Raw genomic sequence first — 95,406 nt, 5'->3', positions numbered from 1 at the left:
ACTGAGTTTCTCAGAATCATGCGGAATGGTGATGAGAATGCTGATGACATTGCAGGGCGCTTCACCGGGACGTATACCGGAGCTGATGCGCGATCTTGCAAGTATGGGACAACTTGTGAAATTACCGGCAAGAAGGGAAAGGGCCTTCCCGAGAGTGGTAAAGGAGAGGCCCTGGAAATACCCCACAGCTCCGAAAAAGAGCCAGTCAGTTGCTTAACTGACTGGCATTACAGCAACGGGATGCGTTTAATAAACAGAATGATAGCGAGGTGTTCGCGGCTAAATATGACAAAGAGGTCTATCAACCGGCGATTGCGGCATGTCATAAACAGAGTGAAGAGTGTTATGAAGTGCCGATTCAGCAGAAACGGGATTTTGATATCAACGAGCAGCGGCGACAGACTTTTCTGCAATCACAAAAACTCAGCCGTAAATTGCAGGATGACTGGATAAAGCTTGAAAAAGGGCAATATCCGTTAACGATGAAAGTTTCGGAAATAAACAGTAAAAAAGTCGCGATTTTGATGAAGATTGACGATATCAACCAGGCTAATGAACGCTGGAAAAAAGATACCGAACAACTGCGGCGTAATGGGGTGATTAAGTAATTTTTGCGATGATGCATGGCTTGTAGCCGGATGTGGCGTTTACGCCGCATCCGGCAGAACAAGTTTACTCGGCCAGAAACAGTTCCAGCAGTGAATTTAAAAACAACTTCCCATGTTCCGTTATCTGCCAGTAATCCGCACATTCGGTGAGATAACCCTGAGCGATAGCCTCGTCTAACTGAGAGCGAATCACTTCTTCGCAAAGGCCGGTATACTGGCTAAACTCCACGCGTGGCGCGGCCTCCAGCAAACGGAAGCGATTCATAAAGAACTCGAACGGCTTATCAGCGGCTTCTACATCACGCTGGCTTTCCAGATAACGCCCCTGCATAAAACCACGCGGGTGACGCGTTTTGGTGGTACGCAGAATGCGCCCGTCCGGGAAGGTCACTTTGCCATGCGCGCCGCAGCCGATGCCGAGGTAGTCACCAAATCGCCAGTAGTTGAGATTGTGTTGGCATTGATAACCCGGTTTGGCGTAAGCGGAGGTTTCATATTGCTGATAACCCGCTGCGGTTAATAACTGATGCCCCTGTTCGAAAATATCCCACAGTGCGTCGTCGTCCGGTAGCACCGGTGGCCGCGAACCAAACAACGTATTGGGTTCGATGGTCAACTGATACCAGGAAAGATGCGGCGGATTTAGTTCAATGGCCTGGCGCAGATCGCCAAGCGCCTCTTCCAGTGATTGATCAGGCAACCCGTGCATCAAATCAAGATTAAAACTACGCAGCCCCAGCCCGCTTGCCAGATTCGCTGCCCGTTTCGCTTCTTGCGGGCCATGAATGCGTCCAAGTCGTTTCAGCTTTTCTTCGCTAAAACTCTGCACACCAATGGAGATGCGGTTCACACCGGCACGCTGATAATCAACAAAGCGATCGGCTTCTACCGTACCAGGATTCGCTTCCATAGTAATTTCTGCATCCGCTGCCAGCGGCAAACGCGCACGCACGCCGTCCAGCAGCGTTTGCATCGCCGGGCCAGAAAGCAGGCTCGGCGTACCACCGCCAATAAATATTGTCTGCACTTCACGACCCTGAGCATAAGCCACATCATTGTCCAGATCGTTAAGCAGATGCTGAACATAATCGTCGTGCGGCACTTCTCCTTTCAACGCGTGAGAGTTGAAATCGCAGTACGGGCATTTCTGCACACACCACGGGATGTGAATGTAGAGACTGAGCGGCGGTAACTTAACCATTACGTAGCGCGTCCAGCAGCAGTTTCAACGCCTGACCACGGTGGGAAATGGCACTCTTCTCTTCGCGAGTCAGTTCGGCAGCGGTTTTGCCTTCAGAAGGCACGAAGAAAATCGGATCATAACCAAAGCCACCAGTACCAGCAGGTTCACGGGTAATCACGCCAGGCCAGCAACCGTGGCACACCAGCGGAGTCGGATCTTCCGCATGACGCAGATACACCAGCACGCAGTGGAAACGTGCCTGACGTTGGTCGTCCGGTACGTCTTTCAGGGTTTCCAGCAGTTTTTGCAGATTCTTTTGATCGGTTGCGTCTTCACCGGAATAACGAGCGGAGTAAATCCCCGGCGCTCCGCCAAGCGCATCAACCGCAAGACCGGAATCGTCGGCAATCGCCGGTAAACCGGTCGCTTTTGCCGCGTGGCGCGCTTTCAGGATCGCGTTTTCGATAAAGGTCAGGCCGGTCTCTTCGGCGGAATCGACGCCAAGTTCCGTTTGGGCCACGATATCAAGACCGAAGTCGCTAAGCAGCGACGCCAGCTCACGCACTTTACCGGCATTGCCGGTTGCGAGGACAACTTTTTGCATAGGATACCTAATTAATTAACGCCGCGATTTCTGGCGGGATTTGTTGCGGATTAATGATTTTAATTTGTTTGTGGCGGCCAAGTTCGCCTTTTTCAATCACCACCTGGCTTTTCGCGACCCGGAACTGCTTACCGAGAAACTTCACCAGATGGTTGTTGGCCTGGCCGTCGACCGGCGGTGCGGTAATGGCGACTTTTACTTCGTCGCCATGTAAACCGACAATAGAATCACGGCTGGCTTTCGGCTGGATATAAAGCCGTAATACCAGACCGTCATCGTTTACTGTTACGGCACTCATAACGCCATCCACAGCCCCGGCAGCAGCATGTTTCCGGTTGCCTGTAATACTTCTGCGACACCCATATTGATGACATACAGCAGCAGTACGAGGATCATTGGTGAGAAATCAATCCCTCCCATTGCCGGTAGCAGGCGGCGAATCGGACGCAGTAGCGGATCGGCAAGCTGGATCAGCACATATTCAATTGGGCTGCGACCCTGACTTACCCAGCTCATTATCGCCATCACCAGCAGTACCCAGAAGATCAGCAGGCCGATAGTTTTCAGCAGAATCAGCAAACCGGCAATCCAGATGATCGGCAGGAAGGTTACGACTTTGAACAGGACGATGGCTTTGATGAAACTCAAAATGTACGCCACCAGCAGTGAGGCGCTGTCAATCGGCCCCATTGCCGGAATAACGCGGCGCAGTGGCCCGATAATCGGCTGCGTCACCTTCACCACAAACTGTGAGAAGGGGTTATAAAAATCACAATGAGCCCACTGCATCCAGATGCGTAATAACAGCACCATGGTATACAGCTCAATGACCGTTGAAAGCAGGAAAGTCAACGTATTCATGGCGTTCCTTTAATTCCTTATTTTTTAGAGTAATCACGTGCACCAAAGATAGCAGTGCCGATGCGAACCATCGTGCTACCTGCCGCAATGGCGGCTTCCATATCATCTGACATCCCCAGAGAGAGGGTGTCGACATGCGGGTAGCGCGTTTTCAGTCCGGCAAATGCTACAGCCATTTGGCGTGCAACTTCAAACTGCCTTACATATTCTGACTCTGGCGCGGGGATCGCCATTAGCCCGCGCAGGCGTAAACGCGGTAGTTCTGCGACCGCTGCTGCCAGCTCGTCCAGCTCTGCCAGTTGAATGCCTGACTTACTGTTTTCATCGCTAATGTTGATTTGAATCAGTACGTTAAGAGGGGGAAGTTCTGCCGGACGCTGATCGTTAAGACGGGTGGCGATACGCAAACGGTCGATGGTATGACACCAGTCGAAATGCTCTGCCACCAGACGGCTTTTATTAGACTGCAACGGGCCAATAAAATGCCACTCTAATCCTGTTACGCCCAGTTCCTGAAAGTGGCGAATTTTATCTACCCCTTCCTGAACATAGTTTTCACCAAATTGACGCTGCCCCGCGTCGATGGCTTCTGCGATGGCGCTCGCAGGTTTTGTTTTACTGACTGCAAGCAGCGTAATTTCTTCTGGAGAACGGCCGCAACGCGTTGCAGCCGTTGAGATTTTGTCCCGAACCTGTGCCAGGTTATGCGCAATATCGTTCATTTTCCGAGGATCTTAGTATGAATATGGAAGAAATTGTGACCCTTAGTGTAAAGCATAACGTCTCGGATCTACACCTGTGCAGCGCCTGGCCAGCACGATGGCGCATTCGAGGGAGAATGGAGGTCGCGCCGTTTGACGCGCCAGACGTCGAAGAGTTGTTGCGGGAGTGGCTGGATGACGATCAACGGGCGATATTGCTTGAGAATGGCCAGCTTGATTTTGCGGTATCGCTGGCTGAAAACCAGCGGCTACGAGGCAGTGCGTTTGCGCAGCGGCAAGGCATTTCTCTGGCGTTACGGTTGTTACCTGCGCATTGCCCGCAGCTCGAACAACTTGGCGCGCCGCCGGTATTGCCGGAATTACTCAATAGCGAGAATGGCCTGATTCTGGTGACGGGAGCGACGGGGAGCGGCAAATCGACCACACTGGCGGCGATGGTTGGTTATCTCAATCAACATGCCGATGCGCATATTCTGACGCTGGAAGATCCTGTTGAATATCTCTATGCCAGCCAGCGATGCTTGATCCAGCAGCGAGAGATTGGTTTGCACTGTATGACGTTTGCATCGGGATTACGTGCGGCATTGCGGGAAGATCCCGATGTGATATTGCTCGGAGAGCTGCGTGATAGCGAGACAATCCGTCTGGCGCTGACGGCGGCAGAAACCGGGCATCTGGTGCTGGCAACCTTACATACGCGCGGTGCAGCGCAGGCGGTCGAGCGGCTGGTAGATTCATTTCCGGCACAGGAAAAAGATCCCGTGCGTAATCAACTGGCCGGTAGTTTGCGGGCGGTGTTGTCACAAAAGCTGGAAGTGGATAAGCAGGAAGGGCGCGTGGCGCTGTTTGAATTGTTGATTAACACGCCAGCGGTGGGGAATTTGATACGCGAAGGGAAAACCCACCAGTTGCCACATGTTATTCAAACCGGGCAGCAGGTGGGGATGTTAACTTTTCAGCAGAGTTATCAGCAGCGGGTGAAAGAAGGGCGCTTGTGAGGCTAAAGCGGCTGATTAGCATCGTAAATATGCCTGATGCGACGCTGACGCGTTTTATCAGACCTACAATCGTTGCCAAATGTAGGCCGGATAAGGCGTTTACGCCGCATCCGGCAAGATGGGCGATGACGCTATCTACAATTTGCCAGGCTTGCAAATCGCCTTAATATCCCTGCTCAAAATAACTTTCGAGAATGATAACCGCAGAGGCAGAGTCGACTTTGCCTTTGTTGAGCGCCCGATAACCGCCCTGTTCAAACAGGCCGGAACGCGCTTCCACGGTGCTAAGACGTTCGTCATGTAGCTTTACTTCAACACCGAAACGACCATGAATACGGTTGGCGAATTTACGCGCCCGGGCGGTTAGCGGTTGTTCGGTGCCGTCCATGTTCAGCGGCAAACCGACGATGATTTCGTCTGGCTGCCACTCTTTCAACAAACGCTCGATAATATTCCAGTCCGGCGTACCGTCCTGCGCTTTAATCGCAGGCAAAGGGCGAGCGGTGCCAGTAATGCGTTGACCAACCGCTACGCCAATGCTTTTGGTGCCGAAGTCGAAGGCAAGTAAAGTCCCGCTCATCAGGCGTGTCCCGCCACATCAGGCATGGTAAGAATATCAACACCAATCAGCCTTGCCGCATCGCGCCAGCGGTCGGCTATCGGTGTTTTGAACAGAATATTCAGATCTGCCGGAGCGGTTAGCCAGGCGTTGTCGAGAATTTCTTGTTCCAGTTGGCCTTTATCCCAGGAGGAGTAACCCAACGCAACCATCACGTCAGAGGGTTGTTTATCGGTGCCGAGCGTTTCCAGCACATCACGGGAAGTGGTCATCACCGTGTTGTCTGAAATGCGAATACTGGAAGTAAAATTTGATGGTGGAGTATGCAAAATAAACCCACGATCTTCAGCCAGTGGGCCACCGAGCATAACAGGCTTGTCCAGACGGATTGACTCATCACGCGGCTCCGGCATGATCTTTAATTTTTCCAGAATCCCTTCAATTTTAAGATTTTCCAGAGGCTTGTTAATGATAATCCCCATTGCACCCTCTGGATTATGTTCGCAAATGTAGACCACCGAACGACGGAAAATCGGATCCTGGAGAGCAGGCATGGCAATAAGAAAGTGATGCTGTAAATTCATTGTCAGAGGTTCTGTTTCCTGGTTCAAAAAAGCAACAGCGCCCAGTATGCGTGGAAAGACGGGCGCTGTCACTCATAGTCTCAACGAGATCCCTCTCGTTAAGCTGGGTTATCGTTGCTGTAAACGTGCTTCGATGGCATCCATTAGCATTCCGGTGATCGAGACCGGAAACTCTGCTTCAATCTCACGAATACAGGTTGGGCTGGTGACGTTAATTTCAGTCAGGCGGTCTCCGATAATATCCAGGCCAACAAAAATTAGCCCTTTTTCTTTCAGCGTCGGCCCTACCTGGCGGGCGATTTTCCAGTCACTTTCAGTTAGCGGACGAGGTTCGCCGCGACCACCGGCAGCCAGATTGCCACGGGTTTCGCCACCCTGCGGAATACGCGCCAGGCAGTACGGTACGGGCTCGCCATCCACCACCAGAACGCGTTTGTCGCCATCTTTAATGGCAGGCAGGTAATTTTGCGCCATGCAGTAGCGAGTACCGTGCTCAGTCAGGGTTTCGGCAATCACGCCGAGGTTCGGATCGCCTTCTTTCACGCGGAAAATCGACGCGCCACCCATGCCGTCCAGCGGTTTAAGGATAATGTCAGTGTGCTTTTCCCAGAACGCTTTCAACTGTGCTTTATTACGCGTGACCAGCGTTTCTGGTGTTAAGTCAGAGAACCAGGCGGTAAACAGTTTTTCGTTACAGTCGCGCAGGCTCTGTGGCTTGTTAACGATCAACGTTCCTTTCTCTTCAGCACGTTCCAGAATATAAGTGGCGTAGATAAACTCGGTATCAAACGGCGGATCTTTACGCATCAGGATCACGTCGAGATCGGCCAGTTGCAGATCCTGCTCACCCGTGAACTCGTACCATTTATCGTAGTTCTGTTCGACGCTCAAAGTACGGGTACGAGCGCGAGCCTCACCATTGATCAAATAGAGATCGCCCATCTCCATATAGTGAAGTTCGTAACCACGACGTTGTGCTTCCAGCAACATAGCGAAACTGGAATCTTTCTTGATGTTGATGCTTGCGATGGGGTCCATCACGATGCCGAGCTTGATCATTATTTTTCTCCGTTAGCCCAGATCACCAAAACGTACTTGTAGCGCAGTTATGGCGGTGAGCGCAGTTGTCTCTGTACGCAAAACGCGAGGTCCCAGCAGGATATCAGTAAATTGATAGCGGGCAGTCATGGCAATTTCATCTGCTGATAATCCGCCTTCCGGGCCAATCAGCAGGCGGATGCGTTCGACCGGCAACGGCAGCGTGTTAATGCTGTTACTGGCGCGCGGGTGAAGATTCAGTTTCAGTCCTTCATCTTGCTCTGCACACCAGGCTTCCAGATCCATTGCCGGACGGATCTCCGGCACCCGGTTACGACCACACTGCTCGCAGGCGGCAATCGCAATTTTCTGCCACTGCTGGAGCTTCTTGTTCAGACGTTCGCTATCCAGTTTAACGCCGCAGCGTTCAGAAAAAAGTGGCGTAATGAGGCTTACTCCAAGTTCGATCGATTTCTGGATAGTGAATTCCATTTTTTCACCGCGTGACATTACCTGACCGAGATGAATATGCAGAGGCGATTCACGATCGTCGAGCTGACCTTCCAGCACGTTAACTTCCACGCTTTTTTTGCTGGCGCTGGTAATCTCTGCGTCAAAGACCTGGTTGCTACCGTCAAATAACTGTAACGCCTGACCAGGCCCCATACGCAGTACACGGCCGATATGGTTAGCGGCATCTTCGCAAAGTGCAATGTGCGAGTTGCTGATTAATGGTTCAGGATGATAAATGCGGGGGATACGCATGGTTAAAAATCCGCGTCGTCTCCCCACGCAGTTGCCTGCGTGGGGTAGGGGTTTAACAAAAAGAATCCCGCTAGTGTAGGTTAGCTCTTTTGCGCCTGGCAAGCGCGTTGCACATACGGGTTATGATTGCCTTGCACCTTTGCAATGCGTTCGTCGCGCTCGCACTCCCAATCGGTGACCGGATACATCTTGTTCCAGGCGTTAAACAGTTGCGTTTGCTGGCGTGAGAGTGTCAGGTTGTACTGGTCACGCATATAGAAATAAGTTCTGGCAATGATGCCTCGCGTATGAGCTGGTGGTTCCGCCACTTTTTCTTTGAAATCCACCTTCATGGCGCACTGTCCATACTGACCCTCGCCACCATTCCACTGACTGTACATAAAGTTGCCGCGATCGCCGTTCACTTCGCCTATCGAGGGCTGCAGGTTATGCATATCGCTTTCCATTTTGCGATAAACCGGATCTTTGGCGCAGTTTTTACGTCCGCCGTCTTGCCAGCATTGACGCTGGTGGCCGAACTGCCAGGCGGGAACCACGTGTTCCCACTCCACACGACTGGCGCGATTTTCATTTTTGCGTACCTGATATCCGCATGACTCCAGATCCACAACGCCTTTTTTACCCTGCCAGTTGATTTTACAGCCGCAGTAAAATGTTCCCGGTGCGTCAGCATAGACTTTTACTGCCGCATTTTTCGCCTGGGAAAAACTATTGATGCCTTCGGCCAATACCTGGCCGGAAAATGCTGCGCTCAGTATCACCGCAGCAACAGACAAATAACGGTACATCATTTACTCCGTGTTAAAACGAGCCAGCAACGTAGCGAAAGTTGTTTTACTATGCAATCAGCCAGATCAGGAAAGTTCCTGATAGTTCAGGTGGTTATTTCGCAACCAGTTGTTCGCCGCAATGAACGCAGCGATAGACGGCCTCTCCACGCACCACACGGTTATGGCGGCGCACGGTAAGCTGATGCTCCTGGCATTTACAGCGGTAGGGGAAGGTGTTGCGGCGTACGGATTGTAGCTCAAATTGATGCGTGCGGCGGGCGGGAACACCCAGCACACTTTCCATCATCCATTTCCACTCTTTGCCATGCGGTGCCACGCGACCAAAGTGTTTCCACACCAGTAAATGCGCCAGCTCGTGCGGTACGACTTCTTCTATAAAAGCTTCGCTGTTTTCCATCAACAGCACCGGATTGAGACGAATTTCATAGCTGTCCAGCCAGGCAGTACCGGCGGATGTACCACGCTGGGTGTAAGCGATTTTTGGCTCCGGGTAATTACGCTCCAGCTTCAGGTTGGCCTGGGCGAGTTTTTCCCGCAGACGACGCATAACGGCCTGTTGGATGGCGATAGGGAGACGGGGCGTTTTCATAGCGGCTGAGGATAAAGCGAAGAAAAGATGACTGCAAGAGGTGGCTTCCTCCGCGACGGGAGGAAGCCAGAGACGATTAATCGTGAGCGCCGATTTCGCGCAGTTTACGACCCTTCATCAGATTACGTTCAATGTGTTCCAGCGAAACGTGTTTGGTTTCCGGTACCAGCCACAATGTCAGCAGGATAAACAACACGTTCAGAGCCGCATACACCCAGAAGGTGTTGGCGTTGCCCAGCGTGTTGAGCATAGTCAGGAACGTTGCGCCGACGATCATGTTGGCAATCCAGTTGGTGGCGGTGGAGCAGGTGATGCCAAAATCGCGGCCTTTCAGCGGCTGAATTTCAGAACACAGTACCCAAATCAACGGACCTGCGCTCATGGCAAAACCGACAATAAACATCAGCAGCATGGCAATGGCAAAATACTGCGCCGACGGTGAGTGGATACCGATATGCATCATCGTACCCAGTATGCCCATGCCAGCAGCCATTACCATGAAGCCCAGCGTCAGCGTCGGTTTCCGTCCCCAGCGGTCAACCAGACCAATAGCGATAAAGGTGGCGAGTACGTTGGTCAGACCAACGATCACTGTCCCCCACATTTGCTCGGTAGTATTGGTATAACCCGCCAGTTCGAAGATTTTGGGCGCGTAATACATGATGACGTTCATCCCGGTGAATTGCTGCATCACCTGTAACAGCACGCCAAGGAATACCGCACGACGGAAGTTGCTGTTTTCTTTAAACAGTGCCCAACCGCTCTGTTTGACCTGCAAACTTTCACGGATTTCATCCAGTTCGCGTTTCGCTTCCGCGCTGGTGTCGCGCAGGCGCAGCAGCACGCGTTCGGCATCAACAAAACGGCGTTTGGCGGCAAACCAACGTGGGCTGTCTGGCAGGAAGAAAACACCAATCAGTAGCAGAATTGCCGGGATGATAATCACACCCAGCATCCAGCGCCATGCGCCGGTGTAGCTGAAGGCGGTATCAGAAAGATAAGCGCCGAGAATGCCGATGGTAATCATCAACTGATACATCGAGATCATACTGCCACGAATTTTCTCTGGCGCAATTTCGGAGAGGTATAGTGGCGCGGTATAGGAAGCAACACCCACCGCCAGACCCAGCAGAACGCGAGAAAGAATCAGTACTTCAACGTTTGGCGCTGCGGCTGAGAACAGCGAACCAGCAACAAACAGAATAGCGCCGATCATCAGGCTCTTTTTACGTCCGAGTTTAAAAGAGAGCCAGCCGCTACCCACCGCACCGACTGCCGCACCAAACATCATGGAGCTTACGACCCATTCTTGCGTGTGCGAGGTAATCTGGAATTCATCTGCAATAAACGGCAGTGCGCCAGCAATTACACCGATATCCAGGCCAAAGAGTAATCCCGCCAGAGCGGCAAGGAAGCAGACGAAAAACGTCATTGCCTTGTTTGACCGCCCCTGTTTTTTAGCGTCAGGCATGATGCCCTCCAATATGTTATTTTTTATTGTGAATTAAGATAGGTGAGTACGACGCAAAAAGATGTGAAGCATGTCACATCAGTGTAATCGCTTACACTAACATTTATAGTGGTTATAATTTAAGTACATGAAAACAATTGAGTTATAACATCATAGATTAAGCGAAGTTATCTGCAATTAAGACTTTGCTGAAAAGAAATGTAACAATCATGAAAACTGAATAATATGATGAAAATATTATAAATACTGGGTTGCTATGGTTGGTGTAATCGGTTTCAGTTGTTGTGATGAACTACGGATAAACGTGTTCAGCAACGGAATGTTGCTATCGTGTGGGCGGCTTTTGCCGGATGCGGCGTGAACGTTTTAGCCAGCCTACATGTAGCAATGGTTGTAGGCCTGGTAAGCGTAGCGCATTGGGCATTTTTTAGAAAAGAAAAAGGCCAGTGCGAGGCTGGCCTTAGAAAGTGGGGATGAAAGATTATTTCAGACCGGCGGCATCGCGCAGTAGCTGCGCTTTGTCGGTTTTTTCCCACGGGAAATGCTCGCGACCAAAGTGACCATATGCAGCGGTATCTTTATAGATTGGGTGCAGCAGATCCAGCATCTTAATCAGACCGTATGGACGCAGGTCGAAGAACTCGCGCACCAGCAGGGTCAGTTGTTCAGTAGGGACTTTCTCAGTACCGAAAGTTTCTACCATGATGGAAGTCGGTTCAGCCACGCCGATCGCGTAGGAAACCTGAATTTCACAACGGTCAGCCAGACCCGCTGCCACGATGTTTTTCGCAACATAGCGTGCTGCGTAAGCTGCGGAACGGTCCACTTTGGATGGATCTTTACCAGAAAATGCGCCGCCACCGTGACGAGCCATGCCGCCGTAGGTATCAACGATAATTTTACGCCCCGTCAGACCGCAGTCACCCATCGGGCCGCCGATAACAAAACGTCCGGTCGGGTTGATGAAGAATTTGGTTGCGGAAGTCAGCCATTCTGCTGGCAGGATCGGCTTAATGATCTCTTCCATTACCGCTTCTTGCAGGGATTTCTGATCGATATCTTCAGAGTGCTGGGTGGAAAGCACTACTGCATCGATGCCAACGATTTTGCCGTCGTCATACTGGAAAGTAACCTGGCTTTTTGCGTCCGGGCGCAGCCACGGCAGAGTGCCGTTTTTACGCACTTCAGCCTGACGTTGTACCAGACGGTGTGCATAGGTGATTGGCGCAGGCATCAGCACATCGGTTTCGTTGGTGGCATAGCCAAACATCAGCCCCTGGTCGCCAGCGCCTTGTTCCAGCGGATCAGCACGATCAACGCCCTGGTTAATGTCAGGGGACTGTTTGCCGATAGCGCTCAGAACCGCACAAGAGTTAGCGTCAAAGCCCATGTCGGAATGCACATAGCCAATTTCGCGAACGGTGTTACGGGTGATCTCTTCAATGTCCACCCAGGCGCTGGTGGTGATTTCACCGCCAACTAAAACCATGCCGGTTTTTACGTAGGTTTCGCAAGCAACACGTGCTTTCGGATCCTGTTCGAGGATCGCATCTAAAACGGCATCAGAGATTTGGTCAGCAATTTTGTCAGGATGCCCTTCAGAGACGGACTCGGACGTAAAAAGGTGTTTTGCCATATTTAATATCACCTAAAGAGAATTTAGTTAGCTCAAACTGTTGTGTGGGTTTTCTGTGGTAGTGGCTCCTTCCACGACTCTGCAGGTTAAAAACACTGGCAGTCTGAGTGTTAATCAGTATGGATGGATTAACATCTGGATGGCTATTTTAGGTCAAGACGTCATCCGATTTCCACTTTTTTTTGAAGCGTATCTCATTCCGTTAAAAACGTAGCTGGAAATTTTTCCTGACAATGCTGGCATTCTGTGTATTTATCTTTTGCAATTTTCTGCCATTGTGGGGTATAAAACGCGGCGCGCGGCTTAAATAAAAAGCACACGACGTTCCTTTCGTGTTGCCACTTCCAGCCGGGTTGAAATCAGTGTTTTAGCTTGTTGGTTCGTCTTCGCAGGCGGCCGTGGAGGTGATACGAAATAATGAATCGTTGTCTGCTGCTTAATCTGTCGCACCGTTCTGGTGTAGATTCGTTCCCCGCACTCTGCATCTCTGCATTGCATACCTGCCGATGTTATACCCATCTCGGCGCTTCTCAGGATTCAAGAGCTGGCAACAGTTACTGATGACTGAACAAGGGCGCTCTTGTAAATACAAGAGTTTTCTCGTGGTTTCGCCGGACTGTCACACTTACGTTCGGTTATGTGCTTAATAATGTTATGAAAAAGAAACCGGTTGCGCAGTCGGAGCGTCAGCATACGCTGCTGGAAAATCCGTGTGCTTATGGGTTGTTATCGCAGTTTCAGGCTGCGATAGTGGTTAACTGTTTTACACTTAATAAAATAATTTGAGGTTCGCTATGTCTGACGACATGTCTATGAGTTTGCCTTCGTCAGCGGGCGAACACGGTGTACTACGCTCCATGCAGGAGGTTGCAATGAGCTCCCAGGAAGCCAGCAAGATGCTGCGTACTTACAATATTGCCTGGTGGGGCAATAACTACTATGACGTTAACGAGCTGGGTCACATTAGCGTGTGCCCTGACCCGGACGTCCCGGAAGCTCGCGTTGATCTCGCGCAGTTAGTGAAGACCCGCGAAGCGCAGGGCCAGCGCCTGCCTGCACTGTTCTGCTTTCCGCAGATCCTGCAGCACCGTTTGCGTTCTATTAACGCCGCGTTTAAACGTGCGCGGGAATCCTATGGCTATAACGGTGACTACTTCCTCGTTTACCCGATCAAGGTTAACCAGCACCGCCGCGTGATTGAGTCCCTGATTCATTCTGGTGAACCGCTGGGGCTGGAAGCAGGTTCAAAAGCTGAGTTGATGGCGGTGCTGGCGCATGCTGGCATGACCCGCAGCGTCATCGTCTGTAACGGCTATAAAGACCGCGAATATATCCGCCTGGCGCTGATTGGCGAGAAGATGGGCCATAAGGTTTATCTGGTTATCGAGAAGATGTCTGAAATCGCCATTGTGCTGGATGAAGCGGAACGTCTGAACGTGATCCCTCGTCTTGGCGTACGTGCGCGTCTGGCCTCGCAGGGGTCTGGTAAATGGCAGTCTTCCGGTGGTGAAAAATCGAAGTTCGGTCTGGCGGCAACCCAGGTACTGCAACTGGTTGAGACACTGCGTGAAGCCGGACGTCTCGATAGCCTGCAACTGCTGCACTTCCACCTCGGTTCGCAGATGGCGAATATTCGCGATATCGCGACAGGCGTTCGTGAATCTGCGCGCTTCTATGTTGAGCTGCATAAGCTGGGCGTCAACATTCAGTGCTTTGACGTTGGCGGTGGTCTGGGCGTGGATTATGAAGGCACCCGTTCGCAATCCGATTGTTCGGTGAACTACGGCCTCAATGAATACGCTAATAACATTATCTGGGCAATTGGCGATGCCTGTGAAGAGAATGGTCTGCCACATCCGACGGTGATCACCGAATCGGGTCGTGCGGTGACTGCGCATCACACTGTGCTGGTTTCCAATATTATCGGTGTGGAACGTAACGAATACACCGTTCCAACCGCACCAGCAGAGGATGCGCCGCGCGCACTGCAAAGCATGTGGGAAACCTGGAAGGAGATGCACGAACCGGGAACTCGCCGCTCTCTGCGTGAATGGCTGCATGATAGCCAGATGGATCTGCACGATATCCATATTGGTTATTCTTCTGGCACTTACAATCTGCAAGAACGTGCATGGGCAGAACAGCTCTATTTGAGCATGTGTCATGAAGTGCAGAAGCAACTGGATCCGCAAAACCGCGCCCATCGCCCGATTATCGACGAATTACAGGAGCGTATGGCGGACAAAATGTACGTCAACTTCTCGCTATTCCAGTCGATGCCGGATGCATGGGGCATCGACCAGTTGTTCCCGGTTCTGCCGCTGGAAGGGCTGGATCAAGTGCCGGAACGCCGCGCTGTGCTGCTGGATATCACCTGTGACTCTGATGGAGCCATCGACCACTATATCGATGGTGACGGCATTGCTACGACAATGCCAATGCCGGAGTACGATCCGGAGAATCCGCCGATGCTCGGTTTCTTTATGGTCGGTGCCTATCAGGAGATCCTCGGCAACATGCACAATCTGTTTGGTGATACCGAAGCGGTTGACGTGTTCGTCTTCCCTGACGGCAGCGTAGAAGTGGAGCTGTCTGACGAGGGCGATACCGTTGCGGATATGCTGCAATATGTGCAGCTCGATCCAAAAACGTTGTTAACCCAGTTCCGTGACCAGGTGAAGAAAACCGATCTTGATGCCGAACTGCAACAACAGTTCCTTGAAGAGTTCGAGGCAGGTTTGTACGGTTATACCTACCTTGAAGATGAATAATTAAGATTATTCTGCTGGCGGGCCGATTTAATTGATTAATTCGGCCCGCTTTTTATTTATATATTCTTAAAAATAATCTGGTTACTTTCCTTCTAATATAATCTCCCTACAATCGCTGCATTAATTAAATGCAGAGGGATCGGTTATGAAAAAATGGAAAGTACGCGTTGCGCTGGTGGGATTGTTCGTACTGCTGGCAGGTTGTTCCAGTAATGCGCAGTATAATAGTAGTGCATCTGGCAATGTCGGCACTGCCTGGGGCGGGGATGTGCACTCAACGGTTCAAGGCGTATCTGCTGAACGCGCCTGGCGCGATCCGGCAGAGATGATCGTTATTAGTTATTCGACTAACATTCCTTCCGGATACGACCGCGTTTATAGCATTCGGATTAACGAACTGGAATATGCTATTCGCGATGCTAATTTTAATTCGCTTCCTATTACGCGGGTATATGATTCATCGAATAATAAACCTCGATATATTGTTCATGCCAGAGTGGGAATGAATTATCAATTATATGTTCGTAACTATAGCCGTAACACTAACTATGAGATCGTTGCCACAGTTGATGGGCTGGATGTTCTGAACGGCAAGCAAGGTTCGCTGAATAACAATGGCTATATTGTGAATGCCGGTGATTCGTTAGCGATTAAAGGTTTCCGTAAAGATAAACATACCGAAGCTGCTTTTCAGTTTGCCAACGTTGCTGATTCCTACGCCGCCAATTCGGCGCAAGGCGATGTACGTAACACAGGGGTGATTGGTTTTGCCGCTTTTGAATTACAAGGCTCAGCGAAAAATGCGCTACCGCCGTGCTCTGGACAAGCCTTTCCGGCAGACAACAATGGCTATGCTCCACCACCGTGTCGTAAATAGCAACCCCGCTTGATGCTTCACCCATTTAGGGCGATAATTAGCACAAACTTGTGTTTCGCAAATCCAACCCTTCCTCGTCGGGCCTAACGACGCGGAAGGGTTTTTTTATATCGACTTTGTAAAAGGAGTCCATCCATGAGCACCTTAGGTCATCAATACGATAACTCACTGGTTTCCAACGCCTTTGGTTTTTTACGCCTGCCGATGAACTTCCAGCCGTATGACAGCGATGCTGACTGGGTAATTACCGGCGTGCCGTTCGATATGGCTACTTCTGGTCGTGCGGGGGGGCGTCACGGTCCGGCAGCTATTCGCCAGGTTTCGACTAATCTGGCCTGGGAACACAACCGCTTCCCGTGGAATTTCGACATGCGTGAACGTCTGAATGTCGTCGACTGTGGTGATCTGGTATATGCCTTCGGTGATGCCCGTGAAATGAGCGAGAAACTGCAGGCGCACGCTGAGAAGCTGCTGGCTGCCGGTAAGCGTATGCTCTCCTTCGGTGGTGACCACTTTGTTACGCTGCCGCTGCTGCGTGCTCATGCTAAACATTTTGGCAAAATGGCGCTGGTACACTTTGACGCCCACACCGATACCTACGCGAACGGTTGTGAATTTGACCACGGCACTATGTTTTATACCGCGCCGAAAGAAGGTCTGATTGACCCGAATCATTCCGTGCAAATTGGTATTCGTACTGAGTTCGATAAAGACAACGGCTTTACCGTGCTGGACGCCTGCCAGGTGAACGATCGCAGCGTGGATGACGTTATCGCCCAGGTGAAGCAGATTGTTGGTGATATGCCGGTCTACCTGACTTTTGATATCGATTGCCTGGATCCTGCGTTTGCGCCGGGAACGGGTACGCCGGTAATTGGCGGCCTGACCTCCGATCGCGCCATTAAACTGGTACGCGGCCTGAAAGATCTCAACATCGTTGGGATGGACGTAGTGGAAGTGGCTCCGGCATACGATCAGTCGGAAATCACTGCTCTGGCAGCGGCAACGCTGGCGCTGGAGATGCTGTATATTCAGGCAGCGAAAAAGGGCGAGTAAGCGCCGGATGTGATGCCATCCGTAGGCCGGATAAGATGCGCCAGCATCGCATCCGGCGATGTGCTCTGGCCATATATGTCAGATGCGGCCTAAACGCCTTATCTGACCTACGTTCGGCACCACCAGGTCTTACTTAACCCCATCAGCGCTCATACGGTCGCGAATATGCTGGGCGCGCTCCGCGGATGCTGGATGGTCGTCAAACATTGAGCTTTGACGGCCTTCTTCCAGCTTCGCCAGTTTTTCAAAGCTGGTGGCAAGGCCTGCCGGACTGATGCCGCGTTGGCGCAGCAAGTCATAGGAGTAATCGTCCGCCTCAGCTTCCTGACGCTGGGAGAATTGCGAATTGACTAATTTCTCGCCCAGATCGCCTAGTTGTGATTGAGATAAACTACCGACAATCCCGCCCGCCGATGCCGCAGCTACTCGCACTGCGTTTGTTCCAAGCGCGACCTGCATCCCTTTCTTCACATGGCCTAACGCCACGTGTCCCATTTCGTGACCGATCACCGCTTCGACTTCGTTATCAGTCATCATATCCATCAGTCCGCTATAAACACGGATGCAGCCGTTGGCCATCGCAAAGGCGTTCACATCCTTTGCCATATACACTTTGTAATTTACCGGCTGACCGTTGATATTGTTGCCCAGCGCGTTGGCAATAGTGGCCAGACGTTTAGCATATTCGCTACTGGCTGGCGCAATCGTCGCCTTACTGTCCATCTCCTGACATGCCTGATCGCTCAGGGCTTTGACCTGCGCATCACTCAGAGTGTAAGCCTGAAAAGCTTCCGCTCCTGATGAGAGCAGCCCACTGGAGTCCATATTCTGGCAACCGGTCAATACCGTTGCCACGCTCATTGCTATCAATAAGGCGCGAATTTTCATGTTTTCTCTTCCGCACAAAGTCAGGATTATTCTAAAAATGCGCCGTTTGCAGGTGAATCGACGCTCAGTCTAAGTATAAGGAAAAGCGCAGCGGACGGGCGAGCAGATTGCGCAACATGCGAGCATGATCCAGAGATTTCTGAACCGGCAAAAGGATGTTCCATGTACATGACGCGTGGCTTGCGGTAAATTGTTGGCAAATTTTCCGGCGTAGCCCAAAACGCGCTGTCGTCAAGTCGTTAAGGGCGTGCCCTTCATCATCCGATCTGGAGTCAAAATGTCCTCACGTAAAGAGCTTGCCAATGCTATTCGTGCGCTGAGCATGGACGCAGTACAGAAAGCCAAATCCGGTCACCCGGGCGCCCCGATGGGTATGGCTGACATTGCCGAAGTCCTGTGGCGTGATTTCCTGAAACACAACCCGCAGAATCCGTCCTGGGCTGACCGTGACCGCTTCGTGCTGTCCAACGGCCACGGCTCCATGCTGATCTACAGCCTGCTGCACCTCACTGGTTATGATCTGCCAATGGAAGAGCTGAAGAACTTCCGTCAGTTGCACTCCAAAACTCCGGGCCACCCGGAAGTGGGTTACACCGCAGGTGTAGAAACCACCACCGGTCCGTTGGGTCAGGGTATTGCTAACGCAGTCGGTATGGCGATTGCAGAAAAAACGCTGGCGGCGCAGTTTAACCGTCCAGGTCACGACATTGTCGACCACTACACCTACGCCTTCATGGGCGACGGCTGCATGATGGAAGGCATTTCCCACGAGGTTTGCTCTCTGGCGGGTACGCTGAAGCTGGGTAAACTGATTGCGTTCTACGATGACAACGGTATCTCTATCGATGGCCATGTTGAAGGCTGGTTCACCGATGACACTGCAATGCGTTTCGAAGCTTACGGCTGGCACGTAATCCGCGGTATTGACGGTCACGACGCTGCCGCTATTAAACGCGCAGTAGAAGAAGCGCGAGCAGTGACTGACAAACCGTCTCTGCTGATGTGCAAAACTATCATTGGTTTCGGTTCCCCGAACAAAGCCGGTACGCATGACTCCCACGGCGCGCCGCTGGGCGATGCGGAAATTGCACTGACTCGTGAGCAGCTAGGCTGGAAATACGCGCCGTTCGAAATCCCGTCTGAAATCTATGCTCAGTGGGATGCGAAAGAAGCCGGTCAGGCGAAAGAGTCTGCATGGAACGAGAAGTTTGCGGCTTACGCGAAAGCTTACCCGCAAGAAGCGGCTGAATTTACCCGTCGTATGAAAGGTGAAATGCCGTCTGACTTCGACGCGAAAGCGAAAGAGTTCATTGCTAAACTGCAGGCTAATCCGGCTAAAATTGCCAGCCGTAAAGCGTCTCAGAATGCCATCGAAGCATTCGGTCCGCTGTTGCCGGAATTCCTTGGCGGCTCCGCTGACCTGGCTCCGTCTAACCTGACCCTGTGGTCTGGCTCTAAGGCAATCAACGAAGATGCTGCTGGTAACTACATCCATTATGGTGTTCGCGAATTTGGTATGACCGCGATTGCCAACGGTATCTCCCTGCACGGTGGCTTCCTGCCGTACACCTCCACCTTCCTGATGTTCGTGGAATACGCACGTAACGCTGTACGTATGGCTGCACTGATGAAACAGCGTCAGGTGATGGTTTATACCCACGACTCCATCGGTCTGGGCGAAGACGGCCCGACTCACCAGCCGGTTGAGCAGGTTGCTTCTCTGCGCGTGACCCCGAACATGTCTACATGGCGTCCGTGTGACCAGGTTGAATCCGCCGTTGCGTGGAAATATGGCGTTGAGCGTCAGGACGGCCCGACCGCGCTGATCCTCTCCCGTCAGAACCTGGCGCAGCAGGAACGTACGGAAGAGCAACTGGCAAACATCGCGCGCGGTGGTTACGTGCTGAAAGATTGTGCCGGTCAACCGGAACTGATCTTCATCGCCACCGGTTCTGAAGTCGAGCTGGCGGTTGCAGCATACGAAAAACTGACTGCTGAAGGCGTGAAAGCGCGCGTAGTTTCCATGCCGTCTACCGACGTGTTCGACAAACAGGACGCGGCTTACCGTGAATCCGTACTGCCGAAAGCCGTCACCGCACGCGTTGCAGTGGAAGCAGGTATTGCTGACTACTGGTACAAGTATGTTGGCCTGAACGGTGCTATCGTCGGTATAACCACCTTTGGTGAATCTGCTCCGGCAGAGCAACTGTTCGAAGAGTTCGGCTTCACCGTTGAAAACGTGGTAGCGAAAGCGAAAGAACTGCTGTAATTAACACTATGGTGTGTGAAGAGCCGCAAATGCGGCTCTTTTTTATTTGGTTGAGATAAACGGAACGGTACTGCCAGGGATCATGGTATCGGGCAGTTTTCCGTCCCAGCGTTCGGCAGTGGTAAGGGCAACAAGCCCTGGGTTATCTCGCAGAGCTTCACCGCGCAGGCGGATAGCTTCTGCTTCAGCCCCACTTTTTAAACGAATAGTTTCTGCTTCTGCCGCGCCTCTTACGCGAATCGTCTCTGCTTCTGCTTTGGCTGCCGCCAGTTTACTGTCTGCTTCTGCCTGCGCCTGAGTTACCGCAATTTGTGCCTGGATTTTCTCTGTTTCCAGATTTTGTTTCCGTGTGGCAATGGCGACTTCCGCTTTCATACGATCTTCAATTGATTTTTCATAAGCGTCCGAAAAATCAATATTTTCAATCTGGACCCCGTCAATCACCACCGGACCAACAACGGCTTTGCGCATTGCATTTTGCAGATCCTGAACCAGTTTCGTGCGATCCTGTACAGCGCTGATGGCCGTATATTGACCGAAAACGTTCTCCAGTTGGGTTGGCAACTGGCGAACAATCAGGCGATCTTTTAATGCTTCAATGGTGTTGTAGGTGGTATAAACCGCGCCTGCTTCCGAAGGCTTAATATGGAAACTGACTGACACAGTCATTTGTGCGGGTTGCTGGTCGCGGCTGTATGCCTGTAATCCCTGATAGACAACAGACTGATTACGCGTGGAAATTTTCTCTACGCTTTCCATAAACGGGATCTTAAAACCCAGCCCCGGATCGGCAACTTTTACTATTTTTCCATAGCGCAACAAAATACCACGTTCACCTTCATTCACGGTGTAATACGACAGAAATGGCAGCACAATAACGGCAAGTACGCCAATGGCGATGGCAAGCGATTTTTGTGGGCGGAATGAGGTTATTGAAACAGGTGCTTTCATGTGAGTCTTCCTTGAGTGAAGTGTGGAAATATGTCACATGAGGTGAGAAGAAAACAGCCAACAGTCGAGAATTCAGAATCTATAAAGGGGGAATGGCGGAAAACCAACGAATGAAATAAGTATGTTTTCGAACATTCAATAAACAAATGGTGATATGCATCACGAATGTAATAACGTATAAAATATCTATTGTGTGACATACACAGCAAATATATAGTTGACTTACGTAAAATCATTTTTATGTCATTGTTATTTAATACTTTGCTATTTTAGCTCGTGGAGTTTGTGTTTTCACGTGCACAATTGCTTTCATTAAGTCGCACGAGTATTTTATTTTTACCGCCGGACAGCACCCTAAAAATAAAATAAGGATAATTTATGCGGCTTATTGATTATTTCCCGGAATCATCAATCTCAGTTATATCTTCAGCAAAAGACTGGCAGGATGTTATCGATTTTTCGATGGCGTCATTGTTAGCAAAAAATTATATCAACGAGAATTACATTCAGTCTATTAAAGACTCAACTACCCGCAACGGGCCTTATTATATTCTCGCGCCGGGCGTAGCAATGCCCCATGCACGACCGGAATGTGGGGCGCTTAAAACCGGGATGTCACTGACATTACTCGAACAGCCAGTTTGTTTCCCCGGAAGTGATGAACCGATCAAATTACTCATCGGGCTTTCTGCTGCCGATGCTGATTCGCACATTGGTGCTATTCAGGCGTTAAGTGAATTACTGTGCGAAGAAGAAATACTCGAACAACTATTAACAGCAACATCAAAAAAACAATTAGCGGACATTATCAGCCGCGGATAATTACTCTCTCCTCTACAGGATAATATTATGGAAAACAAGTCTGCTCGTGCAAAGGTCCAGGCTTTTGGTGGCTTTTTGACTGCAATGGTCATCCCCAATATCGGTGCTTTCATTGCCTGGGGTTTTATTACTGCTTTATTTATTCCTACGGGTTGGATGCCTAACGAACACTTCGCCAAAATTGTTGGCCCCATGATTACCTATTTATTGCCCGTGATGATTGGTTCTACCGGTGGTCATCTGGTCGGCGGTAAACGCGGTGCGGTCATGGGGGGAATAGGGACGATTGGTGTGATCGTCGGTGCGGATATTCCGATGTTTCTCGGTTCGATGATCATGGGGCCGTTAGGTGGTCTGGTCATAAAATATGTCGATAAAGCACTGGAAAAACGCATACCTGCTGGTTTTGAGATGGTTATCAATAACTTCTCATTAGGTATTGCCGGGATGATCCTCTGCCTGTTGGGCTTTGAAGTCATCGGTCCGGCAGTGTTAATTGCCAATACTTTCGTCAAAGAGTGTATTGAGGCGCTGGTACATGCGGGTTATCTACCTCTGCTGTCAGTCATCAATGAACCGGCAAAAGTGCTTTTCCTTAATAATGCGATCGATCAGGGCGTCTATTACCCGTTGGGAATGCAGCAGGCATCGGTTAACGGTAAATCTATCTTCTTTATGGTGGCGTCCAATCCTGGGCCGGGTTTAGGCTTGCTGCTGGCATTCACTCTGTTTGGTAAAGGGATGAGCAAACGCTCTGCGCCTGGTGCGATGATTATTCACTTCCTCGGTGGCATCCACGAGCTGTATTTTCCGTATGTATTGATGAAGCCGTTGACCATTATCGCCATGATTGCAGGCGGTATGTCTGGCACCTGGATGTTCAATTTGCTGGATGGCGGCCTGGTGGCAGGTCCTAGCCCGGGTTCTATTTTTGCTTATCTGGCACTGACGCCGAAAGGCTCGTTCCTGGCGACAATTGCCGGTGTTACGGTCGGTACTCTGGTGTCCTTTGTCATCACATCCCTGATACTGAAGATGGAAAAAACGGTGGAAACGGAGAGCGAAGATGAGTTCACCGAGTCAGCCAATGCGGTAAAAGCTATGAAGCAGGAAGGTGCATTTTCATTAAGTCGTGTGAAACGTATTGCCTTTGTTTGTGATGCGGGAATGGGCTCCAGCGCAATGGGGGCAACCACCTTCCGCAAACGTCTGGAAAAAGCCGGACTGACCATTGAAGTAAAACATTACGCCATAGAAAACGTGCCTTCGGATGCTGATATCGTCGTCACTCACGCCAGTCTGGAAGGACGAGTGAAACGTGTGACGGATAAACCGCTGATATTGATTAATAACTACATTGGCGATCCAAAACTCGACACTTTATTTAATCAATTAACCGCCGAACATAAAAACTGATTGCAGAGGTAAAAATGAAAACCAAAGTTGCTGCTATTTATGGCAAGCGGGATATCCGTCTGCGTGAATTTGAGTTACCCGAAATTACTGATAATGAACTGCTGGTCAGTGTAATTTCTGATAGTGTTTGTTTATCCACCTGGAAAGCGGCGTTGCTTGGTAGCGAACATAAACGGGTGCCGGACGATTTAGAAAATCACCCGGCGATCACCGGGCATGAATGTGCCGGAGTCATTGTTGAAGTGGGTAAAAATCTTACCGACAAATATAAAAAAGGTCAGCGATTTGTTTTACAGCCTGCGATGGGGTTACCCAGCGGATATTCTGCGGGATACAGCTACGAATATTTTGGTGGTAATGCCACCTATATGATTATTCCTGAAATCGCGATTAATTTAGGCTGCGTATTACCGTATCACGGCTCTTATTTTGCTGCGGCGTCGCTGGCGGAGCCGATGTGCTGCATTATTGGCGCTTATCATGCTAATTATCACACTACGCAATATGTTTATGAGCATCGAATGGGCGTCAAATCTGGCGGCAATATTGCGCTACTGGCGTGTGCTGGCCCGATGGGAATTGGCGCTATCGATTACGCCATTAACGGCGGCATTCAACCATCACGGGTGGTAGTGGTCGACATCGATGAAAAACGGCTGGCACAAGTACAGAAGCTGCTGCCGGTGGAGATGGCGGCCAGCAAAGGGATTGAGCTGGTATACGTGAATACCAAAGGGATGAGCGATCCGGTACAGATGCTGCGGTCGCTGACAGGAGATGTCGGGTTCGATGATGTTTTTGTCTATGCGGCGGTGCCTTCGGTCGTTGAGATGGCTGATGAATTGCTGGCGGAAGATGGTTGTCTGAACTTCTTTGCCGGGCCAACGGATAAAAACTTCAAAGTGCCGTTTAACTTTTACAACGTGCATTACAACAGCACTCACGTCGTTGGGACGTCCGGTGGTTCTACGGATGATATGAAAGAGGCGATTGCCCTTAGCGCCACGGGGCAGTTGCAGCCGTCGTTTATGGTGACCCATATTGGTGGCCTGGATGCGGTGCCAGAAACCGTACTCAATTTGCCGGATATTCCCGGCGGTAAAAAACTCATTTATAACGGCGTCACCATGCCGCTGACCGCCATTGCCGATTTTGCCGAAAAAGGGAAAACAGATCCGCTGTTTAAAGAGTTGGCGCGACGGGTTGAGGAAACGCACGGCATCTGGAATGAACAGGCCGAGAAATATCTGCTGGCACAATTTGGCGTTGATATCGGGGAGGCCGCGCAATGATGTCCCTTGCGTGGCCATTATTTCGCGTTACGGAACAGGCCGCGTTGGCTGCCTGGCCGCAAACCGGATGTGGCGACAAAAATAAAATTGATGGCCTGGCGGTTACCGCGATGCGTCAGGCATTAAACGACGTCGCTTTTCGTGGGAGAGTGGTTATCGGTGAGGGGGAAATTGACCATGCGCCGATGCTGTGGATTGGCGAAGAGGTTGGCAAAGGTGATGGGCCAGAAGTCGATATTGCGGTTGATCCGATTGAAGGCACCCGGATGGTGGCGATGGGGCAGAGTAATGCCCTGGCAGTAATGGCCTTCGCCCCACGAGATAGCCTGTTACACGCGCCCGATATGTATATGAAAAAACTGGTCGTTAACCGACTGGCTGCAGGAGTGATTAATCTGTCTTTGCCCCTGACGGATAACTTGCGCAATGTGGCAAAAGCATTGGGCAAACCATTGGATCGATTACGCATGGTTACGCTGGATAAACCCCGTCTTCATGCCGCGATTGAAGAAGCGACGCAACTGGGCGTGAAAGTATTCGCCCTGCCGGATGGCGATGTTGCTGCCAGTGTGCTGACTTGCTGGCAGGATAATCCTTACGACGTGATGTACACCATCGGTGGTGCGCCAGAAGGCGTTATTTCTGCCTGTGCAGTCAAAGCGTTAGGCGGAGATATGCAGGCAGAGCTTATTGATTTTTGTCAGGCCAAAGGTGATTACACGGAAAATCGGCAGATTGCACAACAGGAGCGCCAGCGTTGCAAGGAAATGGGGGTTGAGGTCAACCGTGTGTACTCGCTCGACGAACTGGTGAGAGATAAAAATATCCTCTTTAGCGCCACGGGTGTGACGGGCGGAGAGCTGGTGAACGGTATACAACAGACGGCGAATGGGGTGCGGACGCAGACATTACTGATCGGTGGCGCAGACCAAACGTGTAATATAATAGACTCCCTGCATTGATGGTGATCTATCGGAAGACGAATGGCGACGCTGACAGAAGATGATGTGCTTGAGCAACTGGATGCACAGGACAATTTATTGTCATTTATGAAAACTGCGCATGCCATTTTGCTCCAGGGGATACGCCAGTTTCTGCCGTCGCTGTTTGTCGATAACGATGAAGAGATCGTGGAATATGCAGTGAAGCCGTTGCTCGCCCAAAGCGGCCCGCTTGACGATATTGATGTTGCGCTGCGTTTGATTTATGCGCTGGGGAAAATGGATAAATGGCTGTACGCCGATATTACGCACTTTTCTCAATTCTGGCATTACCTGAACGAGCAGAATGAAACGCCCGGATTTGTCGATGACATTACCTGGGATTTTATCAGCAACGTTAATAGCATAACCCGTAATACTTCCCTCTATGATGCGTTGAAAGCGATGAAGTTCGCTGATTTCGCGGTCTGGTCAGAGGCGCGTTTTAGCGGAATGGTCAAAACGGCGCTGACGCTGGCAGTAACGACAACTTTAAAGGAATTAACGCCGTGAAAATCGAACTGACGGTGAATGGACTAAAGGTACAGGCGCAGTACTCTGATGATGAAATTGAAAATGTACATAAACCGCTACTGCGTATGCTGGCGGCTTTACAGGCGGTAAACCCGCAGCGGCGTACGGTGGTATTTCTGAGTGCTCCACCAGGGACGGGTAAATCTACCTTAACTACCTTCTGGGAATATCTCGCACAACAAGATCCCGAATTACCCGCTATTCAGACGCTCCCGATGGATGGTTTTCACCATTACAACATCTGGCTGGATGAGCATCAGCTTCGCCCTTATAAAGGCGCGCCGCAAACGTTTGACGTGGCGAAACTGGCGGAAAATCTGCGTCAGGCCGTGCAAGGCGACTGTACGTGGCCGCAGTATGATCGACAAAAACATGATCCGGTAGAAGATGCGTTGCACGTTACCGCGCCGCTGGTCATCGTCGAAGGAAACTGGCTATTGCTGGATGACGAGCAGTGGCGCACGTTAGCGCAATTTTGTGATTTCTCGATATTTATCAACGCGCCCGCATCTGTGTTACGGGAACGACTGGTGGGGCGCAAGTTGGCGGGGGGATTATCGCAGGCAGATGCTGAAGCTTTTTATGAACGTACCGACGGGCCGAATGTTCGTCGGGTGCTGGAACAGAGTCGGCCTGCAAATTTGACCTTAATGATGACGCCTAACGGTGAATACTGTCTGGCAGATTGACCTCCCTCACTACACCACCTTCCAGTCGCATGACGCGAGAAAAATGACGCCGGGTAAATGCGGCGTCATGACTGATTGCCACCACACTCGTGCCACGAAGGCGGCACTTTTCCAGCCAACTTTCAAATACTGCCAGCCATTGGGCGTCAAAATCCCGGCTCGGTTCGTCAAGTAATAACAGCGGCGGGGCGAGAGCTTCCAGGCAGGCGACGGCTACCATCCGTCGCTGGGCGCTATGCAGATCTAACGGATGAGCGCTGGCAACATCTGTTAACTGACAGCATTGCAGGACAGCGTCGGTGCGTTGAGCAATTTCATCAGTTGGGCATTTTTGCAGTTTCAAACCAAATGCGATCTCTTCCGCGACGGTACTGTGAAATAACTGGTTTTCCGCTTCCTGAAACAGCACACCAATGTTTGTCGCGCGTTGGCGGTTCTTGAGTGTATGTAGCGCCAGATGTTGCAACATTACCGTGCCGGACGAAGGGGGTAGAAGACCCGCCATGATACGCAACAGGGTCGATTTTCCCGCGCCATTGTCGCCGGTCAGCGCCAGCCATTCACCTTTTTTGAGTTGTAGAGAAATGTTGCAAAGACAATCCGTTGCTGCGTCAGGCCAGCGATAAGTAACCTGATTTAACGTTAACATAATGGCTGGAGTGCTCCGTTTTGCAGTTGCCACGCTTGCTGGCAGTAGTTCAGGAAAGGTGTTTGATGGCGTTCAAAAAGAATAATCAGCGAATCACGTTTCAACGCCCAGTGTTGTAAGCGCTGCAACAGCATTTCGCTGGCCTGCGACGTCAGTCGGCTAAAGGCTTCGTCGAGAATTAAAATCTTAGGTAGCATCGCGATAGCACAAGCGATGACCACGCGTTGGGTTTCCCCGCCGGAGAGTGTTGCCGGATGGCGATGACGCAATGGCTGGCACCCGGTCAGAGTCAGAGCGGCGTCAATACGCGCCATAATCTCTGCTTCAGCAAGACACAGATTTTCTGGCCCAAACGCGACTTCTTCTTCTACGTTGAAGGTACAGCCAGAAAGCTGCAAGTAGGGGGATTGCTGGACGAGTTGAATGGTCGCAGATTGTTCGTTGAGTGAGCGTTGCCCAATGGGCGTATCGAGGAGCATTCCCGTACCAGCTATGTCACCTGGCAAGAAGTCGGGATACCAACCCGCCATCAGTTGCGCCAGCGTGCTTTTGCCACTGCCGTTGTCCCCAAAGATGGCGATCATCCCCGGTTCGTCATAGTAAAAGTCATAACAGAACGGAGGAATTGTTGAGTGTGTCGGGCAATAGCGAAACTGTTCTAACGTAACCATATCCACGCTCCGAATTCTGCCAGCATCAGCAAGATCATGGTGTAACGCGCCACTTTTTCCAGGTTACTGTCAGGTGGTGCCCACAGCGTAGTGCGCCGGTTGTGGAGTCGAAATGCCCGCATATCCAGCGCCGCGCCGCGGATCGCCAGATCGTTAAGCGCATTATGAGTTAGCGGAATAATTAACGCGGGCATCGCACGTAAACGTTGATACCAGCCTTCATCCAGCGGCACGCCGCGAGCGCGTTGTGCTTCATAAATAATCGCTAATTGTCGTTTTAACTGCTCAACGACCAATAACGGCCCGGCAAACAGATAAGCGACGCCCGGCGGCAGGCGAGAAGCAAACAAAGCGCGGATAAAACCTTGCACGGGGACGAATTGCATCCACAACTGTGAAGTTGAGACAATAGCCAGAATACGCAACCAGAGCGTAATGGCATGTGCCCACCGTTCTGGAGAGCGTGGCGCGTCACTTATCCATTCTGTCAGCCAGCCACCGTGCACCAGCCACAGACCGACGCCCAGCGAAAACATCAGCCAGGTGACATATTTTGCCCGCCGCCGCGTGGCCTTTAGCGCGATAAGGCAGAAAAAGGTCGCCGCGCTATAGATCGGCAAAATGCTCTGCGCGGGCAGGATAAGCGTGGTGCAGGCAGCCAGCGCCCACAACGTTAATGAGGTAAACGGATGCATTTAGCGCACGGCGGCCATCATTGGAAAATGGCGTGTGGTGCGAATCGGTAGTTGTCGCAGTAAAAGCCAGACAATCACCGCCGTGAGAATTTTATCGACCAGGTTAGCGCCTATCACCGTAATCGCCACTGATTCCACCAGGTTTTGCCCCATTGAATGTATCCAGGCGACGAACAAATCCGCTCCGCTACCGGTTACTCCGCCAAACAAGGCTGTACGCAGCGGCACGGCAACAATTGTCACCGCAAGAGTAATAATCACCCCGCTGACAATGACTTTCGGCAGAGTACGGAACCAACCCGCTCGCGCCAGCCAACCCGCGACCAGACCGATGACCATCGCCACGGGGGCAAAAGCGGCGGCGATCGGGTCAGTCAGTAACCCCCAGAGTAAATTGGTCAGTAAGCCGGTCAGCATACCGATCACTGGACCAAGCAGTACCGCGCTAATAAGCGTGCCGATGGAGTCGAGAAAAATAGGCAATTTGACTATGCTGGCCAGTTGACCGCCGATCATATTGATGGCGATAGAGATAACGATCAGCACCAAAGCCTGACTGGAAAAGTGGCGACGCGCCATAAGAAAACCTCTCTAAAGGGTGTTATTTAACAGGGGAAATATGCAACTCGTCGTAACCAGAAAGCGCGCAAGGCTGGCGACTGAATGCCAGTTCTTCCAGGCTACCGATCACCAGTTCAAGGGTGGTGCGCACGGTACAGCCAGGCATCATATGACCGCCGAGCATTGCGCCGTGTGGGTCTGAAATGCAGAGATGAAGATGTTCACCTGTCTGTTCCAGTGTGCCGTTCAGTGCGATTACTTCAAACTTACCGCGAAGATGAGTGGTGTTTTCTTGCCCGGCATAGCGTAAGGCGACGTCAGTCAGACTGCCGGTACAACCCGCAATCCACGCGGCGTGAAGTTGTTGCTGTCGCGCGAAGGTGCGTAATTGAGAGAAAACTTCCTGATCGGGAAGCAGGCGCAGCGCGTAAAAGCGCGCAGTTGAAGAATAAAGGTGGGGCAATGTCATCATTGAAGTACTCCGAAACTCGGACGTATTGCGGATGATATCGACGCGACATCAGTCATATTCTGATATAAATCAGGGTTTATGACGGCACAGCGAAAAGATTTTGCTACGCTTATTCGTGATTCTGCAAAGTGGAATAATTCCTGGCATACCATGGCCAAAAACGTGACGTAAGTCAGATAATTGTCTTCTTTGACTGGACAATCATTCCTTTTATTCCGCGTTTCGCTTATCCTAGCTGAAGCGTTTCAGTCGATTAAATGTTCGACAATTAACCAATCAGTCGCAATTTGCGACAGGTAAGGTTTTCCCGAACGATTTGCTGGACTACTCTGTCTGGAAAATTTGCTTTGAGAAAGCCTTGCAGGAGACCTATGACCGTACGCGTAGCGATAAATGGCTTCGGTCGCATCGGGCGTAATGTGGTTCGTGCTGTGTATGAATCCGGACGCCGGGCGGAAATCACCGTGGTGGCAATCAACGAACTGGCGGATGCTGCGGGCATGGCGCATTTGTTGAAATATGACACCAGTCATGGCCGTTTTGCATGGGAAGTGCGTCAGGAACGCGATCAACTTTTTGTTGGTGATGACGCCATCCGCGTATTGCATGAACGTTCACTGCAATCACTCCCCTGGCGTGAACTTGGCGTCGATGTGGTGCTCGATTGCACCGGCGTGTATGGCACCCGCGAGCATGGCGAAGCGCATATTGCCGCCGGGGCCCAAAAAGTGCTCTTTTCACATCCTGGCAGCAACGATCTCGACGCAACTATTGTTTATGGCGTCAATCAGGATCAACTTCGCGCGGAACACCGCATTGTTTCTAACGCTTCCTGTACCACGAATTGCATAATTCCCGTCATCAAATTGTTAGATGATGCGTACGGCATTGAGTCCGGCACTGTGACCACAATTCACTCCGCCATGCACGATCAGCAGGTTATTGATGCGTACCATCCCGACCTGCGCCGCACTCGGGCCGCCAGTCAGTCGATCATCCCGGTCGATACTAAACTGGCCGCCGGTATCACGCGTTTTTTCCCGCAGTTTAACGATCGCTTTGAAGCGATTGCGGTACGTGTGCCAACCATTAATGTGACGGCAATCGACCTGAGCGTGACGGTGAAGAAACCTGTAAAAGCCAATGAAGTCAACCAGTTGTTGCAAAAGGCAGCACAAGGTGCATTTCATGGTATAGTTGACTATACGGAATTGCCGTTGGTCTCTGTAGATTTTAACCACGACCCGCACAGTGCCATTGTCGATGGCACCCAAACCCGGGTCAGTGGCGCACACCTGATCAAAACGTTGGTCTGGTGCGATAACGAATGGGGCTTTGCTAACCGAATGATCGACACGACGTTAGCAATGGCCGCTGTTGCTTTCAGGTAAGACGCAAGCAGCGTCTGCAAAACTTTTAGAATCAACGAGAGGATTCACCATGTCTGTAATTAAGATGACCGATCTGGATCTTGCTGGGAAACGTGTATTTATCCGTGCGGATCTGAACGTACCAGTAAAAGACGGGAAAGTAACCAGCGACGCACGTATCCGTGCTTCTCTGCCGACCATTGAACTGGCCCTGAAACAAGGCGCGAAAGTGATGGTAACTTCCCACCTGGGTCGTCCTACCGAAGGCGAGTACAACGAAGAATTCTCTCTGCTGCCGGTTGTTAACTACCTGAAAGACAAACTGTCTAACCCGGTTCGTCTGGTTAAAGATTACCTCGACGGCGTTGACGTTGCTGAAGGTGAACTGGTTGTTCTGGAAAACGTTCGCTTCAACAAAGGCGAGAAGAAAGACGACGAAACCCTGTCCAAAAAATATGCTGCACTGTGTGACGTATTCGTAATGGACGCATTCGGTACTGCTCACCGCGCGCAGGCTTCTACTCATGGTATCGGTAAATTTGCTGACGTTGCGTGCGCAGGCCCGCTGCTGGCGGCTGAACTTGACGCGCTGGGTAAAGCACTGAAAGAACCTGCTCGTCCGATGGTGGCTATCGTTGGTGGTTCTAAAGTTTCTACCAAACTGACCGTTCTGGATTCCCTGTCTAAAATCGCTGACCAGTTGATCGTTGGTGGTGGTATCGCAAACACCTTTATCGCGGCACAAGGCCACGATGTAGGTAAATCTCTGTACGAAGCAGACCTGGTTGACGAAGCAAAACGTCTGCTGACCACCTGCAACATCCCGGTTCCGTCTGATGTTCGCGTAGCAACTGAGTTCTCTGAAACTGCTCCGGCTACCCTGAAATCTGTTAACGACGTGAAAGCTGACGAGCAGATCCTGGATATCGGTGATGCTTCCGCACAGGAACTGGCTGAAATCCTGAAGAATGCGAAAACTATTCTGTGGAACGGCCCGGTTGGCGTGTTCGAATTCCCGAACTTCCGCAAAGGTACTGAAATCGTGGCTAACGCTATCGCAGATAGCGAAGCGTTCTCCATCGCTGGCGGCGGCGACACTCTGGCAGCAATCGACCTGTTCGGCATTGCTGACAAAATCTCCTACATCTCCACTGGTGGCGGCGCATTCCTTGAATTCGTAGAAGGTAAAGTACTGCCTGCAGTAGCGATGCTCGAAGAGCGCGCTAAGAAGTAAAAAATCACAGGGCAGGGAAACCTGCCCTTGTTTCAGCGCGCTCATGTAGCACGCACTTTTTCTCAAGCCCGACGATACAGGACAAAGAAACATGTCTAAGATTTTTGATTTCGTAAAACCTGGCGTAATCACTGGTGATGACGTACAGAAAGTTTTCCAGGTAGCAAAAGAAAATAACTTCGCACTGCCAGCAGTAAACTGCGTCGGTACTGACTCCATCAACGCCGTACTGGAAACCGCTGCTAAAGTTAAAGCGCCGGTTATCGTTCAGTTCTCCAACGGCGGTGCTTCCTTTATCGCTGGTAAAGGCGTGAAATCTGATGTTCCGCAGGGGGCTGCAATCCTGGGCGCTATCTCTGGTGCGCATCACGTACACCAGATGGCTGAACACTACGGTGTTCCTGTAATCCTGCACACTGACCACTGCGCGAAGAAACTGCTGCCGTGGATTGACGGTCTGCTGGACGCAGGTGAAAAACACTTCGCAGCTACCGGTAAGCCGCTGTTCTCTTCTCATATGATCGACCTGTCTGAAGAATCTCTGCAAGAGAACATCGAAATCTGCTCTAAATACCTGGAGCGCATGTCCAAAATCGGTATGACTCTGGAAATCGAACTGGGTTGCACTGGTGGTGAAGAAGACGGTGTGGACAACAGCCACATGGACGCTTCTGCACTGTACACCCAGCCGGAAGACGTTGATTACGCATACACCGAGCTGAGCAAAATCAGCCCGCGTTTCACCATCGCGGCTTCCTTCGGTAACGTACACGGCGTTTACAAGCCGGGTAACGTGGTTCTGACCCCGACTATCCTGCGTGATTCTCAGGAATATGTTTCTAAGAAACACAACCTGCCGCACAACAGCCTGAACTTCGTATTCCACGGCGGTTCCGGTTCTACTGCTCAGGAAATCAAAGACTCCGTAAGCTACGGCGTAGTGAAAATGAACATCGATACCGATACCCAATGGGCAACCTGGGAAGGTGTTCTGAACTACTACAAAGAAAACGAAGCTTACCTGCAGGGTCAATTGGGCAACCCGAAAGGCGAAGATCAGCCGAACAAGAAATACTACGATCCGCGCGTATGGCTGCGTGCTGGTCAGACTTCGATGATCGCTCGTCTGGAAAAAGCATTCCAGGAACTGAACGCAATCGACGTTCTGTAAGATATTCCTTTCTGCTTATCTCAAGACCCGCTCTGCGGGTCTTTTTTTCGCCAAAAGCAAAATTGCCTGATGCGCTACGCTTATCAGGCCTACACGTATCCTGCAATATATTGAATTTGCAGGTTTTTGTTGGCCGGATAAGGCGTTCACGCCGTATCCGGCATGACAAAGCGCACATTGTCATATGTCTGAGCCCCACTCTGCGGGGCTTTTTTTCGCCAAAAGCAAGGTGATGTACTTAAGAAATTTGTGATCTATTTGGCAAAATTATACTTTATTGTTTACCCTTGTCAGACTGCCCGTCATAAGGCGGCGGAGTGTATTTCTCCATTTTGAGTCAGTTGAAAAGGAATATTGAATGGAAGATTTGAATGTTGTCGATAGCATACACGGTGCAGGTTCCTGGTTGGTGAATAATCAGGCGCTGTTGCTGAGTTATGCTGTAAACATCGTGGCGGCTCTCGCGATTATCATCATTGGTTTGATTGTCGCGCGGATGATTTCCAATGCGGTGAATCGCCTGATGATCTCCCGTAAAATTGATGCCACCGTTGCTGATTTTCTTTCTGCATTAGTCCGTTACGCAGTTATTGCCTTTACGCTAATTGCTGCACTGGGTCGCGTGGGCGTACAAACCGCATCGGTTATCGCCGTACTGGGTGCCGCAGGTTTAGCTGTAGGTTTGGCGTTGCAGGGTTCGCTGTCTAACCTGGCCGCTGGCGTGTTGCTGGTAATGTTCCGCCCGTTCCGTGCCGGTGAATATGTTGACCTCGGCGGTGTTGCCGGTACTGTGCAGAGCGTGCAGATTTTCTCTACGACTATGCGCACCGCAGACGGTAAAATTATCGTTATTCCGAACGGTAAAATTATTGCCGGTAATATTATTAACTTCTCTCGCGAGCCGGCGCGCCGTAACGAATTTATCATTGGCGTGGCGTATGATTCTGATATCGATCAGGTTAAGCAGATCCTGACTGATATTATTCAGTCCGAAGATCGTATTTTAAAAGATCGTGAAATTACCGTGCGCCTGCATGAACTTGGCGCATCCTCGGTTAATTTTATCGTTCGTGCCTGGAGCAACAGCGGTGATCTGCAAAACGTGTACTGGGACGTGCTGGAACGTATTAAACGCGAGTTTGATGCTGCTGGTATCAGCTTCCCATATCCGCAAATGGATGTGAACTTCAAGCGGGTGAAAGAGAATAAAGAGAGCGATGCGGTAACGCGTTAATCATGTAAAGCGCCCATAAGATTCATGGGCGCACTAACAATTCAATGGATTGTTCTATCAAGAAGATTGGCAACTTTTTGCATCACTTCCCTGGCATTGTCTATACCTTCAGCTTTCTGCTTTGCTACCCACTGAGCTTGTTCTTGCTGATAACCAATCGCTTTCCGCCAGGCCTCCAGTTCTGCTTTTGTCAGATAGCGAACATGTGTGCCTTCCTGTTCAAGCGTTTTTACCATGTTGATCAGATTGTTATCTAATGCCTGGCCCAGCGCCTTCTGGGTTGTAATAGCAGCTCGCTGAATCGCCTCGCGATCTTGAGTACTGAGGCTTTCCCAGGTGTGTTTATTCATCGTCAAAAGATAAACATGGCCGAGCCAGAGCGAAGGAGAGAGCAACACATTCGGCGCAGCACGTTCAGCATGGATGTCATACCCGCTATCGAGATTGACCATTAAGCCATCGAGTTTCCCGTCGCGGAGTGCTGTCGTAATTTGCTCATTCCACGGTAAGGTTACGGTTTTTGCTCCTGTATTAACTAAATAAGCCCGATGCCAGAAACTGGCTGTTCGCCAGGAAGTTCCCTGAAGAGCGGTTAATTTCATAATGGGTTTGGTAGAAAAAAAGCCTACCGGATAGCCAAGGAAAAATTGTAAGTTCACGACATTGTTACGCTCAATTTCAGCGTTAAGTTCGGGAATTTCTGCATATACGCGACGAAAGAATTCTACCTGACTGGCTCCATGCTCCGGGCCAATAGCAAAGCTCTTGAATATTTGATGAAGCGGTAATTGTTTCGCTGTGTATTCTGGCACCACTATACCCATATCAGCTTTGCTGCCATCACTTATCGTCGCCAGTGCGTCATAGCTGATGGCGATTTCACCGTTCCAGTGAGGTTCAATTTTCAAACGTCCTTGTGACTCTTTTCCAATTTCTGCAAATAATACCTCTTTAATGAGTTGTGTACGCATTCCACCATAAGGTTCATGATCGGTATAGCGAAGTATTTTTTCAGCAGCAATGTTGGGGAAAGATACCAGAAGTAACCCTGATATCAGAGAAAATAAAAAGTGTTTGAATGTCATATCAGTTCCTTCTGTAATTTTGTTGATCGTCGTTAATATTAAAAGCAGTGAACTTTAACAACTAAAATCAAACTTCATATTTTTAAAGTCCAGCCAGGCATTACCTGTGCCAAAATTATACCCGCCGAAATACTCTTCAAACTCAATATAATAAGGCGACATTCCGTCTGGTATAGGCTGCACGAGCGCCATCGAACCACCGAGATGATCGGGCAGATGTGCGCTATGCCACTGGAGAGGTTCACATTTACTCTTTCCCTCTGCATCTTTAGAAAAATAATGAATGGACTGATATTCCGTATCATTTCTTTCTGAGGGGCTAATTCCCGCATTAGGATCAAAAGCGCGCGGCTCGCATGAAATCGCCAGATTGAACGCCAGCGACTGCTCAGGAATGGTGCCCAATTTACGGTAAATAAAATTGCTTTCAGGCGTATCTTTTGGTCTGACGTTAGCCTGAAAATAACTAAATGCACTGCCAATAGCCATCCATTCTGGCGTATCTTGCTGGTCGCGATAGTGGTCAGGTATAAGTTCAGGTGGCTCGCAAAATGGGCCGTTGAACTCGTACTGGGTTAGTAAAATTACCGCATAAGAACAACCTAATATATCTGCCATCCGAAATAGCCGTGGATGTCGTTGCTTTTCTGCCAGCCAAAAAACATAAAGATTTGGATCTTCTGGGGGCGTGCAGGATTCAAAATTTTCAAACACATCCAATATTTCTTCTGTACATGGAGTTCCGCCATCGTTGTGTTCTGGCGCAACTGCAAAGAAAGATAACGCGACAACCTCTGGTCCATAAATCCGATAGTCCTCTGGCAATAGTAGGGTAAATCCATGATTCAATGGGAAACCATTATTTGGATCCAGCGGCCACTGTTCGGGTGTTATGCCTGGTGGTAGTCCAAAGCACCAACCTTGTTGTTGCGGCATATTTTCGCGGATAGGGTAGGGGAGCAGAGTGAGATCATATGATTGCATTGTGTTAGTCCTTTACAACGCGAGCAGGGAAGCGAGCCATAACGTCGTTTATGCCATGGGGAATGTTGAGATTGTTATTCTAAAATCAGTCACCGAGTAGAATTATTTAAATTAATATTAAAATTATTTATATGCTATTAGAATTATCAATTTTATCTAATAACAATCCCGCGCTATAGTCTCTGCATCAGGTAATTAACTCGGAAGTTTTAACGTGTTTTCTTATTATTTTCAAGGTCTTGCGCTTGGTGCGGCTATGATCCTGCCGCTCGGTCCGCAAAATGCTTTTGTGATGAATCAGGGCATTCGCCGTCAGTACCACATAATGATTGCCTTACTTTGTGCAATCAGCGATTTAGTCCTGATTTGCGCCGGGATTTTTGGCGGTAGCGCGTTACTGATGCAGTCTCCGTGGTTATTGGCATTAGTGACCTGGGGTGGTGTTGCCTTTTTGTTGTGGTATGGCTTTGGCGCTTTTAAAACTGCGATGGGCAGTAATATTGAACTGGCGAGTGCCGAAGTGATGAAACAGGGGCGATGGAAAATTATCGCCACCATGCTGGCGGTGACCTGGCTGAATCCGCATGTCTATCTGGATACCTTTGTGGTACTGGGCAGCCTGGGCGGTCAACTTGATCCTGACCCAAAACGTTGGTTTGCATTCGGGACGATTAGCGCCTCTTTCCTGTGGTTTTTTGGCCTGGCGTTATTAGCCGCCTGGCTGGCACCGCGTTTGCGTACCGCCAAAGCGCAGCGCATTATCAATTTCATGGTGGGCTGCGTGATGTGGTTTATCGCTCTACAACTGGCGAAAGAGGGGATTGCCCATGCACAAGCCTTGTTCAGTTAGGTGCTATCTGATGGAAAATTAAAACAGAGACGCTAAGCTTGCCTCCAGAGGTCCTGAATTTTGGGCAAGTCAATTAACACGGAGAGACTAACGTGAAGTTCAAAGTTATCGCCCTGGCGGCATTGATGGGTTTCAGCGGAATGGCAGTACAGGCCAATGAACTACCGGATGGTCCGCATATTGTCACTTCAGGAACAGCAAGCGTGGATGCGGTGCCAGACATTGCCACCCTTGCGATTGAAGTCAACGTGGCAGCGAAGGATGCCGCGACCGCCAAGAAGCAGGCGGATGAGCGTGTGGCGCAATATATCTCTTTCCTTGAACTCAATCAGATCGCGAAAAAAGATATCAGCTCTGCAAATTTACGCACCCAGCCTGATTACGATTACCAGGATGGTAAAAGTATTCTGAAAGGCTACCGGGCGGTGAGAACGGTGGAAGTAACGCTTCGTCAGTTAGACAAACTGAATTCTTTGCTGGATGGCGCGCTGAAGGCCGGGCTTAACGAAATTCGTTCTGTTTCCTTGGGTGTGGCGCAACCTGATGCCTATAAAGATAAAGCGCGTAAGGCGGCGATTGATAATGCGATTCATCAGGCACAGGAGCTGGCGAACGGCTTTAATCGCAAGTTGGGGCCGGTATATAGCGTGCGCTACCATGTTTCCAACTATCAGCCCAGCCCGATGGTTCGAATGATGAAAGCTGATGCCGCGCCGGTTTCCACTCAGGAAACTTACGAGCAGGCTGCTATTCAGTTTGATGATCAGGTTGATGTGGTCTTCCAGTTAGAACCTGTTGATCAGCAACCTGCAAAAACACCTACCGCACAATAATACTTTTAGCCCGACGCCTTTGTCGGGCTAATGTCTTCACCTGATATCGCCTCCTTTTTCTGTAATTTTCTGTAAAACCATGATGCAATCACCTATCTTTGCACGCGATTTCATCAAAGATTGAATAACTGAAACGGTTAAGCGGACAGTGATGTTTGGGGAGAGGGTATGGATATTTTTATTTCAAAAAAGATGCGCAATTTTATTTTATTAGCGCAAACTAATAATATTGCCCGGGCAGCAGAAAAAATACATATGACGGCGTCGCCGTTCGGCAAAAGTATTGCCGCGCTGGAGGAGCAAATTGGTTATACATTGTTTACCCGTAAAGATAACAATATTAGTCTTAATAAAGCTGGACAGGAACTTTATCAAAAACTTTTTCCGGTTTACCAACGAATTTCTGCTATTGATAATGAAATTCATAATTCCGGGCGTCGTTCTCGTGAAATTGTAATTGGTATAGATAATACCTATCCGACGATTATTTTTGATCAGCTAATCAGCCTTGGTGATAAATATGAAGGGGTGACAGCCCAGCCGGTTGAGTTTAGTGAGAATGGGGTTATTGATAATCTCTTCCACCACCAGTTTGATTTTATTATCTCTCCGCAGCATGTCTCCGGGCGTGTAAAGGGGTTGGAGAGCCTGACTATCAGCGAACTTTCGCCGCTGCGACTGGGGTTTCTCGTTTCTCGCCGTTTTGAAGAACGCCAGGAGCAGGAGTTATTACAGGAGCTGCCGTGGTTACAGATGCGCTTTCAGAACCGCGCTAACTATGAAGCGATGATTGATGCGAACATGCGTCCTTGTGGGATTAATCCAACAATCATTTATCGTCCCTACAGTTTTATGGCCAAAATAAGCGCCGTTGAGCGCGGACATTTCCTGACAGTCATTCCACATTTTGCCTGGCGGTTGGTGAACCCGGCAACGCTGAAATATTTTGATGCGCCGCATACGCCAATGTATATGCAGGAATACCTCTATTCACTGAAAAACCATCGCTATACCGCCACGATGCTACAGCAAATTTCTGAAGATCGTGACGGTACGAGCAATTAACTCAGCATCGAGCCAGTTTCGATCAAGTTACGATGCAGATCGAAAACGTGGCTAAGATCGTGGTGAATATGCCCACCAGGTGCATTTTCCAGATAGTGATGCAGATAGTCACGGTACATGGGATGGGCACAGTTATCGATGATAGCGCGTGCGCGCTGAAGTGGGGAGAGGCCGCGCAGGTCGGCAATCCCTTGTTCAGTGATGATCACTTTCACGCTGTGTTCGCTGTGATCGACATGGCTACACATTGGCACGATAGTTGATATCTTGCCTTCTTTGGCGATCGACGGTGCCATAAAGATCGACAGGTAAGCATTGCGTTCAAAATCGCCGCTGCCGCCGATACCGTTCATCAAATTAACTCCGGCAACATGCGTTGAGTTGGCATGTCCGTAAATATCAAACTCCAGACCCACGTTCAGAGCGATAACACCAAGGCGGCGGATAATTTCCGGGTTATTGGAAATCTCCTGCGGACGTAACACAATGCGGCTGGAGAAGTAGTCCATATTGTCGTAAATCTTACGCAGTGAATCGGCAGAGATTGTCAGACTGGAGGCGCTGGCACCGGTGATTTTGCCGGTTTCCAGAAGATGAACCACCGATTCCTGTAGCACTTCCGAATACATCATAAACGGTGGAATATCCGGGTTATCTCCGAGACGTGCCATTACCGCATTATTGATGTTGCCAACCCCACTTTGCAATGGCAAAAACTCCGGTGGAATACGCCCCTGTGCCATTTCACGTAACAGAAAGGTGACTACATTGTCAGCGATTTGCTGGCACATGGGATTTTGCTTATCCAGGATATTACCTGCATCAGGTAAGTTGGTTTCCACGACCGCAACAATCTTTTTCGGATCAATGTGCACATAACGAGTACCGACGCGATCCATTGCATGGAAGATCGAAACGCTATTGCGCCGCGGTGGTGCTCCTGGAATCACAATATCTGCCAGTTCCGCAACGCGCGGATCGTGATAGTGATTGAGTTCAATGATCACTTTCTTTGCCTGCAGTAACCAGGTCGGCGCGTTACCGATCCCACTGGTCAACCAGACACGTCCATCCGGTGCGATCTCTGAAGCTTCAATTACCGCAACATCAATGTCACCGAAGAAGCCGTAGTTGACCATTTGCGCTACTTCGCTCAAATGTAGATCAACAAAACTGACCGCACCCTGATTGATCTTTTTGCGTAATCCAGATGATGTTTGATACGGAGCGCGCCACGAAACAGCGTCAGCTTCAGAGAGTACATCATCGGCGGCGGCGCTAATTGACGCTCCGGTTAGCAGGCGAATTTGGTACGGTTTTTTCGCCTCATGCTGTTCATTGGCACGACGGGCAATAGCAGCAGGCAGGGCTTTAGGTGAACCCGCAGGGGTAAAGCCGCTGAATGCCACCATATCGTTGTGCCGGATAATTTCCGCCGCTTCATCGGCGGTCATCCTTGCCCAGGTCATACTCATCCTTTACTCCTTTGTTCGCAGATCATTAATGACCGACGAAATTAGGTTTACGTTTTTCCAGGAAGGCGTTCATACCTTCCTGATAATCCTCGCTGTCATAAACCTCCCGGCGCATCCCCTGAATACGTTCAAACTCATCTGAATTCATGGTGTGTGCTTCGCCCAACACGCGCAGTTCTTCCTTGATTACCGCAATCGCCAGCGGTGCTTTTTCGGAAATGTGGTGAGCCATTTGTAAGGTGAAATCTTCCAGCTCGTTGATGTCAACAACGTGGTTGAGAATGCCAACAGCCAGCGCGCGTTGGGCTGTGATTGGCGAAGCGGTAAAAATCAGCTCTTTGACAATGTGGAAACCCGCGTCACGGGTCAGGTTGTGAATGCCGACCAGGTTATATGGGACGCCGAGGTTAACTGGCGTCATTGAGAAGGTGGAGGTGCTGGCGGCGATGATCAGATCGGAACTCATGATCATTTCAAATGCGCCTCCCCAGACGCTCCCTTCAACCATCGAAATTACCGGTTTGGGGCATTTTTGGATCATGCGGGTGATTTGGCGTAGCGGATCATCGTAGGAGAGTGGATCGCGGCCGCCTGATGGCAGTTCATGAATATCGTGACCTGCGGAGAACACTTTGGAACCACTCGGGGCACGCAGAATGATACAACGGATTTCCGGACGGTTGAGATCGCTTAATGCCTGGAGCAGGTCATCAATAAAGACTTTACTTAATGCATTGAGTTTGCGGCCATAGTTAAACTCAATTACCGCAACTTTGTTGATGGTGACAACATTAACATACTGATAAGACATAAAAATTCCTTTAATCAAAATATTGAGTCTGGATAAATTCACTGAGTTGCCGCAGGCCGGTGCGCGGCGAAAGCGTGTTGTTTTTGACTGCTAATAGCGTCTGGCGGTAATAGCGATCGAAATCTTCATTAGCGAACAGGTGGTGCAGCACTTCTTCCTCGGTTTGCTTACGCAGCCATTCCACCGATTGTTGCTGCCGCATCAGGGGCAAACGACCGCTGGCGGTAAGCGCGGTTTTGAAATCGATAATCGCGTGCCAAATCTCATCGATACCGCATTTTTCCAGTGCGCTACAGGTGAGGACTCGTGGTTGCCATTCTTCATATTTGCGACGCAGAATATGTAGGGCGCTTTCGTACATATGGCGGGCAATGGCGACATTCGTGTGGTTATCGCCATCGTCTTTGTTGATGACAACCAGATCTGCCACCTCCATTAGCCCCTTTTTAATGCCCTGGAGATCATCACCACCACCGGCAATTTGTAGTGAGATAAAACAGTCGACCATGCGGGCTACTTCCGTTTCCGACTGTCCGACGCCGACGGTTTCAACGATCACCACGTCATAACCCGCCGCTTCGCATAACAGCATTAACTCCCGTGCTCGTTGGCTGGCACCGCCCAGATGACCAGATGACGGAACCGGGCGAATAAACGCCGCATCGGCACGAGCCAGTTCGGTCATACGTGTCTTGTCACCAAGGATGCTGCCACCGGTTACCGGGCTGCTGGGATCAACGGCAATCACCGCGACCTTCAACCCCTGGCGAATTAGCTGCATGCCGAAGACTTCAAGAAAGGTACTTTTCCCCGCGCCGGGTGTACCGGTAACGCCCAGCCGCAGCGCATTTCCACAGAATGGCATGATGGCATCGAGCAACAGGTTACTTAGCGCCTGATGACGCGGATGGCGGCTTTCTACCAGCGTCATGGCTTGGGCAAGTGTGGCTCGTTCACCCTCACGTAAGCGGCGAATGTTGTCTGCTAGTGTGGTTTCGTTAATCATGATGCTGGCTAATTCGGTTCAGCACATCACGTACACTGTCGAGCATGGGAGTACCCGGGCCATAAATCGCCGCCACGCCACGCTCTTGCAGGAAGGCATAATCTTGCGGTGGAATAACGCCGCCAGCGACTACACAGATATCTTCGCGCCCCCATTTTTTAAGGGCTTCGACCAGTTCCGGGATCAGCGTTTTGTGTCCAGCCGCGAGAGAGGATGCGCCCACCACATGAACGTCGTTTTCTACCGCCAGTCTGGAGATCTCTTCTGGCGTCGAGAACATCGGGCTGAGATCAACGTCAAAACCCAGATCGGAATAGGCGCTGGCAATGACTTTCGCTCCGCGATCGTGCCCATCCTGACCCATTTTTGCGATCAGAATACGTGGGCGACGACCATTGTTGGCGAGGAACAGCTCCGTTTGCGCAACAATGGCATCAAATTCGCAGGCTGATTTTTCCGACTGGTGATAACTTTGCGCAATCACGCCGGTAACACACTGACTCGGCACCAGATAACGGTCAAAAGCGGCCTCCAGTGCATCGGAAATCTCACCCAATGTCGCGCGAACGCGTGCTGCATTAACAGCGGCAGCCAGCAGGTTTTCGTTTTGCAGCGCAGCGTTAGTCAGGGCGTTCAGCGCGGCGGTTACGGCTGCATCATCACGGGTGGCACGAATGCGTTCCAGCGAAGCAATTTGCTCGTTACGAACCATCACATTGTCGATCTCCAGTACATCGGTTTTGTCTTCGTGATCCCGTTTGTACTTGTTCACGCCAACTATCACCCGTTTGCCCTGGTCGATCAGCGATTGTTCACGCGCAGATGCTTCTTCGATCATTCGTTTTGGCAAGCCCGCTTCGATCGCTTTCGCCATGCCACCGGCTTCGTCGATCTGATCAATGATGGCTCTGGCCTGTTTCACGATCTGATCAGTTAGTGACTCAACGTAATAAGAACCGGCTAGCGGATCGACGGTGCGGCAGAGTTCTGACTCTTCCTGAATAATGATCTGAGTGTTGCGGGCAATACGTGCCGAGAAATCGGTCGGCAGACCAAGAGCTTCATCAAAAGCGTTGGTATGCAGCGACTGAGTACCGCCCAGAGTCGCGGCCAGTGCCTCAATGGTGGTGCGGATAACGTTGTTATAGGGATCTTGCTCGGTGAGACTCCAGCCGGAGGTTTGACAATGGGTACGCAGCGCCAGTGATTTCGGATCTTTGGCTCCAAATCCGCTTACCGCTTCGCTCCAGAGATAACGTGCGGCACGCAGCATGGCGATGTTCATAAACAGATCCATGCCAATACCGAAGAAGAACGACAGACGTGGGGCAAAGTCGTCAATTTTCAGACCAGCAGAGAGTGCAGCTTTGATGTACTCAATCCCATCAGCCAGGGTGAATGCCACCTGCTGCACGCAATTTGCACCCGCTTCGCCCATGTGGTAGCCGCTAATACTGATGGTATTAAAGCGCGGCATATTGCCGGAACACCAGGCGATGATATCAGCGATAATGCGCATAGACGGTTTCGGCGGGTAAATATAGGTATTGCGGCAGAGGTACTCTTTCAGGATGTCGTTCTGGATGGTGCCAGTAAGTTTATCGGGGGGAACTCCTTGCTCTTCAGCGGCCACGATATAAAACGCCAGTACTGGCAGGACTGCGCCGTTCATGGTCATTGACACCGACATTTTATCCAGTGGAATTTGGTCGAACAGCACCTTCATATCTTCTACGGTGTCTATAGCAACGCCCGCTTTTCCGACATCGCCAGCAACACGCGGATTGTCGGAGTCGTAACCGCGGTGGGTGGCGAGGTCAAAGGCAACGGAAAGACCTTTTTGCCCGGCCGCGAGGTTACGGCGATAAAAGGCGTTAGACTCTTTGGCCGTTGAGAAACCGGCATATTGGCGGATGGTCCATGGCTGGGCTGTGTACATGGTGGCGCGGGGGCCACGAACGTAGGGCGGCAAGCCAGGAAGGGTGCCTGTCACTTCCAGATTGTTGAGATCGACTTCGGTATACAGCGGCTTGATGGCGATCCCTTCCGCCGTTTGCCGTACCAGTGAGTCGACGGTTTTTTCCCGACAGCTCAACTCCTTGTTGGCAAGCTGTTGCCACTCCTGCACGTTTGACATTATTTGCTCCATAAAGCGCAATAAAATAGGGGATTTGCGCTTACGGTGAGCTTTTTAAACGGGTTTGTCGCCAGCAAAAAAAATGCATTGAGGCGTCGTTTTTTGCCGTGTGAGATTTGTCTCTTTTGTGACGTTGTTCAAAGAAGGTAAAAAGAAAGAAGGAAAATGCCTGATATGTGCTATCAGGCATTAAGTGATTGATTAATCCTGACGAAGTACTTTGTGACCATAGTCGAGCAAAGCATCAGTGACTTTACGCATCATGCGGCTTTCTGGGGCAAAGCGATGCCAGTAGAGCATTCGCCGTTGAAACAGCCCCGGTGTCAGGTCTATTAACTCGCCGCTAGCCAGTTCTTTCTCAATTTGCAGGTGTGGGATCATACAGCAGGTTGTTCCCTGGCGAGCGAGTTGAACGAAGGCTTCTGACGAGTTAACGATATGGCACGGTACGCTACCTGGCGGCAGATCGAAGTTTTGCTGCAAAAATGCCTGGTGCATATCGTCAAGATGGTCAAACGCCACCACCGGTGCCTTGAGCAGCGCGGAGCGGCTTACTCCGTTGGGGAAGTATTTCTCAGCAAACGGTTTGGAGCTGACGAACAGATAGTCAAGCGCGCCAAGTTTATCGACAAGACAGCTTGGTAGCGCCTGATGTTGAATACTCACCGCGCCGACCACTTCGCCACGACGCAGGCGCTCCTGGGTACGGGTTTCATCTTCCACCTGTAAATTCAGACGGATAGGCGAGTCAGCCAGCACAGGAGCGAGCGCCGGAAGCAGCCAGGTTGCCAGGCTGTCGGCGTTGACTGCAAGCGAAAGCAGTAGCGGGGTTGAACCGGTTTGTTCATCGCCCAGCCACTCCTCTTCCAGCAACTCAACCTGGCGAAGCAGTGCCAGCAGTTTTTGCCCTTGCTCAGTAGGCCGCGGCGGGACAGTGCGCACCAGTAACGGCTGCCCGAACATATTTTCTAGCTGCTTAATGCGCTGTGAGACGGCTGATTGCGTAATGCACAATTTCTGTGCCGCACGCTCAAATCCTCGTTCACGTATCACCGCATCCAGTGCCTGTAATGTCCTGTAGTCCGGGCGTTTCATTGCTTTAACCTACTCCTCAAATTTTCTTATGCCGAACTATGACATAATTTTGCTTTGGGTACAGAGCATTTAGCGTATGAAAAAGTAGCTATAATGGAAATTTTGGGTGGCGTTACCGTGTCTTTTTGTCTTTGTGGAGACCCGGGAAAAGTTCTGTAGAGCTTCACTTTTATCGGTGCAGCTTCAGATATGCACGCTGGTTGATAAAAGGGGTCACCCGATGCCTGCTGATATCCAGGCTTGCAGGGACGAAAGAGAATTCCCCCTATTGCCTGTTATTCATGGATGAGTTAGTCGCACGACTTGCTGACGGGGTCTGAACCGCGTTTTTTGTATATAATGCGTGTGAAATTTCATACCACAGGCGAAACGATCATGACGCAGGATGAATTGAAAAAAGCAGTAGGATGGGCGGCACTTCAGTATGTTCAGCCCGGGACCATTGTTGGTGTAGGTACAGGTTCCACCGCCGCACACTTTATTGATGCACTCGGCACGATGAAAGGTCAGATTGAAGGGGCAGTTTCCAGCTCCGATGCATCCACTGAAAAACTGAAAAGCCTTGGCATTCACGTTTTTGACCTCAATGAAGTGGACAGCCTTGGAATTTACGTCGACGGAGCAGATGAAATCAACGGCCATATGCAGATGATCAAAGGTGGCGGCGCGGCGCTGACCCGTGAAAAAATCATCGCTTCAGTCGCGAAGAAGTTTATCTGTATTGCAGATGCTTCCAAGCAGGTCGATATTCTGGGTAAATTCCCACTGCCGGTAGAAGTTATCCCGATGGCGCGTAGTGCAGTAGCTCGTCAGTTGGTGAAATTAGGCGGCCGTCCGGAATACCGTCAGGGCGTGGTGACTGATAACGGCAACGTGATCCTCGACGTTCACGGCATGGAAATTCTTGACCCGGTGGCGATGGAAAACGCAATTAACGCTATCCCTGGCGTGGTTACTGTTGGTCTGTTTGCCAACCGTGGTGCGGATGTCGCGCTGATTGGCACACCTGACGGCGTCAAAACCATTGTGAAATGATCTGACGGGGGAGTTCTCTCCCCCGTTAAAAATTTTTTTCATTGTTAAATTTGGTGACATCTGTCACGTTTTTAACCCTCTGTTACCTAACGCTCTAAACAAAGTCTTATCTCCAGCATTTTCTTCTGTTAATCAACCTTGCGTGATATTTCCTCAACATCGCGACGCAAACGTTCATATTGCCGCAATATTATTTTTTGATATGTTGAAAGGCGGATGTAAATCCACACACAACATTTCAAAGACAGGATTGGGTAAATGGCAAAGGTATCGCTGGAGAAAGACAAGATTAAGTTTCTGCTGGTAGAAGGCGTGCACCAAAAGGCGCTGGAAAGCCTTCGCGCGGCGGGTTACACCAACATCGAATTTCACAAAGGCGCGCTGGATGATGAACAATTAAAAGAATCCATCCGCGATGCCCACTTCATCGGCCTGCGATCCCGTACCCATCTGACAGAAGACGTGATCAATGCCGCAGAAAAGCTGGTCGCTATTGGTTGTTTCTGCATAGGCACAAACCAGGTTGATTTAAATGCTGCGGCAAAACGTGGGATCCCGGTATTTAACGCACCGTTTTCGAATACGCGTTCCGTTGCTGAGCTGGTGATTGGCGAACTTTTGCTGCTATTGCGCGGAGTGCCGGAGGCCAACGCTAAAGCGCACCGTGGCGTGTGGAACAAACTGGCGGCGGGTTCTTTTGAAGCTCGCGGCAAAAAGCTGGGTATCATTGGCTATGGTCATATTGGTACGCAGCTTGGCATTCTCGCGGAGTCGCTGGGGATGTATGTTTACTTCTATGATATTGAAAACAAACTGCCACTGGGCAACGCGACTCAAGTGCAACATCTTTCCGACCTGCTGAATATGAGCGACGTGGTAAGTCTGCATGTGCCAGAAAATCCGTCCACCAAAAATATGATGGGCGCGAAAGAGATTGCGCTGATGAAGCCCGGTTCGCTACTGATTAACGCCTCGCGCGGTACTGTAGTCGATATTCCGGCACTGTGTGACGCGCTGGCGAGCAAACACCTTGCTGGTGCGGCAATTGACGTATTCCCGACGGAACCGGCGACCAACAGTGATCCGTTTACCTCTCCGCTGTGCGAATTCGACAACGTCCTGCTGACGCCACACATTGGCGGTTCGACTCAGGAAGCGCAGGAGAATATCGGCCTGGAAGTTGCAGGAAAATTGATCAAGTACTCTGACAATGGCTCCACGCTTTCTGCGGTGAACTTCCCGGAAGTATCGCTGCCGTTGCACGGTGGTCGTCGTCTGATGCACATCCATGAAAACCGTCCGGGCGTGCTGACTGCGCTGAACAAAATATTTGCCGAGCAGGGCGTTAACATCGCCGCGCAGTACCTGCAAACGTCTGCTCAGATGGGCTACGTAGTTATTGATATTGAAGCCGATGAAGACGTTGCCGAAAAAGCATTGCAGGCCATGAAAGCTATTCCTGGCACCATTCGCGCCCGTTTGCTGTACTGATTCCCCTTCTCTGACAAACAACGGGCAGGTCGCTGACTTGCCCGTTTTTTTGTCCCTTTTCCCCATGCTTCTCACCACATTTGCAGGGTTGTGCAATCGCCTTTGTGAGCCTGCTCGAAGAAAGAAATCAAAGCCAGATCAATACGTTGTGTTTACTCGAAGAAGATTTACGATGGCGGTGCAGCATGGCGCTGTAACGGTAAAGCCCTCACCGAAGCGAGGGCTTAAAGGAGAAGGGGTATGATGTGACTTGTCATCATACTGATTGTACTGTTACTGATAAATTTGCCAGCTTATTAACAGTCAGTCTCAGAACCCTTACTCACTAAATTAGGTTAAAGAATAAACGATGTAAATCAGGGCGATGCAGGTGTGTCGTCCTCACCACTCCCAGACTTTTGACGGTGTAACCACCGCAGGTAGCGGAATATCCCACTCTTCGACAGGAAGTTTTTCTACTAACTGACAATCATGTGCATAACCAACTGGCTGCATTTTATAGTGCTGCCAGTTTTGCAATGTCCGATCATAAAAACCGCCACCCATTCCCAGGCGTTGACCGTTCTTATCAAAGGCTACCAGCGGCGTTATGAGGACATCTAATTGGGAAAGGGGAAGTACATCGCGCACGTCCAGTTTCGGCTCGTGGATTTTTAATCTGTTCACCACCAGTTCACTTTGCGGATGGTAATTCAGGAACAGTAAGTTACCGACACTAAAGGGATGCAAAACTGGAAGATATAGGCGCTTACCGGCATGCCAGAGCTGTTCTATGAGCGGTTGGGTGTCGAGTTCGCCATCAAATGAGAGAAAAACGGCAACCGTATGCGCCATTACAACAGGGGGGTAGTTCATCATCCGGGTTGCGGCCTGCTGACCCATTTCGCGTTGTTGCTCCGGCGTTAAGGCACGACGTCGATGCCGAATCATTTTACGGATTTCTTGTCGGGATAATGTAAGTGGAAGTTCTGGTAGTTGTGTCATGGCTGGTGCCAGATAAGAAGGGAATCTCCGAGATGCCGCCGCAGGCTGTAACCCTTGAACCCTTGGTTCAAGGTGAATGTGTCGTCGCAGTTTTAAGGCTTCTCGGACGAACCGAGCATGCTCACCAACCACGGAGCGCCACATTCTTGTGGTATGAAATATCGGCTCAGGGGACTGGCCCGCTTGCGAACATCTCAGAGAAATTTTGTCTTCACGTTTACTCTACCACAGTAAACCGAAAAGTGTCATTCAAAGTTTTGGTTCGTTTTTTCGGTGATGCGACCTTGTTCAAGTAACGCTTGTTCTATGGTCTGTTGCAGCATCCGAATACGCTGTTCCATACTTGCCGCGTAGTCACGAGTCTTCGCTTTTTCTTGCGCTAACTCATAGCTGATGTTCAATGCAGCAATGAAAACCAACTGTTCTGTATTTGTGACTCTAGTGCGTTCTTTCAGATCTTGCAACCGTTGGTTCAGATCGTCCGCAGCCTGATTCAACGCATCCCTTTGGTCAGGCGGGCAGTTCACACGCAGTGAACGGCCAAAAATTTGGATATCGACGGGTTGTGCAGACATGCCACCTTCCTGCTGATTGACTGCGCTGCCTTCGCCTTCAGACCTTTGGTCTGCGAAGGGGCGAAACTATAGCTACCCTGGTGCAATGAGACAAGCCCTTTTCTGGTTCACCAGGGTCCAAAGTGATAGCATATCATGAATCTTCCTCCCTTTGATGTCGAATGCTTATGTCTATACAGAACGAAATGCCTGGTTACAACGAGATGAACCAGTATCTGAACCAACAAGGGACAGGTCTGACCCCTGCTGAAATGCATGGTTTAATCAGCGGGATGCTTTGCGGTGGCAATGATGACAGCTCATGGCTACCGCTGCTTCATGACCTGACGAACGAAGGCATGGCTTTCGGTCATGAGCTGGCACAGGCATTGCGTAAAATGCACTCTGCTACCAGCGATGCCCTGCAAGATGACGGCTTCCTTTTTCAGCTTTATCTGCCTGATGGCGATGATGTCAGCGTTTTCGATCGCGCTGATGCACTGGCAGGCTGGGTAAATCACTTCCTGCTTGGTCTTGGCGTCACACAACCGAAGCTCGACAAAGTGACCGGTGAAACCGGTGAAGCTATTGACGATTTGCGTAACATTGCACAACTGGGCTACGACGAAGACGAAGATCAGGAAGAGCTGGAAATGTCCCTCGAAGAGATCATTGAATACGTTCGTGTTGCTGCGCTGTTATGTCACGACACCTTTACCCATCCGCAACCGACCGCGCCAGAAGTACAAAAGCCGACTCTACACTAAAAACAAAAAACGTAAGGAGAGTGTTATGAGTGAGATATCTCAGCAAGAATTTCAGCGCCGCCGCCAGGCTTTACTGGCGCAAATGCAACCTGCCAGCGCCGCGCTGATTTTCGCAGCGCCAGAAGTGACCCGTAGCGCCGACAGCGAATATCCCTATCGTCAAAACAGCGACTTCTGGTACTTCACTGGCTTTAATGAGCCAGAAGCAGTGCTGGTGCTGATTAAAAGCGATGACACTCATAACCACAGCGTTCTGTTTAACCGCGTTCGCGACCTGACGGCAGAGATCTGGTTTGGCCGTCGCCTGGGGCAAGATGCCGCACCGGAAAAACTAGGCGTTGACCGCGCACTGGCGTTCAGCGAAATCAATCAGCAACTTTATCAACTACTTAACGGTCTGGATGTGGTTTACCATGCCCAGGGCGAATATGCGTATGCTGATGAAATAGTGAACAGTGCACTGGAAAAACTGCGTAAAGGCTCGCGGCAAAATCTCACCGCTCCGGCAACGATGATCGACTGGCGCCCTGTTGTTCATGAAATGCGCCTGTTCAAATCGCCAGAAGAGATTGCCGTACTTCGCCGCGCTGGTGAAATCACCGCACTGGCGCACACTCGGGCGATGGAAAAATGCCGTCCAGGAATGTTTGAGTACCATCTGGAAGGCGAAATTCACCACGAATTTAACCGCCACGGCGCACGTTATCCTTCCTACAACACCATTGTCGGCAGCGGTGAAAATGGCTGCATTTTGCATTACACCGAAAACGAGTGTGAACTGCGCGACGGCGACCTGGTGTTGATTGACGCGGGGTGTGAATATAAAGGTTACGCTGGCGATATTACCCGCACCTTCCCGGTCAATGGCAAATTCACTCAGGCACAGCGTGAAATCTACGACATTGTGCTGGAGTCTCTTGAAACCAGTTTGCGCCTGTATCGTCCGGGAACCTCCATTCAGGAAGTCACGGGTGAAGTGGTGCGTATCATGATTAGCGGCCTGGTAAAACTGGGGATCCTGAAAGGTGACGTCGATGAACTGAACGCCCAAAATGCCCATCGTCCTTTCTTTATGCATGGCCTTAGCCACTGGTTAGGTCTGGATGTTCATGATGTGGGTGTTTATGGTCAGGATCGCTCGCGCATTCTTGAACCGGGTATGGCTTTGACCGTAGAGCCGGGGCTGTATATCGCGCCGGATGCAGATGTACCGGAACAATATCGCGGTATCGGCATTCGTATTGAAGACGATATTGTGATTACTGAAACCGGTAACGAAAACCTCACCGCCAGCGTGGTGAAAAAGCCGGAAGAAATCGAAGCATTGATGGCGGCCGCGAGAAAGCAATGAGCGTAATCATCGTCGGTGGCGGCATGGCTGGCGCGACGCTGGCGCTGGCTATTTCCCGGTTAAGTCACGGGGCGCTGCCGGTACATCTGATTGAAGCGACTGCACCGGAATCACATGTTCATCCTGGCTTTGATGGCCGAGCTATTGCGCTGGCGGCGGGCACCTGCCAGCAACTGGCGCGCATCGGCGTCTGGCAATCTCTGGCTGATTGCGCAACTGCCATCACCACTGTTCATGTCAGCGATTGCGGTCATGCTGGATTCGTCACCTTCGCCGCAGAAGATTATCAACTGGCGGCACTGGGGCAGGTTGTTGAGTTGCACAATGTCGGGCAACGGCTGTTTACATTGTTGCGCAAAGCGCCTGGCGTGACGCTGCACTGTCCGGATCGCGTTGCTAACGTTTCTCGTACTCAGGATAACGTTGCCGTAACGCTGGAGAGTGGCGAGACGCTGACGGGGCGTGTGCTGGTTGCGGCTGATGGTACGCATTCAGCATTAGCGACCACCTGCGGCGTTGACTGGCAGCAAGAGCCTTACGAACAACTGGCTGTGATTGCTAATGTTGCTACCTCTGTTGCGCATGAAGGCCGTGCTTTTGAGCGCTTTACGCAATATGGCCCGCTGGCGATGTTGCCGATGTCTGGCGGACGTTGTTCGCTGGTCTGGTGTCACCCGCTGGAACGGGGCGATGAGGTCATGGCGTGGAGCGACGAGACGTTTTGCCGTGAACTCCAGTCCGCTTTTGGCTGGCGTCTGGGGCAAATTACCCACGCCGGTAAACGCAGTGCTTATCCGCTGGCGTTAACCCGCGCCGCTAAACCCATTACCCATCGCACCGTGCTGGTGGGTAATGCAGCGCAAACCCTGCATCCGATTGCCGGACAAGGATTTAACCTCGGTATGCGTGATGTTATGAGCCTTGCAGAAACCCTGACTCAGGCGCAAGAACGTGGTGAAGACATTGGTGATTACGGCGTATTGTGCCGCTACCAGCAGCGTCGGCAGAGCGATCGCGAAGCGACTATCGGCGTTACGGACAGTCTGGTGCATCTTTTTGCCAACCGTTGGGTGCCGCTGGTTGTCGGGCGCAACCTCGGGCTGATGGCGATGGAATTATTCACTCCGGCACGCGATGTGCTGACGCAGCGCACCCTCGGTTGGGTGGCGCGTTGAAGGCGGTTTTAAGGAATAAACAATGCAAAGTGTTGATGTAGCCATTGTTGGCGGCGGCATGGTGGGGCTGGCGGTTGCCTGCGGCTTACAGGGGAGCGGCTTACGCGTCGCCGTACTGGAACAGCGTGTACCGGAACCTCTGGCGGCGGATGCACCACCACAACTGCGCGTTTCGGCTATCAATGCCGCCAGCGAAAAATTACTTACCCGTCTTGGCATCTGGCAGGACATTCTCTCCCGTAGAGCCAGTTGCTATCACGGTATGGAAGTGTGGGATAAAGACAGTTTTGGTCACATCTCTTTTGACGATCAAAGCATGGGCTATAGCCATCTTGGGCATATTGTTGAAAACGCAGTGATTCACTACGCGCTGTGGAACAAAGCGCAACAGTCGTCAGATATCACCCTGTTTGCCCCTGCAGAATTACAGCAGGTCGCCTGGGGGGAAAACGAAACCTTCCTGACGCTGAAAGACGGCAGCATGTTAACGGCGCGTCTGGTGATTGGCGCGGACGGGGCAAATTCCTGGTTGCGCAACAAAGCCGATATCCCGCTGACTTTCTGGGATTATCAGCATCACGCGCTGGTAGCGACCATTCGTACTGAAGAACCACATGAAGCGGTGGCGCGCCAGGTTTTCCACGGTGAAGGCATTCTGGCTTTTTTGCCGCTGAGCGATCCGCATCTTTGCTCGATTGTCTGGTCATTACCTCCTCAGGAGGCGCAGCGGATGCAGCAGGCGAGCGAAGATGAATTTAATCGCGCATTAAATATCGCTTTTGATAATCGCCTGGGCTTATGCAAGGTTGAGAGCGAGCGTCAGGTGTTCCCGTTGACGGGGCGTTATGCCCGCCAGTTTGCCGCTCACCGCCTGGCGTTGGTGGGCGACGCCGCGCATACCATTCACCCGCTGGCGGGGCAGGGGGTGAATCTCGGCTTTATGGATGCCGCAGAGCTGATTGCCGAACTGAAACGTCTGCACCGTCAGGGCAAAGACATCGGGCAGTACATTTACTTGCGTCGCTATGAACGCAGCCGCAAGCACAGTGCGGCGCTGATGCTGGCAAGTATGCAAGGATTCCGCGATCTCTTTTCCGGAGCTAATCCGGCGAAAAAACTGCTGCGCGATATTGGTTTGAAACTGGCCGACACGCTGCCTGGCGTTAAGCCGCAGCTTATTCGTCAGGCAATGGGGTTAAATGATTTGCCTGAATGGTTGCGTTAAAAATTTCTCCTCTGTTGTTTATTTGATACCCATCACACTTTAATCTCCCGGTTTTTCTGTCGGGAGATTTTCCTCATTTGAAATAAACTAATTTCACCTTCAATTTCGCATTATATTTTCTAATGTTACGATTTTTTGATTTAGTGATTTTTGACATATTTTCAGTTCTTAATATTGCTTTGCCCAAATTCAATTTCTTAATGCATTGTGTTTATATAAAAATAAAATCAACTTTTGGTTTTTTATTCTGTTGAGATTTTTGCGTTTTTTAACCATAAGCTAATGTGATGATCAATTTTACCTTATGGTTAACCGTCTATTTCGGTGGTAAGTTCAGAGAAAAGAGAACGATTGCGTTGGGGACCGGGAGTGGCTCCGATGCTGGGTTTCGTGGTGATAATTTCACTGTGAAAAAGTTGTCAGCCCCGCTTATTCAATGAGGACAAGATGGCACAACAGACTCCTTTGTACGAACAACACACGCTTTGCGGCGCACGCATGGTGGATTTCCATGGCTGGATGATGCCGCTGCATTACGGTTCGCAAATCGACGAACATCATGCGGTACGAACCGATGCCGGAATGTTTGATGTGTCGCATATGACCATCGTCGATCTCCGCGGCAGCCGCACCCGGGAGTTTCTGCGTTATCTGCTGGCGAACGATGTGGCGAAGCTCACCAAAAGTGGCAAAGCGCTCTACTCCGGGATGTTGAATGCCTCTGGCGGAGTGATAGATGACCTGATCGTTTACTACTTCACTGAAGATTTCTTCCGCCTCGTTGTTAACTCCGCCACCCGCGAAAAAGACCTCTCCTGGATAACCCAACACGCTGAACCCTTCGGCATTGAAATTACCGTTCGTGATGACCTTTCCATGATTGCCGTACAAGGGCCGAATGCTCAGGTAAAAGCTGCCACACTGTTTAATGACGCCCAGCGTCAGGCGGTGGAAGGCATGAAGCCGTTCTTTGGCGTGCAGGCGGGCGATCTGTTTATTGCCACCACCGGTTATACCGGCGAAGCGGGCTATGAAATTGCGCTGCCAAATGAAAAAGCAGCAGATTTCTGGCGTGCGCTGGTGGAAGCGGGCGTTAAGCCATGCGGTCTGGGTGCGCGTGATACGCTGCGTCTGGAAGCGGGCATGAATCTTTATGGTCAGGAGATGGACGAAACCATCTCACCGCTGGCAGCCAACATGGGCTGGACCATCGCCTGGGAACCGACTGACCGTGACTTCATCGGTCGTGAAGCCCTGGAAGTGCAGCGTGAACATGGCACAGAGAAACTGGTTGGTCTGGTGATGACCGAAAAAGGTGTGCTGCGTAATGAACTGCCGGTGCGTTTTACCGACGCGCAGGGTAATCAGCATGAAGGCATTATTACCAGCGGGACTTTCTCCCCAACGCTGGGTTACAGCATTGCGCTGGCGCGTGTGCCGGAAGGCATTGGCGAAACGGCGATTGTGCAAATTCGCAACCGTGAAATGCCGGTAAAAGTGACTAAACCTGTTTTTGTGCGTAACGGCAAAGCCGTCGCGTGATTTACTTTTTTGGAGATTGATTGATGAGCAACGTACCAGCAGAACTGAAATACAGCAAAGAACACGAATGGCTGCGTAAAGAAGCTGACGGCACTTACACCGTTGGCATCACCGAGCATGCTCAGGAACTGTTAGGCGATATGGTGTTTGTTGACCTGCCGGAAGTGGGCGCAACGGTAAGCGCGGGCGATGACTGCGCGGTTGCCGAATCAGTAAAAGCGGCGTCAGACATTTATGCGCCAGTAAGTGGTGAAATCGTAGCGGTGAACGACGCACTGAGCGACTCCCCGGAGCTGGTAAACAGCGAGCCATACACTGGCGGCTGGATCTTTAAAATCAAAGCCAGCGATGAAAGCGAACTGGAATCACTGCTGGACGCCACCGCATACGAAGCATTGTTAGAAGACGAGTAACAGCTTTATCCCTCTTCTTTGGGAGAGGGGCAGGGTGAGGAAAATTTACGCCTCACCCTTACTCTCTTCGCAAGAAGGGAGGTTCACAATTCACTGCACGTTTCAGGAACCATCGCTCATGACACAGACGTTAAGCCAGCTTGAAAACAGCGGCGCTTTTATTGAACGCCATATCGGACCGGACGCCGCGCAACAGCAAGAAATGCTGAATGCCGTTGGCGCACAATCGTTAAACGCGCTGATCGGCCAGATTGTGCCGAAAGATATTCAGCTTGCGACCCCGCCGCAGGTTGGCGCACCGGCGACCGAATACGCCGCGCTGGCGGAACTCAAGGCTATTGCCAGTCGCAATAAACGCTTCACGTCTTACATCGGCATGGGTTACACCGCCGTGCAGTTGCCGCCGGTTATTCTGCGCAACATGCTGGAAAATCCGGGCTGGTATACCGCGTATACCCCGTATCAGCCTGAAGTCTCCCAGGGCCGCCTCGAAGCCCTGCTCAACTTCCAGCAGGTAACGTTGGATCTGACCGGGCTGGATATGGCTTCGGCGTCTCTGCTGGACGAAGCTACTGCTGCCGCTGAAGCAATGGCGATGGCTAAACGCGTCAGCAAACTGAAAAATGCCAATCGCTTCTTCGTTGCTTCTGACGTTCATCCGCAAACGCTGGATGTGGTTCGCACCCGTGCAGAAACCTTTGGTTTTGAAGTGATTGTCGATGACGCGCAAAAAGTGCTCGATCATCAGGAAGTGTTCGGCGTGCTGTTACAGCAGGTTGGCACTACCGGTGAAATCCACGATTACACAACGCTTATCAGCGAACTGAAATCACGCAAAATTGTGGTCAGTGTTGCCGCTGACATTATGGCACTGGTGCTGCTTACTGCACCGGGCAAACAGGGCGCGGATATTGTCTTTGGTTCGGCGCAACGCTTCGGTGTGCCGATGGGCTACGGTGGCCCGCACGCGGCCTTCTTTGCGGCGAAAGATGAATATAAACGTTCTATGCCGGGCCGTATTATTGGTGTATCGAAAGATGCCGCGGGCAATACCGCGCTGCGCATGGCGATGCAGACTCGCGAACAACATATTCGCCGCGAGAAAGCGAACTCCAACATTTGTACTTCCCAGGTACTGCTGGCAAACATTGCCAGCCTGTATGCCGTTTATCACGGTCCGGTTGGCCTGAAACGCATCGCTAACCGCATTCATCGTCTGACCGATATTCTGGCTGCTGGCCTGCAACAAAAAGGTCTGAAGCTGCGCCATGCGTACTATTTCGACACGTTGTGTGTAGACGTAGCCGACAAAGCAGGCGTGCTGGCGCGTGCCGAAGCGGCTGAAATCAACCTGCGTAGCGACATTCTGAACGCCGTGGGGATCACCCTTGATGAAACCACGACGCGCGAAAACGTGATGCAGCTTTTCAGCGTGCTGCTGGGCGATAATCACGGGCTGGATATCGACACGCTGGACAAAGACGTGGCTCACGACAGCCGCTCTATCCAGCCTGTAATGTTGCGCGACGATGAAATCCTGACGCACCCGGTATTTAATCGCTACCACAGCGAAACCGAAATGATGCGCTATATGCATTCGCTGGAGCGTAAAGATCTGGCGCTGAATCAGGCGATGATCCCGCTGGGTTCCTGCACCATGAAACTGAACGCCGCCGCCGAGATGATCCCGATCACCTGGCCGGAGTTTGCTGAACTGCACCCGTTCTGCCCACCGGAGCAGGCCGAAGGTTATCAGCAGATGATTGCGCAACTGGCTGACTGGCTGGTCAAACTGACTGGTTATGACACCGTCTGTATGCAGCCGAACTCCGGTGCTCAGGGCGAATACGCGGGCCTGCTGGCGATTCGTCATTACCATGAAAGCCGCAACGAAGGGCATCGTGATATCTGCCTGATCCCGGCATCTGCCCACGGGACTAACCCAGCTTCTGCGCATATGGCGGGAATGCAGGTGGTGGTCGTGGCATGTGATAAAAACGGCAATATCGATTTGACTGACCTGCGCGCGAAAGCGGAACAGGCTGGCGATAATCTCTCCTGCATCATGGTGACTTATCCATCCACCCACGGTGTGTACGAAGAAACAATCCGTGAAGTGTGTGAAATCGTGCATCAGTTTGGCGGTCAGGTTTACCTTGATGGCGCAAACATGAACGCCCAGGTCGGCATCACTTCACCGGGCTTTATTGGTGCGGACGTTTCGCACCTCAACCTGCATAAAACTTTCTGTATTCCGCACGGCGGTGGCGGCCCGGGTATGGGGCCGATCGGCGTGAAATCACATCTGGCACCGTTTGTGCCGGGTCATAGCGTGGTACAAATCGAAGGCATGTTAACCCGTCAGGGCGCGGTTTCTGCGGCACCGTTCGGTAGTGCATCCATTCTGCCAATCAGTTGGATGTACATTCGCATGATGGGCGCAGAAGGGCTTAAAAAAGCAAGCCAGGTAGCAATTCTTAACGCCAACTATATTGCCAGCCGCCTGCAGGATGCCTTCCCGGTGCTGTATACCGGTCGCGATGGTCGCGTGGCGCACGAATGTATTCTCGATATTCGTCCGCTGAAAGAAGAAACCGGCATCAGCGAGCTGGATATAGCCAAACGTCTGATCGACTACGGTTTCCACGCGCCGACAATGTCATTCCCGGTTGCGGGGACGCTGATGGTGGAACCGACTGAATCCGAAAGCAAAGTGGAACTGGATCGCTTTATTGACGCGATGCTGGCTATCCGTGCGGAAATTGACCAGGTGAAAGCCGGAGTCTGGCCGCTGGAAGATAACCCGTTGGTAAACGCGCCGCACATTCAGAACGAACTGGTTGCTGAGTGGGGGCATCCGTACAGCCGTGAAATTGCGGTGTTCCCGGCAGGCGTGGCAGACAAATACTGGCCGACGGTGAAACGTCTGGACGATGTTTACGGTGACCGTAACCTGTTCTGTTCCTGCGTACCGATTAGCGAATACCAGTAATTAACTGATTTGACTATCTTCTAAAGGCGCTTCGGCGCCTTTTTAGTTTGTTAATAAGGTGCGCTTTGTGTGTCGGATGAAGCGTAAATACAAAATCTTGGAGTTCAATATATGACAGGAGCTCCAGGCCTGATGAGCGGGGCGCATCAGGCACATCGGCTAATTAAAGTTTCTCGCCGTTGCTGGCGATCACCTCTTTGTACCAGTTAAAGCTCTTCTTACGTGAACGCGACATATCACCAGTACCGTCGTCATGCTTATTCACATAGATAAAACCGTAGCGTTTGCTGTACTGCCCGGTGGTGAATGATACGCAGTCGATGCAGCCCCACGGCGTGTAGCCCATCAGATCGACGCCATCGTAAGTCACCGCTTTTTTCATCTCTTCAATGTGGGCGCGCAGGTAATCAATGCGGTAGTCATCGTTGATGCTGCCGTCCTCTTCTACTTTATCGTAAGCGCCAAAACCGTTTTCGACGATAAATAGAGGCTTCTGATAACGCTCATACAGTTCGCAGAGCGCGTAACGCAGACCCACCGGATCAATCTGCCAGCCCCAGTCAGAGGCTTTCACATATGGGTTCGGCACGCTGCCTTCGAAACCAGAAATCGCATCACCGGTGCCGCCTTCGGCTTTTACCGCGTTGGTCATGTAATAGCTGAAGCCGAGATAATCGCAGGTGCCTTCGCGCAGTACATTCAGATCGCCATCTTCCATTTTGATGTTAAATCCGCGACGCTCCCACTCGTTCAACACATAGGACGGGTAATAGCCGCGCAGTTGCACATCGGTAAAGACATAACGTTCGCGCATCGATTCCTGGGCGAACATCACATCGTCCGGGTTACAGGAGTAAGGATAAAGTGGCACCATTGCCAGCATACAACCGACTTTCATCTCCGGGTTGATGCGACGTGCCGCTTTCACCGCCAGGGCGCTGGCAACAAACTGATGATGCAGCACCTGGTACATCGTCTCTTCTGGATTTTCATGTTCGGTATAAACCACGCCAGAGCAGCAATAGCCAAACAGCGGTGCGCGCCAGTTACGCTGGTTGTTAATCTCGTTGAAGGTCATCCAGTATTTGACTTTGTGCTTATAGCGTTCAAACACCACTTCAGCAAAACGTACAAAGAAATCAACCACCTTACGGTTGGTCCAACTGCCGTATTGCTGCACCAGATGTAGCGGCATTTCAAAGTGAGAAAGGGTGATCACCGGTTCAATGTTGTATTTCAGCAGTTCATCGAACAGGGCGTCGTAAAACTTCAGCCCTTCTTCATTAGGCTGGGCTTCATCGCCTTTCGGGAAAATGCGCGTCCAGGCGATGGAAGTACGAAAACATTTGAAGCCCATTTCGGCAAACAGCTTGATGTCTTCCTTATAGTGACCATAAAAATCTACCGCTTCATGGTTCGGATAGTATTTGCCTGGCAAGACTTCTTTGGTGATTTCGCGCGGTACGCCGTGTGCGCCGCCGGTCAGAACGTCACAAATGCTTGGCCCTTTGCCGCCTTTGTTCCAGCCGCCTTCGACCTGATGGGCGGCAACTGCGCCGCCCCATAAGAAATCTTTCGGTAAGGTGAGTTTTTTCACTATCATAGGCTCCAAATGAGTCAATTCTTACAGGAAATATTACCATGCAGCCAAACGACATCACTTTTTTTCAACGTTTCCAGGATGACATTCTGGCTGGGCGTAAAACCATCACCATCCGTGACGAATCTGAATCGCACTTTAAAACGGGCGATGTACTTCGCGTCGGGCGCTTTGAAGATGATGGCTATTTTTGCACTATTGAAGTCACCGCAACTTCAACAGTGACGCTGGATACTCTCACAGAAAAACATGCGCAACAGGAAAATATGACTCTGGCTGAACTGAAAAAGGTCATTGCTGACATCTATCCCGGTCAGACGCAGTTTTATGTAATTGAATTTAAATGCCTTTAAGTTGAACTAACGCCTGTTAGCTGAAACTTTATATTTAATTTCATGATTTTTCGGAGATTACTCTCAAATCAGAATTTATTTTAGCTAACAGGTGTTCACTGGAACTATTCTCAGTTACGCTGGAGTTGCAATCACGCGCGTGGACGTTCTCCGGAGTAAGTTATGGTTCAGAAGCCCCTCTCTAAACAGGAATATTCGCTGACAGAGGAAATTGCCAATAGTGTCAGTCATGGTATCGGACTGGTGTTTGGCATTGTCGGGCTGGTGTTACTACTGGTTCAGGCTGTTGATCTCAACGCCAGCGCCACGGCGATAACCAGTTATAGCCTCTATGGCGGTAGTATGATCCTGCTGTTTCTGGCCTCGACGCTGTATCACGCTATTCCCCATCAACGGGCAAAAATGTGGCTGAAGAAATTTGACCACTGCGCCATTTATCTGTTGATTGCCGGAACTTACACACCTTTTTTGCTGGTGGGGCTGGATTCACCGCTGGCGCGCGGGCTGATGATTGTTATCTGGAGCATGGCGCTGCTGGGGATTCTGTTCAAGCTGACCATCGCGCACCGATTTAAAATATTATCGCTGGTGACCTATCTGGCTATGGGCTGGTTGTCGCTGGTGGTTATTTATGAAATGGCAGTGAAGCTCGCGGCGGGCAGCGTTACCTTACTGGCGGTAGGCGGCGTGGTTTACTCGCTTGGCGTAATTTTCTACGTCTGCAAACGCATCCCATACAACCATGCCATCTGGCACGGATTTGTGCTCGGCGGCAGCGTGTGCCATTTCCTGGCGATCTATTTGTATATTGGGCAGGCGTAATTGGCGCACAACCGCCGGATACAGCGAAAACGCCTTATCCGGCTTACGGGTAGCGTGCCCATTGTGAAAACAGATACCCACTCCCATGCCTGATAAGACGTGTCAGCGCCGCATCAGGCAATAGATGCCAGGAGCGATACAGAGATTTACTCTTCCAGCGAATAAGGTAGCGGCTCGATATGCAGCGTATTCGCATCGTCACGAACGCGGAAGATGCTGTCCGGCTCCATATCGTTATTCATGACTACCTGAACCACGACATGACCATCGTCCAGTTTTACCGCCGCCAGTACGGTTCCGGTACGACGCCAGTTCTCGCCCATTTTCAGTTCTAAGTCTTCACCCACTTCCGGCACACGACTGGCACTACCCGCCAGCAACCAGAGTGCACGTTTGTTGGCACCGCGGAATTTAGCTCGTGCCACCATCTCTTGTCCGGTGTAGCAACCCTTCTTAAAGCTGATCCCACCCAGCGCCTGAATATTCGTCGCTTGTGGGATAAACTGCCCACTGTTGGCCGCGTCAATCACCGGGAAACCCGCTTCAATATTCAACGCCAGCCACTGTTGGCTATTGTTCAACTCCGCTTCACCGCGAAGTTTATCGGTCAGCATATTGGCGGTGGCTTCATCGGTGACGATCAGAAAACGCTCTGCCGGATGTTCAAACCAAAGTAGGGTTGTCGCGCCTTCTCTGACTACCTGTTTTTCCTGAGTCGGCAGCTCACTGAAAAGATTCGCTAACGCGGCGCGCGCCTGGAACCCGGCAACACCGAGCAGTACACGTTCATCGTCCGGGACGATAGTCACTTTAGAGAAGACCGCATATTTTTTCAGTTCGGTAAGCTGGTTGTCGCGCACGCTGCGACGTTCAATCCAGGCAAAACCGTCGCCGTCGCGGAACAGACGTAAATTGCTCCACATCTTACCTTTGGCATCGCAGTGCGCGGCAAGCAGATGCTGGTCTTCGGTCATCTGGCTGACATCTGCCGTTACCTGGCCCTGCATATATTTTTCGCTATCTGCGCCGGTAATGGTGGCAAGCGCCCAATCATCAAGCGTCATCAACGTCAGCGGTAAACGGGCAGAAGCCGTGGGCTGACGGGGAGGAAAAGGTGTAAAAGCCATAATGGAGTCCTGTTTTACAAACGGCGTAATTAATGACTAATGGTAAAAGAGCTATGGGGCATTGCAAGTGCTTTCACTACGCGATCCGTGCCTTCTGATTCGCTTTGCGAGATGACTTCCAAAAAAATGAAGCCATTGAATTGTTGTGGATTAATTTCGCGATCGCGATTGTGTTTACCGATATTCCCGCAAAAGAAGTCGAAAAACACGTTACAATATCCTGGTACTGGATTTTCGTGAGACAGGAAGAAAATGGATATTAACAACAAAGCCCGCATTCATTGGGCATGCCGCCGCGGTATGCGTGAACTCGATATTTCAATCATGCCGTTTTTCGAACATGAGTACGACAGCTTAAGCGATGACGAAAAACGCATCTTTATTCGTCTGCTGGAATGCGACGATCCGGACCTGTTCAACTGGCTGATGAATCATGGTAAACCTGCCGATGCAGAACTGGAAATGATGGTCAGACTCATTCAGACACGGAACCGGGATCGTGGTCCTGTGGCAATCTGAATTACGCGTCTCCTGGCGCGCGCAGTGGCTTTCCCTGCTGATTCATGGGCTGGTTGCCGCAGTTATTTTACTCATGCCATGGCCACTTAGTTACACCCCGCTATGGCTGGTGTTGCTTTCGCTGGTGGTGTTTGATTGCGTTCGCAGCCAGCGACGCATTAATTCCCGTCAGGGAGAGATTCGCCTGCTGATGGATGGGCGTTTACGTTGGCAAGGACAGGAATGGAGCATCGTCAAAACGCCGTGGATGATTAAAAGCGGCATGATGTTACGTTTACGTTCTGATAGCGGCAAACGTCAGCATTTGTGGCTGGCAGCAGACAGCATGGACGAAGCCGAATGGCGTGATTTACGGCGAATTTTGTTACAGCAAGAGATACGATGACGGCGAAGCAAATACGCTAAGCCGTCAGGGAAATCAGGCGTAGTGTTCCGCCATTTCATTAAGAATTTGCTCGCACCAGCTCTGAATACGCTCATCGCTGAGGTCATACTGGTTGGTTTCATCCAGCGCCAGGCCGACAAACAGTTGTCCGTCAGCAATAACGGGTTTCGGGCTGGTGAATTCATATCCTTCCGTTGGCCAGTAACCGACGAACTTCACGCCTTTGGTTGAGAGTTTGTCATGCAGCATTCCGAGCGCATCGAGGAACCACTCGCCATACCCGAGTTGATCGCCCAGCCCATACAGCGCAACAATTTTACCTTCGAGGTTCAGGTCGTCGAGCTGATCCCAGACGGCCTCCCAATCCTCCTGGATTTCACCAAAATCCCAGGTCGGAATTCCCAGAATGAGCACATCGTATTGCTCCATTAATTTAGGGGAGTCGTCCTTGAGGTTATGTAAGGTCACCAGTTCTGGACCGATAATATCGCGGATTTTTTCCGCCGCCATTTCGGTGTAACAGGTGCTGGAACCGTAAAAAAGACCCATATTCATAACGTAAGCTTCTCGATTCTGCTGTGGCTTTTGCGGCTAGTGTATCAGAATCGTTTTAGTCACGGCACAATAAGGCATAATGCATCAAACGAGAAATGTAAGGGGCGCAAGTGAAACAAGATTTGGCACGCATCGAGCAATTTCTTGATGCCCTGTGGCTGGAAAAAAATCTGGCAGAAAATACGTTGAACGCATATCGCCGCGATCTGTCAATGATGGTGGAGTGGTTGCATCATCGTGGGCTAACGCTGGCAACGGCGCAAAGCGGTGACTTACAGGCATTATTGGCAGAACGGCTGGAGGGGGGGTATAAAGCCACCAGTTCAGCCCGTTTATTGAGTGCGGTGCGCCGATTGTTCCAGTATCTTTACCGCGAAAAGTTTCGTGAAGACGATCCCAGTGCGCATCTTGCTTCACCGAAATTACCCCAGCGCTTACCGAAAGATTTAAGTGAAGCGCAGGTCGAAAGGTTATTGCAGGCACCGCTGGTGGATCAGCCACTGGAACTGCGTGACAAAGCGATGCTCGAAGTGTTGTATGCTACCGGGTTGCGCGTTTCTGAACTTGTCGGTCTGACGATGAGTGATATCAGCTTGCGTCAGGGGGTGGTGCGGGTAATAGGTAAAGGCAACAAAGAGCGACTGGTGCCGTTAGGTGAAGAGGCGGTCTACTGGCTGGAAACCTATCTGGAACATGGGCGACCGTGGTTGTTAAACGGTGTGTCGATTGACGTACTGTTTCCCAGCCAGCGCGCGCAGCAAATGACGCGGCAGACTTTCTGGCATCGCATTAAACACTATGCTGTGCTGGCGGGGATCGACAGCGAAAAGTTATCGCCGCACGTGCTGCGTCACGCCTTTGCCACCCATTTGTTAAATCATGGTGCGGATTTACGTGTGGTGCAGATGTTGCTGGGTCACAGTGATCTCTCCACGACTCAAATTTATACGCATGTCGCCACTGAGCGTCTGCGGCAACTTCATCAACAGCATCACCCGCGGGCGTGATAGCTGAAAAGAACAGGATGATTTATGAAGAAAGGTTTTATGTTGTTTACTTTGTTGGCGACGTTTTCTGGCTTTGTTCAGGCGGATGACGCGGCAATACAACAAACGTTAGCTAAAATGGGCATCAAAAGCAGCGATATTCAGCCCGCGCCCGTTGCTGGTATGAAAACAGTGCTAACTAACAGCGGCGTGCTGTATATCACCGATGACGGTAAACACATCATTCAGGGGCCAATGTATGATGTTAGCGGCGTGGCACCGGTCAACGTCACCAACCAGATGCTGTTAAAGCAACTGAATGCGCTGGAAAAAGAAATGATTATCTACAAAGCGCCGCAAGAAAAGCACGTCATCACCGTGTTTACCGACATTACCTGCGGTTACTGCCACAAACTGCATGAGCAGATGGCTGACTACAACGCGCTGGGGATCACCGTGCGTTATCTCGCGTTCCCGCGTCAGGGGCTGGAAAGCCAGGCGGAGCAACAAATGAAAGCCATTTGGTGTGCAAAAGATAAAAACAAAGCCTTTGATGACGTAATGGCAGGCAAAGCCGTTACTCCGGCAAGTTGCGATATCGATATTGCCGACCATTACGCACTTGGCGTACAGCTTGGTGTTAGTGGTACTCCGGCGGTTGTGCTGAATAACGGTACTCTGGTGCCGGGCTACCAGCCGCCGAAAGAGATGAAAGCATTCCTCGACGAACATCAAAAAATGACCAGCGGTAAATAATTCGCGTGAAACAACAGATACAACTTCGTCGTCGTGAAGTCGACGAAACGGCAGACTTGCCCGCTGACCTGCCCCCCTTGCTGCGCCGTTTATACGCCAGTCGGGGCGTGCGCAGCGCGCAGGAACTGGAGCGCAGTGTTAAAGGTATGTTGCCCTGGCAGCAACTGAGCGGTGTCGAAAAGGCTGTTGAGATCCTTTACAACGCTTTTCGTGAAGGAACGCGGATTATTGTGGTCGGGGATTTCGACGCCGACGGAGCCACCAGCACAGCCCTTAGCGTGCTGGCGATGCGTTCTCTCGGCTGTGACAACATCGACTATCTGGTGCCAAACCGTTTTGAAGACGGTTATGGTTTAAGTCCGGAAGTGGTCGATCAAGCTTATGCGCGTGGTGCGCAGTTGATTGTAACGGTTGATAACGGTATTTCTTCCCACGCAGGTGTTGAACACGCTCGCTCGCTGGGCATTCCGGTTATTGTTACCGATCACCATTTACCCGGCGAAACGTTACCCGCGGCGGAAGCCATTATTAATCCCAATTTGCGTGACTGCGAGTTCCCGTCAAAATCACTGGCAGGCGTTGGTGTGGCCTTTTATCTGATGCTGGCGTTACGCACCTTTTTGCGTGATCAGGGATGGTTTGATGAGCGTGGCATCGCAATCCCCAATTTGGCGGAATTGCTGGATCTGGTCGCTCTGGGGACTGTGGCGGATGTTGTGCCACTGGACGCCAATAACCGCATCCTGACCTGGCAAGGGATGAGCCGTATTCGTGCCGGGAAGTGCCGACCGGGGATTAAAGCTCTGCTGGAAGTGGCAAATCGCGATCCGCAAAAACTCGCTGCCAGCGATTTAGGTTTTGCGCTGGGGCCGCGTCTCAATGCTGCCGGGCGACTGGATGATATGTCCGTTGGCGTGGCGTTGCTGCTTTGCGACAACATCGGTGAAGCGCGCGTTCTGGCCAATGAGCTTGATGCGTTAAACCAGACACGTAAAGAGATCGAACAGGGAATGCAGGTCGAAGCATTGGCCCTGTGTGAGCAACTGGAGCGTAGCCGCGATACACTGCCCGGCGGGCTGGCAATGTATCACCCTGAATGGCATCAGGGCGTCGTTGGTATTCTGGCTTCGCGCATCAAAGAGCGTTTTCATCGTCCGGTTATCGCCTTTGCGCCTGCAGGTGATGGTACGCTGAAAGGTTCCGGTCGCTCCATTCAGGGACTGCATATGCGCGATGCGCTGGAGCGGTTAGACACGCTCTACCCTGGCATGATGCTCAAGTTTGGCGGTCATGCGATGGCGGCAGGATTGTCGCTGGAAGAGGATAAATTTGAACTCTTTCAGCAACGCTTTGGCGAGCTGGTTACCGAGTGGCTTGATCCTTCTTTATTGCAAGGCGAAGTTGTGTCAGACGGCCCGTTAAGTGCAGCGGAGATGACAATGGAAGTCGCGCAACTGCTGCGTGATGCCGGTCCGTGGGGGCAGATGTTCCCGGAACCGCTGTTTGACGGCCATTTCCGCCTGCTGCAACAGCGCCTGGTGGGGGAGCGCCATCTGAAGGTTATGGTTGAACCGGTCGGCGGCGGCCCGCTACTGGATGGTATTGCGTTTAACGTTGATACGGCTCTTTGGCCAGATAACGGCGTGCGCGAAGTGCAACTGGCTTACAAACTGGATATCAACGAGTTTCGCGGCAACCGCAATCTACAGATTATCATCGACAATATCTGGCCAATTTAGCGTCATCTTCTCTATAAAAAAGAGTGTGGATTGGGTACAATCCCGCTCTTATCACCGCATTTTGACTAGCTCAATAAAAGAAATCAGACCATGTTTGAAATTAATCCGGTAAAGAATCGCATTCAGGACCTCACGGAACGCTCCGACGTTCTTAGGGGGTATCTTTGACTACGACGCCAAGAAAGAGCGTCTGGAAGAAGTAAACGCCGAGCTGGAACAGCCGGATGTCTGGAACGAGCCTGAGCGTGCGCAGGCGCTGGGTAAAGAGCGTTCCTCCCTCGAGGCTGTTGTCGATACTCTCGACCAAATGAAACAAGGGCTGGAAGATGTTTCCGGTCTGCTGGAACTGGCAGTAGAAGCCGACGACGAAGAAACCTTTAACGAAGCCGTTGCTGAACTCGACGCCCTGGAAGAAAAACTGGCGCAGCTTGAGTTCCGCCGCATGTTCTCCGGCGAATATGACAGCGCCGATTGCTACCTCGATATCCAGGCGGGCTCCGGCGGCACAGAAGCGCAGGATTGGGCGAGCATGCTTGAGCGTATGTATCTGCGCTGGGCAGAATCACGTGGTTTTAAAACTGAAATTATCGAAGAGTCGGAAGGTGAAGTGGCGGGTATTAAATCCGTGACTATCAAGATCTCCGGTGATTACGCTTACGGTTGGCTGCGCACAGAAACCGGCGTTCACCGTCTGGTGCGTAAGAGCCCGTTTGACTCCGGTGGCCGTCGCCACACGTCCTTTAGTTCCGCATTTGTTTATCCAGAAGTAGATGACGATATTGATATCGAAATCAACCCAGCGGATCTGCGCATTGATGTTTATCGCGCATCCGGTGCGGGCGGTCAGCACGTTAACCGTACCGAATCTGCGGTGCGTATTACCCACATCCCGACAGGGATTGTGACTCAGTGCCAGAACGACCGTTCCCAGCACAAGAACAAAGACCAGGCCATGAAGCAGATGAAAGCGAAGCTTTATGAGCTGGAGATGCAGAAGAAGAACGCTGAGAAACAGGCGATGGAAGACAATAAATCTGACATCGGCTGGGGCAGCCAGATTCGTTCTTATGTCCTTGATGACTCCCGCATTAAAGATCTGCGCACCGGGGTGGAAACCCGCAATACGCAGGCAGTGCTGGATGGCAGCCTGGATCAATTTATCGAAGCAAGTTTGAAAGCTGGGTTATAAGGAACCAACATGTCTGAACAACACGTACAAGGCACTGACGCGGTAACCGATCTTAACAATGAACTGAAAACCCGTCGCGAAAAGCTGGCGAACCTGCGTGAGCAGGGGGTTGCTTTTCCGAACGATTTTCGTCGCGACCATACTTCTGACCAACTGCATACAGACTTTGACGGCAAAGAGAACGAAGAGCTGGAGGAGTTGAACATCGAAGTGGCTGTTGCTGGTCGCATGATGACTCGTCGAATCATGGGTAAAGCCTCCTTCGTTACCCTGCAGGACGTCGGTGGCCGCATTCAGTTATATGTCGCTCGTGATGATCTGCCGGAAGGCGTTTATAACGATCAATTTAAGAAATGGGATCTTGGCGATATTATCGGCGCAAAAGGTAAGCTGTTTAAAACCAAGACCGGCGAACTGTCGATCCACTGCACCGAGCTGCGTCTGCTGACCAAAGCACTGCGTCCACTGCCGGACAAATTCCACGGTTTGCAGGATCAGGAAGCGCGTTATCGTCAGCGTTATCTGGACCTCATCTCTAACGATGAATCCCGCAACACCTTTAAAGTTCGCTCGCAGATCCTCGCTGGCATCCGTCAGTTCATGGTGAACCGCGGCTTTATGGAAGTTGAAACCCCGATGATGCAGGTGATCCCTGGCGGTGCGGCAGCGCGTCCGTTTATTACCCATCACAATGCGTTGGATCTCGACATGTACCTGCGTATTGCGCCGGAACTGTACCTCAAGCGTCTGGTGGTTGGTGGCTTTGAACGTGTGTTCGAAATCAACCGTAACTTCCGTAACGAAGGTATTTCCGTGCGTCATAACCCAGAGTTCACCATGATGGAACTCTATATGGCTTACGCGGATTACAAAGATCTGATTGAACTGACCGAATCGCTGTTCCGCACTCTGGCGCAGGATATTCTCGGTAAGACTGAAGTGACTTACGGTGATGTGAAGCTGGACTTCGGTAAGCCGTTCGAAAAACTGACCATGCGTGAAGCGATTAAGAAATATCGTCCGGAAACTGATATGGCGGATCTGGATAACTTCGACTCTGCGAAGGCGATTGCTGAATCTCTCGGCATTCACGTGGAGAAGAGCTGGGGTCTGGGTCGTATCGTCACTGAGATCTTCGACGAAGTGGCAGAAGCGAATCTGATTCAACCGACCTTCATTACTGAATATCCGGCAGAAGTTTCTCCGTTGGCGCGCCGTAACGACGTCAACCCGGAAATCACCGATCGCTTTGAGTTCTTCATTGGTGGTCGTGAAATCGGTAACGGCTTTAGCGAACTGAATGATGCTGAAGATCAGGCACAGCGTTTCCTCGATCAGGTTGCAGCAAAAGATGCAGGCGACGATGAAGCAATGTTCTACGATGAAGATTACGTTACTGCACTGGAACATGGTCTGCCGCCGACAGCAGGTCTGGGAATTGGTATCGACCGTATGGTTATGCTGTTCACCAACAGCCACACTATCCGTGACGTGATTCTGTTCCCGGCGATGCGTCCGGTAAAATAAGCCTTACGCGTAAGCACACAGCCCCGGCATTTGTCGGGGTTTTTTATTTTTGTTGCGCGAAGGCTGACAACATTTTTCTGGCTTCGCTGTTTGTCGCCTGCATGACCATCCACGGACTGAACGCCCACGGTGTGGCATCAATACTGCGTAATACTTCCGCTAAATCACACCATTGATAATCGATCACTTCATCATCGTTGAGCTGTAACGTACTGGTAGTTCGTGCGGCAAATACCGGACATACTTCATTTTCGACAATGCCATTCGGGTCAGTGGCGCGATAGTGGAAGTCTGGATAAACCGGTTCGGGTGGTGTTATTTCTACGCCCAGTTCATAGCGGCAACGGCGGATCACCGCCTCTTCATTGCTTTCACCCAGTTGCGGATGACCGCATACCGAGTTGGTCCACACACCTGGCCACGCTTTTTTGTTTAGTGCACGGCGAGTAACCAGCAATTGTCCTTTGGCGTTAAATAGCCAACAGGAGAACGCGAGATGTAAGGGGGTATCAGCCGTGTGTGCAGCATATTTTTCCAGTGTTCCCGAAGGGACTCCCTGTGTATTCAGTAAAATGACGTGTTCCGTTGGCATAATTTCTCACATGTAATTCTAATCATTCGTCATTATAGATAACTAAAATGTTAAATGATTAACCAAGTGAGTGTTATCGGCAACCGCCCGTTTTGAGCGGATGCCGACAGAGGAATGTCAGCTAAAAAAGCAGCATCATATATTTGAAGCGACTTTCAATAGCCATTGCAACACAGTCAGAAATGACAGGAATGGAGATCATAAAGAGCAATAACAGGCTGAATATAGCGCGCATTACAAGATTCATATTATTCACCATGCTCATTTTTCTTCAGCTTGCGCATCAGAAGCCACATACGTACTGTCCTGACTTTTAAATCTTTATCAGAGACAGATTCTTTCACCAAATCGGCATGATGCTGATAGCCATTAAAGAAAACGTTCAGCACAACAGCGCTAAGGGTTGCCAACATAATGCCGCTATGCAGCAATGGTTGTAGTACGGCTGGTAACTTAGAAAAGAAATCGTGAGAAAGCGTTGGGGTCATGCCCACGCCAAGGCTGATTGCCACAATATAGAGGTTGTAACGGTTGGTGGTGTAGTTACAACGCGACAGAATACGGATCCCTGTCGCCAGCACCATGCCGAACATGACAAGCCCTGCACCACCAAGTACAAATTGCGGAATGGAAGCTACCAATACTGCCATTTTGGGCACCATACCGAACAGAATAAGAATGATCCCGGAAGAGATACACACCCAGCGACTGTGAACGCGTGTTACGCTGACCAGACCGACGTTCTGCGAAAATGAGGTATGCGGGAAGCTGTTAAATGTACCGCCAATCATTGTTCCGACACCATCTACGCGCAGCCCGCGAATAATGTCTTGTGAAGAAAGTTTTCGACCAACAATTTCCCCTAAAGCCAGGAACATCCCCATCGACTCAATAAACACGATGATTAACACGGCGGTCATGGTCAGAATGGAAACAGGATCGAAAACTGGCATACCAAACGACATTGGCGTGACAATGGCAAACCACGATGCATCATATAATCCGGACAGATTTACTTCGTTCATCATCCATGAAAGGAAGAAGCCAAATACAATCCCCAGTAATACGGCGACGTTGGACATAAATCCTTTCGCATAGCGAGTAATGAGCAAGATAAAAATTAAGACTGCGAAAGAGATGCCTAAATAAACGGGATTGCCATATTGCGGATTGCCCTTACCACCAGCAGCCCAGTCAATACCAACCTGAATAATACTCAGCCCGATAGAGGTAATAACTACACCGGTAACCAGCGGTGGGAACAAAGGCATTAAGCGACCAATAAGTGGTGCTAATAATGTTGTGATAAACCCTGCTGCGATAGTCGCGCCAAAAATCCCCAGCAGGCCGATATCGGGGTTCATCCCAATGGCAATCATTGGCGTTACAGCCGCAAAGGTCACCGACATAATCACCGGCAGGCGGATCCCCATAAAGCGGCCGACACCGATACATTGCAATAACGTGACGATCCCGCAGCAAAAGAGATCCGAGCTAATAAGCATTGCTATTGCTTCTTTGGAGAGGCCGAGTCTGTCACCAATCATCAGTGGTACAGCGACCGCGCCTGCGTACATAACAAGGACGTGTTGCAGACCGAGTATGATCAACTTTCCTGGTGATAATATACGGTCAACCTCATCAGTGGGGCAGTCTTGCCCTGAAGATGAGGGTAATTGGGAATCTATGGCGCTCATCAGTCATTCTCCTTTCGCTCGCCAGAGTAAAAAGCAACCGTTTACGTTAATAAAACTGTCTAATGACATGCTCGTGGGATGCCAGTTTTAGCGATGAGAGGGAGTTATAGAATGGAAATGCGGAGGCAATCACATAATCGCGGTTAAACCGAAAAAGTGAGAAAATAAATGGGCAGTGAAATTATCTCTAATTTTCTCATATTGATATTTCTTTAATCATTCTGGCATGTCGGACTCTCGCATTTAATGTTTTTGAGTCGGATACTTCTGTTTTTTGTAATGATGTTTAATGAATGAAAGCAGCATATATTGGGGGGCAATAATTTGATCTCAGTAGCAAAATGATTATTAAATCGGGCATGTTCTATAATATATGCCCGTTTATTGCATCGCGACATTTGAGAAGACATAACTCATCAAATGAAAGGGATGCAAATGAATAAGTTTATCGCTGCTGATGCTGCGGAATGTATAGGCTGCCATGCCTGTGAAATTGCCTGTGCGGTGGCACACAATCAAGAACTCTGGCCACTGAGTCATCGTGACTTTCGACCCCGTATCCACGTTGTTGGGAAAGGGCTGGCGGCTAATCCGGTGGCCTGCCATCATTGCAACAATGCTCCCTGCGTTACGGCTTGTCCGGTAAACGCTCTGACTTTTCAGCCCGATAGCGTACAACTGGACGAACAAAAATGTATTGGTTGTAAAAGATGCGCAATCGCTTGCCCCTTTGGGGTCATTGAGATGGCCGATACTATTGCGCAGAAATGTGACCTTTGTAACCAGCGCAGTTCCGGCACGCAAGCTTGTATTGAGAGTTGCCCAACACAGGCGTTACGGCTGATGGATGATAAAGGGTTACAGCAGATAAAAATGACCCGCCAGCGCAAAACGGCACAAGGAAAAGCGTCAGAGGGAACTCCTCCATCCCGCCACGCGGCGTTGCTTCCTGTTAACCCACGCAAAGGCGCAGATAAAATTCCAGCGAATGAGCGGAAAAAACATTTTGGCGAAATTTATTGCGGGCTGGATCATCAACAAGCGGCTTATGAAAGCGAGCGATGTGTTTATTGTGCCGGGAAAGCCAACTGTAACTGGTTTTGCCCACTGCATAATGCGATTCCCGACTATGTTCATCTGGTACAGGAAGGGAAGATTATTGAAGCGGCAGAACTCTGTCACCAGACCAGCTCCTTACCAGAAATTTGCGGCAGGGTATGTCCACAGGACAGGCTTTGTGAAGGCGCATGTACGTTAAAAGATCACTCTGGCGCTGTATCGATCGGGAATCTGGAACGCTACATCACCGATACCGCGCTGGCGATGGGCTGGCGTCCCGATGTCAGCCTGGTTGCTCCCCGCGTGGAAAAAGTGGCGGTGATTGGCGCAGGGCCAGCGGGGCTGGGGTGTGCTGATATTCTGGCACGCGCGGGCGTTCACGTTGATGTCTTTGATCGTCATCCAGAAATTGGCGGTATGCTAACGTTTGGCATTCCTCCGTTCAAGCTCGATAAAAGGGTATTAAGCCAGCGGCGTGAGATATTCACCGCAATGGGAATCGACTTTCATCTCAACTGTGAAATTGGCCGCGATATCTCTTTCAACGAGTTAACGGTGGATTATGACGCAGTTTTCCTCGGTGTGGGGACTTACGGGATGATGCGTGCAGATCTGCCGCATGAAGACGCTCCCGGTGTCATTCAGGCGCTACCGTTCCTGACCGCCCATACCCGCCAGCTTATGGGATTGCCGGAGTCTGGAGAGTATCCGCTGACGGAAGTTGAAGGTAAGCGAGTCGTGGTATTGGGCGGGGGCGATACGACTATGGATTGTTTGCGTACTTCCATCCGTCTGAATGCCGCCAGTGTGACCTGTGCTTATCGTCGTGATGAAGTCAGTATGCCAGGTTCTCGCAAAGAGGTGGTCAATGCGCGCGAGGAAGGCGTTGAGTTTCAGTTCAATGTTCAGCCGCAATATATCGCCTGTGATGACGATGGGCGTTTAACTGCGGTGGGTCTGATTCGTACTGCAATGGGGGAGCCTGGGCCAGATGGTCGCCGTCGTCCACGTCCGGTGGCGGGGTCGGAGTTTGAGCTGCCCGCCGATGTTCTGATTATGGCCTTTGGTTTCCAGGCACATGCGATGCCGTGGTTGCAGGGCAGCGGAATTAAACTTGATAAATGGGGCCTGATTAAAACCGGCGACGCGGGATACTTATCTACTCAGACGCATCTGAAAAAAGTCTTTGCGGGTGGTGATGCCGTTCACGGCGCGGATCTGGTTGTTACCGCAATGGCCGCAGGAAGGCAGGCGGCGCGCGATATGTTAACTCTGTTTGATACAAAGGTATCGTGATGAAATCGTTAATTATCGTTAATCCGGCTGACTGTATTGGCTGCCGTACCTGTGAAGTTGCCTGTGTAGTCGCTCATCCGTCTGAACAGGAGTTGAATGCCGATGTCTTTTTACCCCGGCTAAAGGTACAGCGGCTGGACAGCATTAGTACGCCAGTGATGTGCCACCAGTGCGAAAACGCTCCTTGTGTTGGCGCTTGTCCCGTGCAGGCGTTGAGCATAGGGGAGCTGATGGTGCAGGCAAACTCTGCCCGCTGCATTGGTTGTCAGAGTTGTGTTAGTGCATGCCCATTTGGGATGATCACTATTCAGTCGTTGTCCGGTCATACCCGGCAACAAATCGTGAAATGTGATCTCTGTGAACAGCGGGAAGAGGGGCCAGCCTGCGTTGAATCTTGCCCGACGCAGGCTTTGCAGTTGCTGACCGAGAGAGAGCTCAAGCGAGTTCGCCAGCAGCGTATTGCAGCCAGCGGTGCGAATCCTCTTTGATAAAAACCTCCGCGCTGAAAGGCGCGGAGAATCGTTTAGATTGCCCAACCACCCGCGTAAAACGCGACCAGCGCGGCGGTAATGATAACAGTGCCGATATTCAGCTTGTGCCATTCGCGAGCAAAGACGCGACCTACGACCAGCGTCACAAACCCCAGCATAATACCGGTGACGATATTACAAGTCAGGACGATGAATACCGCGCAAACCAGCCCTGCCATTGCATCAATAAAGTCATTGAAGTCCAGCTTTGAGACGTTGCTCAACATCAGTAGTCCAACGTACATCAGCGCGGGGGCGGTGGCATAACCGGGGATCAGAAACGACAGCGGAGATAAAAACAGAATCAACAGAAACAGAACGCCAACCACGGTTGCGGTTAAACCGGTTTTACCCCCGGCTGCGGTCCCGGCCGCTGATTCGATATAAACTGCCGCAGGTGCTGCACCCACCAAACCGGAGAATATTGAACTTACCGAGTCACTGGTCAGGGCTTTGCCCCCGTTGATAATCTGGTTGTCTTTATCCAGCAGATTCGCCTGGCCGGCTACGGCACGGATGGTGCCAGTGGCGTCAAACACGGCGGTCATCACCAGCGCCAGTACACTCGGAAGTACGGTTGGCTGGAGCGCGCCCATAATATCCAGACTGAAAATCAGAGACTTACCATCTTCGCCAGTCAGGCTCGGCATTGCCACCAGACCGTGGTATTTCACCGCCGGATCAAAGATTAAGCCGATGATCGAGATGGCGATAATGACCAACAAGATCCCGCCAGGTATGCGGCATTTTTCCAGACCGAAAATCACCGCTAATCCCAGCAAGCTCATCAGTACCGGGAAGGAGGTAAACGCGCCGAGCGCAACCGGTAAGCCTTCAATCGGGTTTTTGATAACCATACCAACGCCGTTAGCGGCAATCAGTAGCAGGAAAAGACCAATACCGATACCTGTACCGTGTGCAATACCCATCGGTAAATTACGCAAGATCCAGGTACGAATACCTGTTACGGAGATGGCGGTGAATATCAACCCCATCAGAAAGACCGCACCCAGTGCTACCGGAACGCTAATTTGTTGCCCGAGCACCAGACTGAATGCGGTAAATGCCGTTAAGGAAATGGCGCAACCAATCGCCATTGGCAGGTTAGCCCATAACCCCATCAGCAGGGAGCCAAAGCCTGCGACCAGACAGGTGGCAACAAAGACCGCTGCGGGAGGAAAACCTGCTTTACCCAGCATTCCCGGCACTACGATAACGGAGTAAACCATCGCCAGGAATGTGGTCAGGCCTGCCAGAACTTCCTGGCGAACGGTACTGCCACGAGCGGTAATTTTAAAATAATTATCCAGGGCGCCCTGTGGCTTTGATGCGTCCGGTGTTTGTAGGATGTATCCAGACATAATGATGTCCTCACGAGGTTTATTATTAGTTACGTTCGTACACCAGACGACCATCAACGTAGGTGCGGTAGATCGAACGATCATCGCCCAGCGTCATCATCACGAACAATTTATCGACTAAAGATACAGAGTTGTCATAGCGCAGTTGCTGTAGCGGTGTGGCAGTGGGTTCCATCACTACAAAATCAGCCTCTTTGCCTGGTAAAAAATTGCCAATCAGGTTGTCAAGGCCCAGAGATTTCGCGCCGCCGAGCGTGGCAAGGTAAAACGCTTCATAGGCTGAGAGACGATAGCCCTGTAGTTGCAACACTTTGTAGGCTTCGTTCAGTGTTTGCAGCATGTTGAAGGTGGTTCCGGCACCGATATCGGTTCCCATGCCCACTTTAACTTTCTTCTGCCATGCTTTTTGCAGATTGAATAAGCCGCTACCGAGATAAAGGTTGGAGGTCGGACAGAAAGCGATGCTGGATTGAGTTTCGCTAAGGCGATCCCACTCTTTTTCTTCCAGATGGACGCAGTGAGCAAAGACGCAGTTTTTACCGGTCAGACTGTACTGGTGGTAAACATCCAGATAACCATCATGTTCAGGATAAAGTGATTTCACCCAGGCAATTTCATCTTTGTTTTCACAGAGATGGGTATGTACCCACGTATCGGGGTACTCTTTTTTCAGGCGTTGCGCCATTGCCATCTGTTCGGGCGATGAAGTGGGGGCGAAGCGTGGCGTAATGGCGTACAACAGACGACCATTTTTGTGCCAGCGTTTGATCAGCTCTTTGCTTTGCAGATAGCTGCTTTCGGCGGTATCAAGCAGATAATCCGGCGCGTTGCGATCCATCATCACCTTACCGGCAATCATGCGCATATTGATATGACTGGCGGCTTCAAACAGTGCATCAACGGATTGCGGATGAACCGTACCAAACACCAGTGCCGTGGTTGTGCCGTTACGTAAAAGTTGCTTGATGAAGAACGCCGACATTTCACGGGCGTACTCTAAATCCTCATAGCGACGTTCAGTAGGGAAGGTGTGTTTATTCAACCATTCCAGCAATTGTTCGCCATAGGCACCGACCATTTCACTTTGCGGGTAATGGATATGCGTATCGACAAAGCCCGGTACTATCAGTTTGCCGCGATAGTCGCGAACGCGAATGGTGTCAGGAATTTGATGCTTGCCGTCTTCCCATTCGCCAAACCATTCCACCTTCCCCTGTTTAATGAGTAATAAACCGTCCTCAATAAAACGCAGCGCAGAGGCAATCTCTTCCGGGTTATCGACTGTACGGGTGACATCAATAAAACTGCCTCGTACTGCTTTTAACGTGTGTTCTCCTGACATCATTGACTCCTTTATTGTTAATCCATCTCTTCCGCTGAGGTAATACCCGGCAGAACGCTTTCCTGTCGGTAGCCACCAGGGAGGATAATATTTAATAAAATCGCAGTTAACCCGCCTGCACAAATAGGGTTTTCAACTAATACATAAATTGAGGCAGGTAATATTTTAAAAATTTCGGGGTCGTAGGAGACGCCAAGCCCTAAACCTAAAGAAGTGGCGACAATAAGTGTTTCACGGCGTTTTAATCCGTTGGTGATAATAATGCGGATACCGGCGATGGCAATCATGGAAAACATCAGCGTCATTGCCCCACCCAGAACTGCTGAGGGAATGGTAGTGAAGAAGCCGCCGATCATCGGAAATAACCCGAGGATAACCAACATTACCGCGATGGTTCGCCCGACATAACGTGAGGCGACGCCGGTCATCTGAATAACACCGTTATTTTGCGCAAAGGTAGTTAATGGTAATGAGCCGACTGCGGAGGCGATAACAGAAACCAGACCATCAGCCAACACGCCGCCTTTCAGACGTGATTGATATTCTTCCCCCTGAATGGGTCGGCGGGAAACCATTGCCGTGGCGGTGATATCGCCTACTGCTTCCAGTACGCTAAGTAGATAAATCGTGCCGACCACCAGGAACTGATGAAAGTTGAAACTAAATCCGTATTTGAAGGGATGCGGGACGGTGATTAACGGCAGATTGCGCATACTGCTGAAATCTACCATTCCCAGGCATAAGGATGCGATATAGCCGACACATAGCCCAATGGCGATCCCGCCCATGCGTAACAACGGACTGCGGCAGCAGTTAAAGCCGATCACCACAATCAGAACCAATAATCCAACGCCGAGGTGTTCGTAATTGCCGAACGTACCGCTGCTTTTGGCTGCAAATCCACCACCAAAATCAATAATGCCGACTTTAATCAGACTTAAGCCGATCATCAGCACCACAATACCGCTGACGGTGGGGGAGATAACCCGACGTAAATAGGGCAGGATAAAAGAAGAACCGACAACCAGAAATGCGCCAACGAAGGAGACGCCGAGTAGCGACGACATGATTAATTCTTCGTGAAAACCGTCACTTTTCATGCTGCTGCCTAGCGCAATCATGACCGTAACAAATGAAAAATTAACGGATTGAATTGAGAGCAAACCGGAACCCACAATACCGTAACGGTTTACCTGTAACCAGGTGCCAATGCCAGAGGCAATCATCGCCATAGAAACCAGATAGGCGGTCGTTTCTGCAGAAAGCTGTAAAGCCGCACCAACAATTAATGCGGGGGTCACCATCGGAACAAAAATTGCCAACAGATGGGTAATGGCACCAACAATAGCCTGATGAAAGGGAGGGCGATCCTCCAGTTCAAATATAAGGTCGGAGCCTGCATGGTTTATATCAGACATCCCTTCACTCCTTTTAAAGTAAATTTGATCATCTGAATCAGTAAAATAAATACCCACGAATTTGGGGCGCAGGACGCCTTGAGAACGGCTTATCTCATTTTCGCAGTTACTAATTAGTTATCTTTAATACAAGGGAAACAGGCCGCCGAAGCGGCCATTAATTACTTATATTTTTTTCAGCGCGGTAAGTATTTTCTCCGGTGTGAAATGCCATTCGCGTAGCCAGATGCCGCAGGCATCGTGAATTGCGGTGGCAATTGCTGGTGCTGCACCATTTACGCCAATTTCTGAGATCGATTTTGCTCCGAATGGACCGACTTTATCGTCGCTCGGCACCAACACGGCACGGAAATCACGCGGGATGTCACCAATTTTGGGAGCACCGTAGCTACGTAAATCACGTGTTAACGGGTGTCCTTCGGCGTCATAAATGATTTCTTCGCTCATACTGTGTCCGATAGCACGCAGGGTAGCTCCATAGATCTGTCCCAACGCTAACTCTGGGTTAACTGGCGTACCGCAATCCAGCAATGCGTAGAATTTGTCCAGGCGGATTTCACCGGTACGCGTGTTGACGGCAACTTCAGCAAAGTTTGCGCCATACGGAAAGGCGAAATCAGGCGTGATGTAGCAGGCTGTTCCCACCAGCGAACCAAAACCAGTACCGGTTTCGCCTTTATGGGCAATATCCCCGAAACTGACTTCGTCTTTCTTGCCACGAACGACACCTGGCGTTGCCAGTTGGACATCTTCCAGTGGTTCATCAAGCATTTGTGCGCCATGAAAGAGAATTTTCTCGCGCAGATTTTCTGCCGCCATACGCGCCGCGTTGCCTGAGAAGCAAGTACCAGACGAGGCATAAGCGCCTTTGTCAAACAATGCATGGTCAGTATCACCGGAGATAACATGCACATCCTGAGGTGGACAGTGCAGCACTTCTGCTGCCAGTTTTGTCACTACGGTATCCAGGCCGGTTCCGATATCAGCACCACCAGAATGGACAATAAAGGTGCCATCAGATTCCAGTTTGATCATGCAGTTAGCCTGATCGATATCCGGGATCCCCGATTTCTGCATGATAATGGCGACGCCACGACCTGTGCGCCAGTCACCTTCCTGTGATTTCGGTGAAGACCATTGGATCATTTCACGACCCTGACGCAGGATCTCTTCCAATGCGCAACTGGCAGCAGAAGGAACGGAGGTTGGCGCTTTACCTTCACCAATCGCACCGAGGATTTTCAGCTCTTGCCCTTCATGTACCCGGTTACGTTCGATAATTTCCAGTTGATCAATCTGTAATTGTTCAGCAAGTTCTGCTAACGCCATGGTGATAGCAAAGTTACCTTTTGGCGCGCCATAGCCCTGATAAGCACCATTTGGACAAATGTTGCTGTAGTAGGTGGTGACCTGAAAATCGACGTTATCGCACGGGTACAGCGGCAACGACAGCGCCGGTCCGTTACACGGTACGGTGAGTGAGTGGTTGCCATAAGGGCCCGTATTGGCGCGGAAATCCATTTTCACTGCCGTCAGGCGACCATCTTTTTTTGCCCCCAGTTTGACGGTGACTTTCGCGACGTGACGAGAGGTGTTAGCAATAAACTCTTCTTCACGGGTGTAGTGGAACAGTACCGGACGCCCGGTCACACAGGTTGCCCAGGCGCACACTTCCTCCAGCAGGATGTCCTGTTTGGAGCCGAAACCGCCGCCCACGCGTTCTTTAATGACATGAACTTTATGCTGTTTCATACCAACGAGACGCGCTACCTGACGGCGCAGGTGCCACGGTACTTGGGTGGAGGCGTGGATCACCAGCCGATCGCCATCCATACGGGTAAAGCAGATATGTGTTTCAGTCGGGCATTGTTGTGCCTGAGTTGAATTATAGGTTCGCTCAATGATCACATCAGCATCAGCGAAGCCTTTGTCCATATCACCGATATGACCATGAATGCTGGCGGCAATATTTTTACGTGGGCGAGAACCGATAGGGAAGTTAATGATCATATGCTCGCCGCGCTGGGCCGCGTGGCTATTGTCTTCTTCCAGCGTCTCTGGCGCACCAGCGACATACACCACCGGTTCATCGTGAACGACAGGGGCATCTTCCGCCATTGCTTCGTCAATCGACATTACAGGTTTAAGCACTTCATATTCAACGTCAATGAGCTTCAGTGCTTCGAGCGCAATTTCTTCACTTTCGGCAACGATCGCAGCAACGCGATCGCCAACGTGACGCATTTTTTTGCCGAACATGCGACGGTCGAGCGGTGAAGGTTCTGGCGCGCTTTGACCACCAGGAGTGTAGTAAATATCCGGGCAGTTGAGATGAGTGATAACGTGAACGACGCCCGGTAAGGCTTCGGCTTTGCTGACATCCAGATGAGTAATCAGTGCGTGAGCATGTGGGCTGCGTAACATTTTAATGACGCAGGCGTCAGCCGTTACGCGGTCTTCAACATAGCAGGGTTTCGCCTGCACCATTTTAGCAGCATCGGTTTTGGGGTAGTGCTTGCCAATAACTTCAAGGTCGTTACGGAAAGTGGGGGCGATGTCAATCGTGGCACGCGGGTTATTTTTACGCGCAATAGCCAGTTCAATGACTTGATAGTATTGCTGCCAACCCGCATCGCGGCTGAACAGACCAGAAAGCGCGTCGTCGATCTCTTCGCGGGTTGGCTCGGCAATGCGATCGAGTAGATCGGTAATAATCAAAGATGCTGCCGGATCGTTATAACCGGACTGCACCACGCCAACATCAACCATTGCCTGTTGAACCAGGCTTAATTCGCTCCATTTGCCTAAGGATTCTGCGGTGCGAATGTTTGCTTTTTCTAACTGTGCTGCAATCAGCAAGGAGGCATTAACGATGTTGCCGTTAAAAAGAATCGCATCAGAACCGGCGAAACCGAAACCATCATCACTGTTGCGCACGGAGTGCATACCCATACCAAACAACAGCTTTTGCACGTTTTCGCCAGGGTTAACGGTTAGCCCCTGGGGTGCGCCATTTAAAGTAAAGTGGATGATCATACGGCTTCCTCCCCAGCCTGTTGGCAGTCGGCATAAAGGTCGGCCACCAGAACTCCCGTGATATAGCGTTTATACGCTACGCTCCCCCGCAAATCTTCCTGGGGGAAAATGGCGTTGGCGACGGCCTGTTCAAGTGCATTGCCTTCCAGGTTTTGTTTTTCGACATCGTGCAGGCGCAGGGCTTTACTGGCAACGCCATCCAGCGCAATTCGCAGTCCGTCGTGGTCAGTTAATGCAACGGCTGCAGTCACCACTGTTAACCCCGCCCGGGAACGGCTAATTTTACGGGTCGCACAGGTGCGATACGGATCTTTAATGATGATTTCGGTTAGCAGGCGATCGCCCGGATCGGCCAGATAGCTCTCAATCGACAACGTTTCGCCATTGCCAAAGACCAGTTCTGCATCCAGTGCTAACAGAACCGGAAGAAGAACGGACTCTTCCTGCCGGGCCGCTATTTCGCCGCCGATAGTCGACTGATTTCGTACATGACGAGAGTAGACAAAGCCGAGAGCTTCACGCAGTGCCACTGGAATAAATCGCGCATCGCGCAGTGGTTGTAAGCGCGACATTGCGCCAATACGCAGTGCGCCGTTATCCCAGTCAATCCAGTCCAGTTCCAGATTCTGCAAGGAAATAGCAATTTTTTTATTGGTACGGGTTGGCGTGGCGTTGAGTTTGCTGCCCCCGGCAAACCAGACGGCTTCATCCTGGTAGCGGCGCTTCAGTTCCTGCGCCTGTTCTACAGAGTCGGGCCTGAAAAATTGTTCAATCATCTTCTTTCCTTATTTAACCCTCTTCCCTGAAGGAAGAGGGTATAGGTCATTTATGCCAGCGCATCCATCCGACGCCACATACTGGCGGCGGCTTTTCTGGCTTGCGCATAAATGGAATCGCAATCGAAGTTAAACTGACGATCTTCGTAGACCATCACGCCGTTAACCATCACGCTGTTAACGCTGCCTGAACCCATACCGAAGGCGATGTGGCCTGCAATATTGTCTGCCAGCAGCGGCGTTGGCGAGTTGTAATCGCAAATGGTTAAATCTGCTTTATAACCGGCTTCCAGAAGGCCAAATTTCGCACCAAAGTTGCGGCTCATCAGTTCGTTGCCGTTAGTCAGCGCTCTGGCAAAACTGTCTGGCCACAGCGGGCCACCAGAGTCACGATGTTTAAAGAAGGCGAATTTCATCTCTTCAAACATGTCTGAACCGATGCCGTCAGTTCCCAGTGCCAGATTGCGAATGTCGCTAAGATGATGGTTGTAACCAACATGGTTGTTCATGTTTGAACGGGCGTTATGTACCAGGAACGCGTCACGTTGGTTAAGCAGGGCAATATCCTCTTTCGACAGATACAGTCCATGAGCGACCAGCGTTTTGCTATCGATGAGATCGAATTGCGCCAGGCGTGCCAGCAGATCTTTTCCGTACCTGTGGTGACTGTAAGAAACGTCGTAAAGGTCTTCCGCAGCGTGTATGTGTAAACCACGGCCTGTGGCTTTCACTGCTTCGCGCAGCATTTCCAGACCAACATCTGGCACGGTAAACGGCGCGTGAGCACCGATATGCGCTTCTACCAGATACGGCTCGCTTGCCGCTTTCTTCGCGTCGTCAATCTGACGGGCGAAACGGATGTTTTCCTCTACCCCATCCTGCAACTCTTTAATACCGTTATTACGATCTGTTGTTTCAAAACAGGTCATCGCACGTAGACCAACTTTTAGAAATGCGTTGCGCAACGTCGAGAGCGATCCGCCGATATAAGCCGGAGAGGCATGGTGATCGATAACCGATGTACATCCGCTCTTAATCGCTTCCAGTGAACAAATCAGCCCGCTGTAATAGAGCGACTCTTCATCAAGGGCGCGATCGAGTCGCCACCAGAGATTTTTTAGCGTTGAGATGAAGTCCGGGCAGGGGGCAATATTCGCCATAATTCCGCGGGAAAGCCCTGAGTAAAAATGGTTGTGCGAGCATACGATCCCTGGCATCACAATCCGGCCATGCATCTCTTTGTAGCTGGCTTCAGGGTAGCGGTGTGTCAGGGCGTTGCCGATAGCGATAATGACATCATTTTCGATGGCGATATCGACGCCTTCCTGCACTTTCGCCGGGTGTAGCTGTACTGCAGTGACATTCTTCAGAATCAACATGATTACACCTCCACGCGGCCCAGCAGATAATGATGATGCTGGTGAATATGGCTGATAATGCGGCACATATCGTTCAGCTCTGGCGGTACGTTGTTGAACTGGCCTTCGCTATTAATGTTCAACACCCAGCTTTGGTTATTCAGACGTACGCTTACCCGATCATCTTCCACCAGGAAGCCAGGGTTGCTGCTGTTATCAAAGTCTTGCGACAGACTGAAGACGGTGATTTTGTCTTTGTACGGTTTACCGTTCCATGGACAGAACTGAGCACAGTTACCGCATTCGTTGCAGTAGGCATCAAGGTGCAGCGTCTGGAAACGGTTCTGGAAGCCAGGAACCGCAATTGAGATGTTGGCGCGGTTCGGGCAGACATCCACACACTTGCTGCAAACGTAGTTACATTCAAGGCAGCGCGCGGATTCCTGAGCGACAAATGCGTCACGATCATCGCTGTTCACCAGGGTGACAGAGATGTCGCCTTTACGTTGGTAGATTTCTGCCGGGTTAACGTTGTTCCAGTATTTATCGCGCTGGTGGGAACGGATATTTTCCCGGCTAAGGATGGCATCGGCTGCCCGACGAGCGGTGCTGACAGCGGCAACGATCGAGGACGGCCCGCGTTGTACGTCACCGATCATAAAGACGTCAGTCAGACGGGTTTCGCCGTTATGGTCGACGTCAGGCCAGCCGTTTTTGTCCAGTGGCACACCCATCGCATTCAGGGCTTCGGTATCCTGCTGTTCGCCAATGGCAGTAATCAGGCTGTCTACATGCAGCGTTACTGTTTCGTTGGTTTCAACCGGACGGCGGCGACCTTTCTCATCAGGTTCGCCAAGTGACATGACGCGCAATGTTAAGGTGCCATCAGCATCGAAACGTTGCGGATTGTTCAGGAAACGGAACTCCACGCCATCGTGCAACGCTTCTTCATACTCTTCGCGCCACGCGGGCATCTCTTGCAGTGAACGACGGTAAACCACAGTTGCTTTTTCTACGCCCGGAACGCGTAACGCTGCTCGCGCGCAGTCCATTGCGGTGTTGCCCGCACCGACAACCACTACATGTTTGCCAAGGTTGAGCGCCGTACCTTTATTGTACTCGCGCAGGAAGGGGAGTGATTTCCAGATATTCTGGTTGTCGCCCGCCAGTTTCACACCGCTGTTTTTATCGGTGCCAGTAGCAATCAGAACGTAGTGGTAGCCCTGATTCTTTAACTGCTCGACGGTCAGTTCCGGTGAGCAGCCATACTCAAATTTCACACCGTGATCGGCAACAAAATCGATATCGTGCTGAATTAACTCTGCCGGAATACGGAACTGAGGAATGATATTTTTCACCACGCCGCCTGCGTTGGCTTCGCGTTCAAATAACGTAACCGGATGACCCGCTCTGGCAAGGAAGTAACCGGCAGCCAGACCTGCTGGACCCGCGCCAATCACGGCAACCGGATGGCGTGAACCGGAACCGGCAGGTTTGTGCCAGCGTTGCTTATACTCATCCCAGCCTTTTTCCAGGGCGACTTTTTTCAGTTCGCGGATATTCAGTGCGCTGTCGTAATCGAGGCGGGTACAGTTGTACTGGCACTGATGATCGCAAATGTGGCCGGTAATGGCGGGCAGCGCATTACGTTGGTAGATGAGTTCCAGCGCATCGGCATAGCGATGTTCGCCCAACAGTCGAATGTATTCCGGAATATCTTGTTTGATGGCACAGGCAGTGACACATGGAGCAACGTAGCAATCGGTCAGCGGTAGATCTTCTGCCACTTCAATACGCTCTTCTGGCTTCCAGTGTTTTTGAGTGTATTCCATGGTTAATGCATCTGCTGCCAGCTTGCTCAGTCGTTCAACGTCAACGTGGTTAAGCCCCCAGGCGTCTGACCCTTCCAGTTCGCGCATACAGGCGCTTAAACGCAGATAGCCGCCAGGTTTCAGCAGGTCGGTTGCCATAGTGATCGGGCGAATACCGGTATCGAAAATATCGCGGATCGTCAGTTGGCTCGCACCACCGGAGTAAGAAATTGGCAGTTTGCCGTCAAAGGCACGAGACAGAACGGCTGCAACATTGATAGAAAGTGGAAACAGCGCACGACCCGACATATACATCTCTTCACCAGGCAGTGCGCCTTTATTGTTGATAGTGCCGAGGGTGTTAGTCAGTTTGACGCCAAAGCCGAGTGATTTCTCTTTTGCCAGCGCCATCAGGCGTTCCAGCATTTCCAGTGCCTGCGCCAGCTTGAGGTCATGATCAAATGATTCTTCTTTTAAGCCGATGTAATCGAAGCCGCAGCCATCGAGAATCTCGCGAACACGAGCGTAACCTAATAAAGTTGGGTTGAGTTTTACAAAGGTATTCAGCTCTTTTTCTTCCAGCATGTAGCGGCAAATGGCTTCGATTTCATGCGGAGGGCAACCGTGCATGGTGGAGAGAGTAACGCCTTGTACCATGCTGGTGGGGATGCGTGCCGGTAATGCCTGTAAATGTTCGCGTTTATCCTGCAAATCGTGACGAGCCAAAAACGCGTCATCCTGAAGCAGTTTATTAAGCGTATCGCGGTATTGAGCGAATTTCGGATGGTCAGATGCGTCCATCATATTATCGATGAACTGCTGCATTGGCGGCTGCTTAATACCGTCGAGGTTGTAACCGACGCTCATATTAAAGATGAACGACTTGCCTGATTCTGAAGGCTGGAACAGGGCTTCAAGCAGATGCAAGGCAAACCAGGCTTTAAGGTATTCATCCCACGCTTTAAGCAGAGTGAATTCGGTAGACCATTCGGTGTTAAAACACTCGTCTTCGGCATCGATACAGGGTTTTTCCAGCTCCAGACGGTCAAGAATTTGTACAGTTTTTAGTTCGATGAATCGTCCGCCGGTCAGCCAGGAGGTGACGATGTTTTGCGCGAGCTGTGTGTGCGGTCCGGCGGCTGGGCCGACGGGGGTAGCACAGGTTTCACCGAAGACGCTAACAGATTTACCTTTTACGGGTGAGTAAAACTGTTGTTCGGGAATACCAAAGATTGAGCGTTGTTGTTGGTACTCATCAAATATGCGCGTCAAAAGTTCCTCAAACGGAATGGGACGCATAATATCCCCCATAACCCTCTCCTTAGCTTATACAGATATCATTGAGTGACCGGTATTGATAAATCCGGTGGTTTAAGGGGATAGAGCAACAATCGCACCACTCTTGCCCGGTTTGCCCGGAAATATAAAAAAATGTGAAGCGCCTCGAAACTTAATGGTTTTTTGTGAATGATCTCACAGGTGCCAAATGAGAATTAAAATCACTCCTGAACGTTATTATTCTTATGGCTTTTATCATCTTTTCTCATTTCTCAAAAACAGTTGTTCCTTATCATTATGATAAAGGAGTGGAGGGTGGGTTAAATATTTGAACGCAATCGTTTAGCTTGATTTTCTAAAATTAAGTATGCCATTTTTGCGCATTAATAAAGTCATCTGGAGTATCAATATCTAAAATTATTTCTTCATTTTCCATCTCGACGGAATAATGTTCACCCATGCGTAATGCCTGACGCATATTGATTACATTGGGGCGTTGTATTGCCTGCATCAGGCTCGATTTTGAGATTAAAATGGGATGGCCAGGGATACCATTGTGTAGCGGGAGTATTGCGCCGCTGTTACGTAACTGCCAGATTTTTAGGAAAATATCTCTATTTAGAGTTGGCATGTCACCATGGGTAATAAAGCAATGCTCTGTTTGCACTTCGTGGGCCGCTGCCTTCACCGAGGTCAGTAAACCCTGCTCATAATCTGGATTATAAATAAGAGTAATATTGGCAGTATGTGCGTAGCGATGATGCAGTTCATTGGCGCGAAAACCTGTGACTAAAATAATTCGGCTACAAAACTGCAACGCATTTTTGATACTTGCATCAAGAATTGTTCCTTGCTGCCAGGGTAACATCATTTTCCATTGTCCCATTCTTGATGATAATCCGGCAGCGGTAATTATACAGTCGATAGCTGGCATAGTCGTTCCATTATTTATATTGGGTAATAACGTCTGGGGATTACGTTACTTCCTGGTTAATGAATTTGTGGGGTTAATTTATCCCTGAGAGGACTATAAAGATTTGTGAAAAGTATAATTGACCCATCAGCGTTATTCATTGACTTAGACGTGCAGAAACGTCCTGCTGTGATTTCAGTTGTTGGCGCAGGGGGGAAAACCAGTCTGCTTTTTTGGCTGGCAGAGGTACTCCGGGCTAGTGGCAGACGTGTGTTAATTACTACGACTACGCATATGTTTATGCCAGTTTCTCATTGGCCTGTAGTTTTTTGCCGTGATCCTGCAACACTTCCTCATGCGTCTCTCACATCTCCCATTTTATTTTGTTTTCATCGTTGGAAAGCGATACAGGGGAAAGCACAGGGATTTTCGCCAGATGCCATTGATGCACTGGCGCAACGGTCGGAATGTGACGTAATTCTCATTGAGGCTGATGGCTCGCGTGGAATGCCGTTAAAAGCGCCGGATGAGCACGAACCTTGCATACCACGAAGCAGTTGTTGCGTGATTGCTGTGATGGGGGGGCATGTTTTAGGCGCAAAAGTTGGCGCGGAAAATGTCCATCGCTGGCCGCAGTTTGCCGACATTACTGGCCTGACGCCGGGGGCGACCTTGCAACTTAGCGATCTTGTTGCCCTGGTTCGCCATCCGCAAGGTGCGTTTAAAAACGTGCCATCAGGGTGTCGGCGGGTCTGGTTTATTAACCGTTTTTCTCAATGTGAGAATGCGATTGCGCAAAGCGAACTACTCAAACCACTGCAACACCACGACGTAGAGGCAATCTGGCTGGGCGATATACAAGAGTATCCTGCAATCGCGCGCAGATTTGTGAATTAGCGACCTGGGTATTCCGGGTTACTGAAAGGATATCGATTGAGGTTGGTATGAATATTTTCACAGAGGCTGCAAAACTCGAAGATCAAAATTGTCCGTTTGCTATGGCGCAAATTGTGGATAGCCGAGGCTCTACTCCCCGCCATTCTGCACAAATGTTAGTGCGTGCCGATGGTTCCATCGTTGGTACGATTGGTGGAGGAATGGTTGAGCGTAAGGTGATTGAAGAGTCGCTACAGGCATTGCAGGAACGTAAGCCGCGATTATTTCATGGACGAATGGCCCGTAACGGCGCGGATGCCGTCGGGTCAGACTGTGGAGGCGCAATGTCAGTGTTTATCAGCGTGCATGGTATGCGGCCACGTCTGGTGTTGATCGGCGCGGGGCATGTTAACCGGGCGATTGCCCAGAGTGCTGCGCTATTAGGGTTTGATATTGCTGTTGCCGATATTTATCGCGAAAGCCTCAATCCTGAACTTTTCCCGCCAGCAACCACGCTTCTACATGCCGATTCGTTTGGTGTAGCGGTAGAGGCGCTGGAAATTCGACCTGATAATTTTGTTCTCATTGCCACGAATAATCAGGATCGTGAAGCTCTCGATAAACTCATTGAACAGCCCATTGCATGGTTGGGGTTACTGGCAAGTCGCCGCAAGGTTCAGCTTTTCCTGCGTCAATTGCGTGAGAAAGGCGTGGCTGAAGAGCATATTGCCCGTTTACATGCACCGGTTGGTTATAACATTGGTGCGGAAACGCCGCAGGAGATCGCCATCAGCGTGTTGGCAGAAATATTACAGGTGAAAAATAACGCGCCGGGCGGGTTGATGATGAAACCTTCGCATCCTTCCGGGCATCAACTGGTGGTGATTCGTGGCGCGGGAGACATTGCCAGTGGAGTGGCGTTACGTCTGTATCATGCGGGTTTTAAAGTGATCATGCTGGAAGTTGAAAAGCCGACGGTGATTCGTTGTACCGTAGCGTTTGCCCAGGCCGTGTTCGACGGTGAAATGACAGTTGAAGGTGTTACTGCTCATTTGGCTTCGACCCCTGCGGAGGCGATGAAACTGACTGAGCGAGGATATATCCCGGTAATGGTGGACCCTTCCTGTTCGCTGCTTGATGAACTGAAACCGCTGTGCGTGGTAGATGCCATTCTGGCGAAACAGAATTTGGGTACGCGTGTGGACATGGCACCGGTAACAATTGCGCTCGGGCCTGGTTTTACCGCAGGAAAAGATTGCCATGCGGTTATTGAAACAAACCGTGGGCACTGGCTGGGACAGGTGATCTACTCCGGTTGTGCGCAGGAGAATACCGGTGTTCCAGGTAATATTATGGGGCATACCACCCGGCGGGTTATTCGCGCTCCGGCGGCGGGTATCATGCGCTCGAATGTGAAATTAGGCGATCTGGTAGAAGAGGGTGATGTTATTGCCTGTGTTGGCGATCATGAAATTAAAGCACCGTTGGCCGGTATGGTGAGAGGCTTGCTGAACGATGGGCTGGCTGTCGTCGGCGGTTTTAAAATCGGTGATATCGACCCTCGTGGCGAAACGGCTGATTTCACCAGCGTTTCTGATAAAGCCCGGGCGATTGGTGGTGGTGTACTTGAGGCGTTAATGATGTTGATGCACCAGGGCGTTAAAGCGACGAAAGAAGTACTGGAAGTGGCTTAAATGAAAACGGCCGGATGGCATCGCCCCCCGGCCTTTAACTTACTGGCAAATCACCGTTCCGGTTTTACCTTCAATCCCTTCTTTCGCTTTGCTTAACACGGTAATCAGCGCTTCGCGGCCTGCGCGAGAGCGAGCAAATGACGCGGCGGCTTCCACTTTCGGCAGCATCGAACCTTTAGCAAAATGCCCCTCATCAATAAAGCGTTCTGCATCGGCCAATGACAGGCGGTCGAGCCACTGTTCATTCTCTTTACCAAAATTAATTGCTACTTTCTCTACCGCAGTAAGAATGATCAGCATATCGGCATCGATCATTTCTGCTAAACGGGCGCTGGCCCAGTCTTTATCGATAACCGCGCTGGCACCGCGCAGATGGTTACCTTCACGAATCACCGGAATACCGCCACCGCCAACGGTGATTACGACCTGGCCGGCATCTACCAGAGCTTTTACCGTCTCTTTTTCAATAATATCAACTGGTTTTGGCGAAGCGACGACACGACGATAGCCACGACCCGCATCTTCTTTCAGGGTGTAACCCTGTTTTGTCAGTTGTTCTGCTTCCTGCTCGGTAAAGAATGAGCCGATCGGTTTGGTCGGATTGAGGAATGCCGGATCGTTAGCGTCGACTTCGACTTGAGTAACCAGCGTTGCAACGGGTTTATTAATGCCACGAGAAAGCAGTTCTTCCCGTAAGGCGTTTTGCAGATCGTAACCAATATATCCCTGGCTTAAGGCGACACAGACAGACATCGGCAGCATAGGCGAATGCGCTTCCGTTTTTGCGGCGGCTTCGAATGCCTGGTTAATCATGCCCACCTGTGGCCCATTACCATGAGTGACGATAACTTCATGCCCCTGGGCAATTAAATCAACAATTGCCTGAGACGTAATTTTTACCGCTTTCATTTGTCCGGCCAGATCATCGCCCAGCGCATTCCCGCCCAGGGCGAGAACAATTTTCTTACTCATTTTTCCTCACTCATCATTCTTGATTGTGTATAGATCCCTGGCAGTGGTTAGAACACGGGAGGGACAAACGGTTTGCGTCGCAGGAAACGTCCCCGTCCGGCTTTGCCTGTAAAGGTGCCGTCACAGAAAATCGTTTCACCACGGGATAGGGTTCTGACAATTGCACCCTGGTAGGTAAAGCCCTCCCAGGGCGAGTAGTCAGCGTTGTCGTGGAGATGGCGATGCTGAATTTGCTGGCTCTGATGTGGATCTATAATCACTACGTCACCATCTGAACCGGGCGCTAATGTTCCTTTTTGTGGCCACAGGCCAAACAGTCTGGCGGGCATTGCACTGGTTAATTCAACAAAACGCTCCGGTGTGATACGTCCGGTCATTACGCCGCTGGAGAACAGCAACTGCATACGATTCTCCACACCGGGAAGGCCATTTGGGCAACGGCTGAAATCACCTTTGGAAATCTGCTGGCGCTGGGCCATTGAGAAGGTGCAGTGATCGGTCGCCACCACGTCAATCGCACCATCGCTGATGCCGCACCACAGCTTGTCCTGCTCGCGAACGTTGCGCAGCGGTGGGCTAAGAATAAATTTCATGCCGTCTTCTGCGTCATAACTACGTTCGTCGAGCAGAAGATATTGCGGACAAGTTTCAACCCAGACAGGCTGGCGGTTCGCGCGGGCAAGGCGCAGATAATCCAGGCCTAATCCGTTAGACAGGTGGACGATATAGAGCGGTACGTTACCGGCAAGTTTTGCCAGGTTGATCATTCGGGCGATGGCTTCCGCTTCGCACTCCAGCGGTCGACTCAATGCGTGATAGCGCGGCGCGGTTAGCCCGGCAGCGATAAACTCCGCCCGCTTACTGGCGATAGCAGCATCATTTTCCGGGTGTACGGTGGTTAGCGCGCCGGACTCATGCAAACGGCGTAACGCCTGTAACACTTCGTCATCGTTGAGTTTGTATTGATAGGTTAAATAGAGTTTAAAACTAGTCAGCCCTTCTTCGACCATCATCGGAATTTCATCGAGGATAGCGTGATTGATATGCTGGATAACACCGTGAAAGCTGTAGTCGATGACCGCTTTATGGGCGGCATAACCACGATAAACTTCCAGTTGATGGCGTAACCGGCAGCCGTTTGGGCCAAATCCCATATGGTCAATAATGGTTGTTGTACCGCCACACGCAGCCGCGCGGGTGCCGGTAAAAAAATCATCACAACTGCGCGCAATGCCGACATCAATATTAAAATGCGTATGGACATCCACGCCGCCTGGGAAAACGTAACAGCCAGTGGCATCAATTTCTTCATAAGGGAGCTGCGGCGAAATATCGTTACCTAACTGGCGAACAATCCCGCTTTCAATCAGCAAATCCTGCTTTGCTTGCCCATCAGCGTTAACAACAGTGCCGTTTTTGATCAATACACGCATAGCAAACTCCAGAAACCCTCCGGCGAACCAGAGGGGAATAAGTGATGAATAATTATTCGGTTGCCAGCCAGCTTAATGGGATTGCCGCATACATAGCGGCACAGGTTACCAGGTGAGATTTCCAGGTTTTTTCGTTTGGCGCGTGCGCTTCAGGTTCTTTACCGGGGCCAAAGCCGATAACCGGAATACCGTGACGGCCCATGATGGAGACGCCGTTAGTTGAGAATGTCCACTTATCAACGACCGGTGCTTTGCCGAACAGCCCTTCGTAGGCATTCACCAGCGCTTTAACGGTGAAGTGATCTTCTTCTACTTTCCAGGTCGGGAAGTAGCATTCGGTTGGGTAAACCAGACCAGTCCAGGACGGACGGTCGTAGTTGTACATAGAAACGACTGCGTTGGCTTTCTGTACCGCAGGCAGCGCGCGGATTTCATCCAGTGCACCTTCCCATGTTTCGCCCCAGGTCAGACGACGGTCAATAGAAACTGCGCAACTGTCTGCGACAGCGCAACGACTTGGGGAGG

General features: G+C 50.8%; 90 protein-coding genes, 1 other RNA gene and 3 pseudogenes (1 of these 94 cut by a window edge). 46 read left to right on the top strand and 48 right to left on the bottom strand.

The genetic code is table 11. The features are described 5' to 3' along the window. Together A9587_RS10980 and A9587_RS10975 are read left to right on the top strand one after the other, a co-directional pair. A pseudogene (locus A9587_RS10980) lies at positions 1 to 217 on the top strand (IS4 family transposase); the annotation flags it as partial. A 13-nt stretch (positions 218 to 230) separates the two neighbouring features. Further along, positions 231 to 608, top strand: a pseudogene (locus A9587_RS10975) (DUF1202 family protein); the annotation flags it as partial. A 64-nt stretch (positions 609 to 672) separates the two neighbouring features. Here the strand turns inward: A9587_RS10975 and hemW are convergent. Genes hemW through yggS form a run of 5 tightly spaced genes read right to left on the bottom strand, consistent with a single transcriptional unit; the run spans position 673 to position 3,978 of the window. Beyond that, positions 673 to 1,809, bottom strand: coding sequence for a radical SAM family heme chaperone HemW (hemW, locus tag A9587_RS10970; RefSeq protein WP_000239972.1), 1,137 nt, complete (start codon positions 1,807 to 1,809; stop codon positions 673 to 675). After that, positions 1,802 to 2,395 (bottom strand): XTP/dITP diphosphatase, encoded by a 594-nt coding sequence (locus A9587_RS10965; RefSeq protein WP_001174757.1) that lies wholly within the window; start codon positions 2,393 to 2,395, stop codon positions 1,802 to 1,804. Before A9587_RS10965 ends, hemW begins: the two co-directional genes overlap by 8 nt. A 7-nt stretch (positions 2,396 to 2,402) precedes the next feature. Then, complete coding sequence (yggU, locus tag A9587_RS10960; protein ID WP_001277217.1) at positions 2,403 to 2,693, bottom strand: DUF167 family protein YggU; 291 nt, start codon at positions 2,691 to 2,693, stop codon at positions 2,403 to 2,405. Beyond that, positions 2,690 to 3,256: an osmotic shock tolerance protein YggT gene (yggT, locus tag A9587_RS10955; protein WP_001094831.1), complete on the bottom strand. Its 567-nt coding sequence runs from the start codon at positions 3,254 to 3,256 to the stop codon at positions 2,690 to 2,692. The genes yggU and yggT overlap by 4 nt, the downstream gene beginning before the upstream one ends. A 17-nt stretch (positions 3,257 to 3,273) precedes the next feature. Then, on the bottom strand, positions 3,274 to 3,978 hold the full coding sequence (gene yggS / locus A9587_RS10950; protein WP_016262525.1) for a pyridoxal phosphate homeostasis protein: 705 nt from the start codon (positions 3,976 to 3,978) through the stop codon (positions 3,274 to 3,276). 17 nt (positions 3,979 to 3,995) lie between these two features. Here yggS and A9587_RS10945 point away from each other — a divergent pair, with 17 nt between their 5' ends. Next, entirely contained in the window at positions 3,996 to 4,976 is a 981-nt protein-coding gene (locus tag A9587_RS10945; RefSeq protein WP_001517057.1) for a PilT/PilU family type 4a pilus ATPase, read from the top strand. Positions 4,977 to 5,139: 163 nt separating this feature from the next. On the opposite strand, the gene ruvX is transcribed toward A9587_RS10945, so the two are convergent. From ruvX to metK, 8 genes are all read right to left on the bottom strand, one after another. Then, positions 5,140 to 5,556: a Holliday junction resolvase RuvX gene (gene ruvX / locus A9587_RS10940; RefSeq protein WP_000017106.1), complete on the bottom strand. Its 417-nt coding sequence runs from the start codon at positions 5,554 to 5,556 to the stop codon at positions 5,140 to 5,142. Further along, positions 5,556 to 6,119 carry a YqgE/AlgH family protein gene (locus tag A9587_RS10935; protein WP_105263543.1) on the bottom strand — a complete coding sequence of 188 codons (564 nt, stop codon included), beginning with the start codon at positions 6,117 to 6,119 and terminating at the stop codon, positions 5,556 to 5,558. Before A9587_RS10935 ends, ruvX begins: the two co-directional genes overlap by 1 nt. A gap of 108 nt (positions 6,120 to 6,227) precedes the next feature. After that, positions 6,228 to 7,178: a glutathione synthase gene (gene gshB / locus A9587_RS10930; RefSeq protein WP_000593301.1), complete on the bottom strand. Its 951-nt coding sequence runs from the start codon at positions 7,176 to 7,178 to the stop codon at positions 6,228 to 6,230. 12 nt (positions 7,179 to 7,190) lie between these two features. Beyond that, entirely contained in the window at positions 7,191 to 7,922 is a 732-nt protein-coding gene (rsmE, locus tag A9587_RS10925) for a 16S rRNA (uracil(1498)-N(3))-methyltransferase (protein WP_001517055.1), read from the bottom strand. A gap of 80 nt (positions 7,923 to 8,002) precedes the next feature. Further along, on the bottom strand, positions 8,003 to 8,710 hold the full coding sequence (endA, locus tag A9587_RS10920) for a deoxyribonuclease I (RefSeq protein ID WP_000286521.1): 708 nt from the start codon (positions 8,708 to 8,710) through the stop codon (positions 8,003 to 8,005). A 94-nt stretch (positions 8,711 to 8,804) separates the two neighbouring features. Further along, positions 8,805 to 9,302, bottom strand: a complete 498-nt coding sequence (locus tag A9587_RS10915) for a SprT family zinc-dependent metalloprotease (protein ID WP_000856773.1) — start codon at positions 9,300 to 9,302, stop codon at positions 8,805 to 8,807. Positions 9,303 to 9,378: 76 nt separating this feature from the next. Next, positions 9,379 to 10,773: a galactose/proton symporter gene (gene galP, locus A9587_RS10910; protein WP_001517053.1), complete on the bottom strand. Its 1,395-nt coding sequence runs from the start codon at positions 10,771 to 10,773 to the stop codon at positions 9,379 to 9,381. A gap of 481 nt (positions 10,774 to 11,254) precedes the next feature. Then, positions 11,255 to 12,409, bottom strand: coding sequence for a methionine adenosyltransferase (metK, locus tag A9587_RS10905; RefSeq protein ID WP_001062125.1), 1,155 nt, complete (start codon positions 12,407 to 12,409; stop codon positions 11,255 to 11,257). A 55-nt stretch (positions 12,410 to 12,464) separates the two neighbouring features. On the opposite strand from metK, the pseudogene A9587_RS25445 reads away from it, so the two are divergent. The 6 genes and pseudogenes from A9587_RS25445 (at position 12,465) to speB (ending at position 17,113) form a co-directional block, all read left to right on the top strand. Beyond that, positions 12,465 to 12,716: pseudogene (locus A9587_RS25445) on the top strand (hypothetical protein). A 110-nt stretch (positions 12,717 to 12,826) separates the two neighbouring features. Next, positions 12,827 to 12,970 (top strand): protein YqgG, encoded by a 144-nt coding sequence (gene yqgG / locus A9587_RS25440; protein ID WP_269446598.1) that lies wholly within the window; start codon positions 12,827 to 12,829, stop codon positions 12,968 to 12,970. A gap of 93 nt (positions 12,971 to 13,063) precedes the next feature. Continuing rightward, positions 13,064 to 13,195, top strand: a complete 132-nt coding sequence (yqgB, locus tag A9587_RS10890; protein ID WP_001338822.1) for an acid stress response protein YqgB — start codon at positions 13,064 to 13,066, stop codon at positions 13,193 to 13,195. A gap of 8 nt (positions 13,196 to 13,203) precedes the next feature. After that, positions 13,204 to 15,180: a biosynthetic arginine decarboxylase gene (gene speA / locus A9587_RS10885; RefSeq protein WP_001517052.1), complete on the top strand. Its 1,977-nt coding sequence runs from the start codon at positions 13,204 to 13,206 to the stop codon at positions 15,178 to 15,180. 145 nt (positions 15,181 to 15,325) lie between these two features. Continuing rightward, on the top strand, positions 15,326 to 16,057 hold the full coding sequence (locus A9587_RS10880; protein WP_000758927.1) for a hypothetical protein: 732 nt from the start codon (positions 15,326 to 15,328) through the stop codon (positions 16,055 to 16,057). Between the two features lie 135 nt (positions 16,058 to 16,192). Beyond that, positions 16,193 to 17,113 carry an agmatinase gene (gene speB, locus A9587_RS10875; protein WP_000105566.1) on the top strand — a complete coding sequence of 307 codons (921 nt, stop codon included), beginning with the start codon at positions 16,193 to 16,195 and terminating at the stop codon, positions 17,111 to 17,113. A gap of 129 nt (positions 17,114 to 17,242) precedes the next feature. Here the strand turns inward: speB and loiP are convergent, their stop codons facing one another. After that, entirely contained in the window at positions 17,243 to 18,001 is a 759-nt protein-coding gene (loiP, locus tag A9587_RS10870; protein ID WP_000701822.1) for a metalloprotease LoiP, read from the bottom strand. Between the two features lie 277 nt (positions 18,002 to 18,278). On the opposite strand from loiP, the gene tkt reads away from it, so the two are divergent. Continuing rightward, on the top strand, positions 18,279 to 20,270 hold the full coding sequence (gene tkt / locus A9587_RS10865) for a transketolase (protein WP_105263544.1): 1,992 nt from the start codon (positions 18,279 to 18,281) through the stop codon (positions 20,268 to 20,270). Between the two features lie 42 nt (positions 20,271 to 20,312). Here tkt and A9587_RS10860 read toward each other — a convergent pair whose 3' ends face one another. Beyond that, on the bottom strand, positions 20,313 to 21,221 hold the full coding sequence (locus tag A9587_RS10860; RefSeq protein ID WP_105263545.1) for a prohibitin family protein: 909 nt from the start codon (positions 21,219 to 21,221) through the stop codon (positions 20,313 to 20,315). 378 nt (positions 21,222 to 21,599) lie between these two features. On the opposite strand from A9587_RS10860, the gene cmtB reads away from it, so the two are divergent. The 6 genes from cmtB to A9587_RS10825 are packed head-to-tail and all read left to right on the top strand — an operon-like array spanning position 21,600 to position 26,954. After that, positions 21,600 to 22,043 (top strand): PTS mannitol transporter subunit IIA, encoded by a 444-nt coding sequence (cmtB, locus tag A9587_RS10850; protein ID WP_001236708.1) that lies wholly within the window; start codon positions 21,600 to 21,602, stop codon positions 22,041 to 22,043. Positions 22,044 to 22,070: 27 nt separating this feature from the next. Next, positions 22,071 to 23,459, top strand: a complete 1,389-nt coding sequence (gene cmtA / locus A9587_RS10845) for a PTS mannitol transporter subunit IICB (protein WP_000428837.1) — start codon at positions 22,071 to 22,073, stop codon at positions 23,457 to 23,459. Positions 23,460 to 23,473: 14 nt separating this feature from the next. After that, positions 23,474 to 24,751, top strand: coding sequence for a zinc-binding dehydrogenase (locus A9587_RS10840; protein WP_016249179.1), 1,278 nt, complete (start codon positions 23,474 to 23,476; stop codon positions 24,749 to 24,751). Continuing rightward, positions 24,748 to 25,713 carry a class II fructose-bisphosphatase gene (glpX, locus tag A9587_RS10835; RefSeq protein ID WP_016249178.1) on the top strand — a complete coding sequence of 322 codons (966 nt, stop codon included), beginning with the start codon at positions 24,748 to 24,750 and terminating at the stop codon, positions 25,711 to 25,713. Before A9587_RS10840 ends, glpX begins: the two co-directional genes overlap by 4 nt. A gap of 21 nt (positions 25,714 to 25,734) precedes the next feature. Then, positions 25,735 to 26,244 (top strand): fumarase E, encoded by a 510-nt coding sequence (gene fumE / locus A9587_RS10830; protein WP_001517047.1) that lies wholly within the window; start codon positions 25,735 to 25,737, stop codon positions 26,242 to 26,244. After that, positions 26,241 to 26,954, top strand: coding sequence for a nucleoside/nucleotide kinase family protein (locus tag A9587_RS10825; protein WP_000687729.1), 714 nt, complete (start codon positions 26,241 to 26,243; stop codon positions 26,952 to 26,954). The genes fumE and A9587_RS10825 overlap by 4 nt, the downstream gene beginning before the upstream one ends. Here A9587_RS10825 and A9587_RS10820 read toward each other — a convergent pair. From A9587_RS10820 to A9587_RS10800, 5 genes are read right to left on the bottom strand one after another with little or no spacing between them, the layout of a single operon-like run. Continuing rightward, a complete protein-coding gene (locus tag A9587_RS10820; protein WP_001517045.1) occupies positions 26,926 to 27,603 on the bottom strand; it encodes an ABC transporter ATP-binding protein in 678 nt (225 codons plus the stop codon). The two genes, A9587_RS10825 and A9587_RS10820, sit on opposite strands and share 29 nt — an antisense overlap. Next, complete coding sequence (locus A9587_RS10815) at positions 27,597 to 28,274, bottom strand: energy-coupling factor ABC transporter ATP-binding protein (protein ID WP_016262518.1); 678 nt, start codon at positions 28,272 to 28,274, stop codon at positions 27,597 to 27,599. Before A9587_RS10815 ends, A9587_RS10820 begins: the two co-directional genes overlap by 7 nt. Next, positions 28,262 to 28,969 carry an energy-coupling factor transporter transmembrane component T gene (locus A9587_RS10810; protein WP_061090720.1) on the bottom strand — a complete coding sequence of 236 codons (708 nt, stop codon included), beginning with the start codon at positions 28,967 to 28,969 and terminating at the stop codon, positions 28,262 to 28,264. The genes A9587_RS10815 and A9587_RS10810 overlap by 13 nt, the downstream gene beginning before the upstream one ends. Then, a complete protein-coding gene (locus A9587_RS10805) occupies positions 28,970 to 29,548 on the bottom strand; it encodes an ECF transporter S component (RefSeq protein WP_000113901.1) in 579 nt (192 codons plus the stop codon). Between the two features lie 22 nt (positions 29,549 to 29,570). Then, a complete protein-coding gene (locus tag A9587_RS10800) occupies positions 29,571 to 30,002 on the bottom strand; it encodes a PPC domain-containing DNA-binding protein (RefSeq protein WP_000988684.1) in 432 nt (143 codons plus the stop codon). A gap of 371 nt (positions 30,003 to 30,373) precedes the next feature. Between A9587_RS10800 and epd the strand changes: the two genes are divergently transcribed. The 4 genes from epd to mscS all read left to right on the top strand — a co-directional run bounded on the left by epd (position 30,374) and on the right by mscS (position 35,011). Continuing rightward, positions 30,374 to 31,393 (top strand): erythrose-4-phosphate dehydrogenase, encoded by a 1,020-nt coding sequence (gene epd, locus A9587_RS10790; RefSeq protein ID WP_000218495.1) that lies wholly within the window; start codon positions 30,374 to 30,376, stop codon positions 31,391 to 31,393. Positions 31,394 to 31,442: 49 nt separating this feature from the next. After that, positions 31,443 to 32,606, top strand: coding sequence for a phosphoglycerate kinase (gene pgk, locus A9587_RS10785; protein ID WP_000111269.1), 1,164 nt, complete (start codon positions 31,443 to 31,445; stop codon positions 32,604 to 32,606). A gap of 91 nt (positions 32,607 to 32,697) precedes the next feature. Continuing rightward, on the top strand, positions 32,698 to 33,777 hold the full coding sequence (gene fbaA, locus A9587_RS10780) for a class II fructose-bisphosphate aldolase (protein WP_000034375.1): 1,080 nt from the start codon (positions 32,698 to 32,700) through the stop codon (positions 33,775 to 33,777). A 358-nt stretch (positions 33,778 to 34,135) separates the two neighbouring features. Next, complete coding sequence (gene mscS / locus A9587_RS10775) at positions 34,136 to 35,011, top strand: small-conductance mechanosensitive channel MscS (protein ID WP_000389807.1); 876 nt, start codon at positions 34,136 to 34,138, stop codon at positions 35,009 to 35,011. Positions 35,012 to 35,052: 41 nt separating this feature from the next. Here the strand turns inward: mscS and dctP are convergent, their stop codons facing one another. Together dctP and A9587_RS10765 are read right to left on the bottom strand one after the other, a co-directional pair. Then, positions 35,053 to 36,096 carry a TRAP transporter substrate-binding protein DctP gene (gene dctP / locus A9587_RS10770; protein ID WP_000142897.1) on the bottom strand — a complete coding sequence of 348 codons (1,044 nt, stop codon included), beginning with the start codon at positions 36,094 to 36,096 and terminating at the stop codon, positions 35,053 to 35,055. 54 nt (positions 36,097 to 36,150) lie between these two features. Further along, complete coding sequence (locus tag A9587_RS10765; RefSeq protein ID WP_105263547.1) at positions 36,151 to 37,080, bottom strand: hypothetical protein; 930 nt, start codon at positions 37,078 to 37,080, stop codon at positions 36,151 to 36,153. A gap of 214 nt (positions 37,081 to 37,294) precedes the next feature. On the opposite strand from A9587_RS10765, the gene argO reads away from it, so the two are divergent. The 3 genes from argO (at position 37,295) to srsR (ending at position 39,828) form a co-directional block, all read left to right on the top strand. Further along, positions 37,295 to 37,930, top strand: a complete 636-nt coding sequence (gene argO, locus A9587_RS10760; protein ID WP_105263548.1) for an arginine exporter ArgO — start codon at positions 37,295 to 37,297, stop codon at positions 37,928 to 37,930. A 92-nt stretch (positions 37,931 to 38,022) separates the two neighbouring features. After that, entirely contained in the window at positions 38,023 to 38,763 is a 741-nt protein-coding gene (locus tag A9587_RS10755; RefSeq protein WP_000669823.1) for an oxidative stress defense protein, read from the top strand. Between the two features lie 168 nt (positions 38,764 to 38,931). Continuing rightward, entirely contained in the window at positions 38,932 to 39,828 is an 897-nt protein-coding gene (gene srsR / locus A9587_RS10750; protein WP_000350787.1) for a LysR family transcriptional regulator SrsR, read from the top strand. On the opposite strand, the gene scpC is transcribed toward srsR, so the two are convergent. From scpC to argP, 5 genes are all read right to left on the bottom strand, one after another. Beyond that, positions 39,825 to 41,303 (bottom strand): propionyl-CoA:succinate CoA transferase, encoded by a 1,479-nt coding sequence (gene scpC / locus A9587_RS10745; protein ID WP_000063070.1) that lies wholly within the window; start codon positions 41,301 to 41,303, stop codon positions 39,825 to 39,827. The two genes, srsR and scpC, sit on opposite strands and share 4 nt — an antisense overlap. Positions 41,304 to 41,328: 25 nt before the next feature. Beyond that, positions 41,329 to 42,114, bottom strand: coding sequence for a methylmalonyl-CoA decarboxylase (scpB, locus tag A9587_RS10740; protein ID WP_000122073.1), 786 nt, complete (start codon positions 42,112 to 42,114; stop codon positions 41,329 to 41,331). A 10-nt stretch (positions 42,115 to 42,124) separates the two neighbouring features. Next, positions 42,125 to 43,120, bottom strand: coding sequence for a methylmalonyl Co-A mutase-associated GTPase MeaB (meaB, locus tag A9587_RS10735; protein ID WP_000606737.1), 996 nt, complete (start codon positions 43,118 to 43,120; stop codon positions 42,125 to 42,127). Further along, positions 43,113 to 45,257 (bottom strand): methylmalonyl-CoA mutase, encoded by a 2,145-nt coding sequence (gene scpA / locus A9587_RS10730; RefSeq protein ID WP_105263549.1) that lies wholly within the window; start codon positions 45,255 to 45,257, stop codon positions 43,113 to 43,115. Before scpA ends, meaB begins: the two co-directional genes overlap by 8 nt. A 201-nt stretch (positions 45,258 to 45,458) precedes the next feature. Then, the gene (gene argP / locus A9587_RS10725) at positions 45,459 to 46,352 is read right to left on the bottom strand and encodes a DNA-binding transcriptional regulator ArgP (protein WP_000828349.1); all 894 of its coding nucleotides are present in this window, start codon (positions 46,350 to 46,352) and stop codon (positions 45,459 to 45,461) included. 375 nt (positions 46,353 to 46,727) lie between these two features. On the opposite strand from argP, the gene rpiA reads away from it, so the two are divergent. The 3 genes from rpiA to A9587_RS25655 all read left to right on the top strand — a co-directional run bounded on the left by rpiA (position 46,728) and on the right by A9587_RS25655 (position 49,178). After that, positions 46,728 to 47,387 (top strand): ribose-5-phosphate isomerase RpiA, encoded by a 660-nt coding sequence (gene rpiA, locus A9587_RS10720; RefSeq protein ID WP_016249170.1) that lies wholly within the window; start codon positions 46,728 to 46,730, stop codon positions 47,385 to 47,387. Positions 47,388 to 47,645: 258 nt separating this feature from the next. Then, the gene (gene serA / locus A9587_RS10715) at positions 47,646 to 48,878 is read left to right on the top strand and encodes a phosphoglycerate dehydrogenase (RefSeq protein ID WP_001151616.1); all 1,233 of its coding nucleotides are present in this window, start codon (positions 47,646 to 47,648) and stop codon (positions 48,876 to 48,878) included. Between the two features lie 255 nt (positions 48,879 to 49,133). Then, complete coding sequence (locus A9587_RS25655; RefSeq protein ID WP_370567170.1) at positions 49,134 to 49,178, top strand: hypothetical protein; 45 nt, start codon at positions 49,134 to 49,136, stop codon at positions 49,176 to 49,178. A gap of 81 nt (positions 49,179 to 49,259) precedes the next feature. Here A9587_RS25655 and A9587_RS10710 read toward each other — a convergent pair whose 3' ends face one another. The 3 genes from A9587_RS10710 to zapA form a co-directional block, all read right to left on the bottom strand. Continuing rightward, positions 49,260 to 49,862 (bottom strand): 5-formyltetrahydrofolate cyclo-ligase, encoded by a 603-nt coding sequence (locus tag A9587_RS10710; protein WP_105263550.1) that lies wholly within the window; start codon positions 49,860 to 49,862, stop codon positions 49,260 to 49,262. A gap of 20 nt (positions 49,863 to 49,882) precedes the next feature. Next, positions 49,883 to 50,066, bottom strand: a non-coding RNA gene (ssrS, locus tag A9587_RS10705) — 6S RNA. 41 nt (positions 50,067 to 50,107) lie between these two features. Further along, entirely contained in the window at positions 50,108 to 50,437 is a 330-nt protein-coding gene (gene zapA, locus A9587_RS10700; RefSeq protein ID WP_001276008.1) for a cell division protein ZapA, read from the bottom strand. Positions 50,438 to 50,604: 167 nt separating this feature from the next. Here zapA and ygfB point away from each other — a divergent pair, with 167 nt between their 5' ends. From ygfB to ubiI, 4 genes are read left to right on the top strand one after another with little or no spacing between them, the layout of a single operon-like run. Continuing rightward, positions 50,605 to 51,183 carry a UPF0149 family protein YgfB gene (ygfB, locus tag A9587_RS10690; RefSeq protein WP_001517036.1) on the top strand — a complete coding sequence of 193 codons (579 nt, stop codon included), beginning with the start codon at positions 50,605 to 50,607 and terminating at the stop codon, positions 51,181 to 51,183. A 25-nt stretch (positions 51,184 to 51,208) separates the two neighbouring features. Then, complete coding sequence (gene pepP, locus A9587_RS10685; RefSeq protein WP_105263551.1) at positions 51,209 to 52,534, top strand: Xaa-Pro aminopeptidase; 1,326 nt, start codon at positions 51,209 to 51,211, stop codon at positions 52,532 to 52,534. Then, a complete protein-coding gene (gene ubiH / locus A9587_RS10680; protein WP_000111234.1) occupies positions 52,531 to 53,709 on the top strand; it encodes a 2-octaprenyl-6-methoxyphenyl hydroxylase in 1,179 nt (392 codons plus the stop codon). Before pepP ends, ubiH begins: the two co-directional genes overlap by 4 nt. A gap of 22 nt (positions 53,710 to 53,731) precedes the next feature. After that, positions 53,732 to 54,934, top strand: a complete 1,203-nt coding sequence (gene ubiI / locus A9587_RS10675; RefSeq protein ID WP_016249166.1) for an FAD-dependent 2-octaprenylphenol hydroxylase — start codon at positions 53,732 to 53,734, stop codon at positions 54,932 to 54,934. 73 nt (positions 54,935 to 55,007) lie between these two features. Here ubiI and A9587_RS24455 read toward each other — a convergent pair whose 3' ends face one another. Further along, complete coding sequence (locus A9587_RS24455; protein ID WP_122983120.1) at positions 55,008 to 55,091, bottom strand: hypothetical protein; 84 nt, start codon at positions 55,089 to 55,091, stop codon at positions 55,008 to 55,010. Positions 55,092 to 55,381: 290 nt separating this feature from the next. Here A9587_RS24455 and gcvT point away from each other — a divergent pair, with 290 nt between their 5' ends. From gcvT to gcvP, 3 genes are all read left to right on the top strand, one after another. Further along, the gene (gene gcvT, locus A9587_RS10670; RefSeq protein WP_001517033.1) at positions 55,382 to 56,476 is read left to right on the top strand and encodes a glycine cleavage system aminomethyltransferase GcvT; all 1,095 of its coding nucleotides are present in this window, start codon (positions 55,382 to 55,384) and stop codon (positions 56,474 to 56,476) included. A gap of 23 nt (positions 56,477 to 56,499) precedes the next feature. Further along, a complete protein-coding gene (gcvH, locus tag A9587_RS10665; protein ID WP_000073211.1) occupies positions 56,500 to 56,889 on the top strand; it encodes a glycine cleavage system protein GcvH in 390 nt (129 codons plus the stop codon). Positions 56,890 to 57,007: 118 nt separating this feature from the next. Continuing rightward, positions 57,008 to 59,881, top strand: a complete 2,874-nt coding sequence (gene gcvP / locus A9587_RS10660) for an aminomethyl-transferring glycine dehydrogenase (protein WP_085449217.1) — start codon at positions 57,008 to 57,010, stop codon at positions 59,879 to 59,881. Positions 59,882 to 60,044: 163 nt separating this feature from the next. Here the strand turns inward: gcvP and bglA are convergent, their stop codons facing one another. Further along, positions 60,045 to 61,478, bottom strand: a complete 1,434-nt coding sequence (gene bglA, locus A9587_RS10655; protein WP_001517031.1) for a 6-phospho-beta-glucosidase BglA — start codon at positions 61,476 to 61,478, stop codon at positions 60,045 to 60,047. A 44-nt stretch (positions 61,479 to 61,522) separates the two neighbouring features. On the opposite strand from bglA, the gene yqfB reads away from it, so the two are divergent. Together yqfB and trhA are read left to right on the top strand one after the other, a co-directional pair. After that, positions 61,523 to 61,834, top strand: coding sequence for a N(4)-acetylcytidine aminohydrolase (yqfB, locus tag A9587_RS10650; protein ID WP_001182960.1), 312 nt, complete (start codon positions 61,523 to 61,525; stop codon positions 61,832 to 61,834). Between the two features lie 162 nt (positions 61,835 to 61,996). Beyond that, positions 61,997 to 62,656 carry a PAQR family membrane homeostasis protein TrhA gene (gene trhA / locus A9587_RS10645; RefSeq protein ID WP_105263552.1) on the top strand — a complete coding sequence of 220 codons (660 nt, stop codon included), beginning with the start codon at positions 61,997 to 61,999 and terminating at the stop codon, positions 62,654 to 62,656. A gap of 146 nt (positions 62,657 to 62,802) precedes the next feature. On the opposite strand, the gene ygfZ is transcribed toward trhA, so the two are convergent. Continuing rightward, complete coding sequence (gene ygfZ / locus A9587_RS10640) at positions 62,803 to 63,783, bottom strand: tRNA-modifying protein YgfZ (RefSeq protein WP_000886070.1); 981 nt, start codon at positions 63,781 to 63,783, stop codon at positions 62,803 to 62,805. 252 nt (positions 63,784 to 64,035) lie between these two features. On the opposite strand from ygfZ, the gene sdhE reads away from it, so the two are divergent. After that, on the top strand, positions 64,036 to 64,302 hold the full coding sequence (gene sdhE, locus A9587_RS10630) for an FAD assembly factor SdhE (protein WP_000354045.1): 267 nt from the start codon (positions 64,036 to 64,038) through the stop codon (positions 64,300 to 64,302). After that, positions 64,283 to 64,687: a protein YgfX gene (locus A9587_RS10625; protein ID WP_000244789.1), complete on the top strand. Its 405-nt coding sequence runs from the start codon at positions 64,283 to 64,285 to the stop codon at positions 64,685 to 64,687. The genes sdhE and A9587_RS10625 overlap by 20 nt, the downstream gene beginning before the upstream one ends. 33 nt (positions 64,688 to 64,720) lie before the next feature. On the opposite strand, the gene fldB is transcribed toward A9587_RS10625, so the two are convergent. After that, the gene (gene fldB / locus A9587_RS10620; RefSeq protein ID WP_001055874.1) at positions 64,721 to 65,242 is read right to left on the bottom strand and encodes a flavodoxin FldB; all 522 of its coding nucleotides are present in this window, start codon (positions 65,240 to 65,242) and stop codon (positions 64,721 to 64,723) included. 110 nt (positions 65,243 to 65,352) lie between these two features. Here fldB and xerD point away from each other — a divergent pair, with 110 nt between their 5' ends. The 5 genes from xerD (at position 65,353) to lysS (ending at position 71,439) form a co-directional block, all read left to right on the top strand. Next, positions 65,353 to 66,249, top strand: coding sequence for a site-specific tyrosine recombinase XerD (gene xerD, locus A9587_RS10615; RefSeq protein WP_000806649.1), 897 nt, complete (start codon positions 65,353 to 65,355; stop codon positions 66,247 to 66,249). Positions 66,250 to 66,273: 24 nt separating this feature from the next. Beyond that, complete coding sequence (gene dsbC, locus A9587_RS10610) at positions 66,274 to 66,984, top strand: bifunctional protein-disulfide isomerase/oxidoreductase DsbC (protein WP_000715232.1); 711 nt, start codon at positions 66,274 to 66,276, stop codon at positions 66,982 to 66,984. A 5-nt stretch (positions 66,985 to 66,989) separates the two neighbouring features. After that, positions 66,990 to 68,723 (top strand): single-stranded-DNA-specific exonuclease RecJ, encoded by a 1,734-nt coding sequence (gene recJ / locus A9587_RS10605; protein ID WP_105263553.1) that lies wholly within the window; start codon positions 66,990 to 66,992, stop codon positions 68,721 to 68,723. Positions 68,724 to 68,813: 90 nt separating this feature from the next. After that, positions 68,814 to 69,912, top strand: a protein-coding gene (gene prfB / locus A9587_RS10600) for a peptide chain release factor 2 (protein ID WP_098729101.1) whose coding sequence is annotated in 2 segments (ribosomal slippage) — positions 68,814 to 68,888 and positions 68,890 to 69,912 — 1,098 coding nt in all. Because the reading frame shifts where the segments join, the coding sequence is not laid out codon by codon here. 9 nt (positions 69,913 to 69,921) lie between these two features. After that, positions 69,922 to 71,439 carry a lysine--tRNA ligase gene (gene lysS, locus A9587_RS10595; protein ID WP_000003094.1) on the top strand — a complete coding sequence of 506 codons (1,518 nt, stop codon included), beginning with the start codon at positions 69,922 to 69,924 and terminating at the stop codon, positions 71,437 to 71,439. Between the two features lie 43 nt (positions 71,440 to 71,482). Here the strand turns inward: lysS and idi are convergent, their stop codons facing one another. From idi to uacT, 3 genes are all read right to left on the bottom strand, one after another. Further along, the gene (gene idi / locus A9587_RS10590; protein WP_105263554.1) at positions 71,483 to 72,031 is read right to left on the bottom strand and encodes an isopentenyl-diphosphate Delta-isomerase; all 549 of its coding nucleotides are present in this window, start codon (positions 72,029 to 72,031) and stop codon (positions 71,483 to 71,485) included. Positions 72,032 to 72,152: 121 nt separating this feature from the next. Next, the gene (yqfG, locus tag A9587_RS10585) at positions 72,153 to 72,278 is read right to left on the bottom strand and encodes a protein YqfG (protein ID WP_010378596.1); all 126 of its coding nucleotides are present in this window, start codon (positions 72,276 to 72,278) and stop codon (positions 72,153 to 72,155) included. Between the two features lies 1 nt (position 72,279). Beyond that, positions 72,280 to 73,728: a urate/proton symporter UacT gene (gene uacT / locus A9587_RS10580; protein ID WP_001517024.1), complete on the bottom strand. Its 1,449-nt coding sequence runs from the start codon at positions 73,726 to 73,728 to the stop codon at positions 72,280 to 72,282. Between the two features lie 435 nt (positions 73,729 to 74,163). Between uacT and ygfT the strand changes: the two genes are divergently transcribed. Together ygfT and A9587_RS10565 are read left to right on the top strand one after the other, a co-directional pair. Further along, positions 74,164 to 76,083, top strand: coding sequence for a formate-dependent uric acid utilization protein YgfT (ygfT, locus tag A9587_RS10570; protein WP_105263555.1), 1,920 nt, complete (start codon positions 74,164 to 74,166; stop codon positions 76,081 to 76,083). Next, positions 76,083 to 76,571 (top strand): 4Fe-4S dicluster domain-containing protein, encoded by a 489-nt coding sequence (locus A9587_RS10565; RefSeq protein WP_001517022.1) that lies wholly within the window; start codon positions 76,083 to 76,085, stop codon positions 76,569 to 76,571. Before ygfT ends, A9587_RS10565 begins: the two co-directional genes overlap by 1 nt. 35 nt (positions 76,572 to 76,606) lie before the next feature. On the opposite strand, the gene ghxQ is transcribed toward A9587_RS10565, so the two are convergent. From ghxQ to mocA, 8 genes are all read right to left on the bottom strand, one after another. Continuing rightward, positions 76,607 to 77,974, bottom strand: coding sequence for a guanine/hypoxanthine transporter GhxQ (gene ghxQ / locus A9587_RS10560; protein ID WP_105263556.1), 1,368 nt, complete (start codon positions 77,972 to 77,974; stop codon positions 76,607 to 76,609). Positions 77,975 to 77,999: 25 nt separating this feature from the next. Then, complete coding sequence (gene guaD / locus A9587_RS10555) at positions 78,000 to 79,316, bottom strand: guanine deaminase (RefSeq protein WP_123057484.1); 1,317 nt, start codon at positions 79,314 to 79,316, stop codon at positions 78,000 to 78,002. Between the two features lie 17 nt (positions 79,317 to 79,333). After that, a complete protein-coding gene (gene xanQ, locus A9587_RS10550) occupies positions 79,334 to 80,734 on the bottom strand; it encodes a xanthine/proton symporter XanQ (protein ID WP_001517020.1) in 1,401 nt (466 codons plus the stop codon). A gap of 165 nt (positions 80,735 to 80,899) precedes the next feature. Further along, positions 80,900 to 83,770: a molybdopterin-dependent oxidoreductase Mo/Fe-S-binding subunit gene (locus A9587_RS10545; protein ID WP_105263558.1), complete on the bottom strand. Its 2,871-nt coding sequence runs from the start codon at positions 83,768 to 83,770 to the stop codon at positions 80,900 to 80,902. Continuing rightward, positions 83,767 to 84,546 carry a molybdopterin-dependent oxidoreductase FAD-binding subunit gene (gene ygfM, locus A9587_RS10540; protein ID WP_105263559.1) on the bottom strand — a complete coding sequence of 260 codons (780 nt, stop codon included), beginning with the start codon at positions 84,544 to 84,546 and terminating at the stop codon, positions 83,767 to 83,769. The genes A9587_RS10545 and ygfM overlap by 4 nt, the downstream gene beginning before the upstream one ends. A 50-nt stretch (positions 84,547 to 84,596) precedes the next feature. Further along, on the bottom strand, positions 84,597 to 85,925 hold the full coding sequence (gene ssnA / locus A9587_RS10535; protein ID WP_000906234.1) for a putative aminohydrolase SsnA: 1,329 nt from the start codon (positions 85,923 to 85,925) through the stop codon (positions 84,597 to 84,599). A gap of 2 nt (positions 85,926 to 85,927) precedes the next feature. Beyond that, entirely contained in the window at positions 85,928 to 89,026 is a 3,099-nt protein-coding gene (ygfK, locus tag A9587_RS10530; protein WP_000502356.1) for a putative selenate reductase subunit YgfK, read from the bottom strand. 328 nt (positions 89,027 to 89,354) lie between these two features. Next, a complete protein-coding gene (mocA, locus tag A9587_RS10525) occupies positions 89,355 to 89,927 on the bottom strand; it encodes a molybdenum cofactor cytidylyltransferase (protein WP_001110887.1) in 573 nt (190 codons plus the stop codon). A 105-nt stretch (positions 89,928 to 90,032) separates the two neighbouring features. On the opposite strand from mocA, the gene yqeC reads away from it, so the two are divergent. Further along, complete coding sequence (gene yqeC / locus A9587_RS10520) at positions 90,033 to 90,803, top strand: selenium cofactor biosynthesis protein YqeC (protein WP_010378585.1); 771 nt, start codon at positions 90,033 to 90,035, stop codon at positions 90,801 to 90,803. 47 nt (positions 90,804 to 90,850) lie between these two features. Further along, positions 90,851 to 92,476 carry a selenium-dependent molybdenum cofactor biosynthesis protein YqeB gene (gene yqeB, locus A9587_RS10515; RefSeq protein ID WP_105263560.1) on the top strand — a complete coding sequence of 542 codons (1,626 nt, stop codon included), beginning with the start codon at positions 90,851 to 90,853 and terminating at the stop codon, positions 92,474 to 92,476. A gap of 39 nt (positions 92,477 to 92,515) precedes the next feature. Here the strand turns inward: yqeB and arcC are convergent, their stop codons facing one another. The 3 genes in view from arcC to A9587_RS10500 are tightly spaced (at most 52 nt apart) and all read right to left on the bottom strand, a layout consistent with a single transcriptional unit that may run on beyond the window. Further along, entirely contained in the window at positions 92,516 to 93,448 is a 933-nt protein-coding gene (arcC, locus tag A9587_RS10510; RefSeq protein ID WP_000037989.1) for a carbamate kinase, read from the bottom strand. Positions 93,449 to 93,495: 47 nt separating this feature from the next. Continuing rightward, positions 93,496 to 94,881, bottom strand: a complete 1,386-nt coding sequence (hyuA, locus tag A9587_RS10505) for a D-phenylhydantoinase (RefSeq protein ID WP_105263561.1) — start codon at positions 94,879 to 94,881, stop codon at positions 93,496 to 93,498. 52 nt (positions 94,882 to 94,933) lie between these two features. Further along, on the bottom strand, positions 94,934 to 95,406 hold the 3' end of the coding sequence (locus tag A9587_RS10500) for a YgeY family selenium metabolism-linked hydrolase (protein ID WP_001107131.1). 739 nt of this gene lie beyond the right edge of the window; only the last 473 of its 1,212 coding nucleotides appear in the window; its start codon lies off the right edge, out of view — the gene reads right to left on this strand; the stop codon is at positions 94,934 to 94,936.

It is taken from the genome of Escherichia sp. MOD1-EC6162 (assembly GCF_002965125.1).
Taxonomy (GTDB): domain Bacteria; phylum Pseudomonadota; class Gammaproteobacteria; order Enterobacterales; family Enterobacteriaceae; genus Escherichia; species Escherichia marmotae.
Note: the sequence above shows the minus strand (reverse complement) of the source record. Positions and strands in the feature narration are given on the sequence as shown.

Excerpts from the sequence above, each read along its gene's own strand:
- hemW (WP_000239972.1), bottom strand. The coding sequence starts at position 1,809 with ATGGTTAAGTTACCGCCGCTCAGTCTCTACATTCACATCCCGTGGTGT.
- A9587_RS10965 (WP_001174757.1), bottom strand. The coding sequence starts at position 2,395 with ATGCAAAAAGTTGTCCTCGCAACCGGCAATGCCGGTAAAGTGCGTGAG.
- yggU (WP_001277217.1), bottom strand. The coding sequence starts at position 2,693 with ATGAGTGCCGTAACAGTAAACGATGACGGTCTGGTATTACGGCTTTAT.
- yggT (WP_001094831.1), bottom strand. The coding sequence starts at position 3,256 with ATGAATACGTTGACTTTCCTGCTTTCAACGGTCATTGAGCTGTATACC.
- yggS (WP_016262525.1), bottom strand. The coding sequence starts at position 3,978 with ATGAACGATATTGCGCATAACCTGGCACAGGTTCGGGACAAAATCTCA.
- A9587_RS10945 (WP_001517057.1), top strand. The coding sequence starts at position 3,996 with ATGAATATGGAAGAAATTGTGACCCTTAGTGTAAAGCATAACGTCTCG.
- ruvX (WP_000017106.1), bottom strand. The coding sequence starts at position 5,556 with ATGAGCGGGACTTTACTTGCCTTCGACTTCGGCACCAAAAGCATTGGC.
- A9587_RS10935 (WP_105263543.1), bottom strand. The coding sequence starts at position 6,119 with ATGAATTTACAGCATCACTTTCTTATTGCCATGCCTGCTCTCCAGGAT.
- gshB (WP_000593301.1), bottom strand. The coding sequence starts at position 7,178 with ATGATCAAGCTCGGCATCGTGATGGACCCCATCGCAAGCATCAACATC.
- rsmE (WP_001517055.1), bottom strand. The coding sequence starts at position 7,922 with ATGCGTATCCCCCGCATTTATCATCCTGAACCATTAATCAGCAACTCG.
- endA (WP_000286521.1), bottom strand. The coding sequence starts at position 8,710 with ATGTACCGTTATTTGTCTGTTGCTGCGGTGATACTGAGCGCAGCATTT.
- A9587_RS10915 (WP_000856773.1), bottom strand. The coding sequence starts at position 9,302 with ATGAAAACGCCCCGTCTCCCTATCGCCATCCAACAGGCCGTTATGCGT.
- galP (WP_001517053.1), bottom strand. The coding sequence starts at position 10,773 with ATGCCTGACGCTAAAAAACAGGGGCGGTCAAACAAGGCAATGACGTTT.
- metK (WP_001062125.1), bottom strand. The coding sequence starts at position 12,409 with ATGGCAAAACACCTTTTTACGTCCGAGTCCGTCTCTGAAGGGCATCCT.
- yqgG (WP_269446598.1), top strand. The coding sequence starts at position 12,827 with ATGAATCGTTGTCTGCTGCTTAATCTGTCGCACCGTTCTGGTGTAGAT.
- yqgB (WP_001338822.1), top strand. The coding sequence starts at position 13,064 with ATGAAAAAGAAACCGGTTGCGCAGTCGGAGCGTCAGCATACGCTGCTG.
- speA (WP_001517052.1), top strand. The coding sequence starts at position 13,204 with ATGTCTGACGACATGTCTATGAGTTTGCCTTCGTCAGCGGGCGAACAC.
- A9587_RS10880 (WP_000758927.1), top strand. The coding sequence starts at position 15,326 with ATGAAAAAATGGAAAGTACGCGTTGCGCTGGTGGGATTGTTCGTACTG.
- speB (WP_000105566.1), top strand. The coding sequence starts at position 16,193 with ATGAGCACCTTAGGTCATCAATACGATAACTCACTGGTTTCCAACGCC.
- loiP (WP_000701822.1), bottom strand. The coding sequence starts at position 18,001 with ATGAAAATTCGCGCCTTATTGATAGCAATGAGCGTGGCAACGGTATTG.
- tkt (WP_105263544.1), top strand. The coding sequence starts at position 18,279 with ATGTCCTCACGTAAAGAGCTTGCCAATGCTATTCGTGCGCTGAGCATG.
- A9587_RS10860 (WP_105263545.1), bottom strand. The coding sequence starts at position 21,221 with ATGAAAGCACCTGTTTCAATAACCTCATTCCGCCCACAAAAATCGCTT.
- cmtB (WP_001236708.1), top strand. The coding sequence starts at position 21,600 with ATGCGGCTTATTGATTATTTCCCGGAATCATCAATCTCAGTTATATCT.
- cmtA (WP_000428837.1), top strand. The coding sequence starts at position 22,071 with ATGGAAAACAAGTCTGCTCGTGCAAAGGTCCAGGCTTTTGGTGGCTTT.
- A9587_RS10840 (WP_016249179.1), top strand. The coding sequence starts at position 23,474 with ATGAAAACCAAAGTTGCTGCTATTTATGGCAAGCGGGATATCCGTCTG.
- glpX (WP_016249178.1), top strand. The coding sequence starts at position 24,748 with ATGATGTCCCTTGCGTGGCCATTATTTCGCGTTACGGAACAGGCCGCG.
- fumE (WP_001517047.1), top strand. The coding sequence starts at position 25,735 with ATGGCGACGCTGACAGAAGATGATGTGCTTGAGCAACTGGATGCACAG.
- A9587_RS10820 (WP_001517045.1), bottom strand. The coding sequence starts at position 27,603 with ATGTTAACGTTAAATCAGGTTACTTATCGCTGGCCTGACGCAGCAACG.
- A9587_RS10815 (WP_016262518.1), bottom strand. The coding sequence starts at position 28,274 with ATGGTTACGTTAGAACAGTTTCGCTATTGCCCGACACACTCAACAATT.
- A9587_RS10810 (WP_061090720.1), bottom strand. The coding sequence starts at position 28,969 with ATGCATCCGTTTACCTCATTAACGTTGTGGGCGCTGGCTGCCTGCACC.
- A9587_RS10805 (WP_000113901.1), bottom strand. The coding sequence starts at position 29,548 with ATGGCGCGTCGCCACTTTTCCAGTCAGGCTTTGGTGCTGATCGTTATC.
- A9587_RS10800 (WP_000988684.1), bottom strand. The coding sequence starts at position 30,002 with ATGATGACATTGCCCCACCTTTATTCTTCAACTGCGCGCTTTTACGCG.
- epd (WP_000218495.1), top strand. The coding sequence starts at position 30,374 with ATGACCGTACGCGTAGCGATAAATGGCTTCGGTCGCATCGGGCGTAAT.
- pgk (WP_000111269.1), top strand. The coding sequence starts at position 31,443 with ATGTCTGTAATTAAGATGACCGATCTGGATCTTGCTGGGAAACGTGTA.
- fbaA (WP_000034375.1), top strand. The coding sequence starts at position 32,698 with ATGTCTAAGATTTTTGATTTCGTAAAACCTGGCGTAATCACTGGTGAT.
- mscS (WP_000389807.1), top strand. The coding sequence starts at position 34,136 with ATGGAAGATTTGAATGTTGTCGATAGCATACACGGTGCAGGTTCCTGG.
- dctP (WP_000142897.1), bottom strand. The coding sequence starts at position 36,096 with ATGACATTCAAACACTTTTTATTTTCTCTGATATCAGGGTTACTTCTG.
- A9587_RS10765 (WP_105263547.1), bottom strand. The coding sequence starts at position 37,080 with ATGCAATCATATGATCTCACTCTGCTCCCCTACCCTATCCGCGAAAAT.
- srsR (WP_000350787.1), top strand. The coding sequence starts at position 38,932 with ATGGATATTTTTATTTCAAAAAAGATGCGCAATTTTATTTTATTAGCG.
- scpC (WP_000063070.1), bottom strand. The coding sequence starts at position 41,303 with ATGAGTATGACCTGGGCAAGGATGACCGCCGATGAAGCGGCGGAAATT.
- scpB (WP_000122073.1), bottom strand. The coding sequence starts at position 42,114 with ATGTCTTATCAGTATGTTAATGTTGTCACCATCAACAAAGTTGCGGTA.
- meaB (WP_000606737.1), bottom strand. The coding sequence starts at position 43,120 with ATGATTAACGAAACCACACTAGCAGACAACATTCGCCGCTTACGTGAG.
- scpA (WP_105263549.1), bottom strand. The coding sequence starts at position 45,257 with ATGTCAAACGTGCAGGAGTGGCAACAGCTTGCCAACAAGGAGTTGAGC.
- argP (WP_000828349.1), bottom strand. The coding sequence starts at position 46,352 with ATGAAACGCCCGGACTACAGGACATTACAGGCACTGGATGCGGTGATA.
- rpiA (WP_016249170.1), top strand. The coding sequence starts at position 46,728 with ATGACGCAGGATGAATTGAAAAAAGCAGTAGGATGGGCGGCACTTCAG.
- serA (WP_001151616.1), top strand. The coding sequence starts at position 47,646 with ATGGCAAAGGTATCGCTGGAGAAAGACAAGATTAAGTTTCTGCTGGTA.
- A9587_RS10710 (WP_105263550.1), bottom strand. The coding sequence starts at position 49,862 with ATGACACAACTACCAGAACTTCCACTTACATTATCCCGACAAGAAATC.
- zapA (WP_001276008.1), bottom strand. The coding sequence starts at position 50,437 with ATGTCTGCACAACCCGTCGATATCCAAATTTTTGGCCGTTCACTGCGT.
- ygfB (WP_001517036.1), top strand. The coding sequence starts at position 50,605 with ATGTCTATACAGAACGAAATGCCTGGTTACAACGAGATGAACCAGTAT.
- pepP (WP_105263551.1), top strand. The coding sequence starts at position 51,209 with ATGAGTGAGATATCTCAGCAAGAATTTCAGCGCCGCCGCCAGGCTTTA.
- ubiH (WP_000111234.1), top strand. The coding sequence starts at position 52,531 with ATGAGCGTAATCATCGTCGGTGGCGGCATGGCTGGCGCGACGCTGGCG.
- ubiI (WP_016249166.1), top strand. The coding sequence starts at position 53,732 with ATGCAAAGTGTTGATGTAGCCATTGTTGGCGGCGGCATGGTGGGGCTG.
- A9587_RS24455 (WP_122983120.1), bottom strand. The coding sequence starts at position 55,091 with ATGTCAAAAATCACTAAATCAAAAAATCGTAACATTAGAAAATATAAT.
- gcvT (WP_001517033.1), top strand. The coding sequence starts at position 55,382 with ATGGCACAACAGACTCCTTTGTACGAACAACACACGCTTTGCGGCGCA.
- gcvH (WP_000073211.1), top strand. The coding sequence starts at position 56,500 with ATGAGCAACGTACCAGCAGAACTGAAATACAGCAAAGAACACGAATGG.
- gcvP (WP_085449217.1), top strand. The coding sequence starts at position 57,008 with ATGACACAGACGTTAAGCCAGCTTGAAAACAGCGGCGCTTTTATTGAA.
- yqfB (WP_001182960.1), top strand. The coding sequence starts at position 61,523 with ATGCAGCCAAACGACATCACTTTTTTTCAACGTTTCCAGGATGACATT.
- trhA (WP_105263552.1), top strand. The coding sequence starts at position 61,997 with ATGGTTCAGAAGCCCCTCTCTAAACAGGAATATTCGCTGACAGAGGAA.
- ygfZ (WP_000886070.1), bottom strand. The coding sequence starts at position 63,783 with ATGGCTTTTACACCTTTTCCTCCCCGTCAGCCCACGGCTTCTGCCCGT.
- sdhE (WP_000354045.1), top strand. The coding sequence starts at position 64,036 with ATGGATATTAACAACAAAGCCCGCATTCATTGGGCATGCCGCCGCGGT.
- fldB (WP_001055874.1), bottom strand. The coding sequence starts at position 65,242 with ATGAATATGGGTCTTTTTTACGGTTCCAGCACCTGTTACACCGAAATG.
- dsbC (WP_000715232.1), top strand. The coding sequence starts at position 66,274 with ATGAAGAAAGGTTTTATGTTGTTTACTTTGTTGGCGACGTTTTCTGGC.
- lysS (WP_000003094.1), top strand. The coding sequence starts at position 69,922 with ATGTCTGAACAACACGTACAAGGCACTGACGCGGTAACCGATCTTAAC.
- idi (WP_105263554.1), bottom strand. The coding sequence starts at position 72,031 with ATGCCAACGGAACACGTCATTTTACTGAATACACAGGGAGTCCCTTCG.
- yqfG (WP_010378596.1), bottom strand. The coding sequence starts at position 72,278 with ATGAATCTTGTAATGCGCGCTATATTCAGCCTGTTATTGCTCTTTATG.
- uacT (WP_001517024.1), bottom strand. The coding sequence starts at position 73,728 with ATGAGCGCCATAGATTCCCAATTACCCTCATCTTCAGGGCAAGACTGC.
- ygfT (WP_105263555.1), top strand. The coding sequence starts at position 74,164 with ATGAATAAGTTTATCGCTGCTGATGCTGCGGAATGTATAGGCTGCCAT.
- A9587_RS10565 (WP_001517022.1), top strand. The coding sequence starts at position 76,083 with ATGAAATCGTTAATTATCGTTAATCCGGCTGACTGTATTGGCTGCCGT.
- ghxQ (WP_105263556.1), bottom strand. The coding sequence starts at position 77,974 with ATGTCTGGATACATCCTACAAACACCGGACGCATCAAAGCCACAGGGC.
- guaD (WP_123057484.1), bottom strand. The coding sequence starts at position 79,316 with ATGTCAGGAGAACACACGTTAAAAGCAGTACGAGGCAGTTTTATTGAT.
- xanQ (WP_001517020.1), bottom strand. The coding sequence starts at position 80,734 with ATGTCTGATATAAACCATGCAGGCTCCGACCTTATATTTGAACTGGAG.
- A9587_RS10545 (WP_105263558.1), bottom strand. The coding sequence starts at position 83,770 with ATGATCATCCACTTTACTTTAAATGGCGCACCCCAGGGGCTAACCGTT.
- ygfM (WP_105263559.1), bottom strand. The coding sequence starts at position 84,546 with ATGATTGAACAATTTTTCAGGCCCGACTCTGTAGAACAGGCGCAGGAA.
- ssnA (WP_000906234.1), bottom strand. The coding sequence starts at position 85,925 with ATGTTGATTCTGAAGAATGTCACTGCAGTACAGCTACACCCGGCGAAA.
- ygfK (WP_000502356.1), bottom strand. The coding sequence starts at position 89,026 with ATGGGGGATATTATGCGTCCCATTCCGTTTGAGGAACTTTTGACGCGC.
- mocA (WP_001110887.1), bottom strand. The coding sequence starts at position 89,927 with ATGCCAGCTATCGACTGTATAATTACCGCTGCCGGATTATCATCAAGA.
- yqeB (WP_105263560.1), top strand. The coding sequence starts at position 90,851 with ATGAATATTTTCACAGAGGCTGCAAAACTCGAAGATCAAAATTGTCCG.
- arcC (WP_000037989.1), bottom strand. The coding sequence starts at position 93,448 with ATGAGTAAGAAAATTGTTCTCGCCCTGGGCGGGAATGCGCTGGGCGAT.
- hyuA (WP_105263561.1), bottom strand. The coding sequence starts at position 94,881 with ATGCGTGTATTGATCAAAAACGGCACTGTTGTTAACGCTGATGGGCAA.